Origin of the sequence: Polaribacter uvawellassae, assembly GCF_039748955.1 — a bacterium.
GTDB classification, from domain to species: Bacteria; Bacteroidota; Bacteroidia; order Flavobacteriales; family Flavobacteriaceae; genus Polaribacter; species Polaribacter uvawellassae.
On sequence record NZ_JBDIZN010000003.1, the window covers coordinates 1 to 115,343 of the forward strand.

Sequence of the window (115,343 nt, forward strand, 5' to 3'; positions counted from 1 at the left end):
AATGCAATTAATTTATACAACCAAATAAGATTACACGTATCTTTAGACTATAAAACACCAAATATGGTATATAAATTATCAGCGTAAATTCAATTTTAACCTGTAGCCATATTTCAGGACTAGACATTTGAGAGGCAAGTTCCCTAAACCAAATCAAAGTTTCACTCATTGAAGTTTGTATAAAAAACAGAACCGAATTAAATTGAATTTTACTTAAAAATAATTACACTATAAAATGTTCAAACCTATACTTTATCTGTTTTTATTACTATTTTCTAATTCAATTTTAGGGCAAATATCAACTCAAAGAGTTCCAATATCAGAAACTTATTCTTCTAATGGAAAATTTAAACTAAAATCAATTTCTTTTGATGATGAATTTCCAAATTTAAAAGGAGAATCTTCGGTTACATTTACTAACGAATATGAAAGCTTTGGGGTTAAGAAAAGTTTTTACAAAATTAATCGCTCTTTCGATTTATACGATGGATATCCCTTTTTTGCTGCAATCAGTAAAGATGGGAGAAAGGTAATTTATATTAAAGACAAAGTTTATTATAATGGAGAAGAACATAAAAATATAACATTCTACATTGATGGCAAACTCAAAAAGACTTATACAACAGAAGAATTTATCAACTGTAATAATGACAACGAAAAGTGTGATATGTTTTATGATAATAAATATCAAATATTTGAAAGAAATAGCTCAACTTTAAAAAAGTATAAAAAAGGTATAACAGAAAAGGATAAATTCCTAAATAAAAATTTTGTATTCAACAATAATGACACAATCTATGTAATAGATTCAAGAAAAAAAATTACGCTTTTCAACTTAAATAAAGGAGAAATAATCGAATCAAAAATTGACTTTGATTCAATCTATCCAAGCATTAAAAGATATGAAGCAGTTCGAAGTAATATTGACTATTACGATTATCCTTACAAATACATAATAAATATTGAGAATTCTAAAACAAACGAAAAATTATCAGAAAGTATTAGCAAAATCTCAAACTTGAAATTCGTTTCTACAAACGACTCTACTTTTCATAAATACAAACTATTCCGAATTAATTTAACTGGATATCTTGACAGAACAGGAAAATTTGAAATTGAAACATTTGAAGCAGATGAAAAATTTGACAAAGAAGAAATAAAAAACTACCTTTTAAATACAAATTTCAATACTGATTTCATACCTCGTCAAGTCGACAAGATATATTTAGAAAGTTTTTTTGGTGGATATAGAAATCATAATGACTCTATAGCTGAAATTGACACTAAACTAGCTAAAGAGAAACGTAGACAAGAATTTGAAAACAGAAAAACTCTGGATTCTATTAATGGGATTTATATACCAAGAAACTTAAAAGAAAGTATTATTCAGCTAGACACAAAACTAAATTTTGAATCCAGAAAAAAGATAAAAGAAGCAAAAAGCATTTGGGAATTTAATTCGCATATGAGTCCTTTAGGAATGTGGATTCGAAATAATTGGGGAATTAATGGAGGTTCGAGACTTTTGAAATATTTTAATGAAAGAGGATTCACAGACAGAGATGAGATTTCAGCAATTATAATTGAACAATACCAAAAATGGTTAATTGAAGAAAAAGATGTTTGGTCAAAATGGGAAAAACGGAATCCGAAAAAATAAAAACTACAGCCAACATCGTATAAAAATAATGCGTAATTTAGTGCTTAATCGAGAGTTCGTGCGCTTTTGTTACGTCTGATTTTCCTGCGGAAAATTCTCGCATACAAAACTGCTGGTCACAGATCTGGAAATAAATAATTTTTAGATATGCTTTTACCATATTCATTCTTAATCTTTTCAACTCTTTAGCCATTAACTTTTTTATATACTTGGATGAACAGAAAAAAGAAAGATTTAATTATTTCACTTCTTCCAATATTTCACATAATCATAAGTATAATTTTGTTTTTTCTCTGGCTAAAAATTTGGAAACTAAATTATTATGAAAAATATTAAGAAAGAATAAAAAACGAAAACACAACAAAGAACTGAGTTAAAAAAAAATCAACACAGTAGAAAAAAAGACGATTTTGTTTTGCCCTTTTAAAATATTCTATACATTTGTAACGTAATGAAAACAACAACAAACACATCAATCTATACTACTGCAATCTTTGCGGTTGATGCTGTTGTTACTACAAGCATTACAATTTCTACAATTACAATTACCCTTTAAGGGTTATTATATTTCATATCAACTTAGGTTCTATTTATTTTTTCGAAAAATCGAAATTAGATAAATAACATTCAAACAAAATTCGTCGTACTAGTTATCATTTAAGAAAATGAAAGTTTTAAAATTCGGAGGATCATCCGTAGCAAATAGTCAATCAATTCAAAAAGTTTTAGAAATTGTAAGTGAAACCTCTAAAAGTAATACAACCATTGTTGTGGTTTCTGCTTTCGGAAAAACAACTGATAATTTACTAAAAATCGCCAACGCAGCAGCTCAAAATTCAGAATATACTTCTTTATTGCAAGAAACTGAAGCACATCATTTAACAGTAATTAAGGAGTTGATTCCTGTTGCACAACAAAGTGAAGTGATTAGTTATGTAAAAAGAATATTTAATCATTTAGAAACACTTTTTGAAGGCTGTAATTTATTACAAGAATTAACACCAAAAACCTTGGCTACAATAGTTGGATTTGGAGAATTGTTGTCTTCTTTTATTATTGCAAAAGCAGCTAAAGGACTTGGTTTATCTGCTAATTACAAAGATAGTAGAGAACTAATTATTGCCAACGGAAGTTATCAAAACGCCACTGTAAACTTTGAAATCACAAATAAAAACTGTAACGCATATTTTACAAATTCAACAGAACAAATTACCATTTTGCCTGGATTTATCGCCAGTACATTAGACGGAAAAACAACAACTTTAGGTCGTGGTGGTTCTGATTATTCTGCGGCAATTTATGCTGCTGCTTTACAAGCTGATGAATTGCAAATCTGGACAGATGTTAGCGGAATGTTTACTGCAAACCCAAGTATTGTAAAACAAGCATTTCCGATTCCACATATTTCGTATAAAGAAGCGATGGAGTTGTCGCATTTTGGCGCAAAAGTACTGTATCCTCCAACCATACAACCCGTTTTAGAAAAGCAAATTCCGATTATTATAAAAAACACCTTCTCTCCTACTGATATAGGAACTTTAATCACACAAAAAACTGAAGAAAAAAAACCTGTAAAAGGAATTACATTTATAGAAAACATTGCGTTATTAACACTTGAAGGAAGCGGAATGGTTGGAATTCCTGGTTTTTCAAAACGTTTGTTTGAAACTTTGTCTGTACAAAACATCAATGTAGTTTTAATAACACAAGCATCTTCAGAACATTCAATTTGTATCGGTATTTATGCGGATGATGTTGCTATAGCCCAACAAAGTATCAACGAAACTTTTGAGGTAGAAATCAACCAACATAAAGTAAATGCTGTGTTGGTAGAATCTGATTTGGCAATTTTAGCTTTGGTTGGAGATAATATGAAAAATCATCAAGGATTAAGCGGACAAATGTTTAGTGCTTTAGGGAAGAATAATGTGAATATTAGAGCGATTGCTCAAGGAGCTTCAGAGAAAAATATTTCTGCAGTTGTTAATAAATCGGATGCTAAAAAAGCATTAAATACTTTGCATGAAGCTTTTTTTGAAGAAAAAATAAAGCAACTAAATTTATTTGTAACAGGTGTAGGAAATGTTGGAGAACGTTTTTTAGCACAAATTGAGCAACAAGCATCCTACTTAAAAGAACATTTAAAATTAAACATTCGTGTAGTTGGAATTTCAAATTCCCGTACAATGTTTTTTAATGAAGAAGGCATTGATTTATCGAATTGGAAAGATGCTTTGGCAAATGGAAATCCAACTACTTTACAAACATTTTTTGAGAAAGTTTCGTCTTTAAATTTACGCAACAGCGTTTTTGTAGACAATACTGCAAACGAAAATGTTTCTAAAATGTACGAACACTATTTACGTAAAAGTATTGGTGTGGTTACTTGTAATAAAATTGCCTGTGCTTCTGATTTTGAAAACTATAAAACATTGAAAAAAGTTTCTAGAAAATACAACGCTCCATTTTTATTTGAAACCAATGTTGGTGCAGGATTACCAATTATTGATACTTTAAAAAACTTGATTGCTTCTGGCGATAGCGTTCAGAAAATTCAGGCAGTTTTATCTGGTAGTTTAAATTATGTATTTAATAATTTTAACGAAAATTCAACCTTTCACGATGTTGTAAAAGCTGCACAAAATGAAGGCTATACAGAACCAGATCCTAAAATAGATTTAAGCGGAATTGATGTTGCTCGTAAAATATTAATTCTTGCTCGAGAAAGCGGATTTGAATTGGAATTATCTGATATTGAGAATGATTCTTTTTTACCAGAAAAAAGTTTAAAAACCTCTAACAATGATGATTTTTACGCAAGTTTAACTGCTTTTGAAAAACATTTTCAAAACATCTATAAAGCTGCTTCAGATAAAAATTGTAAATTAAAATATGTAGCAGAATTTGTAAACGGAAAAGCAAAAGTTGGTTTGCAAGAGATACCTGCAAATCATCCTTTTTATAATTTAGAAGGAAGTGATAATATTGTGTTATTTTTCACAAATAGATATCCTGTACAACCTTTACAAATTAAAGGCGCTGGCGCTGGTGCAGATGTTACTGCTTCAGGGATTTTTGCTGATGTAATTAGAATCGGAAATAAATAAAAAATGGAAGAAATAAAACTTTTTGCTCCGGCAACCATCGCTAATGTTTCTTGCGGATTTGATGTCCTTGGATTGTGTTTAGATACTGTTGGAGATGAAATGATTATCAGAAAAACCAATAAGAAAGGCGTTACAATCACTAAAATTATTGGACAAAATTTACCTTTAGAAACAGAAAACAATGTTGCTGGCGTTGCTGTTTTAGCTTTGTTAGAAAAAGTAAATACAACATTTGGCTTTGAAATAGAAATCTATAAAAATATAAAACCTGGTAGCGGTATTGGAAGTTCTGCTGCAAGTTCTGCCGGAGCAGTTTTTGGCGTAAACAAATTATTAGAAGAACCTTTTTCTTTACAAGAATTAATTCCGTTTGCCATGGAAGGAGAAAAATTAGCGAGCGGAACAGCGCACGCAGATAACGTTGCTCCTGCTCTTTTAGGTGGATTTACTTTGGTAAGAAGTTACAATCCGTTAGATGTTATTAAAATTGATGCTCCGAATGAATTGTACGCAACGGTAATTCATCCGCAGATAGAAATTAAAACTGCTGATGCTAGATCTGTGTTAAGAAAGAAAGTAACTTTAAAAGAAACGGTAATTCAGTTAGGGAATTTAGGTGGATTCATTGCTGGTTTATACACCAATGATTATGATTTGATTGGAAGATCTTTACACGATGAAATTGTAGAACCTTCTCGCTCAATCTTAATTCCAGAATTCGACAATGTTATAAAAGCAGCAAAAGAAGCTGGTGCTTTGGGTGGTGGAATCTCAGGTTCGGGTCCTTCCATATTTGCATTAAGTAAAGGAAAAGAAACCGCTGATAAAGTTGCATTAGCAATGGCAAACGCCTATAAAAATTTACAAATTGATTTCGATATTCACGTATCAAAAGTCAATGCAAACGGCATAAAAATACTCTAAGAATCGTCATTCCGAGCAACGTTAAGGAATCTCACAAAACAGATTGCTTCATAAAGCTCGCAATGACAACAAAAAAAAAGAATTATGAACTATTACAGTTTAAACCATACATCGCCAAACGTATCTTTTAGAGATGCTGTTGTTAACGGAATTGCACCAGATAGAGGATTGTATTTTCCTGAAAGTATCACACCTTTGAGTAAAGATTTTTTCAATCATATTGAATATTTTTCAAATGAAGAAATTGCTTTTGAAGTAATCAAACAGTTTGTTGGAAACGAAATTCCGACAGAACGTTTAAAACAAATCATTACAGAAACCATCAATTTTGATTTTCCAGTTATTGAAGTCGCTAAAAATACTTCTTCTTTAGAACTCTATCACGGACCAACAATGGCTTTTAAAGATGTTGGCGCGCGTTTTATGGCGCGTTGTTTAGGAGAATTCAACAAGAATAATAACAATCAAGTTACTGTTTTGGTGGCAACTTCTGGTGATACTGGCGGTGCTGTTGCAAACGGATTTCTAAATGTAAAAGGAGTTGATGTTGTTATTTTATATCCAAGCGGAAAAGTAAGTGATATTCAAGAAAAACAATTGACAACCTTAGGTCAGAATATTGTTGCCTTAGAAGTAGATGGCACTTTTGATGATTGTCAAGAAATGGTAAAAACTGCTTTTTTAGATGCTGAAATTTCTAGAACTTTAACATCTGCCAATTCGATTAACGTTGCACGTTGGTTGCCGCAAATGTTTTACTTTTTCTTTGCCTACAAACAATTAAAAAACAAACATAAAGACTTGGTGTTTTCTGTTCCTAGCGGAAATTTCGGAAATATCTGTGCCGGAATTATGGCGAAAAAATTAGGGTTGCCAATAAAACACTTTGTTGCTGCAACCAATGTAAATGATACAGTTCCGAAGTATTTAAAAGACGGAAATTACAATCCGAAGCCATCTAAAGCAACCATTTCTAATGCAATGGATGTTGGAAATCCAAGTAATTTTATCAGAATTCAAGAATTGTTTAACAGCAATTTAGAGCAATTGAAAAAATCTTTTTCTTCCTACTCTTTTACAGATGATGCAACTCGAAAAGCCATGAAAGAATTGTACGAAAAAGCTAATTACGTTTCAGATCCTCACGGAGCAGTTGGTTATTTGGGTTGTAAAGAATATGCTAAAGAAAATCCAGATGCGTTATGTGTGTTTTTAGAAACTGCGCATCCTGTAAAATTCTTAGCTATTGTTGAGGAAACTTTGCCTATTAAAATTGATATTCCTTTGCAAATACAAGCAATGATGCACAAAGAAAAAGTAGCACAAAAAATAACTACTTATCATGAGTTAAAAACATATTTGAATTCTTAAAAATTACGGTTGTCAGTTCGAGTGAATTTATGAAGCATGAACAAATTTGTATCGAGAACATATTTTAACTCGATACAAATTTCTACTGATTCTAAAATGATTTTTAATAACTTGGCTAAATCAAAATTAAATCTTCTAATAAACTAAGATATTCTAAATGCCGATAGAAAACATACCAGAAATCTACATAAAAGACAAAAATGAAAGTCCCGATTTATTTGTGTATGATTTTAAAATGACCAATGATGTTATTAAAAGCAAAGTAAATTTAGGTATGAATATGTTTAGCTTTTTACAAGTTGGTAAAAAGCAAGTACATTTTGCAGGAACATCTGTTGCAGTAAATAAAGATCAATCTTTATTATTGAAAAAAGGAAATTGGCTTTGGACAGAATTATTAGATACTGAAGCTATTTATTTTTGTAAACTCTTCTTTTTTTCTGAAAATAAACTCAAAGAATTTTTAGAAAAACATACAGAGAAGAATCAAAAAGTAAAAGAAGAAGTACCCTATTTTATTATTAAAAACGATGCATATATCACTTCATATTTAAATTCATTATCTACAATTAGTGAAGCTCCAACTATTTTTTTAGAGAATTTACTTTCTGTAAAGTTTGAAGAATTGATGTTGTACCTTTTACATAAATATGGTAGAAATTTTGAAATCTATTTGCATTCTTTAATAATTAAAGAAACATCCTCTTTTAAAAAAACAGTAGAAAGTAAAATACATTCTAATTTAAAATTAGAAGAAATTGCATTTTTATGCAATATGAGCTTATCAACTTTTAAACGTTATTTTATTAAAGAATATAATGTCTCACCTGGAAAATGGCTTCAAGATAAACGACTTAAAAAAGCAAAAGAAGCTTTAGAACAAGAAAATTTAAAACCATCAGACATTTATTTAGATTTTGGATATAATAATCTTTCTAACTTTAGTATTGCTTTTAAAAATAAATTTGGAGTGAATCCTAGCGAAATAGCTTCTTAACTTTCACAATCCACTTTTTTTTAAATTTGACCTTTATTCATAAGTTATTGAACTTTTTTGGTAATAGAATACCTGAATTCTCCTTGTACATTTGCATCATAATTATAACACTAAAAAAACAAAAATTATGAATATTACATTAGCACAAGCAGAAAAAGCAATTACAGCAGCAAAACAAAAATCAACAGCAATTGACACCAAAATGAACATTGCAGTTGTAGATGCAGGAGCAAATTTAGTAGCATTTGGAAGAATGGACGGAGCTTGGTTAGGTTCTCTTGATATTTCTATTAAGAAAGCAAAAACAGCACGTTATTTTGATATGAATACAGGAATTATAGGTGAATTAGCGCAACCAGGACAACCTTTATTTAATATTGAGCATTCTAATAATGGATTAATTACTTTTCCTGGTGGTGTGCCAATTAAAAACGCAGCAAACGAAATTATCGGAGCTATTGGAGTAAGTGGAAGTTCAGTAGAAAACGATCATGCAGTTGCAGAAGCTGGAGCTTTAGCAATCTAATTAAAAAATAAATTGACATAAAGAGGATAATTAAAGTTAATTATCCTCTTTTTTTTTATTCAAAAAATATGAAAAAATATTTAGCAGAATTTATCGGAACCTTTGCGTTGGTTTTTTGTGGTACAGGAGCCATCATCGTAAATCAACAAGCAGGAGGAAGTTTAGGATTGGTTGGAATCTCTCTTACTTTCGGAATTATTGTAATCGCTATGATATATATTTTTGGTTCTATTTCTGGCACACATATAAATCCAGCAGTTACAATTGCTTTATTAATTGGAAAACTGACTTCTAAAAAAGAAGCTCTTTTTTATATTACTGCTCAATTTTTAGGTGCGATATTAGCAAGTATTTTATTAAAATTAATGTTTTTTGAAAAAAGTTCATTAGGTGGAACTACTCCATCTGGTAGCTCAATACAATCATTTATTTTAGAATTTATATTGACTTTCTTTTTAATGCTCACCATTTTGGGGGTAACTTCTAAAAAGGAATTTTCTAATATCGCAGGAATTGTCATTGGATTTGTTGTAACAGGAATTATTCTATTTGCTGGTCCAATTTCTGGAGGATCATTTAATCCTGCAAGAAGTTTTGCTCCTGCAATTGTTTCAGGAAATATTTCTGCACTTTGGATTTATATTACAGCACCAACGTTAGGCGCAATAGCAGCAATGCTACTTTGGAAGTTTTTTAACAAAGTAGAAAAGTAAAAATATAGAATTGCTTCTGAGGAATTAAAAACCTATTAAAATTCTTAAAAAAATGTCAATTCGAAATGAGTTATTTACGTTGTCAGTTCGAGTGAATTTATGAAGCATGAAAATTTGTATCGAGAACATATTTTAACTCGATACAAATTTCTTTCTTCTGATGTAAACTAAATTCAATCCATCAAAAACATTCCTTTTTATCTCCAAGATTTTTACTACTTTTCAGTTTCAAAATTTAACCAAATGAAAGTATGTATTGCAGAGAAACCAAGTGTAGCAAGAGAAATTGCTAACATCCTAGGTGCCAATACAAAACGTGACGGATATTTTGAAGGAAACGGTTATGCGGTAACGTATACCTTTGGACATTTATGTACTCTTTTAGAGCCAAAAGATTACAAACCACATTGGAAAAGTTGGGATTTGAACAATTTACCAATGTTGCCAGAAAAGTTTGAAACCAAAGTAACGAGCAATGACGGAATCCAAAAACAATTCAATATTGTAAAATCATTGTTTAACAAAGCAAGTGTCATCATCAATTGTGGTGATGCCGGTCAAGAAGGAGAATTGATTCAGCGTTGGGTCATCAATCAATGTAATTATAAAGGAAAAGTACAACGCCTTTGGATTTCTTCCTTAACTGAAGAAGCAATCAAAGAAGGATTTAACAATCTTCATCCAGCAGAAAAATATGACAATTTGTATTATGCAGGTTTTTCAAGAGCCATCGGAGATTGGTTATTAGGATTAAATGCAACGCGGTTATACACCGTAAAATTTGGCGGTTACAAACAAGTATTGTCTGTTGGAAGAGTGCAAACGCCAACATTGGCAATGTTGGTCAATCGTTTTAAAGAAATTGAAAACTTTAAGCCACAGCCTTATTGGGAATTACAAACTACGTACAGAAATACACTTTTTAATTATGAAGACGGACGCTTTTTAAAACAAGAAGACGGACAAGTTTTAGCAAATAAAGTAAAAGAATCTGATTTCGAAATTGTTTCTGTAACCAAGAAAAAAGGAAAAGAATACGCTCCTAAATTATTTGATTTAACAGGATTGCAAGTCTATTGTAATAATAAATTCGGGTTTTCTGCGGATGAAACGCTCAAAATGGTTCAGAAGTTATACGAAATGAAAGTAGTTACGTATCCAAGAGTAGATACTACTTTTTTACCAAATGATGTGTATCCAAAAGTTGCAGGAACATTAGCTAAACTAACCAATTACAATCAGCTTACACAACCACTTTTAGGAAAGAAAATAAAGAAATCGAAACGTGTTTTTGATGATAAAAAAGTAACCGATCACCATGCGATTATTCCGACCGGAATACAAACCAACTTGCAGTACAATCAGCAACAAGTATATGATATTATCACCAGAAGATTTATTGGAGCTTTTTATCCAGATTCTGATGTTTCTAATACTTCGGTAATCGGAAAAGCTGCGGATGTTCCTTTTAAAACTACAGGAAAAGAAATTATTTCTAAAGGATGGCGTGTTGTTTTCGAAACTAGATCTCTCGACTCCGCTCGAGATGACAAAACAGATAGTAAAAATAGTATTGTGCTTCCTTCTTTTGTAAAAGGAGAAAAGGGCGCTCACGAACCATCATTTTTGGAAAAAGAAACTAAACCACCAAGAAACTTTACAGAAGCTTCTCTCCTACGCGCAATGGAAACTGCAGGTAAACAAGTTGATGACGATGAAATGCGTGAGCTGATGAAAGAAAACGGAATCGGAAGACCATCAACAAGAGCAAGTATTATAGAAACCTTATTTCGAAGAAAATATATTGAACGTAAAAAGAAATTGGTATTGCCAACACAAACGGGAATTCAATTGATTGATTTAATTGACAATGAATTATTGAAATCTGCCGAGTTAACTGGACGCTGGGAAAAACGCTTAAAAGAAATAGAACGTGGAGAATTCAACGCTGGAACGTTTATCAATAACATGAAAAAAATGGTGGATGAATTAGTTTATGAAGTACGGTCTAATACTTCTAAAATTAGAATCTCTCATGAATCTTCTGTCATTTCGAGCGCAGTCGAGAAATCTCCTAAAAAGAAACCAAAAAACAAGAAAGAAGTCACAGGTAAAACCTGTCCAAAGTGTAAAAAAGGAACACTCTTAAAAGGCTCAACCGCTTTTGGTTGTTCTGAATACAACAAAACATGTAATTTCTTAATGCCGTTTGAATTCTTAGGGAAAAAGATTTCAGAAAATCAACTCATTCGTTTGCTAGACAAAAAATCTACCACTAATTTAAAAGGATTTACAACAGAAAATGGTACAGTTGAAGGCTTGATACGTTTTGATGAGAATTTCAACTTCAAACTAGAAGCTAAAAAAAGCACCGTTAACAGCAATGTGTCATCTCGAGCGGAGTCGAGTGATCTTTCTTATCAAACAGAAACCATTTCTTGCCCTAAATGTAACAAAGGAACCGTTTTAAAAGGCAAAACGGCCTACGGTTGTTCTGAATACAAAACCGGTTGCGATTTTGTGTTTACCTTTGAAAACATCAAAAAAATTGCCAATGGAAAACCACTGACGAAAGAGTTGGTTTTGGAGATTATTTCTAAATAGTTTTCATGATAACTCTGTCATTCCTGCAAAGGAAGGAATCTAAACTATCTAAATTGATATTCTATTAACTATTTATGGATTCCTGCTTTCGCAGGAATGACAATACAAAATATCATTGAAAATAAAACAAAGTAACCTGTTTGTAAACATAAGGTTTACATCAAAAAAAAAGCTTCACATTTCTGTGAAGCTTTTTGTATAAATTATTTTATTGATTGTAAATACAATTTCTCAACTTTGTCTCTAGCCCAAGGTGTTCTTCTTAAAAACTTTAAACTCGATTTCATTGTTGGATTATTTCGAAAACAATTTACATTGATTAGTTCTCCCATTTCTTCCCAACCATATTCGTTGTGTAAATGTTCTAAAATATCGGCAAGTTTAATTCCGTGTAACGGATTATTAGGTTGAGTTTCACTCATATTATTCTTTATCTAAATCTGGTAATGTATAGGTTGCGAAAATACTTTTTTGTTTCATCATTTTTTCAATTTCATCAGATTTTCTTGGTGCATCCGCAGATAAATTAACGGGACCATTTTTAGTTACTAAAATGTCATCTTCTATTCGAACTCCAATTCCCCACCATTTTGGATCACAATCGCTTCCTTCTGGAATGTAAATTCCTGGTTCCATTGTTAATACCATATTTTCTGCAAAAGTGGTATAATTTCCTGGATCATGCACATCTAAACCAATGTGATGCGATGTTCCGTGAGGGAAATATAAATGTCTTGCATCAACCGATTTTATGATTCCTAATTTGTACAAACCTTCATTAATAATTTTACGAGCCGTTTGCCCTGGTCTGCTAATTTTTCCTCCAATAACATATTGTGCAATACCAGCTTCTTGAGCGTCATATACCAAATCATATATCAACTTTTGTTCTTTAGAGAATTTACCGTTTGCAGGAATTGTACGCGTAACATCTGCTGTATAACCACGATATTCTGCTCCTAAATCCATTAAAACCAAATCGTTATTCAGATTCATTTTATTGTTTTCTCCGTAATGTAAAATACATCCATTATTTCCTGCTCCAACTATTGACGGATATCCTTCATATTCTGCTCCATATTTTTTATATACAAATTCATGAATTCCTTGCACTTCTGTTTCAGACATTTTAGGATGCATTGCTTTCATAATTTCAACTTGTCCCATTGCAGAAATACGCACTGCTTTTTTAAGCAATACCAATTCTTCTTTGGTTTTAACTTCTCGTAAAGTTGCCATTATGCCTCCCAATGCTTTAACATCTATATTGGTTGCTAATTTTATGTTTTTGTCTGTAGCCGGAATTTTACTTGTAGACGTTTGATAAGAGATTTTTGTTTTAAACGTCTCAATTAAATCATATAAATCTGCTTTGTTTCTTTTATCATCTCTAACATCGTTTTTAAAGTCTTCAAAAATGATTTTATCAAACTTTGAGAAATCAACTGAAATATTGGCAAAATCTTCTCCATTAAAAACATCTTTAAAGCCAAGTGTTTTCTGAACTCCTTCGATACCCAATCGATAGCCGTTCCACATTTCTGCTCTTGCATCTCTTCGTTGTATGTAAAACAATTCGTTATAAGAACCTTTTTCTGATTGTTGGGCTTCAGAAAAAATTAACAATACAGAGTTTTGTTCTCTATATCCTGTTAAATAATAAAAATTTGGGTCTTGATGATATACATAATCTACATCGTTTGCTCTGTTTCTAGTTGGATTTGCAAAGAAAACAGCAACTGAGTTTTTTGGCATCTTAGCACGTAAAGCTTCTCTTCTTTCTTTATGAAACTCACTCGATAAGAAATCTTTTGGCAAATCTTTTCCTTGAGAGAAACTAAACGTTGTAGTGAAAAGTAAAAGTGCAATAAATATTTTTTTAGTGTACATGTTAAAAAAGTTATATTAGAGTTGATCTCTCAAATGTACAGTTATTTCATAAAAAAAATTAAGATAATCTCGTAATATTAACAAAAGATTAATGAATTATATAAAAACTAATCGCTGTTATATAGAACTATAATTCTACATTTTTAATACATTAGCAAAAAAATTATCAAATAACAAAATAGACACGATTAGAATGAAAAACACTGCACTAACTCACGTACACGAAGCTTTAAATGCTAAAATTGTTCCTTTTGCTGGTTATAATATGCCGGTTTCTTATGAAGGAATTAATATTGAACACGAAACAGTTAGAAATAGCGTTGGTGTTTTTGATGTAAGCCATATGGGAGAACTTTTGGTTGAAGGAGAAAACGCATTGGCTTTATTGCAAAAAGTAACATCTAATGATGTTTCTAAATTAGCTGTTGGAGATGCACAATACAGTTATTTCCCAAATGAAGATGGCGGAATTGTAGATGATTTAATTTGTTATAAAATTAAAGAAAATCAATATTTATTAGTAGTAAATGCTTCTAATATTGAGAAAGATTGGAATTGGATTTCTAAATACAATGCAGAAATTGGAGCGGAATTAAAAGACGTTTCTGACGAGTATTCTTTATTGGCTATTCAAGGCCCTAAAGCCATTGAAGCAATGCAATCAATAACTTCGGTTAACTTGGCAGAAATTCCTTTTTACAAGTTTAAAGTTGGAGATTTTGCAGGATTAGATAATGTTATTATTTCTGCAACGGGTTATACGGGTTCTGGCGGATTTGAAGTGTATGTGAAAAATGAAGATGCAGAAAAATTATGGAATAAAGTTTTTGAAGCTGGTGCCGATTTCGGAATTAAACCTATTGGATTGGCTGCAAGAGATACTTTACGTCTAGAAATGGGATATTGTTTATACGGAAATGACATTAACGATACAACGTCTCCTTTAGAAGCTGGTTTGGGTTGGATTACAAAATTTACGAAAGACTTTGTAAACTCTGAAGCTTTAAAAGCGCAAAAAGAAAACGGAATTACAAATAAATTAGTTGCATTTGAATTACTAGAACGAGGAATTCCAAGACAAGATTACGAAATTGTGGATGCAGACGGAAATGCAATTGGCGTTGTAACTTCTGGTACGATGAGTCCATCTTTAGGAAAAGGAATCGGGATGGGTTATGTAACCAAAGCCAACTCAAAATTAGATACAGACATTTTTATTCAAGTTCGTAAAAAAGCAATTCCTGCTAAAGTAGTAAAATTGCCTTTTTATAAAGGATAAAATACATATAGATGAATTAAAAAAACCTGCTAATGAGCAGGTTTTTTTTATGCAATCAAATATTTCTATTTTCTAAACTTGTTTCTAAGAATCATTCTTTTTAAACTTCTTTTTAAGTCGTTTCCAGCGTCAAAAACCATTTGTTCGTTGGTTGGAAACTGAACAGCTCTTAATTTAATCAAATCCTTAAGAGCTCCTGTTATAGCTCTTTTATCTCCCCTAAAAGTAGCGTATTCATGTTCAAATATAAATCCACTACTTACAGGAAATGATTTTAATAATTGCTGTGTATTAAAATTTATATAACGAACTCTTCCAGTAACTTCAGCAGATTTTGATTGTGTAAATTGATATACACTACATTTTACTTTAACCATTTTATCTACCTTCACTTTTTCTCCTTTGCTGTTTATTACTTCTTTTCCGTTTTTATCAACTAGATATTCCCAACCGTCTTTTACCGTTCTTTCTTTTACAAATTCTTTTTCTTTAATTCGTTCGGGCGAAATCTTAATGTTTTTTAACGTTAATTCTAAACCAAAATCATAATTAATATTTTCATCTTGTGTGCTGTGATATACTGTCCATAAATCATCAAATCCATACGTATCAAAATCTAATAAATCTCTAGCCAATTTTTTTGGGATGATTTGATTGGTTTTATTTTTCATAGAAACAAATACATAATCAGTTCCTTTCTCATGTGCTTCTCTAATTAGATTTCTAGTATCTTTATAATTAGGATTGATTTTTTCTATATAGTTTAAATCATCAAATGCTTTTCTGTAATCTAATTTATTTGTTGAGCTAAACAATGCTTTTGCGTTGTCATATAACAAATTTGAAAGTTCTTTTTTTGAAGCGATAATATCAGAAGTATAATCGTTAAATATAAAATGTGCATCATATTCATTATCTGGATACGTTAATGGCAGCAATGGTTTAATCATTTCTTGCCTAGTATCTAACTTTAAATACAAATTGTAAATAGCTTCAGCATTTTCTGCATTCCCTTCTTTTTTTAAAAAATCAATTCTTTTTAAATCTCTTGTATAAGCTTTTTCATAAGCCTCTTCTAACATTGGTATATATGGTTGATTTCCTTTTTTAGTTTTATTCTTTCTAAGGTTTTCAACTGCGGTATTTATAGCTTTATCATAATTACCTGAGTTAATAGCTTTTTGAGTAGATTTTATACTACTACAAGATGAAACAACAAGAAAAAGGAGGAATAAGAATGTAATCTTTTTCATAATTATTTTAATTTATTCAAATATTAATATTGTTTCGGTTTTTTTGCCATATCCGGACTAAAGAAAGATTGAAAGTATTTAAAATCTTTTTCTTTATCATCAGTTGTATAATACGGCTCAGAGATTTTTACTTGCTTGTTTTTATAATCTAAGGTTGCCATAACAACAGGAACTTTTGCGCCTTTGGCTATATAATAAAAACCTGTTTTCCATTTTGCTATTTTCTTTCTTGTTCCTTCTGGAGATAACGCCAATCTAAATTCGTCTTTAGACTGAAACACTTGCACAATGGCATCTACCAAATTATTACTTTTAGACCTATCTACTGGTGCGCCTCCTAAACTTTTAAAAATAAAGCCAAACGGACCTTTAAACAAAGAGTCTTTACCTATAAAATTAATTTTAACTCCTGCTGTATTTCTTGCTAAAATTCCGATCGGGAAATCTTGCCAACTTGTGTGTGGCGCTGCAATAACTAAATATTTTTTAAGTTCTTTCGGAAAATTGTTTACCAATTTCCAACCTAGAATAGTACTAAATATAAATTTTGAAATCATGGAGTATCAATAAGTTTACAAATAAAACACATATTATTATGTACACAAATATAAAACTCTTAATTTTAGTATCTTTAAAAGATTCTATCAAAAATTATGGAAATTACTTTACAAATACTGATACTCATTGGTTTAGCTGCAACCCTATTTTATCTATATAAAACAACCAATAGCAATGCTACTAAAAAACCCGATGATGAAGCTTTAAAAATGCAACAGCAATTAAACAATCAACTGCGAGAAGAATTGCAAAAACTAAGGGATGAAAAAGAGTATTTAACCATAGAAAACACAAAGAATAAAACCGACAATGCCAATCTGAAAGAAAAATTAGAACTCAACAAACAAGATGTAGAAAAGCTACAAGAAAAGTTTACCAAAGAGTTTGAGAACTTGGCAAACAAAATCTTAACGGATAACTCAAAAACCTTTAAAGAACAAAATAAAGAAAGTATTGAGGGCATTTTAAATCCGTTAAAAGAAAAAATAGATGGATTTGAAAAGAAAGTAGCCGAATCTCAAAAAGAAAGTATCGGAATGCATTCTGCACTAAAAGAGCAACTGCGTGGATTGAAAGACTTAAATCTACAAATGAGCAAAGAAGCCATCAACCTAACAAAAGCGTTGAAAGGCGATTCTAAAGTACAAGGTGATTGGGGTGAAACGCAATTAGAAATGCTCTTAGAAAAAGCGAATCTAACCAAAGGCATTCATTTTGAAACACAAGGCGGATATAGGGATGACGAAGGCAAACTTAAAAAACCAGATTTTATCATCAACTTACCAGATGATAGACATTTAATTATCGATTCTAAAGTATCGTTAACGGCGTATGAAGCCTACACAAGTGCCGAGGAAGATGCCGATAAAGAAATCAGTTTAAAGAAACATTTAGAAAGTCTTAGAAAACATATCAAAGATTTAAGTAGTAAAAAATACGACAGTTTGTACGAGATCAACACACCAGATTATGTACTAATGTTTGTACCCATAGAACCTGCATTAATGATAGCTTTAAACAACAGCAACGACTTGTATTTAGAGGCTTTAGACAAAAATGTGGTATTGGTTTCTACCTCAACCTTATTGGCAACCTTAAGTACGGTTTCTTCGATGTGGCGACAAGAGAATCAGAAGAAAAATGTATTGGCAATTGCTGAGCAAGCAGGAAAGTTATACGATCAGTTTGTAAACCTTACGGATGATTTAATCAAAGTAGGAAATCAATTAAAAACAGTACAAGGAAGTTATGATACTTCTATGAAAAAGCTCACCGGAAAAGGAAACTTAATCACAAAAGTAGAGCGCATAAAAGTATTGGGTGCAAAGACAAGTAAGAACTTAAACAAAAACTTATTAGATAGAGCTACGGAAGAGTAACTAAACCTTCAACTTCTTTACCAACTTTCCAACAGTTAATCCTTGTACAATTATTGAGAAGATAACAACGATATAGGTAATTACCAAGAATAAATCTCTGTGCATTTCATTGGTCAATCCTAAAGCTAAAGCGATGGAGATTCCGCCACGCAAACCACCCCAAGTCATAATTAGGTTGGTGTTTGGCACAAAGTCTAGTTTCTTTTTAAAGAAGTTAATCGGAATTAATAAGGATAAGAATCTACATACTAATATTAACGGAATTGCAATCAATCCAGCAATAATATAATCGCCTTCTACTACTAAAACGAGCATTTCCATTCCGATCATTACAAACAAAATAGCATTCAATAAAATATCTAATAATTCCCAAAACTTATCTACATAATGTTCTGTAGTTTCTGACATGGCAGCGTTTCTAATAGTATCATTTCCTACAATTAAACCAGCTGTAACCATGGCTAAAGGAGCCGATAAATGCAAATACTGCGCAATTACTGTTCCGCCCATTACAGCAGCAACCGTAATAATAACTTCAATATCATAATCGTTTATAGATCTTAACAATCTGTACGTAATCCAACCTAAAACAGCTCCCAAAAGGATTCCACCCAACACTTCTTTTCCGAAGAGTTGTAAAACATCTACTACTTCTATTTTATCAACTCCGAATGAAGCGATTTGAAAAATAGTTAAGAACACTACTACTCCAACTCCATCATTAAATAAAGACTCGCCAACTATCTTTGTTTCTAGTTTCTTAGGAACATTGGCTTTCTTTAAAATTCCGAGTACTGCAATTGGGTCTGTTGGAGAAATCAACGCTCCGAAGAGTAAACAATAAATAAAACCTACTTGCATCCCAACAAGTTGCAATACGTAATACATACTAATTCCTACTAAAAAAGTAGATGCTAAAACACCTAAAGTAGAAAACATAAGCACGGGCCAACGTTGAATCTTTAGTTGGTTAAAGTTGGTATGTAACGCGCCTGCAAACAATAAAAAACTCAGCATTTCTTCTAACAACAATTCTCTAAAATCTATTTTAGATATTATTTCTTTTTCGAAGTTTAACAACGTAGGATCTAAATAACTCAACGCAATTACAAACAGTGTAAATACAATGGTAATAATCATTAAACCAATGGTATTTGGTAGTTTTAAAAATCGGACATTGATATACCCAAATATTGCTGAGAAGAAAATTAGTATTGTTGCTATTAAATAAGCATCCATTGTTGTGTGATTTTATATTATTTGTTTCCTAGAGTGCAGTCGAGACTTGTCAGGTCGAGCACAGTCGAGCGGTAATCGTTTTGTATATGCAAATATAGGAATAGTATAAGTTCTCGACTCCGATCGAACGGACATTTTTAAGATCTATACAACAAAAGCAGCCGATTGGCTGCTTTTTAGTTTACATATATGTTTTCGTTTCTCTTTCATCTAAATGTCTGGTCGAGCTTGTTCTATCGAGCGGAGTCGAACTTGTTCTATCGAACATCATCGAGACTTGTCAGGTCGAGCTTGTCCTATCGAGCGGAGTCGAATTTGTCATATCGAGCGGAGTCGAGATACAAGACCTATTTAACCTCTCGACTAGTTGCACTAGCTACCTTCAATTAAAATGTATTTTAATTTCGCTAATGCTCGAGGAGACAATGTAGAGGCATTGACCAAACAATGTCAAAACATTGACCAAACAATCTTATCGTTTACATCACAAACAAACGTCTTGCAGACATCATCTCTTCTACGCGTTCTCCAATTTCCGCCAAAGCAGCATCGTTATCGTGATTCTGAATTGCTTCATCTATAAAGTCAACTACTTGTTGCATGTCTGTTTCTTTTAAACCTCTTGTAGTAACAGCTGCGGTTCCAACTCTTATTCCAGACGTTACAAACGGACTCTTATCATCAAAAGGCACCATGTTTTTGTTTACGGTAATATCTGCTTTTCCTAAAGCTATTTCGGCATCTTTACCAGAAATGTTTTTGTTTCTTAAGTCAATTAACATACAATGATTGTCTGTTCCGCCAGAAATAATATGATATCCTTTTGCTACAAATGCTGCTGCCATTGCTGCTGCGTTTTCTTTTACTTGTAGTTGATATTCTAAAAACTCGTCTGTTAGTGCTTCTCCAAATGCAACTGCTTTTGCTGCAATTACGTGTTCTAATGGTCCGCCTTGATTACCAGGAAATACTGCCGAGTTAATTAATGTGGACATCTTCTTTGGATTCCCGTTTTTTAAGGTTTCTCCAAACGGATTGTCAAAATCTTTACCAATTAGTATCATTCCTCCTCTTGGGCCACGCAATGTTTTATGTGTTGTAGTAGTAACAATATGACAATGTGGTAACGGATCGTTTAAGATTCCTTTTGCAATCAATCCCGCAGGATGCGAAATATCTGCCATTAAAATTGCGCCCACACTATCAGCAATTTTTCTAAAACGCTCAAAATCCATATCTCTAGAATAGGCAGAAGCACCTGCAATAATTAATTTAGGTTGATGCTTTTTAGCTTGTGCTTCTAAATGGTTGTAATCAATAATTCCTGTTGCTTTATCCACTCCATAAAAAACAGGGTTGTATAACTTACCAGAAAAGTTTACTGGAGAACCGTGTGTTAAATGTCCACCGTGCGATAAATCGAACCCTAAAATAGTATCACCAGGTTGTAAACAAGCAGCAAATACTGCTGTGTTAGCTTGACTACCAGAGTGTGGTTGCACATTTACATATTCTGCTCCAAACAATTCTTTGGCTCTGTCTATGGCAATTTGTTCTACAATATCTACAATTTCGCATCCACCGTAATAACGTTTACCAGGATATCCTTCTGCATATTTATTGGTTAAAATTGAGCCTTGGGCTTGCATTACTTGATCGCTTACAAAGTTTTCTGAAGCAATTAATTCCAAACCATTTTGTTGTCTTTCTTTTTCTTCTTGAATCAGGTCAAAAATTTGATTATCTAGTTGCATTGTTGTTTGTTTTAATAAAGATTATCAAAAGTAGTAAAAATCATTTTGCAACTAACAACTTTCTGCTATATTTGATAAAATTTTAATAACATTGGTTTAAAAACTAATACTATATATATTCAGATGAAATTAACGGCTAATAATCCCAACAGAAAATCGTGGTTACATGTTTCTAAAGATTCAGATTTTCCAATACAAAACATCCCATTTGGTGTGTTTATTACTAAAGATGATATTATTACCATCGGAACACGAATTGGAGATTACGCCATCGATTTAGGAGCCTTACATCAATTAGGTTACTTTGATGGGATACCGCTTACAGACGATATCTTTTTGCAAGATTCTCTAAACGATTTTATTGCAGACGGACGCAAAACTTGGCGTTTGGTGCGTAATAGAATTGCAGACATCTTTGACGTTACTAAAAGTGGTTTAAGAGATCATAAAGAGCACAAAGCAGAAATTATTTTTAGAATGGATGAAATAGAAATGTTATTGCCAGTAACTGTTGGCGATTATACCGATTTCTATGCAAGTAAAGAACATGCTACCAACGTGGGTACTTTATTTCGTGACCCAGAAAATGCCTTAATGCCAAACTGGTTGCATGTACCCATTGGATATCATGGTAGAAGTTCTTCTATCATTCCGTCTGGTACACCTATTAGAAGACCTTACGGACAATCGAAACCTGCAGAAGGAACCAATACTCCGGGATTTGGTCCTTCTAAATTATTAGACTTCGAATTAGAAATGGCGTTTATCACTACAGATTCTAATACCTTAGGAGATCGTATTTCTATTGAAGAAGCAGAAGAATATATTTTCGGAATGGTCTTATTTAACGACTGGTCGGCAAGAGATATACAAGCTTGGGAATACCAACCTTTAGGTCCATTTTTAGGAAAGAACTTTGCTTCTACCATTTCTCCTTGGATTGTTACGTTGGATGCCTTAGAGCCTTTTAGAACTGATAATCCAGAGCAAGTACACGAACCTTTGCCATATTTAAAAGTAGATGGACAAAAAAGTTACGACATTAAATTACAAGTAGGTATTAAACCAGAAGGAAAAGAAGAAACGGTGGTTGCCAACTCTAACTTTAAATATATGTATTGGACCATGGTGCAACAATTAGCGCATCATACTGTAAATGGTTGTCCGGTAGAAGCTGGAGACATGATGGGTTCTGGTACTATTTCGGGCCCAACAAAAGACAGTTATGGTTCTATGCTAGAGTTGTCTTGGCGTGGTCAAAACCCAATTAAATTAAACGACGGTTCTGAGCGTAAATTTATCAATGATAATGATACGGTGATTATGCGTGCACATTGTGAAAATAATGACGTACGTATTGGTTTTGGTGAGTGTACTGGTAAAGTATTGCCTGCTATTCCGTTTAAGAAATAGTAGTATTATAAATATCATTAAAAAAGGACGCTCTTGGAGTGTCCTTTTTTTTGTACGTCATTACGAGGACGAAGGACGAAGTAATCTCATAAAACAATACCGTCATTACGAAGGAAGAATGACTGAAGTAATCTCAATAAATGAAGTAACTAATATCATAAGTAACCTATGCAAAACAATTGGAATTTATAAGATATCAAGGATTTACGGGTTGTGAAAATAGTGAAGAATAGTAGTGATTAATAAAAAAAAGTGGCTTACCTATAATTATAAACTATTTCCATATTTTTCTAACCATTTTATCGACTCTTTATAATTCGGATAATATGATTTCATTAAAGTCCAAAATTTATGTGTGTGATTCATAACTACAGTATGCATTAATTCGTGAATTATGATATAATCAATTACATATTCAGGTGCTTTTATCAATTTCCAATTCAATGAAATATTCTTGTCTCTTGAACAATTTCCCCATTTCGTTCTGGATTCTCGAATAAATATTCTATTGTGCTTAAAATTCAAGTTTTCCGCAAGTTGGTTTGTCCGTTTTGTCAAATGTTTTTTAGCAACTTTCCGATACCATTTTTCCTGAACTTTTGGGTCAAGTAAATCTCGCTTTGAATTGATTGTTTTGTGTTCGTGGTCAACTTTAACCTTTTGTGAATACGTAGTATCATAAAAATAAGCGTATCTATTACCGAAAAGTAATAATTGATTTCGCTTTAATTCAATTGAGGACATTCCGTCAAAATACTTTAGGTTTTTATCAATCCATCTGTTTTTTTTCTTCAGCATTGAATTGATATCTTCCTCTGAAAAGTCTGGTGGTGCAATTATGCGTACTTTTCCATCTTCACTTACTCGAAGTCGAGCGTGTTTTACTTCCTTGCGGATTAATATGTAGTTATTTGGTAACTCCATTAACTCAATTTGTAATTCTGTAAAACAGCTTTCATAATTTGCTCCATCAATTCTTCATTTCCATCAATCTTTAGTTCCTCAAATTTTGGATTTACAGATAAGAGTAAAATTTCATATTTCAAACGGTCAAATTCTCTTGGAACTTCTTGCCAACCATTGTAAATTTTGGCTTTTATTTTTTCTGCTGCTTCAAATGAAAACTCTCTAACAAGTTCTTCGTTAAACGATTCTCCTGAAATATTCTTTATGATTGTAAAAAACTCAAAACTTCCTTTGTCTGGAAATCCCATTCTTTCTGGAAGCGAAGCAATTTCATCTAATTCTGAATAAAGGTCTCCTAGTTGATTTAATATTTCTTCAATCGCAAGACTTTCTTCTTGCTTTTGTTTTATTAAATCATCCAAACGATTTTGAAACTCAACATAAATGGCACTATTAACTTCATTCTTACGTATTACAGTTTCAATATCTCTAATTATTTTTTCTGCCTTGTCTGATGGGTCAAGCTTAATTTCTTTCAGTTTATTCAAGTAATCTGAATCAATTGATATTTCAGGTAAATGCCCTTTGAAATTTAGCAGCTTAGAAGTTTCTTGAATTAATTTTCGTGTTTTGGCTGCATAGATTTCTGCATCAAAATCTAATCGTTTAAATTCTTCTAAATAGATTTCATAAATCTCATTTAGCCACAAGTATTTTATTTTTGATTCTCTTAATGCTGGATGTGGTGAAATAGATTCCCAAAGTTGAATAACTTCTCTAAAGTCGTTTTCAAATTTTCCGTGGTCAATTTCCGATAGCTTTCTAACGATTGCCATTGTACATTCGTAACTGTCTTCCAGTTTAATGTTTTCAAAAGGCTTAAACGCTTCTTCTAAAACTTTAGGGAATGTCTTTACCAAACTTTCTACATCTTCAAACTCGCCAATATCTTCTGGGTCGTAATTCAATGCTTCTTTATAATTTTGGAAGACTCCAACATAATCAACTATTCGTCCAAATTCTTTCGATAGCTTGGTTACTTTGTCGTCATAAGGTCTGTTGGTTCTTGCTACTGCTTGTAAAAGATTGTGGTCACGCAAAGGACTATCCAAATACATTGTTTGCTCAATTGGTGCATCAAAACCAGTTAAAAGCATATTACAGACAATGAAGATTTTCAGGTTGTTACCCATTTTTTGTTCTTCCTCTGTAATTCTTTTCTTAAATTGCTTAATTAACTTTTTACGTTCCTTATCTTCTTTGTAATGGTCTTTGTAGAGTTCGTATTTTTCGCCTTCTTCGTAATGTCCAGTTGAGAATATTATTGCGACTTCTGAACGGTCGAAATAGTTCATCAGTTCATTGTAATACAAAACACAAGCTTCTTTATCACAAGCGACTATTTGAGCTTTATAGCCTTGTGGTTCGAGCATTTCTTTAAAATCCGTTGCAATATCTTTTGCAAGTGTTTCAACACGGTCAGGATGCTTTAAAAAGACTTTCCAAGCTGAAACTCTTCTTTCAACAGCTTTCTTTTCATCTTCTGTAAGTTCTGCTGTGATTTCTTCGTAACCTTCTTTTAATTTTTCCTTGTCTAAAAACCATTCAGTTGGCCCAAAAGTGTAGCGAATTGGTTTTGTAGCTCCATCATCAATCGCATCTTGAATGCTGTATTTATCTAAATAATATTCGTGTTTTCCTTTGTCTTGGTCAACTATTCCAAATTCTTGGTGTGTTTTTGGAATTGGTGTTCCTGTAAATGCGAATCGTTTAGCGTTAGGTAAAACTGCTTGCAATTCCATTTGATAATTGCCGTATTGTGTTCTATGTGCTTCGTCAATTAAAACAATTACATTGTCTCGCAAATCTTGTCGGTCTCCTAATTCATCAAATTTTTGAACGGTTGTAATAAAAACGCCTGAAGGTGAAGTTTTAATAATGTGTTTTAAATCGCCAATATTATTTACTGGTCTCGCATTTGGAAATTCGCAATCGTCAAAAGTTCCTCCAATTTGTTCTCGCAAATCTTTACGGTCAACCACAATGTAAATTGTTGGGTCTTTTAGTTCTTTACTTTGGCGAAGTTTGTATGCTGTATAAAGCATTGTTAAACTCTTTCCAGAACCTTGTGTATGCCAAATTACACCTTGGTCTAAATCGCCTTTTATAACTCTATCTGCAATTTTATTGGCTGCTCGTAATTGTTGATAACGAGCTACTTTTTTTACAATTTTTCCTTCTTCTCGTTCAAAAACTAAAAAGTGTTTTAAAATATCCAACACTCTTGCTGGTTGCAATAAGCCAATGATACCGAGTTTCATTCGCTCCAATACTTCTCCATTTGGCAAACGGTCAACATCAAAATTCCAAAGTCCGTCTTTTTTATCTTGATAAGTTGTACAAAGGTCATTAGTTGGTTCTAAAATTGGATTGGGTTGGCTAACATCTATCAAGGTATTTTTCCATTCGTTGAAATAAGACGAGGAAGCTCCGGGAATTCCATATTTTGTAATTCTACCGTTACAAGCCACACCAAAGCAATGACACATATATAATTTATCGGCTCTTTGGTCGTAAGTTGAAAATTGACGAACACCTTCCATCCAATTCGTACCTTTTCTTGCTCTTTGTTTGGCTTCTATAGGTACTAAAGGAACACCATTAATTAACAAGACAATATCAGTTTTTACCATTTTGTAGCCTTGTACCCAAAATTGGTTGGTTACGATAAAATCGTTTTCCCAAATATTTTCAAAGTCAATAAAAAGCACATCAATGTCTTTGTCTTTTACCGAAAGCGTAACACCCGAAACCAATTTATCTAAAAACGCCTCATTTCCTAAAATTGGAATAGGATTATTTAAATTTTGCATCAGCATTTCAACTGCGTGTTGTGCAACTTCTTCGCTTATATTGTTTATTAAAGCTGTTTTTTCTACCAATATTTGTTCAATAATGGGTTTTGAAAAAGGACGTTCATAGGTTTTTAAATCATCATTACTTTTAAATGACCAGCCCATTTTACTTAACCATTCAGTTACTGGTTTTTCTACACCTTTAAGTTCTGATAAATGTCCCATATTATTGTGTTGTTGTAGTTGTGTTAGTTACTTCAATCTCATTTTCAAATTGTGCAATAAATGCTGACGACAAACGAACTTTACCAGTTAATAAATTTTGCATTAATGATTTTTTTAAGCGTTGAAGCTTTTTGATTTTCGAATACTTTTTTGAGATAGCTTCATTTAAAGGTTTTACCTTTTTAAAAATCAATTTTTGTTCATTTATGTCGTTTGATAAAGGAAATTTGAATGAACCATATTCTCTTGAATTGATATTAGGTTTTGCACCAACTCTTTGCATTGCAACTTTAAATGCTTCGAAAATGTCTGATTTCGCAATTAGATTGAAATATTCAGGTAATATTTTTTCTTCATTAAAAGTGAACTTAATTAAATAGCCCGCATATGCTGAAAGTCCCATTTTTTCCTTGTATAGAAGTGATTTACCAACAGTATCTCCTGTTCGTGCAAATAGAAAGTCATTATTTTTTAATAAATAATCTTTGACTTTGCTTTTCTCAATTCCAGCTTTATTTTTTTCAATAAGGTCGCCATTGTCATCAATATCTGTTATTCTAATGTATCTTGGATTTCCTACAACAAAGTCAATAGCTGATGCATTTGCTCCATACTGTCCTCCACCTAAACAAACATTCTTTAACTTTTTCATTTCCCAACCAATAGGCACTATTCCAAACTTTTCATCTTCATAAAACTCATCATCAGTACGCCAAGTGCCATCTGGTTTTAGTTTACCAGTAAGCAGGTTTTGCATTAAAGCTTTTTTAAGTTTTTCGGCTGCTTTTATGCTTTTTTTGGTAGCGTCTATAGTTTCATCTACTTTGGAAAGGATATTGTCTATAGCAATTTGTTCACTTGAATTTTCAGGATACTCAATATCCATATTTCGTAAAAATCGTATATCCAAATTTCCTAAACCTGTTGTGCCTTCAGAAACTGCTGTGATACGTTCTTGTATTGGGTGTGATTTTAACCATCTAAAAAAATATTCTGGTAAAATATCTGAATCTTTTTTTGGTTTGAATGCTGTTAAAAATGAAGCAAACAAATATTCAGAATCCTCTTTGATATAAACTGCATTCCCAATCCTTTTTCGATTTCCGTTAGAACTTACAGCAATAGACCAATGTTTACTAACAGCTTTTTTTATTTTATCAGCTTCTTTTACATCTTTAAGATAAAGCTCACTTGATAAGTCAAGCTCTTTTTGAACATTAGTTACAGTTAAGACACGAACCGTTTTTGGTTCTGGAAATTTGGTTTCTTGCTCTTTTGACCAAGTGTAACCTGATTTGTGCTTAATTATATTCTTAAACTTATCTTTTTTCCAAGTCATATTAATTCAACACTTTTAAAAGTTCATTAATAGACTTATCCAAGTCATTTTCTTTCTCAATGATGTCTTTAAATTCTGTAATTGCTTCTTTTAAATCAATCTCTTCTTCAGGTTCAAACGTGTCAACATAACGAGGTATGTTCAGATTGAATTCGTTCTCATCCAACTCCTCCATATCAGCAATAGCAAAGTAGCGTTTGCGTTGCTCTGGGTCTTGTAGCATTGTAATGAGCTCCTGTTCTACATCTTCAATCGCTTGTCGTTCTTTATCCGCTTGTTCGTGAGCTGCGATTATTTTATTTTCTTTTTCTGTAGTGAGTTTATCTAAAGCATTTTGAGCTGTAACTACTGCTTTCTCTTGCCCTTTAGTTGGTTTTTTACCTTCGGATACTTTGTTGGTAATTACTTTTTGGGCCTTTGCCAGTTTCGCTTCTGCGGTTTCAATGTCTTCTGCATAATATTCCTCAATTTCTAATAGTTTAAAATCAAGGTCTTCTTGTATCAAATTTTTTAAACGTGTTTTTTGAGAATCTATCCAAGTCTTTGCAATTTCCATATCTCCCCAACTTTCTAAAATGGTAGAAATACGCAAAATATCGTGAGGCAAAAGCACATTCATATTTGGTTCTTCTTTATACCAACCTTCTTTGGCAGCATATACCATTAGTACTTTGTCTTTGCGTTCTTTAGGTTTGTTTTTATTAATAAATAAAATAGCACCAGGAATGGTAGTTCCATAAAACAAATTGCCTGGTAAGACTACAGTTGCATCAATGATATTGTGCATTTCTGTAAACTCGCCATTGTGGTCAATTTTACCTTGTAAAAATCCTCTACGGATTAAATACTCATCATCTGCTTTTCGGTTTTGTCCGTCTTCTTCTTCAGTTTTTTCAGGTTGTCCTCTAAATAAAACACCTTGCGGACAAACAACTCCTGCTTTTCCATCATCTTTGATTGAAGCAACTATGTGTTGCAAAAAAGCAAAATCTCCATTAGAAAAAGGCGGTTGTCCATAAATTAAACGACCATAAGGGTCAGTCATTCCATCTTTAGGATAGACTAATTGTGGTGAGCCATCTTTTTTGTTAACTACCTTTCCTTTTTTATCACGTTTGGGTTCTCCGTTTTTCCACCAGTTTTCCTGTGAAAATGGAAAATTAGCCATTGCTAAATCAAATTGTTTGATTTCAAGCTCGTTGTCTTCGTCAACAAATTTTGGGTCGAGAATAGTATCGCCTTTTTCTATTCGAGCATCCAATCCGTGAAGAATCATATTGATATTTGCAATCGCCCAAGTGTTCCAAACATCTTCTTGACCAAATAAGCGAACAGCTTTTGAATTATTGTAGTTTGTTTTGCAATATTTAGCTGCACTAATCAAGAATCCACCAGAACCACAAGTTGGGTCGTAAACCGTTGTGTTTTTTTGCGGCTTTAAATAGCGAACAATTACATCAACAACTTCTTGAGGTGTATAGAATTGTCCAGCAGTTGTTCCTCCTTTATTTTCGTCTGCAAATCGTTTGATTAGATATTCGTAAGCATCACCCAAAACATCAACAGAAGCATTTTTGTTGCTTAAATCCACAGCATCCAAATAACTCACTAAAGATGTTAAAACTTGTGGACTTAACTTTTTACTACCAGAACCGTCAGGTGCTGGTTCGTTCCAACGTACTGTATTGATTACACCTTTTAAAACTGCTTTTCCTTGTCGGTCAATATTGGCATCTGCAATTTCGTTTACTGCTTTGTTCAGTTTTTCGTTTTTCTTGTCAGGTGAAGCATCACGAACATCTTTCCAAAAACATCCTTCTGGAATTTTGAAATCGTGTTTTTGAGCTACGATTATTCTTTTTTCGGCTTCGGTTGGTTGTCTTCCTTCTCTTTTTACAAATTCCTTTATTTCGTTTTCCGTTTCCCATTCGTAATTGTCCGAAAGACGTTTGAAAAAGAGAAGTGAAAGTATATAGGCTTTGTAATCTTCTACTTTGTCACGTAGAATGTCCGCCATTCCAAAAAGTGTGCTTCCTAATGCTTGTTTTGTAATCATTTATTTAGTTCTGTTCTTTCAATTAAAAAATTCAATTTAACCAGTCTCAAACTTAATAAAAAATCACTGAACCTTAATGGTATTATCAATGTTATTCTAAGGTTAATATTGAAAAAAAACTAAATTCAGATACTTCCTAACTAAATCAATAGAAAAGAACAAACTAGCATCTTGTTTATTTTTTCACAGCTATTATTAAATAAAATAGCACGTTATTAATATGAGATTCCCTGTCCGAGGCAGGCGGGCTCGTTGTTTATGCTTCTCTCTGTTGGAACGACACGGAAAGTTTTGTAAGGTTAATGCTACTTGGTTTAATGAGATTGCTTCTTCTCTCTTATTCTTTTCCATTGTATTTCTTCTTTTACTTTTTTCCATTGCTGTAAAAAGTAACAAAAAAATCTAGTCTTATTATAATTTTATTGAATTCTTAAAAGTTATTCCTCTATCGCGTCCAGACATTTTATTTAGTTCCCCAATCAAGTTGAGGACATGCTTTGGACACTTAGCCGTTTCATCCCTTTTGAATTCTTACTAAAATTATAAGTATGACGGTTTAAGATTGTAACTGTAATTAATATATACTTCAACTCAGAACCTTTGAACCTTTGAGCCTTTGAACCTTTGAGCCTTTGCAACCTTTGCTACTTCCCAACCCTCCACCCAGTCTGCCTCGTCTTTCCTCCCCAAAAAGTCCATTTTTAAAAAATAATGCCCTCTTGCTTCCGAACAAAACCCGAAGGAAACTCGAAGGAAACCTTTAAAAATTAAAAATTTGTGTCAATTTGTGTCAATACAGGTCAATTTGTGTCAATTTGTGTCAATACAGGTCAATTTGTGTCAAAACGTGTCAATACGTGTCAATTTGTGTCAATTTGTGTCAAGATCTTGGTTTTATGAGTTTTAGGCGGTAGGTTTGGGTAATATTAATCATAAAAATAAATTATTATGGCAACATTTGAAAAAGGCATACTTGGCGGATTTTCTGGCAAAGTAGGCAACGTAGTAGGCTCTCGATGGAGAGGAAAAAATGTAATGCGTAGTGTACCACAGCGTGGTAATTATACGCCTACAGTAAAACAAGAAGACCAGCGTTTAAAGTTTAAAACGGTCATTAGCTTTTTAACGCCCTTGGCAGAAATTTTAAGTCGCTATTTTGGGAGTCCGCAAGGCGATAAGTCGCGTACAAACTTGGCAACCTCTTACCATTTAAAAAACGCCGTGTTAGACACACCAGCGGGTATGGTAATGGATTATGCCAAAGTGTTAATTAGCAAAGGCGATTTAAGAGGAATAGCAAGTGGTACTGTAGCTGCTGCTGCCGGACGCATTCTAAATTTTGGATGGGCAGACAATAGCGGACAAGGAAAAGCCACGGCAACAGATACCTTAATGGTTGTGGTGTATGCACCCGATTTAGGGTTGTATTTTACAGACACAGCTGTGGCCACTAGAGATGCTGCCTCTGCTAGTGTAACCTTACCAGAGTTTATGGCAAGTTTTGAGGTTGAAGTTTGGGCGTCTTTTACCAAGCCCGAAACCAATTTTGCAGCAATGAGTACGTACATGGGTACGGTTACGGTGTTGTAACGTGGTAAAGTAAAGCACTGGTTTTTGTAAACGCTTGTATTTGTAACAATGGTTTTGTTATGGGTGCATGCGTTTTTTTGATGTTTTATGGTTCATTTGCAGACAAGTGTCAAATAATTAATTCCTGGCTGTAGATTCTATAACAAAAGAGTGCTTTATAACAGAGTTGTGAGGTTTATCAGTTTAGCAACGACATACTTTTCTTTTTTTTTGACTTTTCTATTCTTTTCCATTGACCTCTCGACTCCGCTCGAGATAAATTCCAAGAAACAAAAATTTAGACTTCATATAATTTTATTGAATTCTTACTAAAATACCTATAAAGTTCGTCATAGCATTTGCAAACGAGTGTCAAATACTTGAAGTATTCGTAAAAAGAAAAGCTGTCTGAGCAAAGCGAGTTCTTTTCTTTTAGAATGTTTCTTTTTTCAGCAATAGAAAAAAGAAAGTGAAATTATTGATTAAGACCTCTCGACTCCGCTCGAGGAGACATAGGAACAAAAAACTCTAGACTTCATATAGTTTTATTGAATTCTGACTAAAATACCTATAAAGTTCGTCATAGCATTTGCAAACGAGTGTCAAATACTTGAAGTATTCGTAAAAAGAAAAGCTGTCTGAGCAAAGCGAGTTCTTTTCTTTTAGAATACAAGAGTAAATTTGACCGTTGAAAATGCAAGACTAGATTTTTTTGTTTCTTTTTTCAGCAATGGAAAAAAGAAAGTGAAATTATTGATTAAGACCTCTCGACTCCGCTCGAGGAGACATAGGAACAAAAAACTCTAGACTTCATATAGTTTTATTGAATTCTTACTAAAATACCTATAAAGTTCGTCATAGCATTTGCAAACGAGTGTCAAATACTTGAAGTATTCGTAAAAAGAAAAGCTGTCTGAGCAAAGCGAGTTCTTTTCTTTTAGAATACAAGAGTAAATTTGACCGTTGAAAATGCAAGACTAGATTTTTTTGTTTCTTTTTTCAGCAATGGAAAAAAGAAAGTGAAATTATTGATTAAGACCTCTCGACTCCACTCGAGGAGACATAGGAACAAAAAACTCTAGACTTCATATAGTTTTATTGAATTCTGACTAAAATACCTATAAAGTTCGTCATAGCATTTGCAAACGAGTGTCAAATACTTGAAGTATTCGTAAAAAGAAAAGCTGTCTGAGCAAAGCGAGTTCTTTTCTTTTAGAATGTTTCTTTTTTCAGAAATGGAAAAAAGAAAGTGAAATTATTGATTAAGACCTCTCGACTCCGCTCGAGGAGACATAGGAACAAAAAACTCTAGACTTCATATAGTTTTATTGAATTCTTACTAAAATACCTATAAAGTTCGTCATAGCATTTGCAGACGAGTGTCAAATACTTGAAGTATTCGTAAAAAGAAAAGCTGTCTGAGCAAAGCGAGTTCTTTTCTTTTAGAATACAAGAGTAAATTTGACCGTTGAAAATGCAAGACTAGATTTTTTTTGTTTCTTTTTTCAGCAATAGAAAAAAGAAAGTGAAATTATTGATTAAGGCATCTCGACTCCGCTCGAGGAGACATAGGAACAAAAAATCTGGTCTTGAATTTTAACAACACAGCATGGCACTCAAAAAGACAAACTATTTATTTTTATCATCCACATTATCAAGCGCTCTGCGAATAAACAACTTATTTAATAAGCGCTTTGGAAACACAGGGATTCCGCCTAACTTAAAACTTGGAATGTTGTGTTTTTTTCGCAATCGGTACAAGGTACTACGGCTTATTTTTAAATATGCCATAACTTCACATGTTGTAATCCATGTTTCATTTTCAAATAAGCGGGCATTAAATTCTCCACGGGGGCTTTGCCCCTCTTTTTTAGGTAGATCTTCTTTTTTCATAATTTCTTTTTCTAGCTAATATAAACTGCTATAATAGCGTAATTTAGCACTAATATATAAAAAAATTATGAAGTTTGTTTTTATTGTGGGTTGCTGGTTTGGGGTTTGGGGCTAGGATTTAGGGGTTAGTATTTAGGAGTTAGTATATAGAGGTTAGGGGTTAGTGTTGAGTTTTTAGTAGTAACTCTCTTGCTTCTTGTCTCTTGTCTCTTGTCTCTTGATTATAGTTTCTACTCTTTTTAGCTTACAGCCTATAGCTTAATGCCTATTGCTTTTTAACTCTGTAACTCTGTAACTTTGAACCTAAGGATTAATGTTTAGTAGCAACTCTCCCGCCTCCTGTCTATTGCCTCTTGCTTCTTCTCTCTTATTATTTTCCATTGTATTTCTTCTTTTACTTTTTTCCATTGCTGTAAAAAGTAACAAAAAAATCTAGTCTTGAATCTTCGGCGGTCTTTCTAGTTTTCAATCACTAAAACAAATAAACTCGCTACGCTCAAACACTATTTGTTTTTACGCGATTTTCAAACTGAAGACACTCGCCTGCCAGATTCTATGACGGAGTTGGTTCTGTTATTAGTGAACAATTATCAGTTGGCAGTTTTTAATTATTAGCAGCAACTCTCTTGACTCTTGACTCTTGACTCTTGATTATAATTTCTACTCTTTAGCTTACAGCATATAGCTTAATGCCTATTGCTTTTTAACTCTGCAACTTTGTCCCTTTGTCTCTTGCTACCTAACTCTAGATTCTAACCCCTTATCATTTCAATATTTGTGTTATATAAAATAGTAGTACTTTTAATCGCTAAATAACAACATCAACTTAAAAATAGTATGGCAAAGAAATCAGTAAAGAAGGTATTTAAAACGGTGTTTATTATTGCGAGTATCTGTTCGCTGTATTTTGTGCCTTGGGTCTTAGTAAAGGCATGGATACTACCACTACCCGATTCGGTGCAAGCACAAACCGATCAGGCTATTGATCAAGGGTTTGATGGTATTATTGTGTACGTAGATGTGGCTGATAAACCTCCTGCTTTTTATGCCGCTGGTTGGCACGATCGTATCAACAAGATTGCTGCAAAGCCTAAAGCTTTGTTTAAAATTGCGAGTATCAGTAAACTGTATAGAGCTGTTGCGGTTGCCAAATTGGTAAACAACGGACGCTTATCGCTCACTAAAACCGTTGCGGATTATTTACCAGAACTTGTGGGTGGTATTGAAAATGTGGAGCGCATCACACTTAAAATGCTAGTACAACATCGTAGTGGGATTCCTAATTTTACAGACAGTCCTGGTTATTGGGGGGCTCCCAAAAAAAACTATCAAGATAAATTGGGCTTAATTCTTAATAAGCCTGCAAACTTTGAACCCGATACAGACTACGAGTATTGCAATACCAATTACTTATTACTGGCTAAAATTATGGACAACGTGTTGGGCTATCCTCATTATAAATATATCCAAGAAGAAATCTTAGACCGTCTAAACTTAAAACAGACTTTTGCTTCGCTTGCAGATGTAAATATAGACAATGTAATGAGTGGTTATCATGTGGGGCATCCGTTAGATTTAAAGGCTGATGAGCATGGTATGTTAGCAACTGCTGAAGATGTTGGTGTTTTTTTGCGTGCGCTTAATAATGGGGCTTTGTTTGATGCTAAAGAACAAGAAATCTACGCGTCTATCTACGAGTTTGAACATAAGGGTTGGGTACCAGGATATCAAAGTATTGCTAAGTACCATAAAGATTTAGATGCAGTGGTGATACAATTTACTAGTACTACAGATCCTAAGTTGTACAATTGGAATTTAGCAGATATTATCTATGCTCGGGTTTTGAAAATAGTGAAGAATACTAGTGATTAATGTGCTCTTTATTTTTTTTCATTGATGACCTTTCGATTCATCTCAAGGTAACACCAAAAATCTAGTCTTATTATAATTTTATTGAATTCTTAAAAGTTATTCCTCTATCGCGTCCAGATATTTTATTTAGTTCCCCAATCAAGTTGAGGACATGCTTTGGACACTTAGCCGTTTCATCCCTTTTGAATTCTTACTAAAATTATACCTATGACGGTTTAAGATTGTAACTGTAATTAATATATACTGCAACTCTGCGCCTTTGAACCTTTGCAACTCTGCGCCTTTGTCTCTTTTAAAATCAGTGTTGAATTGTTAGTGTTGAATGTTGAGTTTTTAGTAGCAACTCTCTTGCCTCTTGCCTCTTGCTTCTTGCCTCTTCTCTCTTATTCTTTTCCATTGTATTTCTTCTTTTACTTTTTTCCATTGCTGTAAAAAGTAACAAAAAAATCTAGTCTTGAATCTTCGACGGTCTTTCTAGTTTTCAATCACTAAAACAAATAAACTCGCTATGCTCAAACACTATTTGTTTTTACGCGATTTTCAAACTGAAGACACTCGCCTGCCAGATGCTATGACGGAGTTGGTTCTGTTATTAGTGAACAATTATCTGTTGGCAGTTTTTAATTATTAGTAGCAACTCTCTTGTCTTTTGACTTTTCACTCTGCTCCTTTGCAACTTTGAGTCTTTGTAACTCTGCATCTTTGCAACTTTGAACCTCTGCAACTATGAGCCTTTACTCCTTTCAAACATAAACCTAGTACTCCAACTCCAAAATATCATAATGCGAAGCATGCGCAACTGCTACATCGTTTTGTATAACTAGTAACTGCGGAGATTGATGTATTACCTGAAATGCATAACCAACTTCGTCAGAAACGTTTCTATAATTTAGCAAATCCAAATAATACACTTTTAAGTTTGATGTACTGTTATCAAAAGACTTTTCGAATTGCTTAATTACCATTTTACTAATAATACAGCGAGTAGAATGTTTAAAAATTAGCACCGTTTCTTTTTTAGAAAGCGCTTGTATCTCGGCTATTTGTGAAACTGTAGTTAATGGAATCCAGCGAATGTTAGAAGTATTTACTTTTTCTTCTGTGGTATTGCTCTTAAAGATGTTTCTAAATAAACTCATGGTTTGTTTTTTGGTTCAGTCGTAACTTATTGAAATCCTTTCAGCAGCCAAAAAGTCAGCAAAAACAGCAAGTTAACAGACAAAATGACTTGTTATTTACCTGTTTTTTAATTGGTACTAAATTTGCCACAAAGTAACTGAAAAAGTAAAACATAGATACCATGAATTTTAACAATTATACTATAAAATCACAAGAAACCATACAACAAGCGCAACAGATTGCGCAAAGTTATGGACATCAACAAATAGAAAACGAGCACCTCTTTAAAGCCCTTTTAGAAGTGGATGAAAACGTGTTGCCATTTCTATTAAAGAAACTAAATAGCAATGTAGCCATACTAACACAATTGTTAGACAAGCAGTTAGAGAGCTTTCCTAAAGTTACAGGCGGAGATATTACATTATCTAGAGAAGCATCTAAAAGCTTAACAGAAGCAGCTATTATTGCTAAAAGCATGAAAGATGAATATGTTTCTATTGAGCACATCATCTTGGCCATCTTTAAATCTAAAAGTACCATTGCTCAGATTTTAAAAGACCAAGGACTTACAGAAAAAGGATTGAAAGAAGCCATTAAAGAACTTCGTAAAGGCGAAAGTGTTACTTCACAAAGTGCAGAAGAAAACTACAATTCGCTTAATAAATATGCGAAGAATTTAAATCAGTTAGCACGCGATGGTAAGTTAGATCCTGTAATTGGTAGAGATGAAGAAATAAGACGTTTGTTGCAAATCTTATCTCGTAGAACCAAGAACAATCCAATATTAGTTGGAGAACCAGGAACGGGTAAAACCGCTATTGCAGAAGGATTGGCGCATCGTATTATTGATGGTGACATTCCAGAAAACCTAAAAGACAAGCAAATATTTGCGTTGGATATGGGTGCTTTAATTGCTGGTGCAAAATACAAAGGAGAGTTTGAAGAACGCCTAAAAGCAGTAATTAAAGAAGTAACTACAGCAGACGGAGATATTGTCTTGTTTATTGATGAAATACATACGTTGGTTGGTGCTGGTGGCGGACAAGGTGCGATGGATGCTGCTAACATTTTAAAACCTGCATTGGCGCGTGGCGAATTGCGTGCAATTGGTGCCACTACCTTAGATGAGTATCAAAAATACTTTGAAAAGGACAAAGCCTTAGAGCGTCGTTTTCAAAAAGTACAAGTCAATGAACCTGATACAGAAAGTGCCATTTCTATTTTAAGAGGAATTAAAGAGAAATACGAGACACACCATAAAGTACGCATTAAAGATGATGCTATTATTGGTGCGGTAGAATTATCGCAACGCTATATAACCAATCGTTTTTTACCAGATAAAGCCATCGATTTAATGGATGAAGCTGCTGCTAAAATGCGTATGGAGATCAACTCGAAGCCAGAAGAGCTAGATGTGTTAGACCGAAAAGTGATGCAGTTAGAGATAGAACTAGAAGCCATCAAAAGAGAAAACGACAAGGTAAAGTTAAAATCGTTAAATGCTGATTTGGCAAACCTAAAAGAAGAACGCAACGAGATTAATGCCAAATGGCAAAGCGAAAAAAGTGTTGTAGAAAGCATTCAGACTGCTAAAACAGCTATAGAAAATGCAAAATTAGAAGCAGATAAGGCAGAACGTAACGGCGATTATGGTAAAGTAGCAGAAATAAGATACGGAACCATAAAAGACTTGCAAGAACAATTAGAAGCACAACAAGCTGCACTAGCAGAAAAAGGAGATTCAACCTTAATTAAGGAAGAAGTAACCTATGATGATATTGCCGAAGTGGTTGCAAAATGGACAGGCATACCTGTTACCAAAATGCTACAATCTGAACGCGAAAAACTATTGCGCTTAGAAACAGAATTACACAAACGAGTAGTTGGACAAGAAGAAGCCATTGAAGCAGTTTCTGATGCGGTAAGACGTTCTAGAGCAGGATTACAGAATCCGAATAAACCGATTGGTTCGTTCTTATTTTTAGGAACTACTGGAGTAGGAAAAACAGAATTGGCAAAAACATTGGCAAGTTACTTGTTTGATGATGAAAATGCCATGACCAGAATTGATATGAGTGAATATCAAGAGCGTCATGCTGTAAGTAGATTAATTGGAGCGCCTCCTGGATATGTAGGTTATGATGAAGGCGGACAATTGACAGAAGCAGTGCGTAGAAAACCGTATTCTGTGGTATTGTTAGACGAGATTGAAAAAGCGCATCCAGATACCTTTAACATCTTATTGCAAGTATTGGACGAAGGACATTTAACGGATAACAAAGGACGCATTGCAGATTTTAAAAACACGATTATTATCATGACCTCTAATATGGGAAGTCAGATTATTATGGACAAATTTACTGCACCCAACGCAGATATTGAGTCGGCAACAGAATTGGCAAAGATAGAAGTGTTAGGCATGTTAAAGCAAACGGTACGACCAGAGTTTATCAATAGAATAGATGATATTATACTGTTTACTCCGTTAACAAAGAAAGACATCCAAGCCATTGTAAAACTACAACTAGATATGGTTAAGAAAACCATTGCAAAGCAAGAAATTACTCTAGATGCAACCGATGAAGCTATTGGGTATTTAGCAGAAAAAGGATATCAACCAGAATTTGGTGCAAGACCAGTAAAGCGTGTGATACAAAAAGAAGTTTTGAATCAGTTATCTAAAGATATTCTAGCAGGTAAAGTAACCACAGATAGCATGATTTTACTAGATGCTTTTGACGAGCAATTGGTTTTTAGAAACCAAGGTGATTTGGTAAAAGGTTAAACACTAATTATCAGTAGTTAAGCTGACAAATTTTCAATAAACATTGAAAATTTGTCAGCTTTTTTTGGTTGGTATTTTATTTGCAATAAATACTTTATTATAAATAATGTTTAATTTAAATTGTAAAGTTATGTTAGCAAAAAGAAACGATGCACATTTTGTACCAACTCTTTTTAATGATTTATTTAGAGATTGGTCTACTACCAATTTTTCTGAGACAAATACTACATTGCCTGCATTAAACATTAAAGAAACACTAGATGAGTTTATTGTAGATGTAGCTGTGCCAGGAATGGACAAAAAAGATTTTAAAATTGATTTAGACAATGACGTTTTAACCATTTCTTCGGAGAAAACAGTAAATAACGAAGAAACCAAAGAAAACTATACTAGAAAAGAATATAGTTATAGGTCTTTTAAAAGAAGCTTTACGCTACCACAAGGAATTGTAAACAGAGATAAGATTGAAGCAGTTTATAAAAACGGAGAACTTAAAATTACCATTCCTAAATTAGAAGAAGCAAAACCAAAGCCTATTAAATTAATTGAAGTAAAGTAATATAACCAAATACACCAATAGGCTGTTTGTAACAAAACAGCCTATTGTAATTAATACCTTAAAGTCATGAAAAAAATATGTATTTATCTATTGACTTTTGCCTTTTTTAGTTGCCAAGGTCAAACAATTCAAAAAAAAGAAAATCTACAAGAAAAAGATACTATCAAACCACAAACAAACATTATCGTTAATAAAGAGTTTGATAAGTATGGAAATTTAATTCGTGTAGACTCTACCTATACTTCTTTTTATTCAAACATTAAAAATGATTCTATTTTAGAAAAAAATATTTTCAATCAGTTTCATAAAAACTTTAAATCTCAGTTTAATCAACCCTTAGATTCGCTGTTTTTTAATGGTTTCTTTAATACATCGCCCTTTAAAATAAATGATTTTTATACACACGATTTTTTTAGCAACAGTTTTATGAAACATCAAAAAGAATTAGAGAGAATATTAAAAAGAATGGATTCTGTAAAAAACAAGTACTATAAAAAACAGGAAAAATCAAAAGATATCTAAATAATTAAAAACTGAACTTCTAAAAAGAGTTCAGTTTTATTTTTTGTGTATATTCGTATTATAAAATATAAACACATGAAAAAATACTTATTACTTATTGTTTTTGCGATGGGTACATTCGCAAGCTTTGCTCAAGAAAAAGAGGATGTAGTTACAACCTATTACTTAATTCGTCATGCAGAAAAAAACAGAGCTGTTGAAGGAGATAAAGATCCTTTTTTAACCATAAAAGGTGCAAAGCGTGCAAAGCGTTGGGCAGAAGTATTGTCTACCGCAAACATAGACATGGTGTATACAACCAATTATAATAGAACCAAAGAAACGGCACAACCTACAGCAACACAAAACGGATTGCGTTTATACATGTACGATCCTAGAAAAATGTATGATGAAGGTTTTAAGTTTAACACCAAAGGAAAAAATGTATTAATTGTTGGGCATAGCAACACAACCGATGCTTTTGCGAATAAGATTTTAGGTAAAAATAAATTTGGTAAGATTGCTGATGATAATAATAGCAACTTATATATTGTTACAGTTACTAAACATGGTGCAACTGGTGTGCTGTTAAAGATTGATAACTAGTTTAAGATTTTAACCGATACGTTTTCTAGATTGATTTCTGAAAGCTTATTCAACCCATTATTTTCAAATGCTTTGTCTAAATTTTCTAATTTAGTTGAAGCATTTTTTGCTTTGTAATTGTTATAATCTACAAATCGGATTCCGTTTACAACCCTTTCATTGGTTGCCTCTCTAAAACGCATTCCGCCACCATCTACATGAAAGCTATACGCTAAATAATCTATCTTAAACGTTGTTTTATCAACCCAATAGATAAAGACATCTTCAAAATCTTCTCCGCCACCATCTTCAGTAAAAGTAATTTGTACTTTATAATAAGGAGTTTCTTTAATACTGGTTTCTTGTAATAATTTCTTTTGTACGGCTTTGTCATTTAATCCGTATGGCAACACAGAAAAATAATGTACAGAATTTACAGAACTTGTGTATTTTACAGCCATAGAATCTGGTACCTTAAATAGATGTCCGTTTACATGTCTTTCAAATCCGTTATTTGATATACCGTCAGAAACCATACCTAACTTTTCATCTTTAAAGGCTCTAAAGAGTTTAAAGATTCCGTTCTTTTTTCTAAGCGCAATGTATTCTATATCTCTAAAAATAAACTCAATTTGTGAGTTAGCAACTTTATCTGCACCACTAGCTATCATAGATTTATCAATAATTTGTTGAGCAGTTAAAGAAGTTTCTTTTTTATTGCAAGAAGCAAATACAAGTAGCATTACTAATATAAAGGTACGCATGGTTTTTGTTTTTCTAAGTCGATAAAGATACTACTTCTTTACAATTCAAAAATACACTTCTATTTCTGAATCAAAAATGTATCTTTGCTAAGATTAGTAAATTATTTTTATTACGGATTGATGCAGAAAAAAATAAACATACAAAATAAAAAAGCGCGTTTTGAATACGAGTTTTTAGATACGTATACAGCTGGAATTCAGTTAACAGGAACAGAAATAAAATCTATTAGACAAAGCAAAGCACGAATCACAGAAAGTTTTTGTGAGTTTAATGATCGTGGAGAATTGTTTGTAATTAATATGTTTATTGAAGAATATTCGCATGGTAATTTCTATAATCACAACCCTAAAAGCGCACGAAGACTCTTATTAAACAAACGTGAGCTTAAGAAATTAGAAAAAGAAGTTAAAAACACCGGACTAACTATTGTTCCGCTAAAGTTGTTTTTAACCGATAAAGGTTGGGCAAAACTAAATATTGCCTTGGCAAAAGGTAAAAAATTACACGATAAAAGAGAAACGCTAAAAGACCGTGATAATAAACGTGATTTAGCACGTATAAAAAAGGCTTATAAATGATTTGGTATTTAAAATTGATTCGTTTTCCTAACCTACTCATGGTTTTATTAACGATGGTTTTAACAAAATATGCCATTATCAACTCTTTTACTTCCGCAATTTCTGATGTTCAATTTATTCTATTAACCATAAGTATTCTTTGTATTACCGCTAGCGGATATATTATAAATGATGTTTTTGATGTTGAAGCCGATAAAATAAATAAACCGAATAAGGTTTTTGTAGGAACAACTATTTCTAAGAAGAATGCGCTTCTCTTCTATTCCGTTTTATCAATTTTAGGATTAACACTTGGTGTGTATGCTGCGTATCTTAAAGGAACTATTTCTTATTCAATCTTCTTTATTGGCACTATTATCTTACTGTATTGGTATTCTAAATCGTTGAAAAGAATTGCTATAATAGGAAATATTGTAACCGCTTTTTTGGTGGCACTCACCATTTTTATTGTGTTTGTTTTTGAAGTAAAAAACGCGAATACAGCTTCTAATATATTAGAAGCCATCGCTAATTTCTTTGCTTCAATATCGGTAACCATTGCTGTTTTTGTGTATATTATCTTTGCTTTTTTTATGACATTGATTCGTGAAATCATTAAAGACATCGAAGACATCAAAGGAGATTATGCGCTAAAAATGAAAACCTTACCTATTCTTATCGGAATAAATCGCACAAAGAATGTTGTGCTTGTAATTTCTTCGGTGGTGTTTTTATTTATGTTACTCCTTTTAAAAGAAGAACTGTTGCACATTCCGTTGTTACTTTGGTACACCATTCTTTTTATCATACTTCCATTTGTTTGGTTTTTGTATAAATTATTTAGTGCTAAAACCGCCAGAGATTTTTTACTGCTTAGCAAACTTGTTAAGGTGATTATGTTTTTTGGAATCCTATCAATGGTGCTTCTCAAATTTTAATCTATGCTCAAAGAAAAACTGTCTAACTACAATATTATTTTAGCTTCTAAATCGCCCAGAAGACAGCAATTTTTAAAAGACTTAGACATTCCGTTTACTATTCAATTAAAAGAAATTGAAGAATTGTATCCGCCTCAATTACAAGGAACAGAAATTACCGATTATTTAGCAGATTTAAAATCGAAACCCTTTACCAACCTAAAAGAAAAGGACGTTTTAATAACTTCTGACACAATTGTTTGGCTAAATAATAAAGCATTGGGAAAGCCAAAAGATAAAAATGATGCAATTAGAATTCTGAAAGAGATTTCTGGAAAAATGCACCAAGTAATTACATCAGTTAGCCTAAAAGGAAACAACTTTCAAACCATTTTTAACGACACTACAAACGTGTATTTTAAAGAATTAACCGATGATGAAATTGCATATTATGTAGAACAGCATCAACCATACGACAAAGCAGGAAGCTACGGAATACAAGAATGGATTGGTTTTATTGGCATAGAAAGAATAGAAGGAAGTTATTTTAACGTAATGGGTTTACCTGTTCAAAAGTTATATAAAGAATTGATAAAAATGTAAGCTTTTGCTACTATTTTATTATTATTTTTGCCTAAACACAACAAATACATTTTGATGAAAAAATACACTTTTACCGAAAAGAAAGATACCAGATCTGGATTTGGAGATGGTTTAACAGAATTAGGAAGAACAAATCCTAACGTAGTTGCTTTATGTGCCGATTTAATTGGTTCTTTAAAAATGAATCAGTTTATTAAAGAAAATCCAGAACGATTTTTCCAAGTTGGTATTGCAGAAGCAAATATGATGGGAATTGCTGCAGGATTAACCATTGGTGGTAAGATTCCGTTTACAGGAACATTCGCTAACTTTTCTACCGGAAGAGTGTACGATCAAATCCGTCAATCTATTGCGTATTCTGATAAAAATGTAAAGATTTGTGCATCTCACGCAGGATTAACTTTAGGTGAAGATGGCGCAACACATCAAATATTAGAAGATATTGGGTTGATGAAAATGTTGCCAGGAATGACAGTAATTAATACCTGTGATTACAATCAAACCAAAGCTGCAACAATTGCAATTGCAGACCATGAAGGTCCAGTTTATTTGCGTTTCGGAAGACCAGTTGTTCCTATTTTTATGCCAGATTATAAAGAAGAAAAATTTGTAATTGGTAAAGCTATTCAGTTAACCGAAGGAACCGATGTAACAATTGTTGCAACAGGTCATTTAGTTTGGGAAGCATTACAAGCATCTGAACAATTAGAAGCAAAAGGAATTAGTGCAGAAGTGATTAACATTCATACGATTAAACCTTTGGATGAAGAAGCAATTTTAAAATCGGTTGCAAAAACAGGTTGTATTGTAACTGCAGAAGAACATAATAAATATGGTGGATTAGGAGAAAGTGTTGCAAGATGTTTGGCAACTAATAATCCTACTCCGCAAGAATTTGTTGCTGTTAACGATAGTTTTGGAGAATCTGGAACGCCAGCACAATTGATGGAAAAATACGGGTTAACAGATAAATCTATTGTAGCTGCTGTAGAAAAAGTAATCGCAAGAAAATAACCAACAATTGTCTTAATAAAAACAAAACAATAATTTATGAAAAGAATATTATTAATGATGTGTTTGGCCTTCGGATTGAGTCAAACTTCAAATGCACAAATTAACTTTGGTATAAAAGGAGGAATTAACTACAACTCTAACTCTTTTTCTGATGTAAAAGATGATGTATTCTCTGGTGCAGAAAGTAAAACGGGATATCACGCAGGAATTTGGTTGCGTTTTAAAGTTCCGGTTATTGGTTTATATATTAGACCTGAATTGGTGTACACGAATTTAGAAAATAATGTAAATTTTACACAAATAGTTGGAGGAAATGCTGTTGGTCAAATAAAAACTTCATATAATTTTCAGAAGATTGATATTCCTGTTTTAGTAGGAAAAAAGATTTTTGGAATTGGTAATGTATATATAGGGCCATCATTCCAATATATTTTAAGTTCTGACTTTGGTTTTTCTGATTTAAAAGAAGTAAACTCAGATGGATTTACATTAGGATTACAATTTGGAGGTGGAGTTGAATTAGGGAAGTTAGGATTAGATGTACGTTGGGAAAGAGCTTTTTCTGGAATAGAAACTACTTTTTTAAACGGAGCAACAAATGTAGAATTTGATACAAGGGTTAATCAAATTATTATAGGTTTATCACTTAGACTATAGAACTTTTCTTTTTAATTATAAAAAAAGCTCCAGAAATTCTGGAGCTTTTTTTGTGTTCTATATTTTTGTCTATTTAATTTTTGGATTCAAATAATCTGGTAATGTTGGATTGCTTGGGTCACTAAAATCGTTTCTTGGATCACCGTCCTTATTCGCATCTTCTTTAATTGTTGGCGTACCATCATTATCATCATCTGCATCTTTAAAGTTTGCAATAAAATCGCCATCTGTATCAACTTTTGTAGGATCAGATTCTACCGATGCATCTTCAATCTCTAAATAAGAAGCTAAACCGTCATTATCATGATCTGTATTTTCAACAATATCTAATAATTCAATTCTAAAAACCAAACAACTGTTAGGAAGAATATTTCCACCATCTAAGTTTCTATATGCTAAACCAGAAGGAATAAATAAAAACCCTTTTCCTGTATTTTCATAAGTAATTGGTCCATTAGTAGTACTGTTTTTTCCGCCTTTAAAATGTGTAAAACCATACGACCAACCTTTAATTACAGCATCTAAAGTTAACCATACAGCAGATGATTGTGTTTCAAATACGCTAGCCACACCCGAATCAATAATTTGTCTTCCTTGGTATTTTGTTAAAACAGAATCCATAACTGTAGGAAATCCTTTAACTGGATCTGGAACACCTTGTTCAACAATATAATAATACATTTTGTAATCAATCTCTTCAAAAGTAATGTCTTGAGTTATTAACTTTGCATCATCAATTAAAGCTGTTTTACCCGTTGTAATTGGTTTAATTGAATCAATAACAGCATCATAATAATGGTTTGACAAATATTTTACCAATGTATCTTTATCTTTCAAAGCTTGTGCTTCGTGATCAAAATTATCCACAAACGGATTACTAGCACTACACGCATATATTAAAATAGATGCTATTGCTGCTATTAATATATTTTTTATTTTTATCATCTTAACTACTAAATTTAAGGGCGCAATTTACGATTTTCATACCTTTGTAAAAAGAGAATAATGAAATTTTAACTTTTTATATGAGAATTGATAAATATTTGTGGTGTATTCGTGTTTATAAAACAAGAAATATGGCCTCTGAAGCCTGTAAAAAGGGACAAGTTAAAATTGATGGGGCAAATTGTAAACCTTCCAAAGAAGTGTACGGAAGTGAGTTAATTGGCGTTAGAAAGAACCAAATTAATTATAAAATAAAGGTTTTAGACATTCCAACTAGTAGAGTTGGCGCAAAATTGGTTGATTTATACCGCAAGGATGAAACACCAAAAGAAGAATTTGAGAAAACAGATTTGCTTAAATACTCAAAAGATTATTATCGTAAAAAAGGTACTGGAAGACCAACAAAGAAAGATAGAAGAGATATTGATGGATATTATGATGATGCTTCTACTCTATCTGAAAGTTAATTTTAATATCTTTGTTTTATAAATTACTATAATGACAGCAGAAAAAAACATCATTTTAACTTCACAGCAAATTCAGCATAAAACAAAAAGAATTGCTTATCAAATTTTAGAAAGCAATAGCAATGAAAAAGAGATTGTTTTGGCAGGAATTACAACTAACGGATTTTTGTTTGCTAAAGAAATAGAAAAAGAGTTGTCTAAAATTTCTGACATTGCAATTACGATGTGTGAAGTAATTATCGATAAGAAAAAGCCTTTAAATCCTATAAAAACTTCAATTACTAGTGAGGCTTATAAAAATAAATCGCTCGTTTTAGTAGATGATGTTTTAAATTCTGGAGCTACTTTAATATATGGAATAAAGCATTTTTTAGAAGTTCCGTTAAAAAGATTTAAAACAGCTGTTTTGGTAAATAGAAATCATAAAAAATATCCTGTGAAAGCAGATTTTAAAGGAATTTCTCTTTCAACAACTTTACAAGAACATGTTGTGGTAGCGTTTACAAAAAACAAAGCAATTGCTTATTTAATGTAATTGCACAACAATATCACAATAAATTTCTTCGATAGATTTATGATCAATGTGGATTTTAAAATCTGATTGCTCATAAAAGGGAGCTCTTTCAAATAAATGCTTTCCGATATATTCTAGCAACTCTTCATCTTTTAGATCAGCAATTAACGGACGTGTTTTTTTTCCAGATTCTAATCTTTCAGCTAAAAAAGGAATGCTGCCTTTTAAATAAAAGCTAACCGCTTTACTATTGTTTATTACTTGCATATTTGTTCCATAACAAGGAGTTCCGCCGCCCAACGCTAAAATGTAATTCGATTTAGAATCCAATATTTCTTTTAAGTATTTTCCTTCTTGTTTTCTAAAATAAACTTCTCCTTTTGTAGCAAACAACTGAGAAATAGACAGTTTTTCTTTCTCTTCTATATAAGTATCAAGGTCTATAAAAGAGGAATTTAATTTATCAGACAGATATTTACCAATTGTAGATTTTCCGCTTCCCATATACCCTAATAAAACTATTTTCATCTTTTATCTTTAAAACATTACAAATATCGATAAAATTTATATAAAAAATCTTTTATCTTTTAAACAATAGGTAGTATATTTGCACTCGCTTTAAATAAAGCATGACCTGGTAGCTCAGTTGGTAGAGCATCTCCCTTTTAAGGAGAGGGTCCTGGGTTCGAGCCCCAGCCCGGTCACAAAAAAAAGTTAAGCATTGCTTAGCTTTTTTTGTTTCAATACATTGCACATATGGCGGAATTGGTAGACGCGCAGGCTTGAGGGGCTTGTGTTCTTATGAACGTGCAGGTTCGACTCCTGTTATGTGCACAAATTACTTTGTTATTTCACAGAAAATTAACGCTACCAAGAAGATTAATTAGTAACTTTGTAATATGCAGAAAAATATACTACTTCTATTATTTGTAGGAATTTCTTTTTTAGGATATTCACAGACAAATACAACACTAAAAGGTCAGATTGTTAACGCAGAAAATAACAAAGGCTTAAGTGCAGCTCATATTTTAAATTTAAACTCTGTTGTTGGTACAATTACAAATGAAAAAGGTTTTTTTGAAATTACCACAAAAGCAAATGACACCATTTTGGTTTCTTATTTAGGTTTTCAATCTATTAAATTAAAGATAACGAATGATTTACTAAAAGGGAACGAATTGGTAATTGCTTTATTAGAGAAAGCTAATGAAATTAAAGAAGTAATTATTGGTTCTACAAAATTAATTGGTGTTTTAGAAGTTGACGTAAAACAAGTGCCAAAAGATCGTTTTACAAGAATCCGTATTAATGGATTACCACAAACTTATGAAGTTGGTAAATCTGCATCACAGAGCTTAAATTCGCCTGTTGCGGCATTATTTCAGCCGGTAGATTTTCTCTATAATTTATTTGGAAAAAAACCGAATCAACTTAAAAAACTTCAAAAATTAAAGAAAGAAGACGATTTACGTAAAATGCTTAGCGGTAAATTTGACAGAGAAGTAATGATGGAGTATTTGCAAATGGATAAACAAGAGTTAAGAAAATTATTAGTAGATTGTAATTACTCTGATTACTTTATTCAAAAAGCAAGTGATTTACAAATGATTGAAGCTGTGCTAGATTGTTACGAAAACTTCAAAGCCATTAAAAAAGGCAAAATAGAACGAGACGTCTTACCTAAAAGAAAGAACTAAAATTCAAAAAGGGTTGCAAATTTACATTTGCAACCCTTTTATCAACTATTAAAAACTAACTAATTACTCTATAACTAAAATACAGATGTAATGTATTTATAGTTATACTTTCTTTTACTATTCCAAGAAACTCTCTTTGAGTTTATACTGCTTGTTTGGTTGTTCTTTTTTTCTTCTTTTAAATTGTTATTTGTTGTCATTTTTATGTTTTTTATTGATTGTATTTGTTTTCTATTTTCTTACACTTATATGACGACAAAAAACCTAATTTGTTACACTTAAAACTGGCTTTTAACACATCTTTAAGAAATACAGAATGAATTCTTAAAAATTTGATTTACAACTTTTTAATTTTAAATTACTTTCATTTATAGCTTGATTATAAAAGCATCATTTCTTTATCAATTTATCAAGTAAATAATGCTTTTTTAAGGAAACTGATAATTCGTATTTTTTCTAATTATTTTTAATTAATTCTAGAGTTTTGAGATTAAAATTTTAACTAAAACAGTATTGATTCAAAAAGGGTTGCAAATTTACATTTGCAACCCTTTTATCAACTATTAAAAACTAACTAATTACTTTTACTAAAATACAGATGTAATGTATTTATAGTTATACTTTCTTTTATTATTCCAAGAAACTCTCTTTGAGTTTATACTGCTTGTTTGGTTGTTCTTTTTTTCTTCTTCTTTTAAATTATTACTTGTTATCATTTTTATGTCTTTTGAATATTTTGTTTCAATTTTTGTACACTTATATGACGACAGGTTTATAGATTTGTTACACTTAAAACTGGTATTTAACACATCTTTAAGAAACAAAAAAAATCAGCCTAAAAAGACTGATTTTTATTTTATAAGAAATAAATTTACCATTAATAATTCAATACAAAAGCTTTGTTTAAATTATCAACTTAGCAAAAATTTATTGGTTACCAAGAATAATTGGTAAACCACCTTTTCCAGATCCAATTACAATAACTTTGCTATTTGGAGATTCTGAAAGCTTAAGAGTTGCTTCTATACCTTTTTCTTTTAAAATTTTATCTGTTAAAGATGCACTTAGAATTTTATTTGCAATAGCTTTTCCTTCTGCATCAATTTTTTGACGCTCTGCCTCTTTCTTCGCTTTTGCTAATCTAAACTCATATTCTAAAGATTCTTGTTCTTGTTTTAATTTTGTTTCAATTGCTATTCTAATTGTTGGAGGTAATTTAACATCTTCTACTAATACTCTCTTTACAGTTAAAAACTCATCTTTTAATACCGATGTTACTTCGTCTAAGATTTCTTGTTCAATAACATCTCTTTTACTAGAATACAACTGCTCTGGAGTATATCTACCAACAACACTTCTTGCTGCTGCATTAATTGCAGGATCTAATAATTCTCTTTCGTAATCTTCTCCTTTAGTTTTAATTAGTTTTCCTAAGTTGCTAAACTCTGGCTCATACCAAATTGTACCACTTACTTTTACTTCTAATCCGTTTACAGAAAGTACATTCATTTCGTTAGAAATAGATTGCTGACGCACTTTTCTAACAATCATTGTATTCCAAGGAGCAACAATATGAAACCCTTCTGAATAAGTTCTTTCTGTATTTATACCGTCTCCAAAACGCTCAAATAAAACTCCACCTTCTCCAGGACCAATGGTTACTGCTGATTTAGAGATAAATATAATTGCTACTACTGCAATTACAATAAAGAAAACTCCGCCTTTTGGGAATTTAATATCTAACTGTTGATTACTCATAATTTTAATTTTAAAGTTATTTCAAATTTACGATAAAGCTTCTTAATTACAAGCTTTATAACTACAATCTTCTGAAATTGATTCTAATTCTAAGGTTACATGTTCTAAATTGAAATTATCGTGCAATAATTTTTTTATTTGCTCTTTAACTTCTTTTGATTTTTGCCAACTAAACTCTTTACTTTTTATTTTAACATGAATTGTTGCAATATGAAATTCTCCGTCTAAAGTCCAAATATGACAATCGTGAATATCTGCAACTTCATCAATATTTAAAATGATTTGCTTTTTTATTTCATCCGAAGAAATCTCATTAGGCACACCTTGTAAAATAATTTTAAAAGCATCTTTAATATTTTTGTACACATTAAATAAAACGTAACCAGCAATTACTAAAGACAATATTGGATCTAAAATAGGAACATCCCAAAATTGCATAACAATACTTGCAATAAATACTGCAAACCAACCTAAAACGTCTTCTAATAAATGAAGAGAAACTACCCGTTCGTTTATAGAAGAACCTTTTTTTAGTTTAAAAAATGCTGCACCATTTACAATGATTCCTAAAATTGCCAACCACATCATTCCGGTTGCATCTGCTTCTTCTGGATTTATAATTCTTGGAATTGCTGCCGATATGATAAAAAATGAACCAACAATAAGGACAATAGAGTTGATAATTGCACCTAATAAAGAAAATCGACCGTACCCATAAGAATATTTTTTATTGGCACCTTTATTAGATAGTTTTTGAAAATACCAAGACATTCCCAGACTTAAACTATCACCTAAATCGTGAACAGCATCAGACATAATAGCCAAACTATTTGTGTAAAAACCACCAATAATTTCTACAATAGTAAACGCTAAGTTTAAGAAAAAAGCAGTTTTTATGTTTTCTGTTGTATGATGATGTCCGTGATTGTGGTGATGTCCCATCTTTTATTATGTGTTATTTATAAGCATGAATAAACGATACTTTTGATTATAAATTTACAACTTTATTAATATTCCTGCATTAAATACAAATCCGTCTGTTGGCGCCCATAAATCAGTTAAAGACGGATTGTTATGAGGAGCTTTAACCATCGATTCATAATTAGATTGTTTTGTATCTGTAAAGTTCTCGAAATTTGCATACAAACTTATAGTATTAAATGTTCTCATTGCCATTAAACCCATTGTCCAAAAATTTGGAGTTTTAGATAAATCATTTCTAAATTGAGAACTTTTATAATATGCTTCATAACCAATTCTCCATTTATCATGAACTTCATACATTAAAACACCACCAAAACTGTGTTTTGGAGTTAATACTTTTTGTTGATTGTTTATCTTAACATTATTAAAAGCATAATTAGTAAATAGTATAAAATCTTTATATTTTAACTTTAAATTTGTTTCGAAACCAAAACTATTTAAAGGATCAGAAGAATTTACAAATTCATAATCTGTTCCTTTTTGTTCTAAAAGTAAAGTGTTTTTTAATCGTGTGTAAAAGAATAATTGATTAAAAGAAACCGAAACATTATCATTTAAAATTGATGTTTTATAATTAACATCTGCATTTACACCAAAAGAATTTTCTGCTTTAAAATTATTCGGATCTATTGCTAATACATTTTGAAATGCCAGTTTCTCAGATTCTTCTGTAAAGATTGATGGAATTTTATATCCAAATCCACCACCAAATCTAGATGAAACAGATTCGTTGTATTTAACAAACAACGAAATTCTTGGTAAAAAAAACAACCCATAATCAGAAACATAATCGGTTCTTAAACCAGTTTCTAAAGTAATGTTTTCTTCTAAATTCCAGTTACTTTGCACAAAACCACCAAATGTTTCTTGCTGATAACTTCTGTCTAAAGTAGAAAATGGAGTTTCTGAAAACTTTTCTGTGATTAAATTTGCACCAAAAACCCAATCAGATTCATCCTTATTTAAGTTATAAGTTGCTTCTGTAAAAGTGGCAAATTGATTTCCTAAAAACTCATAATTAACCAATTTTAAATCTCTTTTAAAGTAGCTTAAACTATTTTTAAAACTAAACGATTTATCTTCTGATATTTCATTTTTATAAGTAATCTGTAACCCTAATCTATTTGAAATATTTTCTTCAAAAAAGTTGCTTGACGGATTTGGGTTTTCATTTACCACATCGATGTCTCCTCCTTTTCTATCTTCAAAAGAAACATTTAGTCCAATTTTCCATTTTTCATTTTCAGTTGGATAAAAATATAAAGACGGATTTAAATTAATACTTTGCACTTTCGGAATATCAGAAAACTTATCATTATTTACGTCTGTTGCTTTTTGCAGATTTCCAGAGCCATAAAAAGACAATCCAAATTTAGAATCTCTTTTACTATAATACACATTAACTGTGCTTCCATCTCTAGAAGTTTTATCTAACATAAACATTATTTCTCTTTCTAGTTTTGGTTGTTTTGTAATTAAATTAACCAAACCAGCAATTGCTCCTGCACCATATAATGTTGATGAACTTCCTTTAATTATTTCTACTTGTTTTAAATCTAAAGGCGGAATTTGCATAATACTTAATCCGCTAGAAAACCCGCCAAATAAAGGAAATCCGTCTTTTAATAATTGTGTAAATCTACCATCTAATCCTTGGATTCTAATACTTTGATTTGCAGATGTTGCAGACGTTTGTTGCATTTGAATTCCTGTACTTTCTCTAAGCAACATGGCAATATTTGCAGAATTCATAACAGCTTTTTCGCCTAATTCTTCTCCAGAAATTACTTCTACTCGCGTTGGTATTTGTGCAATTGTTCTTTTACTTCTTGTTGATGAAATTTCAACCGTATCTAAGGTTGATTCATCTTCGTGTAATTCTATTGTAATGGTATTGTTTTCTAAAGGAAAAGTATATGCTTTTTCAAAAGTTTCAAAACCTACAAAAGAAATAACTAATATATGTTTTCCGTTTTCAATATTGTCAATGGTAGCAATTCCTTCTAAATTTGTTGTGCTTCCTTTTGTTGTATTTTTAATATACACTGATGCTCCAACAACGGTTTCTTGATGGTCTTTAGAAATTACTTTTACAGTAACTGAATTTTGAGCTGCTAATGTTTGAACAAACACGCAAAAAAATAGGGTTAAAATGATATTTTTAATCATTATTTATAATTTTTAATAATTAATATTTGATATTATAGTTGACATCATTTTTAATAAAAAGATGCAAAAAAGAGTGAATAAAAATTTAAAAACGTGGTGGTTCTTCTAGAATATCTAAGGTATTCGTAGAAATCATTTTTTCATAAAAAAGAATTGTTTCATTTCTGTTAGAATATTTATGAAAAAAAATATTAATTTCATCTTGTATAAAACTAGAAATAGTACTTTCTACTGAACAACGATGATGGTGTTTTGTGTTTTTGTTTTCTTGAGAATCATTTTTATAATCTTGCTTTTTAAAAACAAGTTCATTGTTGTTATCTAATACTTCAGAAAATATAACAACATCAGAATGTGCTTGTATTGGTGGCACAAACAATATTAAAATCAATAAAAAAACATTAAAATTCTTCAAAACCACAATAAAAATAAGAACACAAAAATAAGCAGATAATTAGAAATAATCTACTGATTCAATCTGTTTTTAACGTATTCAACTTGTGTTTTTCCGTGCTTTAAAGGTTTGCCATTTTCATCTAAAGAAACCATTACAATTTTATCAATTTCTATAATAACTTTGTGCGTTAATTTATTTCTAACAGAACATTTTAAAGTGATTGATGAATTTCCAAATGCCAATACTTGCATTCCAATTTCTATAATATCTCCTTGTTTTGCAGAACTTACAAAATCTATTTCTGACATAAATTTTGTTACAGTTCTTGGAATTTCTAGTTGTATGATAGCATAAATTCCTAATTCTTCATCTATCCACTGCAATAAACGACCGCCAAACAACGTTCCGTTTGGGTTTAAATCTTCTGGTTTTACCCATTTTCTAGTATGATATCTCATAATTCATTTCCCTTTTAAATTCTATTCAAATTTCGAACTATTAGATCGATAAAACTAACAATTACAATTGCTTTTATAGATTTTATGATAAGTATTTACAATGCTATTGTTCAATATTTATCGCTTCAAAACTTAGTAATGTTTCAGCTTCAAAATTTGGAGTAATTTGAATTGGGTTGCAACAAACTTCGCAATCTTCTACATAGGTTTGTTGCGTTACGCTGCTATCTAAAAGCATAGAAATGTTTTCCCAACAATACGGACATTGAAAAAAATGTTCTATCATAATCGCTATATTTTACCAATATATTTTCTGATAAACCATTCAACCGTAAAAAACAAAATACTTAATGCTAAAATCAATTTCCAATCTATTAGTTGTTGATTTATAATAGTGCTTTTTTGTGTAGTTACATAACGACTATCAGCAATTAAGTCATTGGTTATTTGCTGATTGTTTGACGAAAAATAGCTTTTTCCACTTGTATTATTTGCTAATAATTTTAATTCCTTTTGATTGGCATTCGTAAACTGTTCTTCTATTTGATAGGTTGTAATTTTAAATTGTCTGGTTTTACGAATCGGCTGATTTTCTACCGTAACTTCAAAACGATAATCTCCAGAAGGCAACTCATTTAAAACTGCTTCAAATGAATTGTTTAACAAAGAAAAAGGAACATTCTGAACAATATTTGTAGCTGTATTTGTTACTTTTAAATTCAGTTTTGCTCTTGCATCAAATTGATAGTTTTTATCAACATAAAAAGCGTCTATCGTAATTGATGTATTTGCAGGATGTAATGCTTCGTACTTTAAAGACAAACGTTCTCGCTTTTTGGTTGACGCTAAATACTGAATCATATTTGCTAAAAATTCGTCAAAATCTTGAAAAGAACCAGAGTTGATAAAACTTGCTGCTCTCCATTTCCAAATTCCTTCTCCTAATAATACAGCACTTTTTTGCGAATCGTTTTCAAAAGTTGCCAATAATGGCGTTTGTGTTTCAAATCCTGCAATGTTTTGAAACAACAACGCATCAAATTTTGAAGTCATGTTAATGTTTCCAAAAGCGTTTTGTAGAGGCGGAAAAGATTCGAAACCAATTTCTTTTTGTCCAAATGTTAAAAACCCGTTGTTAAAAATTGCACCAAATTCTTCTGACTGATTTGTTGCATTTTTATAGTAATTGGATTGCATTTCATTTAAGAAATTCCAATTGGTATTTAAACCCGTAATCACAAAATAATTTGCTTTTTCTTTTTCAATGGAATTAAAAACTGTTTTAAATTGTACAGTTGGTTGATACATAATAACCAATTGATAATCATTTAATTTACCTTTAAAATCTTTGATGTTTTCAATTGATACAGAACGTTGTTTGTTGGTTTCAACCGCTTTTTTAATTGCTCCTAAATCTGGGTGTAAAACTGATGTTAGCAACAAAATTTTGGTTTGCTCATTTAAAATTTCTACAGAAAATGTTTTGGAATTGTTTTCTATATTTTCTTCGTTTTCAATTTTAGCAACAGTCGCTTTATAATATTGAACACCTTCTTCTGTTGATGCAATTGTAGTAGAAATGGTTTCTACAGTATTCGATTGAGAGAATGACAGATTTTTCCTGTAAATAATTTTCCCTTTGTGTTGAATTGTAAATTGTGTTTTTACATTTTTAATTCCGTCGTATAATATTCGTACTTCTACCGGAAATCTATTTTTTAAATAACTGTATTTGTTTACATTAATTTGAGCAATTCTAACATCACTCTTTGTAATTGTATCTCCAATAATGAATGGAAAAATATTCTTTTTGGTGTTGATAAACGGATAAGAATTTCCTGTAGTTTGGTTTCCATCTGACATTAAAATAACAGGAGCAACCGTGTTTTTATGTAGTGCTTCTACCCTACTAATTGCCTTGTAAATATTGGTTTGAGGTGCTGAAAAAGACAACGAATCTAAGACGCTAATATCTTCTCCAAATTTAAAAAACTGTACCTCAAATTTTTTGTTGATTTGTGAATTGTTCTTAATCTGATTCACAAAATTGGTAACTATTTTTTCACTTTTAAAATGCTGTACGGATAAAGAATTATCAACCAAAACAGAAAGGATTGGTTTTTCATTTGTTAATTCTTGTCGCTCTATAGACGGATTTATCAACAATAACAACAATAAGAAAATACTTGTTGTTCTTAGTGAAAACAGCAAATAATCTACTCTCTGAAACACTTTTGATTTGTAAAAATATAGCAACCAAGAAAACGCTAAACTAAAAAGTAAAGCTCCTAAAAGATATATGATGGTTATTGTTTGCAAGAATAAAATTATGAAACGTAAAGCTAACAATTATCCTTTTAAAAAACTTGTTAAAAAAAGAAAACCTGCAACTGATGCTGAAATAAATTCAGCACAAGAATTACAGGTTTTATATAATTTACGATAATCTCTTATTAGTTCATTCCACCATCAACAGATAATGTTTGTCCGGTAATATACGCGCTCATATCAGAAGCTAAAAATACGCACGCATTTGCAATATCGTCTGGCGTTCCGCCACGTTTTAACGGAATGGCATCTCTCCAACCTTGTACGGTTGCTTCGTCTAATTTTCCTGTCATTTCTGTTTCAATAAAACCTGGTGCAATAACGTTAGATCTAATGTTTCTAGAACCTAACTCTAAAGCGACAGATTTAGAAAACCCAACAATTCCTGCTTTAGAAGCTGCATAATTAGCTTGTCCGGCATTTCCTTTTAAACCAACAACAGAACTCATATTTATAATAGAACCGTTACGTTGTTTCATCATTGGGCGAATTACCGCTTTGGTTAAATTGAAAACCGATTTTAAGTTTACTTCGATTACTTTATCAAAATCTTCTTCAGAAATACGCATTAACAAGTTGTCTTTTGTAATTCCTGCATTGTTTACTAAAATATCTATAGCACCGAATTCTTTTAAAACATCGGCAGCTAATTCTTGAGCAGCATCAAAAATAGCGGCATTAGATTGATATCCTTTTGCGTTTACGCCTAATGCTTTTAATTCGTTTTCTAATGCATTTGCAGCATCAACTGAAGAGCTGTAGGTAAACGCAACATTTGCACCTTGTTGTGCAAACATTACAGCAATTCCTCTTCCAATTCCTCTTGTTGCTCCGGTAATTATAGCTGTTTTATTTTCTAGTAGTTTCATACTTTTAAATTGATTTTTCTAAATTCAAATATATAAAAAAGAAATGGAGTCAAATATCTAGTATCAGAATAATTTTTTCTTTAGATTTTGATAATAAATACTGATTGTTCATTATTTTTACACCAATGAAAGCGAAACAAACAAAATACCTTACTACTTGGTTGTATAGTGGTTTGGTTTTAATTGCCTTTATGGTAATTATTGGCGGAATAACTCGTTTAACACAATCGGGTTTATCTATGGTAGAATGGAAACCAATTCATGGAGTAATTCCTCCATTAAATGATGCAGAATGGCAAGAAGAATTTGCTAAATACAAACAATTTCCAGAATATCAGAAGATTAATAAAGGAATGGAGTTGTCCGAATTTAAAATGATCTTCTTTTGGGAATTTATTCACCGACTGTTAGGGAGATTAATTGGACTTGTTTTTATTTTTCCGTTTGCTTTTTTCTGGCTAAAAAAATGGTTGGATAATAAACAGAAAAAGCATTTATTATTACTCTTGTTTTTTGGCGGATTTCAAGGTTTTTTAGGATGGTTTATGGTTAAAAGTGGTTTGATTGATAGACCGCACGTAAGCCATTTTAGATTGGCAATTCATTTACTCGCCGCATTCGGGTTGATGTGTTATATTTATTGGCTTATTTTGAGTTTTAACTCGGTAACTAAAAAAGAAAATACACAACTACATAATTTAAGCAAATGGTTTATTGGTTTAATGATTGTACAAATTATTTACGGCGCTTTTGTTGCTGGATTGAAAGCTGGATATTTTTTAAACACAAATGATCATGTTGTAAAACAAATATTTGGTTATGATTTTAGAACTACAAATGATTTCGATTTACTTTACAATGCGATAGATATTCAAGCATTTCATAGAATTTTTGCTTGGATAATTTTTATTATTGCATTAATTATTTATAGAAAATCTAAAAATACAAACTTAAAAACAACTGGTACAATTCTACTTGGATTGGTGTTGTTTCAAATATCTTTAGGAATTGCAACTTTATTATTAAGAGTACATATTCATACAGCGGTTACACATCAACTTGTAGCCATATTTGTACTACTTACTGCAGTCCGACTCTATTATTTATCAGGAAGAAAGTTAAATGCATAAAAAAAGTCCGAAGTAAATTTTACTTCGGACTTTTTTTATTTATTTTGTTTTAAGTATTACTTCAATACTTTAGCAATCATTTCTCCAATTTTTGCCGGAGATTCAACAACGTGAATTCCATTTTCAGCTAAAATTTTCATTTTTGCTTGTGCTGTATCATCTTCTCCTCCAACAATTGCACCAGCGTGCCCCATTGTTCTTCCTGCAGGAGCAGTTTGTCCGGCTATAAAACCAACAACAGGTTTTCTGTTTCCATCAGCTTTAATCCATTTAGCAGCATCCGCTTCTAATTGACCACCAATTTCTCCAATCATTACAATTGCTTCTGTTTCATCATCATTCATTAATAATTCAACAGCTTCTTTAGTTGTAGTTCCAATAATTGGATCTCCACCAATTCCTATCGCAGTAGTAATTCCGTATCCTTGTTTTACAACTTGATCTGCAGCTTCATAAGTTAATGTTCCAGATTTAGAAACGATTCCAACTTTTCCTTTCTTAAAGATAAAACCTGGCATAATACCAACTTTAGCTTCATCTGGAGTAATAACTCCTGGACAGTTTGGACCAATTAATGTACATTCTTTATTTTCTAAATACGCTTTAACTTTTACCATATCAGCAGTAGGAATTCCTTCTGTAATACAGATAATTACTTTGATTCCTGCATCTGCAGCTTCCATAATTGCATCAGCAGCAAAAGCTGGTGGTACAAATATAATTGAAGTATCTGCTCCTGCTTTTTCAACAGCATCGGCAACGGTGTTAAAAACTGGTTTTCCTAAATGTTCTTGACCACCTTTTCCTGGAGTTACTCCACCAACTACATTAGTTCCGTAATCAATCATTTGACCAGCATGAAAAGTTCCTTCACTACCAGTAAAACCTTGTACTATAATTTTTGAATCTTTATTTACTAAAACGCTCATTTGTTTGTTTTTTCTCTTGTTAAATTTTCAATTGAAATTCAATTGTTTTTAGACTTCGCAAAAATAACTCTTTTTATATCGTTATACAACGAATTTTGAATCACTTTTTTTGATTGTTTGTGATATTTTTCAGGTAAATAGTTTCGCGTAATTTTTGACGATATTCAACTGGCGGAGTTCCGTAATAAACATTCTTTTTAAGCGATTTTGTTACGCCAGTTTGAGCCATTACTACGGTTCCCTTTTCAATTGTAATTCCGCTTATAATACCAACTTGTCCCCAAATTGTGACTTCATCTTCAATAATTGTACAACCAGCAATTCCGGTTTGAGCAGCAATTAAACATTTTTCTCCGATAACTGTATCGTGTCCAATATGAACTTGGTTGTCAATTTTAGTTCCTTTTTTAACGGTTGTATCTCCAGTTACTCCTCTATCAATAGTACAAGAAGCTCCTAAATCTACATTATCTTCTAAGATAACTCTACCACCAGAAAGTAATTTATCAAAACCTGTTTCTCTGTTTTTATAATAAAAAGCATCCGATCCTAAAACAGTATTTGCATGAATTGTAACATTGTTTCCAATCACACAATTATCATAAATTGTTACGTTTGGATGGATTAAGCAATTTGTACCGATTTGAACATTATTTCCAATAAATACATTCGGCTGAATAACCGTGTTTTCTCCAATTATTGCCGAATCAGAAATACTAGCTTTTGATGCAATAAACGGATTAAAATGATTTGTTATTTTATTAAAATCACGAAAAGGATCATCAGAAATTAATAATGCTTTTCCTTCTGGGCAATCTACTTTTTTATTGATTAAAACAATTGTAGCGGCAGATTTTAATGCTTTATCATAATATTTTGGGTGATCTACAAAAACAATATCACCTTTTTCTACAACATGAATTTCGTTTATTCCAAGGATTTCAAAATTTTTATCACCAACAAAATCAACTTCTAAAAGCGAAGCTATTTGCTGTAAAGTTTGAGGTTTGTTAAATTTCATTAAGTCTATTTTTTGCTGCCATAGATTATAACTCTTGCAAAAAGTACATATAAAAATGGAATTTTAGAGAAAAAAACATCTAAACTAAACCCTAATTTATTTATCCAATTATTATACTTTCTATCACCAAATAATTTTAACGAAATAAAACCAAAAGCAACACTGAAAAAATCGAAAAAATAATGATTAAAAGTAAATTTTTCTTTTATTATTTTAAAATCAGATGAGACTAAAGCATGTTCATCTGGAGTTCTTTCTTGTGGATTCATTTTACGATATATTTTATATAATGGATTCATGTTTAAAGGCTCCAGAAAAACAACTTTTCCTCCTGGTTTTAATACCCTATGAATATGTCCAATAGATTTTTCTATATCTAAATGATGTAATATTGCACCACCAAAGACTATATCAAAAGATTTATCTTCAAAAGTTAAATTGTTGGCGTCCATCAAAAAGTGTTTTACTGGAAAAGATTGTTTTTCTGCCTTCTTTTTACCTTTCTCTAACTCAATTTCAGAAATATTTATACATGTTAAGCTTTTAGGTTTTGTATTTTCATTAAACCAAGCAGCCCAAGTATAAGAACCAATTTCTAAAACTTCTTGTCCGTTAAAATCTTCAAGTAACTTATTTAATATTTTTTTTTCTCGTTTATATGAATAAAAAAAAGCATGTCTTCTTAACTTTTTAATCTTAGATCTATCAAGCTTACCTTCGTTCCAGTATTCTTTCTCTGTTTGATTAATTTCTTCTCTTGTTTTAGACATAATATTTTCTAATCTTTAATACGTTCTTGGTAAGATCCTTTTGTAGTTTCTATCTTAACTTTATCTCCTTCATTAATAAATAAAGGTACATTTACAATTGCTCCTGTCTCAACTGTTGCAGGTTTTGTAGCATTTGTTGCTGTATTTCCTTTTACTCCTGGTTCTGTATGTGTAACTTCTAAAATTACACTTGCTGGCATTTCTACAGAAAGTGGCATATTATCTTCTGAGTTTATAATGATAGTAACAATTTCTCCTTCTTTCATTAATCCTGGATTATCTAATGCTGCTTCTAACAAACGTATTTGAGAATAATCTTGCTCATTCATAAAATGATAAAATTCACCATCGTGATATAAGTACTGAAACTTATGAGTTTCTACACGAACGTCATCTATTTTTCTTCCTGCAGGAAATGTATTATCAATGGTTTTACCATTGGTTACACTTTTTAATTTTGTTCTTACAAATGCTGGACCTTTTCCTGGTTTTACATGTAAAAATTCAACTATTTTATAAATATCATTATTATATCTAATGCATAATCCGTTTCTAATATCTGATGTTGTTGCCATTAATTTTTTTTAATTTTTTATATTATTTATCCTGCTGTATAACCTTTCATAATTCCACGTTGAGAATTTTTGATGAACAGCATTATTTCATCTCTTTCAGGTGTTGCTTCCATTTCTGCTTCAATAATTTCGATAGCTTGAGAAGTATTGTAATTTTTTTGATATAAGATTCTATAAATATCTTGAATCTCTTTTATTTTTTCTGAAGTAAATCCTCTTCTTCTTAATCCAACAGAATTAATTCCAACATAAGATAAAGGCTCTTTTGCAGCTTTTGTATACGGAGGAACATCTTTTCTAACTAAAGAACCACCAGATATCATTGCATGATCTCCTATTTGAATAAACTGATGTATTGCAGATAAACCACCTAAAACGGCATATTCTCCAACAACTACATGTCCTCCCAATAAAACACCATTTACAATAATTGCATTATTACCAACAATACAATCGTGAGCAATATGTGCTGCAGCCATAATTAAACAGTTTTCTCCTACAACTGTCTTGCCTCTATCATTTGTTCCTCTATTGATAGTAACACATTCTCTAATTGTAGTATTGTCTCCAATTACAGTAAGAGAATCTTCTCCTTCAAATTTTAAATCTTGCGGAATTGCAGAAATAACAGCACCAGGAAAAATTCTACAATTTTTACCAATTCTAGCTCCTTCCATGATGGTTACATTTGATCCAATCCAAGTTCCTGAGCCAATTTCTACATCATTATTAATTGTTGTAAAAGGCTCTACAACTACATTTCTAGCAATTTTTGCTTGTGGATGTATATATGCTAAAGGTTGATTCATACTTTTATTTTTTTGCTATTTGTGCCATTAATTCTGCTTCTACCACTAATTTACCGTTTGCATAACCATAAGCTTGCATATGACAAATTCCTCTTCTAATTGGCGAAATTAATTCACATTTAAAGATTAATGTATCTCCAGGTAAGACTTTTTGCTTGAACTTTACATTATCCATTTTCATGAAATATGTTAAGTAATTTTCTGGATCTGGAACTGTACTTAAAACTAAAACTCCACCACATTGCGCCATTGCTTCTACTTGTAAAACTCCTGGCATTACTGGTGCACCAGGGAAATGTCCAACAAAGAAATTTTCGTTCATTGTTACATTTTTCATTCCAATAACATGTTTATCAGAAAGTTCTACGATTCTATCAATCAATAAAAATGGTGGCCTGTGAGGAAGAATATCCATTATTTGATGAATATCCATTAATGGAGGTTGATTCAAATCAATCTGTGGAACGTTGTTACGTTTCTCCAATTTAATAATTTTAGACAGTTTTTTAGCAAATTGTGTATTTACTAAATGTCCTGGTTTGTTTGCTATAACTTTTCCTCTAATTCGAATTCCTGTTAAAGCTAAATCACCAATTACATCTAATAATTTATGTCTAGCGGCTTCATTTGCCCAATGCAAATTCAAATTATCTAAAATACCATTTGATTGAACAGCAATGTCTTCTTTCTTAAAAGCTTTCTTTAATCTACTCATTGTTTCTGGAGATAACTCTTTATCTACATAAACAATAGCGTTGTTTAAATCTCCACCTTTAATTAAATCATTTTCCAACAACATTTCAATTTCATGTAAGAAACTAAAGGTTCTTGCTGCTGCGATTTCTTCTTTAAAATCTGAAATATTTTGTAAAGTAGCATTTTGAGTTCCTAAAATTTTAGTACCAAAATCTACCATCGTAGTAACTTCGTATTTATCAGAAGGCATTAGAATAATTTCACTTCCAGACGCTTCATCTCTATAAGAAATAATATCTTTTACAATATACTCTTTGATTTCTGCATCTTGTTCTTGAATTCCCGCTTTTTCTAAAGCTTCTATAAAGAATTTTGAAGATCCATCCATAATTGGTGGTTCTGAAGAATCAATTTCAATTAACAAGTTATCTATTTCTAAACCAACTGCAGCTGCTAATACGTGTTCTGAAGTCTGAATTTGAACACCATTTTTTTCGAGGTTTGTTCCTCTTTGTGTATTTACAACATATTCTGCTTTTGCTGCAATTATAGGTTCGCCCTCTAAATCTACGCGAACAAATGCATAACCATGATCTACAGGTGCAGGTTTAAAGGTCATGTTTACAGTATTTCCAGTGTGTAATCCAACTCCAGAAAGACTAACTTCGTTTTTTATTGTTTTTTGGTAGTTACTCATCATTATTCATTTTGAGTGTTTATATTTTTTTTCTAAATTATGTACTGTTTTTACTAAATCTGGTAGTTTTCTAAAATAAACATATGATTTATTGAATTTTGAGAATTCAAATGCTGGTGTTCCCATTACAGCAATATTTCCTTTAATGTTTTTGGTAACTCCAGATTGAGCGCCAACTTTTACATTATCACCAATAATAATATGCCCAGAAACTCCGACTTGTCCGCCAATCATACAGTTTTTTCCAACTTTTGATGAACCAGCAATTCCTGTTTGAGCAGCAATTACAGTATTTTCTCCAATTTCTACATTATGTGCAATCTGAATTTGATTATCTAACTTTACTCCTTTTCTAATAATTGTAGAACCTAAAGTAGCTCTATCAATTGTAGTTGCAGAGCCAATATCAACATTATCTTCTATAATTACATTTCCTGTTTGCGGAACTTTATTATATGAACCTTCTTTATTTGGGGCAAATCCAAATCCGTCAGAACCAATAATAACTCCAGAATGAATTACACAATTGTTACCAATTTCAGTTTCAGAATAAATTTTTACTCCAGAAAAAAGTGTGCAATTATTTCCAATTACAACGTTATCTCCAATATATACGTTTGGGTAAATTTTTACATTATTTCCAATAGTTACGTGTTCTCCTAAATAAGCAAAAGCACCAATATATTCATTTGAACCGATTAATGCTGTTGACGAAATAAAATGTGGTTGTTCTCTACCTGTTTTGTTGTTTTTTACTTCATTGTAAAATTCTAACAATTTAGAAAAAGCAGAATATGCATCTTCTACTTTAATTAGTGTAGTTTCTATTTCTTTTTCTGGAGTAAAACTTTTATTAACAATAGTTATAGTAGCTTTTGTTGTATATAAAAATGGACTGTATTTTGGATTGGATAAAAAAGTAAGACTTCCTTTTTCTCCTTCTTCAATTTTAGATAGTTTAGAGACTTCAACATTTGGGTTTCCAACGATGTCTCCTTCTAAAATTTCCGCTATTTGTTGCGCTGTAAAATTCATTATCTGCAAAAGTATGAAAATTCTTAGGATTTGGCTAATTACATTTTCTTAGGATAACACAAATAAAACTTTTTTACTGGTTTTGTAAGTGCTTGTAAATTTAATTGATCTGAAGCCGAAGCAATATCTACAGTTTTGTTGTTTTTAGACAATATTTTAATTGGGTTACTTGTGTTGTATGCTTGATTACTTACTGTTCCTGTAAAAACAAAATAATGTGCAAATTCAGGTTCAATATTAAATTTTGAAATTAATTTTTCAACCTTCTTCTCTACTTCTTCTTTTGCAAATTTTTGATCTTGAATATTGATTTTTAATAAATTACGATTCATAATCATATTAGACAATTCTGATAAAACTTTGTCAGAATGATTTGTCCACTCTTTAATTGCTGACAACACATCGTAATCGTCTAACTTAGAAAAAATAGTTAAGGTTTCGTCTGTAAAATTTTCTTTTGTAATTTGATTGTATAAAAAATACTGCATTGTTTTTGTTGCTGGCAACTCAATATTTTGCGTTGCTAATTCTTTTGCGCGCTGTAAAATTTTAACCAACATATTTTCTGCAACCAATCCTGTTTTATGCAAGTACACTTGCCAATACATCAATCGGCGAGCAATTAAAAAGTTTTCTACAGAATAAATTCCTTTTTTTTCAATCACTAATTCGTCATTAAAAACAGTCATCATGGCTATTAATCGATCAGAACTAATGTTTCCTTCTTTAACACCAGTATAAAAACTATCTCTTTTTAAATAATCCAATCTATCAATATCTAATTGACTTGATATTAATTGATTAAAAAATCTTCTTTCATACTTTCCTTCAAAAATTTCGATTGCCAAATTTAATTTTCCGCCAAATTCTTCATTTAGCTTTTTCATAAATTTCAACGAAATCTCTTCATGAGAAATTCCGTTTACAATACTGTGTTCTAAAGCGTGTGAAAAAGCACCATGACCAATATCGTGTAGTAAAATTGCAATGTACAACGCATTGGCTTCATCATCAGAAATTTCTATTTCTTTAAAACGTAAAACTCGAACTGCTTTTTGCATTAAATGCATACAACCAATTGCATGATGAAAACGTGTATGATTTGCGCCTGGATACACTAAATTAGAAAATCCCATTTGAGTAACACGTCTTAAACGTTGAAAATATGGATGTTCTATAATATCAAAAATTAAACTATTCGGAATTGTAATAAAACCGTAAATTGGGTCGTTCAATATTTTGAGTTTATTGGTTTTTGAAGTTTTCAAACTGTTCAATTTTGTTATGCAAATATACTATTGTTATTGATATTTAGTTACAAGGAAATAAATTTCTAAAAAAGGATTCACTTTTATTTAACAGCCAACTTAAAAAAAGAAACACAAATTCAATTATTTTAGCAATTATAAAAAACAAATCATATGAAAAAAATAGAAATTTTATGGGTTGATGATGAGATAGATTTATTAAAACCTCATATTCTATTTTTAGAAAACAAAAATTACAATGTTACCAAATGTACCAACGGCGCAGATGCAATTGATTTGGTTGATGAACAAAATTTTGACATTGTTTTTTTAGACGAAAATATGCCCGGAATTACGGGTTTAGAAACCTTGGCAGAAATCAAACAAAAACAGCAAAACCTTCCGGTTGTTATGATTACAAAAAGCGAGGAAGAATATATTATGGAAGAAGCCATTGGTTCTAAAATTGCTGATTATTTGATAAAACCTGTAAATCCGAATCAGATTTTATTAAGTTTAAAAAAGAACTTAGATCACTCTAAATTAATTTCTGATAAAACCACTTCTAATTATCAACAAGAATTCAGAAAAATTTCGATGGATTTAGCAATGGTGAATACCTACGAAGAATGGATTGATATTTATAAAAAACTGGTTCACTGGGAATTAGAATTAGAAAACATAAACGATGCCGGAATGTTAGGCATTTTAGAAAGTCAGAAAAACGAAGCAAATTCTTTGTTTTTTAAATTCATCAAAAAGAATTACGAAGATTTTTTAACAGCAAACGACAAACCTATTTTTTCACATACGTTGTTAAAAGATGTGGTTTTTCCTGAATTAAAAACGTCAGAAAACGGAACCTTATTAGTTGTTATTGATAATCTGCGTTTAGATCAATTCAGAATTTTAGAACCGTACATTAACAACCATTTTAAAAAGAAAAAAGAAGAATCGTTTTTTAGCATTTTACCAACAGCAACTCAATATTCAAGAAATGCCATTTTTTCAGGAATGATGCCTTCAGAAATGGAAAAAATGTATCCAGAATTTTGGAAAAACGATACCGATGAAGGTGGAAAAAACTTATACGAAAACGAGTTTTTATCAGCACAAATAAAACGATTAAACTTACCAATAAAACACGAATACTATAAGATTACCAATCTTAAAAACGGAAAAGAATTGGCAGACAATTACAACGCAACCAAGCAAAACGATTTAACCGTTATTGTCTATAATTTTGTCGATATGATTTCGCACGCCAAAACAGAAATGGAAGTGATTAAAGAATTGGCTGGCGATGACAAAGCGTATAGATCGTTAACAGAAAGTTGGTTCAGAAATTCGCCTTTGTTAGACATTATTCAAAAAGCACAAAAATTAGGACAAAAATTAATTATTACTACAGATCACGGAACGATTAATTGTAAAAATCCTACAAAAGTAATTGGCGATAAAAACGCAAGTTCTAATTTACGTTACAAAACTGGTAGAAGTTTAAGTTATAATGAGAAAGATGTCTATGCAGTTCGCAATCCGAAAGATATTTTCTTACCAACAACCGCAATGAACAGCTCGTTTATTTTTGCAAAAGAAGATTTGTTTTTGGCGTATCAGAATAATTACAATCATTATGTAAAATATTATAAGAATACGTATCAACATGGAGGAATTTCTCTAGAAGAAATGATTATTCCGTGTGCGGTTTATGAGGCTAAATAATTTTATATGATTAAAAGACTGCTTCCAATTTTAATGTTTCTGTTTATTATTAGTTGCAAAAAAACTAATAAATACCAAGTAGCAAACACAAGTAAAAGTATGGATTGCTATACTTTATTGATAAATGAAATAAAAAACGATTCAAAATTAAGAAACAATATCTTAAATAAAAGAAAGGAAAAGCTAAGAGGTAAATCTGATTTAATTACAACAAAATCAAAATATAGGCTAATTGGTATTAACGAAATAGAATCTTTTTTTTCTAAAAACTGGTTAAACAAATGCTCAAGTAAACTTAAGAAGTTAAATAGCATAAACGGCATTAGATATTTAGATTCTACGTCAATAATTATTGAAATAAATCATTTAGATGTTCGTGGTTATAAATCACTTGATTCTTATTCAAGAAATAAAACTTATGAAGTTCATAGATTAATTTACACAATAAATAAAATTGATAAAAAGTCTTTTCAATTCAAATTTGAAAAATTGGTTTCCACTAAAAAAATAAAAGAAAACTTAACCTATGAAATAACTCAATATAAAAGATAAGTTTTCTCCTTTTTAATTATTTTTGTTACATGAACAAAACCTATTCAATTTCTGAGTTGAACGCAATTGCAAAAGAAATCATTGCAACATCAAAAAGTAAAACCTTGCTTTTTTACGGAGAAATGGGCGCTGGAAAAACTACTTTAATCAAAGAACTCTGTAAAGAATTAGGCATTGAAGATGTTGCCAACTCTCCTACTTTCTCGTTGGTAAATGAATATCACACAGCAAATGCAGAGATTGTGTATCATTTTGATTTCTACAGAATAGAAGACGAAAATGAAGCTTATGACATCGGAATTGAAGATTATTTTTACTCCGACGCTTGGTGTTTAATTGAATGGCCACAGAATATCGAAAATTTACTACCTTTAGAGTCTACCGAAATTCATATTTCTATTTTAGAAAATGGAAATCGAACTATTCAACTAAAAAATAATATATGAGCCAATTTTCTCCGTTTAGCAAAGAAGAATTACTTCCACAAGAAGAAATGCTAGAAATTAAAAAGCATAAAGGAGAATTGTTTATTGGTTTGCCAAAAGAAACGCATTTTGAAGAAAAACGTGTTTGTTTAACTCCAGATGCAGTTGCAGCGTTAACAGCGCACGGACATAGAATTGTTGTAGAAACTGGCGCAGGAAATGCAGCTAACTTTAGCGACAGCGAATATTCTGAAGCTGGCGCAAAAATTGCTTACAATGTAGAAGAAGCTTTTGGTTGTAATATTGTTTTAAAAGTTGCTCCGCCATCATTACAAGAAATAGAATATATTAAACCACAAAGTGTTTTATTATCTGCATTGCAATTAAAAACGCAATCAAAAAAATATTTTGAAACACTTGCTAAAAAAAGAATTACTGCTTTTGCTTTTGATTATATAAAAGATGAACATGGTTTTTATCCGATTGTAAAATCGTTAAGTGAAATTGCCGGAACTGCTTCTGTATTAATTGCTGCAGAATTGTTAAGCAATAGCAATAAAGGAAACGGATTGTTAGTAGGAAATATTGGCGGCGTTCCTCCTACTGATGTTGTCATTATTGGAGCAGGAACAGTTGGCGAATTTGCTGCGCGTTCTGCTCTAGGATTAGGAGCTCGCATAAAAGTGTTCGACAATTCGATTACCAAATTAAGAAGATTACAACATTGTTTAAATACACCTATTTATACATCAACCATACAACCAAAAACCTTATCAAAAGCATTAATGCGATGCGATATTGCTATTGGCGCCATCCGAGGAAAAAACCGTTCGCCAATTATGGTTACAGAAGAAATGGTTGAGCAAATGAAAGATGGCTCTTTAATTGTTGATGTTAGTATTGATTGTGGCGGATGTTTTGAAACATCAAAAGTTACAACGCATAGCGAACCAACTTTTATAGCACACGGAGTTACACATTATTGTGTGCCAAATATTCCGTCTAGATATGCACGAACTGCATCGGTTTCTATCAGTAATATTTTTACGCCGTATTTATTAAATATTGCCGAAGAAGGCGGATTTGAAAATGCTGCTCGTTTTGATAAAAGTTTGCGAAACGGATTGTACTTTTACCACGGAATATTAACAAGCAAAACTGTTGCAGATTGGTTTAATTTACCTTTTAGAGATATCAACTTATTAATTTTATAATTATATTAAATCTTAACAACTTTATGACTCTAAAGAAATATTTACTTTTCTTATTCTTTTTTAGTATTTCTATTCAATTTTTCGGTCAAGCAATTACGGTTGACAATACAAGAACATCAGACGATTTAGTGAATTTACTAATTGGAAGCTCTTGTGCAGCTATTGATAATGTTAATATTTCATCAAATCAATCTGTTGCTTATTTTAACCAAAACGGTTCTACATTTCCAATTTCAGATGGAGTTATTATTAGAAGTGGAATTGCAACGCACACGCAAGGAAGTTATACAGGAACAAATTTAGACAGTCAGGTTAATACCAATTCAGATCCAGATTTACAACAAATTAGCAATGCTTCTGGACAAGGTTCTAACATTACAGATGTTGCTTTTTTAGAGTTTGATTTTGTACCACCTTCAAATAATTTTAGTTTTAATTTTTTATTTTCCTCAAACGAATATGGTGAATGGCAATGTGGATTTAGTGATGTTTTTGCTTTTATTTTAACCGATTTAGTTACTGGAGAAAAAATTAATTTAGCGGTTATACCTGCATCAGGAAATCCAATTTCAGTAAAAGAAATTAGAGATGATCAATTCAATTCTTCATGTAATTCTGTAAATCCGCAGTTATTTGGAAATTACAATGTAACAAATCCTGCTACTTCAGCAATAAACATGCGTGGAAATACCGTTGTAATGAATGCTTCTGCAACAATTAAACCAAATAATCCGTATAAAATTAAATTAGTAATTGGAGATTATAATGATTCAAAATACGATTCTGCTATATTTATTGAAGCTGGTAGTTTTAATAATTTTTTAGATTTAGGCGATGATATTGCAATTTGTATTGGAGAAAACACAACCTTAGATTCTAAATTTACGAATACTGTTGATTACTCTTACGAATGGAGTAAAAACAATGTTGTAATTACTGGTGAAACAAATCCAACACTAAGCGTTAATGAAATTGGAACGTATAAGTTGAATGTAACTAATGTAAACACAAATTGTGTGGTTTCTGAAACCATTGAAGTAACAGAATTGGTAATTAATAATCCGCCAGATTTAGCAGAATGTGACAATGGTGCTGCAACAGTTTTTGATTTAACACAAAACAATATTGCATCTCTTGGCTTAGATTCTACAAAGTATAGTTTAGAATATTTTGCTTCATTAAATAATTTAAATAATAATATTCCGATTTCGAACGGACAATTAACAAATTATCAAAGCGCGGGAGGAACAACTATTTATGGAAAAGTTTCTAATATAAATTCGTCAGAATCTTGTACACAAATAATTGATTTTAAATTAAATACAACTTCAGTAACTGCAACAAAACCAGCAAACTTTACAGTTTGTGATAATTCTATTGTGGATTTACCTAATCAAGTAAATGCACAAATTTTAAACGGCTTAAATCCTACAAATCATACTATTTTATTTTTTTCCAACTTACAAGATGCACAAAATAACACCAACCCAATTGTAAATCCAAATCAATATAATTTTCCGCCAAACCTTACATCATTTAATATTTGGGCTAGATTATCTGAAAATGCAGCAGCTTCTTGTTTTGATATAACTGATTTTACTGTAACTGTAAATCCGGTTCCGCAAATCGATAATTTAGACAACGTTTTTGCATGTTCTAGTTTTACTTTAGCTGGCTTATCCGCAGGAAATTACTTTACTGGTCCAAACGGAACAGGAACACAACTATTTGCTGGAGATGTAATTACAGATACAACAAGTTTATATATTTATGCGGAAGAGAATGGATGCTCTAATCAAAGACCTTTTAATGTTACAATTGTAGAAGAATTTACAATGGATACAGAATATTGTGCCGAGTTTATAGTACCAACTTTACAATATGGTTCTTTTTATACAGACTCAAATGGACCAAACGGAGCTGGGCAACTAATAACTCCTGGAACATCTATAACAACAGATCAAACCATTTATTATTACTCTGATTTTGATACTGTGCAGTGTACAGATATTCCTTTTAATATAATAATTCATCCTTTACCTTTAGTTGATACATCAACAGATGTAACTACATGTTTAACTTATACTTTACCTAATTTAACTAACGGAAATTATTTTACAGGAACAAACGGTACTGGAACACAATTAAATGCTGGTGATGTAATTTCATCAACACAAACAATTTATATTTACAATACTGATGTAAATACCTGTACAAATGAATCTTCTTTTAAAGTAAATATAATTGATACAACATTATTTCAAAATAGATCTGCTTGCGGAAGTTACACCATCCCGAATGAAACAATTGGAGGTTATTTTACACAATCTGGCGGGCAAGGAACACAATTAAATGCTGGTGATGTAATTACAACTTCTCAAACCATTTACTATTTTACACCAACAGATAATGGCTGTGCTGATGACATTCCTGTAAACATTACTGTAAATCCTTTACCGCCTGTTGATTCATTAAATGATTTTATTACCTGTGTTGATAATCCAATGAGTTTACCAGCATTAACAAACGGAAATTATTTTACACAAACTGGCGGACAAGGAACTCAATTAAATGCTGGTGATGTAATTACAACATCACAAACAATTTATATTTATAATTTTGATGGAAATTGTCCAAATGAAACCAATTTTACAGTTGAAGTTAGGCCATTACCTCCAATAAATAGTTTTACAGATATTTTTAGTTGTGAACCTTATACTTTACCTGCAATAACAAACGGTAAATATTTTACACAAACTGGCGGAACAGGAACACAATTATTCGCTGGTGATCTAATTTCAACAACTCAACAAATATTTATATACAATGAATATGATGACTTAGCAGCTTGTAGCAACGAAGCGTTTTTTACCATTTTTATTTTGGGTGTAGAAGTTGATAAGCCTGCAGATGTTGCAGCTTGTGATTCATACATACTTCCTGCCTTAACAAGTGGAGAATATTTTACTGAATCTGGCGGGCAAGGAACTAAATTAAATGCCGGAGATGTAATATCGGCAACACAAACCTTATATGTGTATTTAGGAAATGGAAGTCGTTTTTTCTGTAGCGATGAACATCAATTTACAATTACTATTTCCACTACACCACAATTGCCCGTTTATCCAAATGAAGAAAGTTGCGGAAGTTATACATTACCAAATTTAACGTTGGCAGGAAATGTAATTAATTATTACCGTCAACCAAATAAAGTAGGTTTAATTAATCCATCAGAATATACAATTACAGATGTTGGTACACAAACTATTTATGTACACGCAAACGCTATTGGAAATGAAAATTGTTCTGATGAAACACAATTCGATTTAACCATTTATCCTTTGTTAGATTTACATATTGATGGTGGAATTATTTGTGTTGATTCTAAAACAAAACAAACTACAGATCCATTTTTATTACAATCTGGTCTAGATCCAGCAATTTTTAGAGTCGATTGGTTTTTTGATAATCAATTGGTTGGTACAGGACCAAATCATTCAGCAACAAAAGCAGGAACGTACACTGTAGAAACAACAAAACTAACTCCAGATATTGGTGCAGATTGTAATTATAAACCAACTCAAGTTGTCGTTAAAGCATCAATTCCTGAACCAAAAGTTACTTTTTTAACGAGTTCTTTTACTGCACCAGCAAATATTAGAATCGATTTTATTGAAAAAGGTTTTGGCACCTATGTTTACAGTTTAAATAATGGATCATATCAAACAAGTAATTTATTTCATGATTTAGATTTCGGAACTCACACAGTTTCTATAAAAGATACATCAGGAATTTGTAGTAATCCAGTTATTGTTGAATTTAAAGTTATCAATCATTCAAACTTTTTTACACCAAATAATGATGGAGAAAATGAAACTTGGAATATTTCTGATTTAAAAAATCATCCAGAAGCTGTTGTAAGTATTTACGATAGATTTGGGAAATTAGTAACTCAAATAAGACCATCTGGTGAAGGTTGGAACGGTAATTATAAAAACGGAACAAAAGCACCATCAACAGATTATTGGTTTACAGTTACCTTTTTGTATCAAGGAAAACCAACAACCTATTCTTCTAATTTTTCTTTAATAAGAAAAGAGTAATTCTTAGATAGATTCAGAAAATACTGCTAATTTTGCAATCAATAAAAACTTACAAATGAATTGGCCTAAACGCGTTTTTTATTATTTAATTGGACTTTCTCTTGGCGGAGTTGTTGTCTATTTTATTTGGTCTGGAAAAAAGGTTTCTTTTGATTATGGAATGGATGCAAGAACGCTAAAACAAATCCGAATTAGAGAAAAAGTATATACACCAGAAGCGCATAATGTTTTAACAAATAACAACTTAGATTCTGTAACTGTAAATACTATTCTTAAAAATGGTGATGTAAGTTTTGGGGAAAGTAAACCAAGATTAAAACCGTGTCCAGAATATTTAATTAGCGGAAAAGGTGATTTAAAAAACATTCAATTGTACGTAAAACGCTGCGATTCTATCGCTACAATTGAAAAAGTAATAATTAAGTAATTAGCAATTTTTGTATTTATCGTGTAGTCCTACTTTATTCAAAATCATTGGAATAATTTTTTCTAAACGATTTTGTTTTGTCGTTTCTTTTTTAGCTTCAGAAATATAATCTGCATATTCTCTTTTACAACTTAAAGAAAACGTATCAAATTTTAATTTAAAAACTTCATTTGTGTCTAGTGCGTTTTGTAAAATTTCTGGTATTATTAATTCTTTTTTTGATCTGTTAGGTTTAATTTCTTTGCCTTCATCAACATTTTGCATTGCTTCTAAAGCATATTCTTTAATTAAATTCTCATCAATTTCTTCTAAAGAATGAAAACGCCATTGCAACATGGCTTTTGTCTTTCCTTCTTGTGCGTTCATTAAAACTTTGTGAGAGTCTTTTAATAATCTACCTTGAAAAAACCACAAACCACAGTAACTTTTAAAAGCTGCTATTCCTACAATATTTTTATTTTTATACACATAAGTTGGTGCGCCCCATTTTATAGTTTCTTCTAGATTTGTAGATAAAAGTGTTTTTCTAAGAAGCTCTAACTCTGGTTTCCAATTTGCTTTTTTAGTAATATACGTTTCAACTTTATTCATAATATAATTGATTTAAAAACAGATTAAAAATACAAAAGCCTCAGACATCTGAGGCTTTGTGTCAAATATTAATTTTTAACTCCAGGTAAATTAACTGGTTTTTTTATTTGCCAATGAAAAACTGGAGCTTTCTTTTTCTTTGGTGCTATTTCATCTAATGTATTTGCATCATATAATACACCATTTTTAATGACATATTTTAGTGTATTTGTATTTCTTAAATTATCTAACGGATTTTTATCCATAATTAAAATATCTGCTATTTTTCCTTCTTGAATAGTACCTAAGTCTGTATCTAATCCTAAAGCTTTTGCTCCTTGAATTGTAGCTACTTTTAAAGCATCTAAGTTTTTCATTCCTCCACTTGCAACAGACCAAAGTTCCCAATGAAAACCAAGACCTTGCAATTGTCCGTGACTTCCAACTCCTGCCAAACCATCAGCTTCTACTAAATCTTTCATAAATTCAGCATGTTTTTGAAACACATGCTCTTCGTCCATAAACCAACCTGGTCTTCTTCTAGATTTACTTGCCAATTCTTCATAAGGTGTAAAATATTGCATTTTTTTATCGTGATAAGGATTCTCTCTAGAATAATAATAATTCTCTGCCCAAGGACCACCATAAGAAACTAATAATGTTGGAGTAACAGCCATTTTTGAAAATGCTGTACTTTCTATCACATCTTTATAAATTGGATAAATAGGAAATGAATGTTCATGCCCAGGATAACCATCTAATAATTGTGTCATATTCATTTTAAAATCTAAAGAACCTTCTGTTGTTGGCATTAACTTTAATTCTTTAGAAGCCATAATAATCCACTGTCGCTGTTGTCTGTTACCAACAACATACATTTTAATGTATTTTGTATCATAATATTCACTGTATTGTTTTAATACATCTTTTGCATGTTCTAAACTTTTAATATTATATGCCCAGTATCCAACTCCAGGTCCAGTACTATACACTCTTGGCCCATGCATCATTCCAGCATCAACCATATCTGCATAAGTTAAAACATCTGTTGTGGCTGTTTGTGGATCTCTAGTTGTGGTAACCCCATACGCTAAATTTGCAGAATAAATCCAAACCTGATTTTTATGAACTCCCCAATTTGGCCACATATGTGCATGCGTATCTACAAAACCAGGAGTAATTGTTTTTCCAGAAACATCAATTATTTTTGCCTTTCTTGGAACTGCAAAACTACCTGATGCACCAACTTTCTGAATTCTATTATTAACAATTAAAACATCACCGTTTTCTATTACCTCATTACCATTCATGGTAATTACTCTTCCTCCTTTTAGTAAAATAGTTCCTTTTGGAGTTGCTTTTTTATACCCAACTTTTATAGGGTATTCATCTGCTTTAAACTTCGGAGTTTCTTTTGGTTTTTTATCTGTTGCTTTGTCTTTTGTTTTCTCTTTTACTTTTTTCTTTTTTTCAGCTTCTAAATTATCTTTAAAAGTTTTTCCTTTTTCTAGGTCATACACAAAATGACTTGCCCCTAAAGACCAATGCACTTTTTTACTATCTGAAGACCATGCAGGAAATTCTCCTCCCATTATGGTTAATTTAGTAGCTGGAAAAGCAGCTTTGTCTGCATTTGCTAAAGAAATTGATGGTGTATTTCCAATCTTAGGAATTAATACCGAATAAATATCATTATTAATTTTTGCCAACGCATTTCTTCCGTCTGGAGAAATTCTAATTTCTTGTGGTCGTGAAGCTCTATTGTTTTCTCTCCAACCTTCTACTTCATTTGGTAAAATTCCGTGTTCTTCAGCAAAAACATCCGAAGAACCAAATGTGGTAATTCCTGTTAATTTTAAATGCTCTTTTTCATCTGTGCCATCCCAACGTATAGAAATTAAACCTTTACTTCCGTGGTTCATATAAATTCTATCATCAATTTTAGTAAAATGAATATTTGCTCTTCCTTTTGTTCTGTCAATTACAGTTATATCTCCACCACTTGCAGATATCCAAGCGATTTCATTTACAGGATTAGAATTACCTACGGCATCTTCAAAACCTTGTGTACTTCCTTTTAAAAAGGCAATTCTATCAGAATTATAAGACCAAGCTGGTTTGGTATAAAAACCTGATTCATTAGTTAATTTTTCAATTCTTGCTCTACCAGAAACATTTACTTTATACAAATGTCCTTCGCCATGTTTCCAAGTTGTAAAAACCAAGTTTTTACTATCTGGAGACCATGCTGGTTGTGCTTCTGTAAAATCGTTTTTTGTCAAACGTTTTGGTTTTCCGTTTGGGAAATCCATCACATACAATCTATTTAAAGCTGTAAAAGCTAACATTTTTCCGTCAGGAGACGGAACTGCATCTCTAATTTGAGTTACAAATGCATCCGGAGCATCACTTATTGGATACTTAAAAGAAACCATCGGACCTAACTCAATATTTACATCCACATTAAAAGGAATTTCTGTGGCTTTGTTGGATGCTAAAGAAATAGAATATATTTTTCCGCCGTAAGAAGTGATTAAGTTTTTACTGTCTGGCGTAAAATCCATTCCTGGTAAAACACCTAATGTTGCCATTGATTCTTGATCATCTCTTTGAATTGGATATGCCAACCATTTTTCTTCTCCGTTTTTTAAATTACGAAGTATCAACCCTGTTTTATCTTCAAATCTACTTCCAAAAACCAACCAATTTCCGTCTTTAGAAAGTACTGGTGTAAATGATGAACCATATCTAGAAGTAATGGTTTCTGTAGAACCATCGTTTCTATCAAAAGTCATAATTTGATATTGTGGCAATTGCGCGTTGTAATTCCAAGCTCCACGTCTAGAAGAAAAATAAATCAACCTTCCATCTGCTCCAAAAGCAGGATCAATCACTTTTAAATTAGCAGGCGCAGCAATTAATTTTGCTCCAGAACCACCATCTTTGTGATACAAATAAGGTTTTATATTTCTTCTTCCTTTTACTCCTAAAATATAATCTCCGTCTGGACTCCAATCAGCAGAAAAATGTTTTTGATTGCTATCTTTTGTCAATTGTGTTTCTTCGTTTGTTTTTAAATCTCTAATCCACAAGTTATCTGAACCACTTTTATCAGAAATAAATACAATAGAATTTCCGTCTGGACTAAATCTTGGATGCACATCATATGCCATTCCTTTGGTAATTCTTTTTGCGGTTCCACCAGAAATAGGAATTGTATACAAATCTCCCATCATATCAAAAATAATTTCTTTTCCGTTTGGATGCACGTCTAAAGACATCCAAGTTCCTTGTTGTGTATTAAAAGTTAAATTTCTTTCGGGTTCAAGCGGCAATTCTTTTGTTGCTACTTTTGTTGAATCTTTTTTCTCATCAACCTTTTCTTGAGCAACAAGAGTTGTTGCTAATAAGGTTAAAACAAGAAAGAACTTGGTAAATAGTTTGGTTTTCATCTTCTATTCTTTTAAGTTAAAATGCTCAATAAATATACATAAATTATTTTTTGATGTTGTTTAAATCTAACAATCAACATTTAAAACATTTTTTATACATTAGAGAAAAAAATATTCTAGAATGCAAAACAAAGTAGAGTCTGTTGATGATTACATCAACCAATTACCAGAAGAACGTAAAGAAGTTTTAACCAAATTAAGAGCTGTAATCAATCAAAATTTACCAAACGGATTTGTAGAAGAAATTAATTATAAAATGCCAGGTTATGTGGTTCCGCATTCTCTATATCCAGACGGATATCATTGTGATACAACGTTACCGTTACCATTTATAAATATTGCTTCTCAGAAAAATTTTGTGGCTTTGTATCATATGGGATTGTATGCAAATCCAGAAATATACGCGTGGTTTATTGCTGAATATCCAAAACATTGCAAACGCAAATTAGATATGGGAAAAAGTTGTGTTCGTTTTAAAAAAATGGACGATATTCCGTATGAATTAATTGGTACATTGGTACAAAAAATGACGCCAGAACAATGGATTGAATTGTATGAAGTTAATTTAAAAAGATAATATGAGAAATATTAAAAAGTCAATACAATTTTTATTTGGAATTATCTTTTTTTTTAGTTGTGCAACTATTTCTAATCATAAAAGTGGAAATTATTTCAAAATGAAAAGAGTTGGATTAATGGACACAATTACAATTAATATTTCTGGAAGAATATATGAACTTTATGAGAATTTTGGTTTACCAGGAGCAGATATAGAACTATCAAATAAGAATAACAATTATCATAGTTTCAGTAAAGAAAAAGGAGTATTTAAATTTAAAAATTTATTACCAGGAAAATATAAAATTAGAAGTACATATCTTGGATATTTTACTTTTAGCGATTCAGTTGTATTGAAATCTGGAGAAATTATTAAACTAAAAATAGGTCTTGGAACTTATTATTAAAATAAGTAATTAATAAAACTACTTTTCTTCTTCACTCTGATAACGTTCCGTAATTTTCTTGATACTTTTTATAGATTTCTGAATCCAACCTGCATATAAAGTTTCTTTTTCTTTCTCAGATAATTTCCAATTGATTTCTGATGCTCTCAATTTTGTAGTAATGTCTTGTAAAATAATTGCTGCTGCAACAGAAATGTTTAAACTTTCAGTAAAACCAACCATCGGAATTTTTAAAAATCCGTCTGCTTGACTCATTGTATATTCAGAAACGCCTTCTTTTTCTACTCCAAAAACAAAAGCTGATTTCTTTGTGATGTCAAATTCGTGTAAAACGCAAGAATCATTGTGTGGCGTTGTTGCAATAATTTGATAACCATCATTTCTTAACGCATCCAAACAATCTTGTGTGTTTGTTGCAGATTGATTGTATTTTTTAATATCCAACCATTTTTGTGAACCTTTTGCAACATGCCGTGAAACTTTGCTAGAATATTTATTCTGAATGACATGCACATCTTGAACTCCAAAAATATCGCAACTTCTAATTACTGCGCTAGAATTGTGTGGCTGATAAATATCTTCTAAAACCACCGTAAAATGTCTCGTTCTATTTTCTAAAACTTTATGAAACGTTGCTTTACGTTTATCACTTACAAAATCTTCTAAATAATTTAAAAACTCAATATCAATCATAGATTTAAAAATGCTTTATACAAACATACTATAAATATTTTGTCGGTTCGCATGAATTATATTCATAAAATGATAATGGTTTTTTGTATGTCCGTAAGAGCATTACTGAAATCAAAATATATTTTGATAGAAAGTAGCAAACAAAGTTTTCGAGAACTACTTTTTACCTCTCGACTCCGCTCGAGGAGACATTTTACTTGTCATTCCTATAAGAAAGGAAAATTCACACAAATTAATCAATGATTTTAAAAATCATATTTTAGCTTAAAATTTATGTTAGATGAAAAATGTAGTTGTATTAACAGGAGCTGGAATTAGTGCAGAAAGCGGACTTAAAACCTTTAGAGATGCTGATGGTTTGTGGGAAGGACACGATATTATGGAAGTTGCTTCTCCGCAAGGTTTTTATAGAAATCCAGCATTGGTGTTGGATTTTTACAATCAACGCAGAAAACAATTACTTTCTGTAAAACCCAACAAAGCGCATATGAATCTTAAGAAACTAGAAGAAAGTTTTAACGTGAATATCATTACTCAAAATGTAGATGATTTACATGAACGAGCTGAAAGCTCAAACATTATTCATTTACATGGCGAATTGCTTAAAGTTAGAAGTACTAAAAATCCAAATTTAGTTTATGATTGGAAAACTGATTTGGTTTTGGGTGAATTATGTGAAGAAAAATCGCAATTAAGACCACATATTGTTTGGTTTGGAGAAGATGTTCCGTTGTTAGAGAAAGCAGCAGAAATCACTTTGCATGCAGATATTTTGATAATTATTGGAACTTCTATGCAAGTATATCCAGCGGCAAGTTTAATCAATTATACAAAACCAAATATTCCTATTTATTTTATTGACCCAAAACCGTCAATATCAGAAAATCAATACAACCATCTTACTATTATTGAAGATGTTGCAAGTTCTGGAACGGATCAATTAATTGAATATTTATTATAATTTTAGTTAATGCTTTTTTTAATAATTTTTATTGCTTGTTCTATATATAAGTTTGGATTATAGTTAATTGCACTTTCTTTTATATAGTAATCTATCTTTAGCCCATTTCTTTGAACTCTATCTCCGTTCGGATAAAAAGCTCCAGCTCCTGTGAAATAAAACTTTTGCTTATCTGGTAATGTCGCAGAAGCAATATTCATTACTGCTCCCATTGTTTGTTCTCCGATAGTAATACAATTTGGAGATTGTTGTATTGCCATTCCAAAATATTCTGCCATACTTCCTGTTTTTCTATTTACTAACAACACTATTTTCCCTTTGTAATAATTCGAATTTTTCTTTCCAACTTTAAAAGGATCTGCAATTATTTTTAAAGGTGCGTTAATACCAAGTTCACCATAAGAAGGATTACTTTTAACAGGGAGTAATACTTTTATAAATGTCTTTTTATTAGGAAATAATACTTTAGAAAAATCTTTAATTCTTAGATGTTTCGGGTAATTTCTTAAATCTAAGATTATAGCTTCGTCATTTTTATTTTCTTTAAAAACTTTTGCAAACTTTTTTGAAGAAATTTTACTCAAATTAATACACGATATTTTTGGTGCAATTTTTCTCCAATCTGAATTATCGGGCTTAAATAGTCTCTCAAAATTTTCAACTTTAAACGTTTTGTAGAGTGTGATTGTCTTACTTTCTATCCTTCCATTTTTTCTTAATACTTTAACTTTTAATGAATTCTTATTATTTCTTAATACAAACCTATTAATAAGCTCTCTTAAATAAGTTTTATTTGAAGAGGAAAACAATTCTGAAAATCTATCATTTATGTATTTTGTAACACTTAAATCATTAATTTCTAAGATTACATCTCCTAAATTAATAGTATCATTTTGTGATAATGTTTTATTATAAATGGAAGTAACTTTAATTGAATCATTTATAATTTCTGTTCCAAAAGTTGGCCCGAAATTGAGTTGAGTATTATAGTAAAACATTGATGTCATGTAAGAGTGGGAATCATTTAACTTTGCAAACATTTTTAATTTTGCAACTTCGTATTTATCAATTGTTGTAGCGTCTGAAAATACTGCTGTTAATTCCTCTAAAACTTGAAGCCAATTCGAGTCTGTTAAATACTTATTTACATTCCAGTATTGAATAATATTCCAAAAACTAAAAAACTCTAATAATCGATGATTTTTTAATTTTGGTTTAAAATTTTCAATTCCTTTTTCATTACTAAAAGACAACATTTTATTTAACTTCCCTAATGAAGCATAATAGTCCCCGACTGCATTATTGTTTTTGATTTTTGTTAATTTACTTCTTAATTCTGAATCAAAAGGTATTTCTTCAATCCAATCATAATTAAGGTTTTTCTTGAAAATTTTGCTAGAATTAATCTTTATAGGATTGTTTTTAAATCTTGTTTTCGGTTTATTAAACTTTTTAATAAATACAAGTAATTCAGTATTTAATTTCTCTTGTTCATCTAAATTTTCAACCTTTTCAAGAAAATGTAACAATTCAAAATCCCAATTATATAAACCTTTGCTTATGTCTGGATGATGATACTTTAACAAACCCCAAACCAAACCGATTTGTTTATCTTTTTCTACTTGAGTAATTTTAGTTTGTGAATTCGCAGAAAATGCGAATAATAACATGAAACAAAGAATTTTTTTCATAACAAATGATTAATTTTTTTGACCAAATTAGTTTTATGAACAAGAATATCTCAGTAACAAGTAGTTAATTTTGAGTTAATATTACTTTGATTGAAAGTTTCAAATATTAAATAAACTCACAAGTTTAGTTATTAGAAAGTTTAAATTGATTTGTCATTCCCGTGAAAACGGGAATCTAAATAAAGTAAATAAATGATTAATAGTTTACTTTGGATTCCTGCTTTCGCAGGAATTACAAAAGATTACTCAGTAATTAATCGATTAAAATATTCGTGTAATTCTCCTTTAGAAATAGCGCTTCCTTTTTCGATCAAATCAAAAAGTTCTACATTTCTTTCTGATGTGTATTTTTTTGTTCCGTTAAAATACTCAACAGCATCATTAGTTGGATTTGACAATAACCATTCAAAACCTTCTTGTTCTAAAAGATTGATGTCTTTATTTATCTTTACAAAAATTCTATGAATTTCATCTGCTTCACATTTAAACAAATTAATGCTTTGCTTAGAAAAGTGTTCTAAATAGTTTGTTTTTGTTAAAACATCGTCCCAAACAATATCAGAAAAAACATTCATTTCATCTTCTGCAACTTGCGGTTTTTCTTTTTTAATTTGATTCCATTCTTTTACGTCAATACTTTGTGTTGCCAAAAAAGTAGCAAATTCTTCATGTAAAGATTCAAATTGTTCTTTGGTAAGTTGTCTGTATTTCATTTTGTGTTTAAAAAAATATAAGGTTTATTATCTAGACTTCTCTCGATGTGATATAAAAATAAAAAAACCTATCAAAATAAATTGATAGGTTTTAAATATATTAAAAAGATTGTTTACTCTGCAGCAACTACATCAAAAGTAATATCAGCAATTACTTCTCTGTGTAATCTAACAGATGCTTCGTATTTACCTAATCTTTTAACTGATCCACCAACAACTTTAATAAACTTTCTGTCTACCTCAGTTCCAGCTTTTGCAATTGCTTCAGCAACATCTGCATTGTTTACAGAACCAAATAATTTGTCTCCTGTACCAACTTTAGATGCAATCTTAATTTCTAATCCTTTAATTGTATCTGCTACTTTAGTAGCGTCTTTAATTAATTTAGCTTCTTTAAAAGCACGTTGCTTTAACGTTTCTGCTAATACTTTTTTTGCAGAAGAAGTCGCCAATACTGCATGTCCTTGTGGGATTAAAAAGTTTCTACCATAACCGTTCTTTACAGTTACAACATCATCTTTAAAACCTACATTTTCTACGTCTTGTTTTAATATTAATTCCATAATGCTTCTTCTTTTATTATTTTAACATATCTCCAACGTATGGCATTAAAGCTAAATGACGAGAACGTTTGATAGCTTGTGCAACTTTACGTTGATATTTTAATGATGTTCCTGTTAAACGTCTAGGTAAAATTTTACCTTGCTCATTTACTAAATACATTAAGAAGTCTGCATCTTTATAATCGATGTACTTCATTCCGTTTTTCTTAAAACGACAGTATTTAGATTCTTTTTTAGTTTCAATGTCAAGCGGAGTTAAGTATCTTACTTCACCTTGCTTGTTTCCTTTTGCTTGTTGATCTATAGATGACATATCTCTTATTTTTTAGTAGATGTTACACGTGCTCTTCTCTTTTCAGCCCAAGCTGCAGCATGCTTATCTAATTTAACAGTTAAATAACGCATAACGCTATCATCTCTTCTAAACTCAAGTTCAAATGAAGAAATTTCTTCACCTGCCATTTTGAATTCAAATAAATGGTAAAAACCACTTTTCTTTTTTTGGATTGGGTACGCTAATTTTTTTAAGCCCCAATCTTCCTTTGAAATCATTTCGGCACCTTTAGAAACCAAATAGTCATTAAACTTTTGTACTGTTTCCTTTATCTGAGTATCAGATAAAACGGGATTCAAAATGAAAACAGTTTCGTAATGATTCATAAGTAATTGTTTTAAAAATTATTTTAAGGCTGCAAATATAGTGACTTTTTTTCATTAATCAATGCATCTTTTATCTATAAAATTTGTCTTAATTTAGTAACAAATAAATAATCGATGCAAATACCAGAATTTCCAAACTTAATTTATTACGCAATTCCCGTTTTTATTGCTACTGTTATTATAGAAGTTATTTTAACTGTTAAGGTTAAAATGAAAGAATATGAATATAAAGATGCTGCTACTTCTATTGCAATGGGATTGGGAAATGTTTTGGTTGGTTTGATTAGTAAAACATTGATTTTAGCAGTTTTTTATTTGATATATAATACATTTCATCTTTTTGAAATTCCATTTGTTTGGTGGTCTTGGATTTTAATTTTATTTGCTGAAGATTTAACCTATTACTGGTTTCACAGAATAAGCCATGAAAACCGATTTTTCTGGGCAAGTCATATTGTACATCATTCTTCACAAAAATACAATTTAAGCACAGCATTAAGACAAACTTGGACTGGTGGTTTTACCTCTTTTGTCTTTTGGATTCCGTTAGTTTTAATTGGATTTCATCCAGTAATGATATTGGTTCAAATGTCGATTAGCTTGTTGTATCAATATTGGATTCATACAGAATTGATTGATAAATTACCAAAATGGTTTGAGTTTATTTTTAATACGCCAAGTCATCATCGAGTGCATCACGCTACAAATCCGCAGTATTTAGATAGAAATCACGCAGGAATTTTTATCATTTGGGATCGTATTTTCGGATCCTTTGAACCAGAAGTAGAAAAACCTGTTTACGGATTAACCACAAACATCAATACTTTCAATCCGATTAAAGTTGCTTTTTTAGAATGGTTTGGCTTGTTTAAAGATGTTTTTACTGCTAAAACTTCTATTTATAACAAGCTTAAATATTTTTTAAAACCTCCTGGTTGGAAACATGACGGAACTGGAATTTTATCTACCGACATGCGCAAAGAATGGGAGAAAAATCAGGAGAAATAATTGCCACGACTTCACGAATTATTTTAAATAAAAAAAACTAAATGTCACATCGAGCGGAGTCGAGATGCTGTAAATGTCAGTCTTTAATGAGTTCTCGACTCCGCTCGAACGGACAAAGAAAGATAATTCGTAAATTCGTGGCAAAAAATAATTAATTAAAATCGAAACGAATTCCCATCGAAATGTTTCTAATATCTGTATCTTTAAACAACGGATTCATATCATATTTTACGTAAAAACCTGTGCTTTTATAAGCTAAATATGCACTTACACCGTAATTAAAAATATTCATATTAAAGTTGTCTTTTTGCAACTCTTCTACTTTTGTTCCGTTAATATCTGTGTATTCAATGTATTGACGAGTTCCTAATTTGAATCCAGCAAAAGCACCAATTCCTAAACGTACAGATTGATTTGTTCTGTCTCTTTTATAGCCGTCAGCATATTCTCCGTTTCTAGAAAAATCCCATTCAACGTGAATTGGAAAATTCATTTGAACATGTCGCAATCTATTTTCTGATAAGTTTTCTGGATGCACAACTAAATCTGTCATTTTTCCATTTACAACATGATATTTATTGTCTTCCAGTCTTAAATTATTCCATAAAAAAGACAGTCCATATTTTAAATACAATTTAGAAGCTTCTTTATCAAAACGCGTTTTCCAAGTAAACCCTAATTCGTAAAAATGCGATTGCCAAAATTGATAGTTTGATGTTTCTAAAGAAGACAATTGATGATCTACCAACACGTTGTTTACACCCATTGCAAATACAAACTGAGTTGTTGTACTTCTATTTCTTTTACCTTTACTTTCCCATCTTGCCTTTCTTTCTCTATGACGAGTATTTCTTCTAGAATCGTAATCTTCATTGTCGTTTATACGAATTCTAACCGTTTTACTTCCGATAGTAAAAGAGTCTTCTATATCATCCAAATCAGTTTCTTTTTGAGAGCTTTTTATTTTTCCGTTTGCTTTATCTTGCACTAATAATTGTAGCTTTCCTTCTTCTACAGCAACTTTATCTGAAATCACTTTTGCATGAAAATCGGCAGCTTCTTTCTTTAATTTTTGCGCTTGTTCTGATGTGATTTCTTTCTTCTCTAATTGTAGATTTATTTTTTCTACTTTTTCTTTTAAAGCTGCCTTTTCTGTTTTGGTGATTAACTCTATTCTTTTTGAAATCTTTTTTACTTCGTCTTCAAAATTTTTCACTTGAGAAAAAGCAATCGTTGTACAAAACAACACTAATATGAATAGTATTTTTTTCATTTTGTTATCTATTTAAAGTATATTATGTTTAATTATTTCTGTTAGCAATTGCTTCTGCTAATCCTGTTATTTTACCTTTTACAACTTGCATAAAACTCTTTTTAAAAGTTTCTTCATCTATGGTTTTTTCTACACTTGTTAATAAAGTAGCGGCGTCAATTTTTAAGTTTGTTTTATTCAATTCTTTCTGAATATTCTTCAATACATCATTTCTATCAATATTGTATTTTTTATAATATTCGTTGATATCTTTATCCGGATTTGTAGCCGCATACAACAACGCATCACTATTAATTTTTATAGCACTTTTTTGAAGGTATTTCTTTGTTTCTTTCGGAGCTACAATGGTTGTTTCTGTAACTTTCGTTTCGGTTATATCTACAGATTTTAACAATGAATTGCTATCAATGATGATTCTGTTTTGTTGTAACGGATTCTTTGTTTCTTTTTTAATATCAACCATAGCATCAGCAATTACAATCGGATTCTCCTCAATAATTTTTGCTTGTTTTATTTGAGGTTTTCTCTTTTTAACAATTAATTTTTGTTGTTGCTTCCCTTCTACTTTATCCGTTTTTACAATTACAGTTTCCGTTTTAATTGTATTCTCAATGGTTGGTTTTACAAATTTCGTGGTATCAATAATTGGCGATGTAACTATAATGTTTGGAGTCATCGGTTCAATAACGTCATCAGTATTTATAAAAAAAGCTACTGAAATTACTAGTAGAACTGATGCGGCATAACCAACATATAAAAACCAATTTTTACGTTTCTTTTCTTGAGCAATATCTAATTGAGCGCTCAATCGTTCCCAAGCCGAATTTGATGGCTTCATTGTTCTTGAATCTAACGAATCTCTAACAATTTTATCGATATTATTTGTCTCCATTTGCTGTTTTATTCATTCTTGCATATTGTGCTTGCAACCATTTTCTCGCATTAAATAATTGCGATTTTGAGGTGCTTTCCGTAATGTTTAACTCTTTGGCAATTTCGGCATGTTTATAACCTTCAACTGCATATAAATTAAACACCATTTTATAACCTGTTGGCAATTCATCAATTAACTTCTGAATGTCTTGTAATTCAGTGCTTTCTAAACTATCTATAGCTTGTTTATGAAACACATATTCTTCATCCGATAATTGTACAGGATTCTTTTTTCGCAAATACGAAATACATGTATTTACCATAATTCTTCGAATCCATCCTTCAAAACTTCCTTCGTGTTTAAACTTAGAAAGGTTTGTAAAAACTTTTAAAAACCCGGACAACATTAAATCCTCTGCATGATGCAAATCTTTTACATATTGCCTGCAAACACCCAACATTTTTGGAGAATACAACTCGAACAACTCTTGTTGTGCTTCTCTTTTTTGTTTGATGGCATCAGTAATTAACTGATTTGTTTGGTTATGCAATGGTATAATTTTCAATCCGGTTTGATGATTTTTAAACGCCTTACAAATATATAGACTACAGAAGTTCTAAAATGGTTGCTTGCGGTTATTAAAAAAATGCTTTTTTGAATAAAACTATAATAAAGACGTTCTAAAATTGATTTTGCAACAGTTGAAAATTAAAAAATAATTTTTAGTTATTAATTTTGAGTGCTGAGTTATTAATTTATAAAGGATAACTATAAAATGAAAAATAATAGTTCTCGACTCCGCTCGAACTGACAATTGTTCATTGATTATTATTTTCGTTTCACTAAAAAACAAATTCCAGTAAGTAGAACGTTCGATTTTGTAAAGCAAATTGTATCAATAGAGTTTACTGAATAAAAATACTTTTCTTTGTCCGAAAGTTGTTCTGTGAAAAGAAGATGTAAAATTTCATAAGAGTTAAAAATCAGTAAATCACTCAAGGTTTCTTTGTGATTCGTAAGCATTTCCGTTAAGGTTGGAAAGCCTAAATTTTTATAAGCAATTAATTCTTCTAAGTCCATAACGTCATCATCTTCAATTTCCGCTGCTCTAAACTCTTTAAAATAGTTTTCTATTGAAGTGATAAATGAAGAAGTTTCAATTTCTAATTGATAGGTAATTTGTTCGTGGTTTTTCCAGCGTTGAAATTGACCAAAATTCAAATCTGGAACTTGCATCAATTCTATAGATATTGGTTTATTTTGAATTTCAATTTTCATTTTTAAAAATGATTTTTACTTAAAAATAGTACAATAAATGTTCTCGATACAATTTTCTTTATTCTCGACTCCGCTCGAATTGACAGAAAATCACTCGAACTGACAACTGACAACTGTTCACTGATAACTGAGTTACTGCGCATCCACATCAACAATAAACCGAATCGGTCTAAATTCTTTTACAGATTGAAATGTGTTTTTAATTTTATCTAACTGTTTTTTCGTTTCGGCTAAATTTTGTTTTGGCGGAATCTTAATCGTTAAGTTTTTAATATATTGATTCCGAACTCTAGAAACAACTGGCGCAGTTGGACCTAAAACATTTTCTTTGAATACATTTTGCAATGCTTTTGCCAACCAATTAACTCCGCTATCAACTTTTATATAATCTTTGTGTTTTAAGGTAATTTTTATCAATCTGTAATACGGCGGATACTGATATTGCCAACGTTCTTGCAATTGTTCTTTATACATTTCTGCATAATTTGTGGTAGAAACTTGTTGCAATATTTGATGATACGGATTAAAAGTTTGTATCGCTACATTTCCTTGTTTTTTTGATCTTCCTGCGCGTCCAGAAACTTGAACCATCATGTCGTAACTGCGTTCGTGTGCTCTAAAATCTGGAAAATTCAACATATTATCGGCATTTAAAATTCCGACTAACGACACGTTTTCAAAATCCAATCCTTTAGACAACATTTGCGTACCAACTAAAACATCAATTTCTTGTGCTTCAAAAGCGCCAATTACTTTTTGATATCCGTGTTTTCCACGCGTGGTATCTAAATCCATTCTTCCAATGTTATACGTCGGAAAAATTTCTTTCAATTCCAATTCAATTTGTTCTGTTCCAAAGCCTTTTGTATCTAACGTATTACTTCCACAAGCCGCACAATTGTTTGGCATGGCACGTTGGTAGTTGCAATAATGACATTTTAATTCGTTTCGATATTTGTGATACGTTAAACTTACATCACAATTAGGACATTGCGGCGCAACTCCACAAGTTGTACATTCTACAACTGGCGAAAATCCACGTCGATTTTGAAATAAAATAACCTGTTCTTTATTTTCTAACGCTTCTGTAATTAATGTGATTAAACGATCAGAAAAATGACCCTTCATTTGTTTTTTACGATGCTTTTCTTTGATATCGATTAATTCAATTTTAGGCAATTGTACATTTCCAAAACGGCGATTTAATTCCACCAAACCATATTTTCCATTTTGTGTATTAAAATAACTTTCTAAAGAAGGCGTTGCAGAACCTAGTAAGATTTTTGCTTTGTGTTGATGCGCCAAAACAACTGCTGTGTCTCTTGCGTGATAACGTGGAGAAGGCTCAAACTGTTTGTACGAAGTTTCGTGTTCTTCATCAACAATGATTAAACCTAAGTTAGAAAACGGTAAAAAAACCGAAGATCTTGCGCCTAAAATAATTTGTGCTTTTTGTTTGTTTTCCAACACATTATTCCAAACCTCTACACGTTCGTTCATTGAATATTTTGAATGAAACACCGAAATCTGATCTCCAAAATACGCTTCTAAACGTGTAATAATTTGCGTTGTTAAAGCGATTTCTGGCAATAAAAACAAGATTTGTTTTCCTGAGTTTAGATTGTCTTCAATCAGTTTTGTATACACTTCTGTTTTTCCAGAACTTGTAATTCCGTGTAGTAAAACCACTTCTTTTTCTTCAAAAGCAGTTTTAATTTCTGACAAAGCAGTTTCTTGAAACTCGTTCAAGTTTTTCAACTCATTTGTAGTTCCTTTAAAATTGATTCGATCAGTTTGAATTTCATATAATTCAAAAATATCTTTATCTGCCAAAGCTTTAATAACTGCGGATGAAACGCCTATTTTTGATTCTAATTCTTTGGCTTTGATTGGTTTTTTATCTGCGGATAATTGAAAATATCCCAGCACTGCTTCACGTTGTTTTTTTGCTCTGTTTAACTCGATCAATAAATTTTGTAGCGCTTCATCAGACCTATATTTCGAATGTAAACGAACATATTTTACCATTTTTGGTTTGTATTGTTCGTAAATTTCTTCTTGCACAGAAACCGCTTTTTTCTGAATCAATTCGTTGATAATTGGCAATACTTTTTTCTTTCCTAAAATATCAGCAACTTGATGAATCGTTAATTGAGATTGATGTTGTAAGGCTTCAAAAATCAAAAATTCATCATCATTTAAGTTTGCTTCTTCCGTAAATTTGTCGTTTTTTAAAACAATGGTTTCACTTTCTAATAAAAATGCTGATGGCAACGCAGCTCTATAAACATCGCCCAAAGAACACATATAATAACTAGCAATCCATTGCCAATTTTGTAGCTGAATTTCAGTTACAATTGGTTTCTCATCTAAAATTTGCAGAATTTCAATCGCTTCGTATAATTCAGGTTTGTTTTGATGAATATTTAAAACCAGCGCCGTGTACATTTTCGTATTTCCGAAAGAAACGGCAACGCGCATTCCTTTTTGTAGAAATTCAGCTTCTGCTTCTGTTACCGAATACGTAAAGGTTTTCTGAATTGGAATTGGCAATATGACGTCTATGAAATGGATAAATTTTCTTTTTTTGTTACATTTCAAAACTACATAAATTTGCCTACATAATAAATAGAATTTAAAAGAAGAATTTATCAAAAATAGTTTCGTTGAGTTTTTAAAAATTGTGTTAATTTGTAAGATGAACCAGATTGTTTCTAATTTTAAACAAGAAAAAGAAAGCACCGAATACAAAGCGTGTTCTTATACAATTGATGGAATCAAAATTATTGAAAGAACCGCAAAAATTACTCCGAAGAAAATCGGTCAATTTGTAACATGTTGGAAAAGAAATGCAAACGGAATTACAGAACCTTACAAACAATCTGATGATTTTAATTTCTTTTACATCAAAGTAAAAAATAAAGGAAAAAGTGGTGTGTTTAAATTTCCGAAAGAAGTTTTAATCAAAAACGGAATTGTATCCACCGAAAAAAAAGACGGAAAAAGAGGCTTTAGAGTCTATCCTATTTGGGACAAACCAACTAGCAAACAAGCAATAAAAACACAACATTGGCAATTAGCATATTTTATAAATGATTGATAAAAAAACACAACAATTAATAGATTATTATTTAACAACAAGATATGTTTATGGCATTGAAGAAGCATTAAAAAAATTAGTTGATTTAACAACAAAAGAAAATTATCTGCAAATCACAAAGTATATAATTGATAAAAATGTTAAAAAATCTGAATTAAATTTAAGTATGTTTATTGTTGAAATTGCTTGCAAAGATTATCAAGAATTAATACCAATTATTAATAATAATCTAAAAAACTTTAAAGATAAAGATGCCATAGAGGATATAGAAGAAGCATTACAAAAAATTAATTCATGATTAGATTTAAAAAAGTTAGAGGACACAAACGTATTTGGAAAGCGATAGATAATTGGGTTGCACAAAACAAACAATTAGATATTGAGTATTTAATAAGAAATCAAAGAGAATATGTAAAAGTTTGGATTCAACCTTTTGGAAATATTTCTGTATTGAATAGTGATTTTGCTCCTCCAAAAGGAAAAACAAGGCAAAAATTAATTGCTGGATTGTTAGAAATTCATAAACATTGGAAACAGCAATTAGATAAGTTAAATGAACCTTATTATTTACGAATTTGGTTTTATGATAATGATGTGTCAAACTCTCAAGTGGTTTGCGCCATTGGAGAATGTTTAGATTTTTATGAAAAAACTTTTTTTAATCCTGAAGAAAACAAACCATTTCCTATAGATAATTTTGGGTTGCAGTGGGAACATTGTCATTTTGAAAACCATGTTACCACATTAGATATTGGTGAACCAGACGAATATTATTCAATGAAAGATTTTAATGATAATAAAAAATGGGTTGAAGGAATTATGAAAAATTCTAAAACACGAATCTCTGAGCACAAAGAGCATAACGGAAAAATTACTAAGTATTATTCTATAAAATCTTCTGATGTTTGGTTAGGTTCGGCTAACTAATGTTTGCCCATAAACCGCTCTTTTTTTGAAGTTGTGTGTAGGTTTTTAATGTAACGCTGTTTTCTGGTTTTGATAAAGTTGCATCCTCAGAAAGTAAATCGATTGCAGCATTTCTAGCTGTAACTAAAATAGATGTGTCTTTTACAATATCAGCAATTTTTAAATTTAAAACACCGCTTTGTTGCGTTCCCATTATATTTCCTGGTCCACGTAATTTTAAATCAACTTCTGCAATTTTAAATCCATCAGAAGTTTCTACCATGGTTTTTAATCGCGTTTTTGCATCCGCAGATAATTTTACATCCGATAATAAAATACAATAACTTTGGTCTGCTCCTCGCCCAACGCGCCCACGTAATTGATGTAATTGACTCAAGCCAAAACGTTCAGAGCTTTCAATCACCATGACACTTGCATTTGGCACGTTTACACCAACTTCAATAACCGTTGTTGCTACCATAATTTGTGTTTCGCCTTTTACAAAACGTTGCATTTCGTACTCTTTATCCTCAGGTTTCATTTTTCCGTGTACTATACTTATTTGGTATTTTGGCATTGGAAAATCTCTAGAAATACTTTCGTAACCATCCATTAAATCTTTATAGTCCATTGCGGCAGATTCTTGAATTAACGGATACACAACATACACTTGTCGTCCTTTAGCAATTTCATCTTTTAAAAATTTAAAAACAGCCAATCGGTTACTATCAAATCTGTGTACTGTTTTTACTTCTTTTCTTCCTGGCGGCAATTCATCAATTACAGAAATATCTAAATCTCCATATACCGACATTGCTAACGTTCTCGGAATTGGAGTTGCTGTCATTACCAACACATGTGGCGGCAATTCGTTTTTTTGCCACATTTTAGAACGTTGTGCAACTCCGAATCTGTGTTGCTCATCAATAATGGCAATTCCTAAATTCTTAAAAATTACTTTATCTTCTAACAAAGCGTGCGTTCCTATTAAAATATCTAAGGTTCCGTCTTCTAATTGTTGATGAATTTCTCGACGTTTTTTTGCTTTTACAGAACCTGTTAATAAAGCTACCTTAATATTAGAGCCTTTTAACAACTTTACAATTGCACTGTAATGTTGTGATGCTAGTATTTCTGTTGGCGCCATTAAAGACGCTTGAAATCCGTTGTCAATTGCCAACAACATGGTTAATAACGCAACAATTGTTTTTCCTGAACCCACATCGCCTTGCAACAATCTGTTCATGTGAATTCCGGTTGCCAAATCTCTACGTATTTCTTTCAACACACGTTTTTGTGCGTTGGTTAAATCAAACGGTAAATTGTTGTTGTAAAAATCATTGAACACTTCTCCAACATTCTCAAAAACATAGCCTTTTAATTTTGATTTTCGGATGATTTTCTTTCGGATAAGTTGTAACTGAATGAAAAATAATTCTTCAAATTTTAATCGATATTGAGCTTTTGCAAGGTTTTCTTGACTTGTTGGAAAATGAATATTTAACAGTGCTTCTTTTTTAGACATCAATCCATATTGATTGATGAACGTATTTGATAATGATTCGTTAATTCTTCCATCAATCTGAACAAATAAATTCTCTATAAGCGTTCTAATTACTTTATTGGTGATATTTTTATTTCCCAACATTTCTGTTGATGGATATACAGGTTGCATTGCTGTTTGCACTTTCTTTTTAGATTCAGAAAGCAATTCCATTTCTGGATGCGGCATCGAAAACGAATTGTTAAAACTGTTAAGTTTCCCATAAATAACATACGGAATATTGATTATTAAAGCATCTTTAATCCATTTTATTCCTTTAAACCAAACTAATTCCATTGAGCCTGTTTCATCTATAAAAGTAGCAACCAATCTGCTACCTCGTTTTTGTTGAACAGTTTTTATATGAGTTATTTTACCAACAATTTGCACATCAGCACCACTATCTTGTAATTGATTGATTTTATAAAACTGCGTTTTATCAATATATCTAAACGGAAATAAATGTAATAAATCGTTACATGTTCTAATGCCTAATTCTTGCTGCAACAAAACCGCTCTGTTTGTTGTTACACCAGTAATATAAGTAATTGGATTGTTTAGATTTATCAATTTTATAAATGCTTAAAGTATAATAAACGAAAGTACAGAAATCATCACAAGTAAAAAAACTACATAAATTTTTAACTTCTAAATTTATGAATTTATTCAATAAAAAAACACCCTATAAAAATGGGTGCTTTTTTTTTTAAACAATGTATAAAAGAGTTAGCTATTTACGTTCATAAAGTACTTTTTTAGAAAACCTTCCTTTATCAGTTTGAATATAGATTATATAAATATCACTTGATAAATTATTAACTTTTAATCGAGTTTCTTCTTTCTTATCAATATTTTTCCACTGACTAATTCTTTGACCAAGAATGTTAAACATTTCTACTTTATCAATTTTTAAGTTTTCAATATTTTTGATAACAATTTCATCACTTGTATTATCTATAAATACTGATAAATCTTTGATTAAAACATCAACATCATCAACCGATAAGATTTTACCATTAAAAGTTAAATAGAATCTATCTGAATGAGTGCCTTTTGTTAATTGAATTGCTGCTCTATTTACATTATCTAATAAATAATCTTTATTGGTTAATTTATCTTTTAAATAAACTACTCTATCAATATTTTTCATTTCATCAATTTGTATTTCTACAGTTCCATCATAATCTATAATTATCTCTAACGGAACCTCCAAATCATCAGATATATCTGGTACTCCTGCAATTACATATTTTAAATCGCTTTCAGGAATTTTCCAATATATATCTGTAACACCTAAATCATAAATTTCACTATCATATCCTTTATCAAAACCAAATGTATTTGTTTCACTAAAAGAAATACCAATTTGTCTATGAAAATCTAAGCCATCTTCATTTGCATAGTCCATTCCTAATTTTAATATTGGTAAAGTAGCTTCAGTTTCTTTTGTTTTTGAGACAGTAGCGCCTTTAAAAAAGACCGAAGTGCCTGGTCCATCTTCGGCAATAAATTCTCTTTGACTATTGTTAAAAACAATATCTCCTCCATTTGAATCTGCAGAAACAAAGAAACCTTGACCAATTGCTACATATGGTAGAGGAACAATATAACCAGAACCTAAAGCTCCAGAAGTACCATTATTTCCATTATCAGACACATTTGTTCCTTGATTTGCTGCAACTCCCATTGCAATATTTCTTGTTGCATAACCACCTATATAACCTCTAAAATTATGCCCAGAACTAGCTGTACTTGTATCATCTTCATCAACATGCTGCCAAAAATAGAGCGTTCCTGTTATTGAGTTGATATTATCTTCAATAAACTTTTTAACACTTAATGCCGAAGTAAACGGGTTACCAACCAAATACGTCTCGTCACCTCCAAAAGATGTAGTAAATGAACCTCCTTTTGGTATACCTGCAAAAGTATAATTTTGAGCTCTACCCGGACCTTTAAAAATAAATCCATCTGTATTTGGTATGGAATCAGTACTTGATTTATGAGCCCAACCTGCTCTAGTTCCTCCATTTGCTGCGTAGGTATAAATCCAGTATTCAGCTAAACTAATCGGATCAGTAGTATTACCATCGTAGCCACTTATAAAAGTGATATCTTTTGCTATGTTAGTATTTACAATTCCTGAATAATTTGTTTCAGTTGTACCATCTTTAAAAACGCTAGCAACCGTATAATTTGACGAACCTGAATTAGTTTTTACAGGAGAACTCATATAATTATACCTATACAAACTTGGTACTGCAGAGTTTTGATCTACTAATAATTTACCGGATCCTGTAACCTTACTTGTTCCTGTATGGGTTTGGATAAATTGTGCTTTACTTTCGCCAGAATCATCTATTAATCGGATTTCTCCATTTAAAAGAACATCGTTAGTTACTACCAAAAGGTTTTCTGTAACTGCTAATTTTCTAGAAGCATTTACTGTTAGTTTTCGTGCACTTAATCTGTTACCAGAATGATTATAATCTTGATCAACAACCACAAAACGTGATCTATCTGGATATCCATTACTCCATTCACCACCTGTTCTTGTTGTGATATTAACTCTATGTAAGCCTAATAAAGTATTTGCATCTGCATTTGAATTAATAATTTCAGAAATTAATGGATCATGTGGATGTCTTTCTGGTCCACCAGAACCTAAAGCCCTATAAGGATCTAATGCATCATCAATAAATACAACCCATTCACTTGCAGCGTATGTTTTATTTGGAACTAACGTTTCATCTATTCTAACATATGATGTTTTATCTGAAAAAGTTTCAACAACATCATATCTAAAATTATATGCTATTCCTTCATTTTCTGAAGATAATGTAATAATATCATTGGCATCTGCAATGTCTGTTAATGAATTGTTAGCTATAACTGTTGCACTTGCGTCTAAATTTGTAATTATATTACTTGAACTCTTAAACAATATAGATTTACCGGGTGCTAAAGATGTTGTTACAGTATGTGTAACATCAGGTGTTACATCTGTTTGTGCTCCTGTTTTATTTTTAAACAGTTGTATTTTAATCAGATTAGCAGGAATGCTTAATGTTGCACTTATGTTTGTAACTTCAATCCATCTTTCGTTATTAAATTGATATACTTGAGTTATCATTGGTGTACCATTTGCACCTGTATCCCTATAATCGAAATCTCCAATCGTGTTATAATCACTATCATCATCACCTAAAGTACTAACACTTGGTGGATTATGGTTGTCATTTACAGTTGAACCTGAAATAGACGAATCATCTACATCATCAAAATTATCGTCTAAACCATCACCATCTGTATCTGTTCCAGATAACGTGTTATTGACGTTTCCATTTTCAGATATATCATTTATTGCATCATTATCTGAATCTGAATCTAAGTAATCTGGAGTTGTATCTCCATCAAAATCTATCGGAGTTAATCCAACAATTGCACCATTTTCATAATTATCATCTACGCCGTTATTATTTGCATCTGTCATACTTGTACCAACTCCGCTTGGTAAAATATAGCCTCTTGAACTTTGAGCTTCTACATTGTCTGGAATACCATCATTATCTGAGTCTATATCTAAAAAATCTGGAATATCATCTGAATCGGTATCTATAATTGTTAAACCTGTTCCTGCTGAACTAGGAATACCATTGGTAGTAGACGATGTACCTACTGCACCATCGGCCTTACCATCATTATCAACATCGGTCCCTCCTGCTTCAATAACATCTGTAATTCCATCATTGTCTGAATCTAAATCTAAACGATTTGGAATTCCATCACCATCAGTGTCTATATCTGTACACGGAGTTACTAAATTAACTCCATAAATAGTTCCTTTTAGGTTGGTAGGCCCAACTACTGCTTGCCCAATAACTATGGTATTAGATGAAGTAGTGTTCCAAGGGATAGAATTAAGCGTTAATCCACCAATTAGCTCCATAGGTTGTAGTACACCATTTGTAGTTTTACTACCATACATTTCTAGAGTTTCATCATTAGCATTGTAAAGAAAGCGTATTATAGGTGTTGATGGATTAGCTTCTGATAGGTTCCATACTTCGGAAACACCACCAACTCCATATCGATCTCCATCTGTAAACTGAACATTATGGGGCGATTGAAAGTTAAAATCATTTATATACGGTGAAGTTCCATTGATCGCTAATTGAACTCCATTAACAGTAATGCTAAAACTATTATCTAATAATACAACATCAAAACCAAATCCTTTTTCTCCATTTAGCGTTAAGCTTTGAGTATTCCCATTAATAATATTAACTGCAACTGTATTCATTGAAGAAACTAATGTACAGTTGTATGATTCGTCAACATCTAAAATACCATCATTATCATCATCTAAATCATAAAAATCTGCAATACCATCATCATCAGAATCTTTAAAATCTCTATAATCTAAATCACCTGTGCCAGGGAAATTGTTATCTTCATCTCCAAAAGCAGCTTTTAAATTTGTGGTATTGGTAATCTTGTCACCAGCACCTACACCGTCATTTACGGTAAAACCTGTAATACTAGAATCATCATTGTCATCAAAATTGTCATCCAAACCATCTCCATCTGTATCCGATCCAGCTAGAGTATTATTTGCATCTCCATTTTCTTCAATATCAAGAATACCATCATTATCTGAATCGGAATCTAAATAATCTAGAGTTCCATCACTGTCTGTATCGGGAGGATTTAAACCTATAATGGCACCAGACTCATAATTATCATCTACCCCATTATTATTAGCATCTGTAATACCAGTTGCAACTCCACTTGGTGGTATATAACCACTTGATGATTGCCCTTCAATATTATCTGGAATACCATCATTATCAGCATCTATGTCTAAGTGATTTGGAATACCATCATTATCTGAATCTACAAGTGTTAAACCTGTACCAGCAGAACTAGGTACACCGTTTGTTGTAGGTGTTGTCCCTGCAACTCCATCTGCCATACCATCTCTATTAGCATCTGTACCGCCAGCTTCAATAACATCAGGAATACCATCATTATCTGAATCTAAATCTAAATAATCTGGAATACCGTCGCTATCAGTATCTGTACTTGTATTACAAGGAATTGTAAAATCTTCATAACTTACATTATCTACTCTTAAATGGCTACTAACTCTAATAAAAGTAATCCTAATATGCGTAGCATCAGTTGTTAATGTATAAATTTTATCATAATATGTTCTTCTAGTAGCAAAAGTATATACTTGAGCATTTCCGAAAGTTATACCATCAGTAGATTCTTCTATTCGCATATTATTTGCTCCATTATTTCTTTTATAAGCTGTTATTGTTATATCAGTTCCAGCAGATACAAGAGCTGAACCACTTCTTAAAACAATATCTATACTTGCATTATTATTATTAAATTTTGCATAATCTCCATTTATACCATCTACAGCTAACTCTTCATCATCTATATCACCACTATTAACTGAAGCGCTAAAACCATCATCTCCTGTTACAGTTGTTGGTGTACATCTACCTTCATCAGTATCTAAAATACCATCATTATCAGAGTCTAAATCATCGGCATCATCTATACCATCACCATCATCATCATTTATTACATCTATAGTTACTGTTGCTATTGAACAATTTGTATAAGTAACTCCAACTTCACAGATTTCATACACCAACGTATATGTTCCTAAAGGCACTGAACTTGTTACGTTTACTTGTCCGCTTGAATTTATTGTAACTCCTGCATTTGTTGTACTAACTTGAGAAACTGTTACATCTGTAACAGCTGTAGGTCCAGTACTTCCGTTTAATTCATCATTACTTAATACATTAGCTACCGCTGTACCATTAGTTCCTAAAGGATGTGTTCCTGAATCATCATTTGCTGTAATTGTTTGTTGTAATGCACATAATTCTATACCTGTGGGTATCACACATTCAAAGTTTTCTCCGGAACCAGTTGTTAAGCCACCTGTACTACCATTTGTTATATGTCCGGCAAAACAAATACTACCACTAGTTCTATTAAAATACGTAATTGCATGTCCACCAACACTAACTGCTGAAGGATCATCTGAACCTACTGTAAAAGAAGAAGGAATCGTTGGATAATCTACATCACCAGGGTGTGCTAATGCATCATAACCCGATCCGTCATCTCCCCAAGAATAAAGAATTCCTTTATTATTTGATGCTCCATTTCCTTCAACAATTACTGCTGCTCCAGCATATTGTTCTGAAGTATGAGAAGTAGCTAAATAAATTACACCCGTTAAATCTACACCAGATGATATTTGAATAGCTGTCCAAGTGTTTACATTTCCTGTTGCTGTATTTATTATTGATGAAGATGTACTATCTCCTACACCATATACTTTTTTATCTGTACCTAAAGCTAATAAACCTGATGAGGCACCATCATTGAATATTGCAGAGATATAACTTATTGTTGCTGGAGGAGCTATCATTTTTGTTGCATAAGTTAGGTTTTGAGTTCCACCACCATTACCAAGCTCTACGTTATCTCCCCATGCATAAATATCTCCATTGTTTAATAACGCATAACCAGCTACAAAAGATCCAGTTACTTGTTTTACGTTGGTTAAATCTGTAGTAGCATTTATTTTAACTTTATGCCAAATTGAAGAGTCTGTACTTGCATTTCCGTTAGGAGCAGTAGCTCCAGTAGTTGCTACCCATACAACACCACTATTAAGAGTTACAAAAAGCACATCTGAACTAGCATGCATATCTTTTACTTCTGCACCTGTAAATGGAACGTTCTTCATTTCCGCAAAAGAATTTCCTGTAACAAAATCCCCATCTACAACTTCTCCAGACAATCCCCAAGCATACAATTTTGTAGTAGTTGCTAAAAAAGCTTGACCTCCACTATTTCCGGAAATTGCATAATGTCTTACAGTTCCAGTAAAATTAAAACCGTTTGCGCTTGTTACTAAAGTTAATGAAGTAGCATCAGTAGAACCATCACTAGTCATATCTTCTCCCCACACAACATAGTCTCCACTAGCTGTTTTTGCCATACTTTGATGGTATGATGTAATCAATACATCTGCATTAGGATCGAAAACCCCATTAGACTGTACAGTTGGACAAGTTTGAGAATAAGTAGATAAAGAAATTAAAAAACCTAAGAATAAAAGTAGAGTTGCTCTAAACTTTATTATTCCTCCAAATAATGTTACTTTTTTCATATTGCTTAACATAATCAAAACACTTTTTTTTGTTACACATAGTATTATTTATCTACTTCTTGGACACACTTTATCTAAAAAGGTCTCAAAAAAATAAAAATGTTGTGGGGGATAAACTAAAGTATATCGGGTGGATAAACTAGAATTACAGTTTAGAGTACAAAAGTAGTACTTTATTCTAAAACAAAAGAAATAAAACAATATTTTATTATCTAAGTAAACAAAAAATTATAACAGTTAAAAAGAATATAGAACGATAATAATACTTACTACATCAGCTCGTAATATAATATGCTGCAAAACATTGCGTTAAACAAAATAAATGAAAATATTTGCAATTCTTTAATATGTAATCAAATTGAAAGGTCCTTTAATGTCAATCTAATTAATAATAGTATTTTATTGAGAGATAATAATAAGCTTTATTAGTTTTATATATATATTTTGTGAAGAAATTTGGTGGTTCATAATTTTATTTGTTTATTTGGAACTGATAAAATAATAAAAATGCCCTTAAAAACTAAGTTATCCCTAAGACTAGTTTCGATTTTATTATTAGTTTCTGCCCATTTTACTTATGGTCAGGACAAATCGAACCAAACCAATAGTGCTCGTAAATCTACGGGTGTTTCTGTTGCGCCAGCTCATTTCCACTTCAATCAAAAGCCTGGTGAAGTTAAAACTTACGATATTACCGTAAATAATAATACTTCTACTCCAAAACAATTTAATGTTAATATGTATGATTTTAACATGAATGGAAAAGGGAAAAGTAGTTTTTTACCTGCTGGAAATGGAAAATACTCATTATCTAAATGGTTAAATGTTTCTCCAACATTTGTTGAATTAAAACCATTTGAAAAAAAATTAATTAAAGTTACTGTTAGTGTGCCTAATACAAGCGATGGTGATAAAGCTGCTTGGTCTATATTAATGGTAGAGCAAGTTGCTCCAAGAAAATCATTATCAACATCAAACAACGATAATAGTACACTAGCTTTAGGTGTCGTTCCTACTTTTGCATTTGGAATTTTCGCATATCAAAATCCACCAAATGTTATAGACAATAAAATAGAATTTAAAGATTTTCAGTTAAAAAGCGGTACTGCTTCTAAATTTTTATATTTAGAAGTACAAAATACTGGAGATGGAATTGCGTATTGTACTTCATATATAGATTTAACAAATTTAGACACAGGTGTACAACAACGCTTAAAAGTTAAAAAATTTACAATAGTTCCTGACTTAATTAGAGATTTTAGTTTTTCTCTAAAAGGTTTAGGAAAAGGAAAATATTTGGCTGTCGGAGTTTTAGATTACGAGAACTCCGAAGAAATACAAGCGGCCAAACTAGAGTTCGAAATCAATTAAATTTAACAAACAGTATTATTAACCCCCTTAATTATTATTTATTATGAAGAATTTTTCAAAATTATTATCAACAGTTATTTTAATTGGATTTGCATTTTCTGCAAATGCACAATTAGTTGACGAAAAAGATGTATCTATTACTTTAGATATGCAACCTGTATTAGAGTTAGAAATGACTACACCAAATCAAATTGAATTTGTTTTTGATGACATTACAGAATACCAAGCTGGTATCACAAATTACGGAGCAACAATTTTAAAAGTTAGCGCAACTGTAAATTGGGATTTATATGCAGTAGGTAGATCACAAACTGGAAACAGATTTTGGGATCAACAAGTAAGTTATGGTGCAACTTCTAATTCTGTTGCAGATTTACCATTAAGTTTATTAGAACTTAGACAAGCTAGAGCAAATTCTGGTGGAGCAGCTGGTACAAGTGTTATAGATTATAGTTCTGCTTTTTCTACAAACCAAGCAGCAGCTTCTGGAAACAATAGTTTATTTGTAAACAACGATGGTTCTGGTACACCTCCAACAATTGCTAATAAGTATATTGCTGGACATGCAGGAACGACAGGAGTTGGAGATTCAATGACTGCTGGAACTTACTTAAACAACTCAGGAACTACTTCTGATTTTTACTATGTTTTAGATTACAGAATTGCTCCAGGTTTACCAGCAATTTTTCCGAATGCTTTTCAAGCAGATAGTACTACAGCAGAAGATTTAGTTACTACTGGTACTGCAAGTTCTTATGCAGAAGGTGGAGTTTACACAATGTATGTACAATACGTTTTATTAGAAGATCAATAAAAAACATCTTTTATAATTTTTAATAAGGATGTAATTAGTAAATTACATCCTTATTTATTACAATTAATTTTGCGAAAACATAAAAGAAAATATCAATTATTTTTTACTGCTGCTTTTTTATTAATTAGCAGTGTCTTTTATGCGCAAATACATTGTGGAGTTGTAGAATTACAATCTAGTTCAACTGTAGATGCTAACTTTACTTTTACAGATTTTTCTAAATACAATTCTGGTATTACGCTATTAAGTGTAGCAAGGTTAAGAGTAAAAGTAGAAAACAAAGATCCGGTAGATTTAGATTGTTCTTGGAAATTAAGAATGTTTATAGAAAACAATTCTGGTGCAGGAACTTTAGCTGATAAATGGGAAGAAATTACATTATATGGTAACGGTAATGCTTTAAAACCATCTATTAGCGATTTAGAAGTTAGAGTAAATAACAATTGTGGTACGCCTTTAAATACAAGCTTTAGGTCTTTTACTGATGTAAATGATATTCTAGATATAATTGAAGAAATGGTGCCTCAAATAATTGTACCTGCAGGTTCTTGTACAGCAAACGGAACAAAAAATGTTAATGGTCCTGGTAGTTATTTAACTAATTATAACGAATATAGTTTTGATGTAGATTTAAGATTAAAACCTGGCTTTAAGTTTAATCCAGGGGTTTATAAATTAAATATTAAATTTAGACTAGAAGAAGTGAATTAATGTTTTGAAAAATAATATTCCTCCCAATTTACATTACAAGATCATACTTCTAATGATTTTTGTATTATCGATTAGTGTTGGGTATTCTCAACAAAAAGATACTGTCCTTTATATTCCTAAAACAAAATATCAGAATAACAAATTACTTACTGCAAAAATAGATTCTATAAATCTATTAAAAAGAAGAGCTGTACTTACAGCAAAAAACTCAAGAGATTTAACTAAAAGAATAGCTGTTCTTGATTCTATTTTAAATTTTTATAAAAGAAGCTCTGAAGATGTTATTAATAGCTTAGCTAAACAAACACCTGTTAAAATAGCAGAAAACACTAACAAAAATCAACAAAACAACGACACTATAATAAAACCAAAAATGAGCAATGCCGATAAAAGGTTAGCTCGTTTAAATGCCATAATTAAAAGAAATGATTCTTTAAAACTAGTAAAAGCAAATAAAGCTGCGACTAGAATTGCACAACGTAAAAAAGACTCTATTAAACTTGTAGAAAATAAAATCAAAAATAAATTAAGGCTAGATTCTATTAAAATAGCCAAAGCAACAAGTAAAGTTAAAAACGCTAAAGATTCTATTTTAATTGCCGAAAAATTCAATGCAATTAAAAAAAGAAATGATTCTATAAAAGTTGCGTTAGTAAATAGCGTTATTAAAAGAAAACAAGATTCTATTATAGTTGCAAATAACCTTAGAAGGGCTCAATTAAGAAGGGATTCTATTAAAATAGCAAATGCAAATATTGCTGCTCAAAAAAGTCAAGATTCGTTAAATAAATTAAAAACTATACGAATCGCTCAGTTAAGACAAGATTCCATCAGAATTGCTAATGCCAACATTGTGGCACAAAGAAAAAGAGATTCTGTAAAACAAGTAGAAGCATATAGAATTGCTCAGTTTAAACAAGATTCTATCAGAATTGCAAATGCAAATGTTCTTGCTAAAAAAAGAAGAGATTCTTTAAATAGAATTGATGCTGCTAGAAGAATAAAATTAAGACAAGATTCTATTAAAATTGCCCAAGCTAATATTTCTGCTCAATTAAAATTAGACTCCATAAAGCAAGTAGAATCAATTAGAAAAGCACAATACATCCAAGATTCTATTAGAATAGCAAAAGCAAATTTTAATGCAAAAAGAAGAAGTGATTCTATTGTACTAGCCGACATCAATAGAAAAGTAAAATTTATTCAAGATTCTATCAGAATTGCAAAAGCCAATATTGCTGCAAAAATAAAAAGAGAAGCGCTTAATAATGCTATTGCATTACAAACCGAAGCAAAAAGAAAACAAGATTCTATTAAGTCCTCATTAACTAGATTAAATGTTGCAGATTTAACAAAAAGAAAACAAGATTCTATAAATAATATTATAAATTCTATTTTAACAAAACAAAGAGCTCAAGATTCTATTATAGTTGCAGAAGCTAAAACTTTTAAAGAACAAGAAACTAAGAGAATACAAGATTCTATAATCAATAGTGTTGCAAAAGCAAAAATTGATGATATTTTTAAGGATAAAGATTCAACAAATGTTGCAACCAATAATTTTAATACAAATCAAAATTTAGTTTTAAACGATTCTATAGATGATCGTAATTTTACTCATTCAGATTTGGTTAATGCACCAAAGTTTTTAGACACACTACCCTACTTAAGAACCGGAAATATTTTATCGAAATTTGTAAGAAATGAAATTGATTTAAACGACGGACAAATTGTATCTAACGTATTAAAAGTAATTAATATTGGTTCTAAACCTGTTACTTTTACTACAGATTTAATGATTCCTGGTGGATGGACAAGAATTGATGACGAAAACAAAAAATATGTTGCAAAACAAAACGATACAACAATAGTTCCTATAATTATTAGTCCAACAAAATTAGTAAATGGTAACACAGAAATTATAGTAAATTCTTTTATTGTAGATATTGATCAGCGTCAATTAGCAAATAATTATTTTTCTTTAAAAACAAAAAAGAAAGTTGGTTGGGATATTGAGCTTACAGATACAAAAAGCATTTACTTAAAAAATGGAGAAAAAAGTAAACGCTTTAAATTTCAATTGCACAATTCTGGTAATTACAAACAAGATTTGTTTGTAAACTACTCTATTCCAAAAAAGGATCTATTCTTATCAGATACTTTAGGAAATGCTATAGAGCAGCCAAACGTTACATTTAGTTTAGAAGCTAGAGAAAAAAAATTATTTGATTATATCATCACTTTTAAAGATATGAACAAGAGAAATTTTAAACGAATTTCTTATAACAGTTATAGTCCAAATAAAGAAGAAGAGAAAAAAACACACAGCTTAATTATTAATAGTAGAGAACCAAGAGCTAATAAATTTTCTTTACAGAAAAGAACAAAAGTTGATTTTATAAAATTACCAAACGAGATAAAAGCGAATCCGTACGGTTATCCGTATTTACCTTTAACGGTAATTATGAGCGCACAAAATATATTAAGTGACCGTTCTTTTTTAGCTTTAAACTTAAGAGGTTTTAAACAATTAAGTCCAACCGCAAACTTAATTTATTCAACAGACCTTAGTTATAGCAATTCGTATTACACAAAAAATATATTAAGTGATGCGCCTTGGTATGTTGGTTATTTTGATGATAAAAAAACATTAGAAATTGGACAAGTAAGTGGAAACATTACTGGAGTTTCTAGTTCTGGTTATGGAGTAAAAGGTTCTTATCGCTTTAATGATACGCATGAAGTTGGTGCATTTTATGTAAACTCAAACGGATTTGCTGCAACTAATAGTTCAATAAGTTTTGGTGTATGGCACAATTTTAATTACAATGAAAATATTAGGGTAAAAACGCAGCTTGGTAGAAATATTAACAGCATTTCTAATAGAAGTATTAATGTATTATCAATACAACCATCCATAAGAATTAGTAATAATCATAACATTTCTGTATTAAGTTCTGTTACTAATAAAAAAATGGATAATGAGCCTGTTTTCTTTAATCCAAACGGATTATTAGTTGGTGTAAGTTACAGTTCTAGCTTTTTAAACAAAAGGCTTAAATACAATTTTAACACTCGTTTTAATGATAAAAATTTTAGTTTCGGAAACTTTAGCAGAATGTATCTAAACCAACGAACAAACTATATTATTAGTAATAAATGGAGTGTCTTTTTAACAAACAACTATCAACAATCTGCAAACTATAACGCAATTACGGGTAACGAGAATTATTCACAAAAATCGTTTTACAACAACTTAATTTTTAATACAGGTGGAGAAACTGGTAACTATCAAGCAGGTTTGTTTTATGAATATAGAAACTTTCCGAACAGTATTATTCACAATCGCGGTTTAACATTTCGTTTTTCTAATTATGATTTTGAAAAACAGTTTATCAACTCTATTTATTTAAAAGCAGGTTATACAAAACCAGAACTTAACAATGTTGATAATAAAGATTATTTTAATTTCGAATTATCTTCTTTAACAAGGTATAGAACATGGAATTTTAATGCAAAATATAATTTAGGAGCTTTTTCTTCTCTTACATCACAACAAGCTTTAAACGACTTTATTACACCACAATCTGTTAGAGTTTCTGCACAAAATCAATATTTATTTCCGAACAGAAAATTAGTAATAGAATCTAATGTGATTTATAGTTACAACAATGTATTTAACAATCACACATTAGGTGTGTATCCAACGGTTTATTTCTTTAACAATACTGGATGGCGGTTTGGTGTAAGTACAAATTACACATTTACAACAAGAGATTTTAGTTCGGTTTATGATCCAATAGACAATCAGGCTGGAGATCAATTTAACCCAGCAAATCAAGTTTCGAGCAGTAATTTTAATCTAAACTTTAATCTTAAAAAAGATTTTGGAATTCCAATTCCGTTTGTAGACAGAACCGCAGCAAATGCAAAGTTTATTTCATTTTTAGATGTAAATGGAAACGGAATTAGAGATAACGATGAAACATTATTACAAAACGTTGTAGTAAAGATCGATAAAAAAGAAGTATTAACAGATGTGAATGGCGAAGCAATGATGCAAAATTTACTAAAAGATGAGTATGATTTTGATGCTTTTTCTTTAGAGAATTTAAACGGTTGGTTTCCAAATATCAATAGTACAGTAATTATTGAGAACGACGATATTGTTTATGTTCCTTTTGTTAGAGGAGTTAAAGTGTATGGTGATGTGGTTTTAGACAGACAAAAAATTGCCGTTACAGATGATGCTCCGTTAGATTTATCAAGAATAAAAATTAGTGCAACAGTTGGAGAAAAAGTATATGGTGCTTTAACAAACAACAAAGGACGTTTCGAATTCTATTTACCATTTGGCGATTATGTAATTACAATGGATGAAAGCATCTTAAACAACAGATTACAAATTACAAGAAACAATATTCCATTAAAATTAAAAAGCACACAAGACGGCGTTTATGTCTCTTTTTACATCATAGAAAAACGTAGAAAAGTAATTTTTACAGATTTCACTAAAAAGAAAAATTAATCTCATCTTTATTATTACATTTGCAAATCCTAAGAAACTACAACTTTTTAGTGATTAATATTCTATAAATGAGACTACACAGAAATTTAACATATGCCGTAATCGATAGTTTGCGCGATGTTTTTAATGAAGGAGAATATGCTGGTAAAGCAGTAGAAAAAGCATTAAAAAGAGACAAACGTTGGGGAAGCAGAGATCGTAAATTTGTTGCAGAAACAATTTATGAAATTGTTAGATGGAAACGTTTATACGCAGAAATCGCAGAAGTAAAACAACCTTTTGATAGACCAAATTTATGGAGATTATTTACAGTTTGGTGTGTTTTAAAAGGAATACCACTACCCGATTGGAATCAAATTGAAGAAACACCAACAAGAAGAATTAAAGGTAGATTTGATGAACTTTCTAAAATAAGAAAATACAGAGAATCTATTCCAGATTGGATGGATGAATTGTGTGTAAAAGAATTAGGAGAAAAATTATGGACGAAAGAAATGGCAGCTTTAAACAAACAAGCTGACGTTGTTTTAAGAGTCAATACCTTAAATATTACCAAAGAAAAACTCCAAAAGGAATTAGAACAAGAAAGTATTTTTACAGAAACACTTCCTAATCATCCAGATGCTTTAAAGTTGGTAGAAAGAGCAAATGTTTTTAAAACCGATGCCTTTAAAAAAGGATATTTTGAAGTGCAAGACGCTTCTTCTCAATTAGTTGCTGCATATTTAGATGTACAACCAGGAATGAAAGTTATTGATACTTGTGCTGGAGCTGGAGGAAAAACATTACATTTATCAGCATTAATGCAAAATAAAGGGCAAATTGTTGCCATGGATATTTATGAAAGTAAATTACGTAAATTAAAAGTTAGAGCAAAAAGAAACAAAGCGCACAACATAGATTTAAAAGAAATAAATTCTACAAAAGTAATTAAGAAATTACACAACAAAGCTGACAGAGTTTTAATTGATGCTCCTTGTTCTGGTTTGGGTGTTTTACGTAGAAATCCAGATTCTAAATGGAAATTACAACCAGAATTTATAGATAATATAAAGGCAATACAACAAGATATTTTACAAAGTTATTCTAAAATGGTAAAACCTGGCGGAAAACTAGTGTATGCAACTTGTTCTGTGCTTCCATCAGAAAATCAAGAACAAGTAAAAAAGTTTTTAAAATCAGAAGCCGGTAAAGAATTTGTATTTGTTAGTGATAAAAAAATATTGGCTTCAGAATCTGGCTATGATGGATTCTATATGGCTTTATTAGAAAAAAATGTGGTTTCATAAATTATTGCTAATTTTGAAACTTAAAACTGCTGAAAAAGAAATAATTTTAATAACTCAAAAACTAAGAACATGGTAAAAAAATTACTTTCTTTTTATTTCCTATTATTTGTATCGTTAATCTCCTTTTCTCAAGAGAGTTACTATAACGATGTTAACTTAACACTTACTGGAATTCAATTAAAAAATGCGTTAGCAACAAAAATTACCACAACACACACAAGAATATTAGATTATACACCAGATGTTTGGACGGCTTCTAAAGTAACAGACGAAGATCCAAGCAACACCAATAATGTTTTACTTATCTATGGATGGGAAAATGGATCTGATGGCGATACTACAAACGATAGATCTAGAAGTAAATCTTTACAACAAGGTGGTGGTAGTTCTGATGGAAAATGGAATAGAGAACACATATATGCAAGGTCATTAGCTACTCCAGGAATGCCACTGCCTAGTGATAATCCGGGTATTGCTACCGATGCACACAATTTAAGACCTGCTGATAGTGATAGAAATGGCACAAGAAGTAATCGTAAGTTTGGTAAAGGATCTGGAGCTGCATCTGGATTTTCTACAGATACGTATCCTGGTAATTCTGGTCCAAATACAAATGCTTGGTATCCAGGTGATGAATGGAAAGGCGATGTTGCAAGAGTTGTAATGTATATGTATTTACGTTATGGCGATAGATGTTTACCAACTAATGTTGGTGTAGGAAATAGTTCTTTAACTCCAGATGATATGATCGATTTATTCTTAAAATGGAATGCAGAAGATCCTGTTTCTGATTTAGAGAAAAAACGTAATACCTACCATGAAGATACTACTACAAATACTACTGCACAAGGAAATAGAAATCCTTTTATAGACAATCCGTATTTAGCAACTCGTATTTGGGGTGGAAATTCTGCGGAAGATACATGGGGTATTTATACAGGTTCGGATACAGAAGCACCTACCACTCCAACAAATGTTGTTGCGAGTAACCAAACAACAACTTCAATCGATTTATCATGGACAGCTTCAACAGATAATGTTGGTGTTACAGGTTATAATGTATATGTAGATGATGTTTTAACTGCACAAACTGCTAACACAACAATTACAATCTCTGGCCTAACAACAAACACAAGCTATGCTTTTACTATAGAAGCAAAAGATATTATCAATAATAAATCTGCAAAAAGCACAGTTGTAAATGCAACAACTTTACAAGATACTGCTGCTCCAACTGTTCCAACAAATATTGTAGCAAGTAATATTTCTGGTACAACTTTTAAAATTACTTGGGACGCTTCTACTGACAATACTGCAGTAACTGGTTATGATGTTTTTGTTGACGGCAATTTTAATGTAAGCACTACAGAAACAACTTATAGTTTCTCTGGCTTAACAGCTTCTACAACATACGCTGTTACTGTTTTAGCTAAAGATGCAGCCGATAATAAATCTGCACAAAGTGCTGCAATAAATGTTACTACAACAGACGGTTCTTCTAACGGAATTACAGAATTGTTTATTTCAGAATATGTAGAACCAAATACGGACGGAAATAATAAAGCCATAGAAATTGTAAACTTAACTAGTAATGCTATTGATTTGACTGCGTATTCTATCAGAAAAAATTATACAGGAAAAGGTTGGATAGATGATTTACCGCTGACAAAAGCAGATTATTTAGTAAACCCAGCAAACACAAGTATTTTACCAAACGATGTTTTTGTAATAATTCATGGTGATGCTGCAGATGCTACTTTAACAAGTAATGCTGATTTGGTTGTACCTAATAATAGTAATGCTCCTTATGAACAGGGGTCACCTCTTAATTTTAATGGAAATGATCCTGTTGGGTTGTTTAAAAATGGCGTATTAATTGATATAGTTGGTGAAGAAAATAACTTTACTAATCATATTATAAATGTGACGTTACGAAGAAAAGCAACGATTTCATCTCCAAATGCAACGTATGATGTAAATGAATGGGATAATGTAGGTGAAAATGTATATGATGGAATTGGAAGTCACACAGCAACTTTAAGTGTAGATAAAATTGACAATGCATTGTTTAAATTATATCCAAACCCATTAAATGGTAATGTATTAAACATTGTAAATTCTTCTTCAATAAAAATTAATGAAGTAAAAATTTATACGATAAATGGAAAAGAAGTAATTTCTATTTCTAATCCAACATCTAGTATTAACCTAAATGGTTTATACAATGGTTTGTATATTATCAAACTGATGTCAGACAAAGGCACAAGCATACAAAAACTCATAAAAAACTAAATTAAAAAAAGCGGCATTTAGCCGCTTTTTTTTGTTTAAAACATCGTGTATAACTCTTTAAATCAATAACACTTTTAAATAAGAAATTCAAGGATTTATATTAAATTTGCATTTTAAAACAACAACACAAACACACAATAAATGATTCATTTCTTTGGAAACCAAGACAGCAAAGTATTTGCCGTTCAAACAGCAAAAGAATTATCGGCTGAAAATATCAAAAAATTAAATTGGCTTTTTGGCAATCAACCTAAAATAAACACGGCGTCTCTCGACGCTTTTTTTATTGGTCCTCGTGCTGCAATGATTACTCCTTGGAGTACAAATGCCGTTGAGATTACTCAAAATATGGGTATTAAAGGAATCATTAGAATAGAAGAATTTACAACAGTTTCTGAAGATTTTACTGATTTTGATGCAATGATTTCTGAGAAATTTAATGGTTTAAATCAAGATATTTTTACCATCAATATTTTACCAGAACCTATTTTAGATATTGAAGATATTGCAGCTTACAACCAACAAGAAGGTTTGTCTTTAAGTGATGAAGAAGTAGCATATTTAGAAAGTGTTGCAACAAAAATTGGAAGAAAATTAACAGATTCTGAAGTTTTTGGATTTAGCCAAGTAAACTCAGAACACTGTCGTCATAAAATATTTAACGGAACTTTTGTAATTGATGGCGAAGAAATGCCAACATCATTATTCAAATTGATAAAAGAAACTTCGAAGCAATATCCTAATGATATTGTTTCTGCATACAAAGACAATGTTGCTTTTATAAAAGGACCAAAAGTGGAACAGTTTGCACCAAAAACAGCAGACAAACCAGATTATTATACAACTTCAGATTATAATTCTGTTATTTCTTTAAAAGCAGAAACACATAATTTCCCAACTACAGTTGAACCATTTAACGGAGCAGCAACAGGTTCTGGAGGAGAAATTAGAGATAGATTGGCTGGCGGAAAAGGATCTTTACCTTTAGCAGGAACAGCAGTTTATATGACATCGTATTCTCGTTTAGAAGAAAACAGGCCTTGGGAGCAAAAGTTTGAAGCAAGAGATTGGTTGTATCAAACACCAATGGATATTCTAATAAAAGCATCAAATGGAGCATCTGATTTTGGAAACAAATTTGGTCAACCATTAATTTGCGGTTCTGTTTTAACTTTTGAACACGACGAAAATACAGCTTCAAGTAATGCAAAACCAAGAAAATTGGGTTACGATAAAGTAATTATGCAAGCTGGCGGAATTGGTTATGGAAAAGCAGATCAAGCTTTAAAAGACACGCCAAAAGTAGGAGATAAAATTGTAATTCTTGGTGGAGAAAATTATAGAATCGGAATGGGTGGAGCTGCAGTTTCATCTGCTGATACTGGAGAATTTGCTTCCGGAATAGAATTAAATGCCGTACAACGTTCTAATCCAGAAATGCAAAAACGTGCTGCAAACGCTGTTCGTGGAATGGTAGAAAGCGAAGAAAATTT

The 115,343-nt window shown here is 31.2% G+C and carries 92 protein-coding genes and 2 tRNA genes (1 of these 94 running past the window's edge); 48 read left to right on the plus strand and 46 right to left on the minus strand.

Features of this window, described 5'->3' with window-relative positions:
- Nucleotides 1–235: 235 nt before the first annotated feature.
- The 8 genes from ABDX67_RS07265 (at nt 236) to ABDX67_RS07300 (ending at nt 11,902) form a co-directional block, all read left to right on the plus strand.
- Nucleotides 236–1,660 carry a DUF6794 domain-containing protein gene (locus tag ABDX67_RS07265; protein ID WP_347174293.1) on the plus strand — a complete coding sequence of 475 codons (1,425 nt, stop codon included), beginning with the start codon at nt 236–238 and terminating at the stop codon, nt 1,658–1,660.
- A gap of 665 nt (nt 1,661–2,325) precedes the next feature.
- Nucleotides 2,326–4,767: a bifunctional aspartate kinase/homoserine dehydrogenase I gene (thrA, locus tag ABDX67_RS07270; RefSeq protein WP_347174294.1), complete on the plus strand. Its 2,442-nt coding sequence runs from the start codon at nt 2,326–2,328 to the stop codon at nt 4,765–4,767.
- Between the two features lie 3 nt (nt 4,768–4,770).
- Complete coding sequence (locus tag ABDX67_RS07275) at nt 4,771–5,691, plus strand: homoserine kinase (protein ID WP_347174295.1); 921 nt, start codon at nt 4,771–4,773, stop codon at nt 5,689–5,691.
- A gap of 84 nt (nt 5,692–5,775) precedes the next feature.
- The gene (thrC, locus tag ABDX67_RS07280; RefSeq protein ID WP_347174296.1) at nt 5,776–7,062 is read left to right on the plus strand and encodes a threonine synthase; all 1,287 of its coding nucleotides are present in this window, start codon (nt 5,776–5,778) and stop codon (nt 7,060–7,062) included.
- Between the two features lie 157 nt (nt 7,063–7,219).
- Entirely contained in the window at nt 7,220–8,059 is an 840-nt protein-coding gene (locus ABDX67_RS07285) for a helix-turn-helix domain-containing protein (RefSeq protein ID WP_347174297.1), read from the plus strand.
- Nucleotides 8,060–8,186: 127 nt separating this feature from the next.
- Nucleotides 8,187–8,585: a GlcG/HbpS family heme-binding protein gene (locus ABDX67_RS07290; protein ID WP_347174298.1), complete on the plus strand. Its 399-nt coding sequence runs from the start codon at nt 8,187–8,189 to the stop codon at nt 8,583–8,585.
- Nucleotides 8,586–8,653: 68 nt separating this feature from the next.
- The gene (locus tag ABDX67_RS07295; RefSeq protein ID WP_347174299.1) at nt 8,654–9,298 is read left to right on the plus strand and encodes an MIP/aquaporin family protein; all 645 of its coding nucleotides are present in this window, start codon (nt 8,654–8,656) and stop codon (nt 9,296–9,298) included.
- A gap of 243 nt (nt 9,299–9,541) precedes the next feature.
- Nucleotides 9,542–11,902 carry a type IA DNA topoisomerase gene (locus ABDX67_RS07300; protein ID WP_347174300.1) on the plus strand — a complete coding sequence of 787 codons (2,361 nt, stop codon included), beginning with the start codon at nt 9,542–9,544 and terminating at the stop codon, nt 11,900–11,902.
- Nucleotides 11,903–12,105: 203 nt separating this feature from the next.
- Here the strand turns inward: ABDX67_RS07300 and ABDX67_RS07305 are convergent, their stop codons facing one another.
- Nucleotides 12,106–12,324, minus strand: coding sequence for a VF530 family protein (locus ABDX67_RS07305; protein ID WP_347174301.1), 219 nt, complete (start codon nt 12,322–12,324; stop codon nt 12,106–12,108).
- A 1-nt stretch (nt 12,325) separates the two neighbouring features.
- Complete coding sequence (locus ABDX67_RS07310) at nt 12,326–13,792, minus strand: aminopeptidase P N-terminal domain-containing protein (protein WP_347174302.1); 1,467 nt, start codon at nt 13,790–13,792, stop codon at nt 12,326–12,328.
- A gap of 193 nt (nt 13,793–13,985) precedes the next feature.
- Between ABDX67_RS07310 and gcvT the strand changes: the two genes are divergently transcribed.
- Nucleotides 13,986–15,071, plus strand: a complete 1,086-nt coding sequence (gene gcvT, locus ABDX67_RS07315; RefSeq protein WP_347174303.1) for a glycine cleavage system aminomethyltransferase GcvT — start codon at nt 13,986–13,988, stop codon at nt 15,069–15,071.
- 65 nt (nt 15,072–15,136) lie between these two features.
- On the opposite strand, the gene ABDX67_RS07320 is transcribed toward gcvT, so the two are convergent.
- Together ABDX67_RS07320 and ABDX67_RS07325 are read right to left on the minus strand one after the other, a co-directional pair.
- Nucleotides 15,137–16,324, minus strand: a complete 1,188-nt coding sequence (locus ABDX67_RS07320) for a hypothetical protein (RefSeq protein WP_347174304.1) — start codon at nt 16,322–16,324, stop codon at nt 15,137–15,139.
- 23 nt (nt 16,325–16,347) lie between these two features.
- A complete protein-coding gene (locus ABDX67_RS07325) occupies nt 16,348–16,881 on the minus strand; it encodes a 1-acyl-sn-glycerol-3-phosphate acyltransferase (protein WP_347174305.1) in 534 nt (177 codons plus the stop codon).
- Nucleotides 16,882–16,977: 96 nt separating this feature from the next.
- Here ABDX67_RS07325 and ABDX67_RS07330 point away from each other — a divergent pair, with 96 nt between their 5' ends.
- On the plus strand, nt 16,978–18,261 hold the full coding sequence (locus ABDX67_RS07330; RefSeq protein ID WP_347174306.1) for a DNA recombination protein RmuC: 1,284 nt from the start codon (nt 16,978–16,980) through the stop codon (nt 18,259–18,261).
- Here the strand turns inward: ABDX67_RS07330 and ABDX67_RS07335 are convergent, their stop codons facing one another.
- Together ABDX67_RS07335 and glyA are read right to left on the minus strand one after the other, a co-directional pair.
- Complete coding sequence (locus ABDX67_RS07335) at nt 18,262–19,500, minus strand: cation:proton antiporter (protein WP_347174307.1); 1,239 nt, start codon at nt 19,498–19,500, stop codon at nt 18,262–18,264.
- Between the two features lie 479 nt (nt 19,501–19,979).
- The gene (gene glyA, locus ABDX67_RS07340; protein ID WP_347174308.1) at nt 19,980–21,254 is read right to left on the minus strand and encodes a serine hydroxymethyltransferase; all 1,275 of its coding nucleotides are present in this window, start codon (nt 21,252–21,254) and stop codon (nt 19,980–19,982) included.
- A gap of 123 nt (nt 21,255–21,377) precedes the next feature.
- Here glyA and fahA point away from each other — a divergent pair, with 123 nt between their 5' ends.
- The gene (gene fahA, locus ABDX67_RS07345; protein ID WP_347174309.1) at nt 21,378–22,667 is read left to right on the plus strand and encodes a fumarylacetoacetase; all 1,290 of its coding nucleotides are present in this window, start codon (nt 21,378–21,380) and stop codon (nt 22,665–22,667) included.
- A gap of 267 nt (nt 22,668–22,934) precedes the next feature.
- On the opposite strand, the gene ABDX67_RS07350 is transcribed toward fahA, so the two are convergent.
- The 4 genes from ABDX67_RS07350 to ABDX67_RS07365 are packed head-to-tail and all read right to left on the minus strand — an operon-like array spanning nt 22,935 to nt 30,048.
- Nucleotides 22,935–23,591 (minus strand): M48 family metallopeptidase, encoded by a 657-nt coding sequence (locus ABDX67_RS07350; RefSeq protein ID WP_347174311.1) that lies wholly within the window; start codon nt 23,589–23,591, stop codon nt 22,935–22,937.
- On the minus strand, nt 23,591–26,653 hold the full coding sequence (locus ABDX67_RS07355) for a type I restriction endonuclease subunit R (protein WP_347174312.1): 3,063 nt from the start codon (nt 26,651–26,653) through the stop codon (nt 23,591–23,593). Before ABDX67_RS07355 ends, ABDX67_RS07350 begins: the two co-directional genes overlap by 1 nt.
- 1 nt (nt 26,654) lies before the next feature.
- Nucleotides 26,655–27,992: a restriction endonuclease subunit S gene (locus ABDX67_RS07360; RefSeq protein WP_347174313.1), complete on the minus strand. Its 1,338-nt coding sequence runs from the start codon at nt 27,990–27,992 to the stop codon at nt 26,655–26,657.
- A gap of 1 nt (nt 27,993) precedes the next feature.
- Nucleotides 27,994–30,048, minus strand: coding sequence for a type I restriction-modification system subunit M (locus tag ABDX67_RS07365; protein WP_347174315.1), 2,055 nt, complete (start codon nt 30,046–30,048; stop codon nt 27,994–27,996).
- 948 nt (nt 30,049–30,996) lie between these two features.
- On the opposite strand from ABDX67_RS07365, the gene ABDX67_RS07370 reads away from it, so the two are divergent.
- A complete protein-coding gene (locus ABDX67_RS07370; protein WP_347174316.1) occupies nt 30,997–31,638 on the plus strand; it encodes a DUF6266 family protein in 642 nt (213 codons plus the stop codon).
- A 1,608-nt stretch (nt 31,639–33,246) separates the two neighbouring features.
- On the opposite strand, the gene ABDX67_RS07375 is transcribed toward ABDX67_RS07370, so the two are convergent.
- Entirely contained in the window at nt 33,247–33,510 is a 264-nt protein-coding gene (locus tag ABDX67_RS07375) for a helix-turn-helix domain-containing protein (protein ID WP_347174317.1), read from the minus strand.
- 837 nt (nt 33,511–34,347) lie between these two features.
- On the opposite strand from ABDX67_RS07375, the gene ABDX67_RS07380 reads away from it, so the two are divergent.
- The gene (locus tag ABDX67_RS07380; RefSeq protein WP_347174318.1) at nt 34,348–35,382 is read left to right on the plus strand and encodes a serine hydrolase domain-containing protein; all 1,035 of its coding nucleotides are present in this window, start codon (nt 34,348–34,350) and stop codon (nt 35,380–35,382) included.
- A gap of 755 nt (nt 35,383–36,137) precedes the next feature.
- On the opposite strand, the gene ytxJ is transcribed toward ABDX67_RS07380, so the two are convergent.
- Complete coding sequence (ytxJ, locus tag ABDX67_RS07385; RefSeq protein ID WP_347174320.1) at nt 36,138–36,521, minus strand: bacillithiol system redox-active protein YtxJ; 384 nt, start codon at nt 36,519–36,521, stop codon at nt 36,138–36,140.
- Between the two features lie 161 nt (nt 36,522–36,682).
- Here ytxJ and clpB point away from each other — a divergent pair, with 161 nt between their 5' ends.
- The 4 genes from clpB (at nt 36,683) to ABDX67_RS07405 (ending at nt 40,952) form a co-directional block, all read left to right on the plus strand.
- On the plus strand, nt 36,683–39,286 hold the full coding sequence (gene clpB, locus ABDX67_RS07390) for an ATP-dependent chaperone ClpB (RefSeq protein WP_347174321.1): 2,604 nt from the start codon (nt 36,683–36,685) through the stop codon (nt 39,284–39,286).
- 130 nt (nt 39,287–39,416) lie between these two features.
- Nucleotides 39,417–39,845 (plus strand): Hsp20/alpha crystallin family protein, encoded by a 429-nt coding sequence (locus ABDX67_RS07395; protein WP_347174322.1) that lies wholly within the window; start codon nt 39,417–39,419, stop codon nt 39,843–39,845.
- Nucleotides 39,846–39,911: 66 nt separating this feature from the next.
- Entirely contained in the window at nt 39,912–40,367 is a 456-nt protein-coding gene (locus ABDX67_RS07400) for a hypothetical protein (protein ID WP_347174323.1), read from the plus strand.
- Between the two features lie 75 nt (nt 40,368–40,442).
- On the plus strand, nt 40,443–40,952 hold the full coding sequence (locus tag ABDX67_RS07405; RefSeq protein ID WP_347174324.1) for a SixA phosphatase family protein: 510 nt from the start codon (nt 40,443–40,445) through the stop codon (nt 40,950–40,952).
- Here the strand turns inward: ABDX67_RS07405 and ABDX67_RS07410 are convergent.
- Entirely contained in the window at nt 40,949–41,695 is a 747-nt protein-coding gene (locus ABDX67_RS07410) for a DUF6503 family protein (RefSeq protein WP_347174325.1), read from the minus strand. The two genes, ABDX67_RS07405 and ABDX67_RS07410, sit on opposite strands and share 4 nt — an antisense overlap.
- Nucleotides 41,696–41,815: 120 nt before the next feature.
- Between ABDX67_RS07410 and smpB the strand changes: the two genes are divergently transcribed.
- The 5 genes from smpB to ABDX67_RS07435 are packed head-to-tail and all read left to right on the plus strand — an operon-like array spanning nt 41,816 to nt 45,444.
- Complete coding sequence (gene smpB / locus ABDX67_RS07415; RefSeq protein ID WP_347174870.1) at nt 41,816–42,274, plus strand: SsrA-binding protein SmpB; 459 nt, start codon at nt 41,816–41,818, stop codon at nt 42,272–42,274.
- Nucleotides 42,271–43,191: a geranylgeranylglycerol-phosphate geranylgeranyltransferase gene (locus ABDX67_RS07420; protein WP_347174326.1), complete on the plus strand. Its 921-nt coding sequence runs from the start codon at nt 42,271–42,273 to the stop codon at nt 43,189–43,191. Before smpB ends, ABDX67_RS07420 begins: the two co-directional genes overlap by 4 nt.
- A gap of 3 nt (nt 43,192–43,194) precedes the next feature.
- Complete coding sequence (locus ABDX67_RS07425; RefSeq protein ID WP_347174327.1) at nt 43,195–43,773, plus strand: Maf family nucleotide pyrophosphatase; 579 nt, start codon at nt 43,195–43,197, stop codon at nt 43,771–43,773.
- 54 nt (nt 43,774–43,827) lie between these two features.
- Nucleotides 43,828–44,787 carry a transketolase family protein gene (locus ABDX67_RS07430; RefSeq protein ID WP_347174328.1) on the plus strand — a complete coding sequence of 320 codons (960 nt, stop codon included), beginning with the start codon at nt 43,828–43,830 and terminating at the stop codon, nt 44,785–44,787.
- A gap of 36 nt (nt 44,788–44,823) precedes the next feature.
- Nucleotides 44,824–45,444 carry an outer membrane beta-barrel protein gene (locus tag ABDX67_RS07435; protein ID WP_347174329.1) on the plus strand — a complete coding sequence of 207 codons (621 nt, stop codon included), beginning with the start codon at nt 44,824–44,826 and terminating at the stop codon, nt 45,442–45,444.
- 69 nt (nt 45,445–45,513) lie between these two features.
- On the opposite strand, the gene ABDX67_RS07440 is transcribed toward ABDX67_RS07435, so the two are convergent.
- Nucleotides 45,514–46,389, minus strand: a complete 876-nt coding sequence (locus tag ABDX67_RS07440) for an FKBP-type peptidyl-prolyl cis-trans isomerase (RefSeq protein ID WP_347174330.1) — start codon at nt 46,387–46,389, stop codon at nt 45,514–45,516.
- A gap of 80 nt (nt 46,390–46,469) precedes the next feature.
- On the opposite strand from ABDX67_RS07440, the gene ABDX67_RS07445 reads away from it, so the two are divergent.
- Complete coding sequence (locus ABDX67_RS07445; RefSeq protein WP_347174331.1) at nt 46,470–46,856, plus strand: RNA-binding S4 domain-containing protein; 387 nt, start codon at nt 46,470–46,472, stop codon at nt 46,854–46,856.
- Nucleotides 46,857–46,887: 31 nt separating this feature from the next.
- Nucleotides 46,888–47,391 (plus strand): phosphoribosyltransferase family protein, encoded by a 504-nt coding sequence (locus ABDX67_RS07450; protein WP_347174332.1) that lies wholly within the window; start codon nt 46,888–46,890, stop codon nt 47,389–47,391.
- Here ABDX67_RS07450 and ABDX67_RS07455 read toward each other — a convergent pair.
- On the minus strand, nt 47,383–47,898 hold the full coding sequence (locus ABDX67_RS07455) for a shikimate kinase (protein ID WP_347174334.1): 516 nt from the start codon (nt 47,896–47,898) through the stop codon (nt 47,383–47,385). The genes ABDX67_RS07450 and ABDX67_RS07455 overlap by 9 nt on opposite strands.
- A gap of 103 nt (nt 47,899–48,001) precedes the next feature.
- On the opposite strand from ABDX67_RS07455, the gene ABDX67_RS07460 reads away from it, so the two are divergent.
- From ABDX67_RS07460 to ABDX67_RS07470, 3 genes are all read left to right on the plus strand, one after another.
- Nucleotides 48,002–48,074: transfer RNA gene (locus tag ABDX67_RS07460), tRNA-Lys, on the plus strand.
- 46 nt (nt 48,075–48,120) lie between these two features.
- A tRNA-Leu gene (locus tag ABDX67_RS07465) sits at nt 48,121–48,204 on the plus strand.
- A 65-nt stretch (nt 48,205–48,269) separates the two neighbouring features.
- Nucleotides 48,270–49,067 (plus strand): carboxypeptidase-like regulatory domain-containing protein, encoded by a 798-nt coding sequence (locus ABDX67_RS07470; protein WP_347174335.1) that lies wholly within the window; start codon nt 48,270–48,272, stop codon nt 49,065–49,067.
- 927 nt (nt 49,068–49,994) lie between these two features.
- Here the strand turns inward: ABDX67_RS07470 and ABDX67_RS07475 are convergent.
- From ABDX67_RS07475 to fabG, 8 genes are all read right to left on the minus strand, one after another.
- Complete coding sequence (locus ABDX67_RS07475) at nt 49,995–50,825, minus strand: prohibitin family protein (protein ID WP_347174336.1); 831 nt, start codon at nt 50,823–50,825, stop codon at nt 49,995–49,997.
- A gap of 42 nt (nt 50,826–50,867) precedes the next feature.
- Complete coding sequence (locus ABDX67_RS07480) at nt 50,868–51,767, minus strand: cation diffusion facilitator family transporter (protein ID WP_347174337.1); 900 nt, start codon at nt 51,765–51,767, stop codon at nt 50,868–50,870.
- Nucleotides 51,768–51,821: 54 nt separating this feature from the next.
- Nucleotides 51,822–53,978, minus strand: a complete 2,157-nt coding sequence (locus tag ABDX67_RS07485) for a TonB-dependent receptor (protein WP_347174338.1) — start codon at nt 53,976–53,978, stop codon at nt 51,822–51,824.
- Between the two features lie 85 nt (nt 53,979–54,063).
- Nucleotides 54,064–54,369: a hypothetical protein gene (locus ABDX67_RS07490; RefSeq protein WP_347174339.1), complete on the minus strand. Its 306-nt coding sequence runs from the start codon at nt 54,367–54,369 to the stop codon at nt 54,064–54,066.
- A 74-nt stretch (nt 54,370–54,443) separates the two neighbouring features.
- Nucleotides 54,444–54,833 carry an acyl-CoA thioesterase gene (locus tag ABDX67_RS07495; RefSeq protein ID WP_347174340.1) on the minus strand — a complete coding sequence of 130 codons (390 nt, stop codon included), beginning with the start codon at nt 54,831–54,833 and terminating at the stop codon, nt 54,444–54,446.
- A 103-nt stretch (nt 54,834–54,936) separates the two neighbouring features.
- Entirely contained in the window at nt 54,937–55,119 is a 183-nt protein-coding gene (locus ABDX67_RS07500; protein ID WP_347174341.1) for a CPXCG motif-containing cysteine-rich protein, read from the minus strand.
- Nucleotides 55,120–55,124: 5 nt separating this feature from the next.
- Nucleotides 55,125–57,065, minus strand: a complete 1,941-nt coding sequence (locus ABDX67_RS07505; protein WP_347174342.1) for a VWA domain-containing protein — start codon at nt 57,063–57,065, stop codon at nt 55,125–55,127.
- Nucleotides 57,066–57,286: 221 nt separating this feature from the next.
- Nucleotides 57,287–58,030 carry a 3-oxoacyl-[acyl-carrier-protein] reductase gene (gene fabG, locus ABDX67_RS07510; RefSeq protein WP_347174343.1) on the minus strand — a complete coding sequence of 248 codons (744 nt, stop codon included), beginning with the start codon at nt 58,028–58,030 and terminating at the stop codon, nt 57,287–57,289.
- Nucleotides 58,031–58,155: 125 nt separating this feature from the next.
- Between fabG and ABDX67_RS07515 the strand changes: the two genes are divergently transcribed.
- Nucleotides 58,156–59,160 carry a COX15/CtaA family protein gene (locus ABDX67_RS07515; RefSeq protein ID WP_347174344.1) on the plus strand — a complete coding sequence of 335 codons (1,005 nt, stop codon included), beginning with the start codon at nt 58,156–58,158 and terminating at the stop codon, nt 59,158–59,160.
- Between the two features lie 56 nt (nt 59,161–59,216).
- Here ABDX67_RS07515 and sucD read toward each other — a convergent pair whose 3' ends face one another.
- The 8 genes from sucD to ABDX67_RS07555 form a co-directional block, all read right to left on the minus strand.
- Nucleotides 59,217–60,089: a succinate--CoA ligase subunit alpha gene (gene sucD / locus ABDX67_RS07520; protein WP_347174345.1), complete on the minus strand. Its 873-nt coding sequence runs from the start codon at nt 60,087–60,089 to the stop codon at nt 59,217–59,219.
- A gap of 100 nt (nt 60,090–60,189) precedes the next feature.
- A complete protein-coding gene (locus ABDX67_RS07525) occupies nt 60,190–61,110 on the minus strand; it encodes a UDP-3-O-(3-hydroxymyristoyl)glucosamine N-acyltransferase (RefSeq protein ID WP_347174346.1) in 921 nt (306 codons plus the stop codon).
- Nucleotides 61,111–61,115: 5 nt separating this feature from the next.
- Nucleotides 61,116–61,880, minus strand: coding sequence for a class I SAM-dependent methyltransferase (locus ABDX67_RS07530; protein ID WP_347174347.1), 765 nt, complete (start codon nt 61,878–61,880; stop codon nt 61,116–61,118).
- An 8-nt stretch (nt 61,881–61,888) separates the two neighbouring features.
- Nucleotides 61,889–62,455, minus strand: coding sequence for an elongation factor P (gene efp, locus ABDX67_RS07535; RefSeq protein ID WP_347174348.1), 567 nt, complete (start codon nt 62,453–62,455; stop codon nt 61,889–61,891).
- Between the two features lie 26 nt (nt 62,456–62,481).
- Entirely contained in the window at nt 62,482–63,264 is a 783-nt protein-coding gene (gene lpxA / locus ABDX67_RS07540) for an acyl-ACP--UDP-N-acetylglucosamine O-acyltransferase (protein WP_347174349.1), read from the minus strand.
- 4 nt (nt 63,265–63,268) lie between these two features.
- Entirely contained in the window at nt 63,269–64,657 is a 1,389-nt protein-coding gene (locus tag ABDX67_RS07545; protein WP_347174350.1) for a bifunctional UDP-3-O-[3-hydroxymyristoyl] N-acetylglucosamine deacetylase/3-hydroxyacyl-ACP dehydratase, read from the minus strand.
- A gap of 6 nt (nt 64,658–64,663) precedes the next feature.
- Entirely contained in the window at nt 64,664–65,692 is a 1,029-nt protein-coding gene (gene lpxD, locus ABDX67_RS07550; protein WP_347174351.1) for a UDP-3-O-(3-hydroxymyristoyl)glucosamine N-acyltransferase, read from the minus strand.
- Between the two features lie 38 nt (nt 65,693–65,730).
- Nucleotides 65,731–66,960: an HD domain-containing protein gene (locus ABDX67_RS07555; protein ID WP_347174352.1), complete on the minus strand. Its 1,230-nt coding sequence runs from the start codon at nt 66,958–66,960 to the stop codon at nt 65,731–65,733.
- Nucleotides 66,961–67,113: 153 nt separating this feature from the next.
- Between ABDX67_RS07555 and porX the strand changes: the two genes are divergently transcribed.
- From porX to ABDX67_RS07585, 6 genes are all read left to right on the plus strand, one after another.
- Nucleotides 67,114–68,664: a T9SS response regulator signal transducer PorX gene (porX, locus tag ABDX67_RS07560; RefSeq protein WP_347174353.1), complete on the plus strand. Its 1,551-nt coding sequence runs from the start codon at nt 67,114–67,116 to the stop codon at nt 68,662–68,664.
- Nucleotides 68,665–68,763: 99 nt separating this feature from the next.
- Entirely contained in the window at nt 68,764–69,216 is a 453-nt protein-coding gene (locus tag ABDX67_RS07565; protein ID WP_347174354.1) for a hypothetical protein, read from the plus strand.
- 29 nt (nt 69,217–69,245) lie between these two features.
- The gene (gene tsaE / locus ABDX67_RS07570; protein WP_347174355.1) at nt 69,246–69,662 is read left to right on the plus strand and encodes a tRNA (adenosine(37)-N6)-threonylcarbamoyltransferase complex ATPase subunit type 1 TsaE; all 417 of its coding nucleotides are present in this window, start codon (nt 69,246–69,248) and stop codon (nt 69,660–69,662) included.
- The gene (locus ABDX67_RS07575; protein ID WP_347174356.1) at nt 69,659–70,855 is read left to right on the plus strand and encodes an alanine dehydrogenase; all 1,197 of its coding nucleotides are present in this window, start codon (nt 69,659–69,661) and stop codon (nt 70,853–70,855) included. The genes tsaE and ABDX67_RS07575 overlap by 4 nt, the downstream gene beginning before the upstream one ends.
- Nucleotides 70,856–70,878: 23 nt before the next feature.
- Complete coding sequence (locus tag ABDX67_RS07580) at nt 70,879–74,958, plus strand: T9SS type B sorting domain-containing protein (protein WP_347174357.1); 4,080 nt, start codon at nt 70,879–70,881, stop codon at nt 74,956–74,958.
- A gap of 55 nt (nt 74,959–75,013) precedes the next feature.
- Complete coding sequence (locus tag ABDX67_RS07585) at nt 75,014–75,385, plus strand: DUF4258 domain-containing protein (RefSeq protein WP_347174358.1); 372 nt, start codon at nt 75,014–75,016, stop codon at nt 75,383–75,385.
- On the opposite strand, the gene ABDX67_RS07590 is transcribed toward ABDX67_RS07585, so the two are convergent.
- Entirely contained in the window at nt 75,386–75,976 is a 591-nt protein-coding gene (locus tag ABDX67_RS07590) for a YdeI/OmpD-associated family protein (protein ID WP_347174359.1), read from the minus strand.
- Nucleotides 75,977–76,044: 68 nt separating this feature from the next.
- Nucleotides 76,045–79,407 carry an amidohydrolase family protein gene (locus tag ABDX67_RS07595; protein ID WP_347174361.1) on the minus strand — a complete coding sequence of 1,121 codons (3,363 nt, stop codon included), beginning with the start codon at nt 79,405–79,407 and terminating at the stop codon, nt 76,045–76,047.
- A 121-nt stretch (nt 79,408–79,528) separates the two neighbouring features.
- Between ABDX67_RS07595 and ABDX67_RS07600 the strand changes: the two genes are divergently transcribed.
- Both ABDX67_RS07600 and ABDX67_RS07605 read left to right on the plus strand, forming a co-directional pair.
- Nucleotides 79,529–79,984: a DUF1801 domain-containing protein gene (locus tag ABDX67_RS07600; protein WP_347174362.1), complete on the plus strand. Its 456-nt coding sequence runs from the start codon at nt 79,529–79,531 to the stop codon at nt 79,982–79,984.
- A 1-nt stretch (nt 79,985) separates the two neighbouring features.
- Nucleotides 79,986–80,372 carry a carboxypeptidase-like regulatory domain-containing protein gene (locus ABDX67_RS07605; RefSeq protein ID WP_347174363.1) on the plus strand — a complete coding sequence of 129 codons (387 nt, stop codon included), beginning with the start codon at nt 79,986–79,988 and terminating at the stop codon, nt 80,370–80,372.
- 18 nt (nt 80,373–80,390) lie between these two features.
- Here ABDX67_RS07605 and ABDX67_RS07610 read toward each other — a convergent pair whose 3' ends face one another.
- Nucleotides 80,391–81,065 (minus strand): TrmH family RNA methyltransferase, encoded by a 675-nt coding sequence (locus tag ABDX67_RS07610; protein ID WP_347174365.1) that lies wholly within the window; start codon nt 81,063–81,065, stop codon nt 80,391–80,393.
- Between the two features lie 280 nt (nt 81,066–81,345).
- Between ABDX67_RS07610 and ABDX67_RS07615 the strand changes: the two genes are divergently transcribed.
- The gene (locus ABDX67_RS07615; RefSeq protein ID WP_347174366.1) at nt 81,346–82,026 is read left to right on the plus strand and encodes an SIR2 family NAD-dependent protein deacylase; all 681 of its coding nucleotides are present in this window, start codon (nt 81,346–81,348) and stop codon (nt 82,024–82,026) included.
- A gap of 2 nt (nt 82,027–82,028) precedes the next feature.
- Here ABDX67_RS07615 and ABDX67_RS07620 read toward each other — a convergent pair whose 3' ends face one another.
- The 5 genes from ABDX67_RS07620 to rpsF form a co-directional block, all read right to left on the minus strand.
- The gene (locus ABDX67_RS07620) at nt 82,029–83,717 is read right to left on the minus strand and encodes a S41 family peptidase (protein ID WP_347174367.1); all 1,689 of its coding nucleotides are present in this window, start codon (nt 83,715–83,717) and stop codon (nt 82,029–82,031) included.
- Nucleotides 83,718–83,959: 242 nt separating this feature from the next.
- Entirely contained in the window at nt 83,960–84,430 is a 471-nt protein-coding gene (locus ABDX67_RS07625; protein ID WP_347174368.1) for a DUF6495 family protein, read from the minus strand.
- Nucleotides 84,431–84,543: 113 nt separating this feature from the next.
- A complete protein-coding gene (gene rplI / locus ABDX67_RS07630) occupies nt 84,544–84,993 on the minus strand; it encodes a 50S ribosomal protein L9 (protein ID WP_347174370.1) in 450 nt (149 codons plus the stop codon).
- A 16-nt stretch (nt 84,994–85,009) separates the two neighbouring features.
- Nucleotides 85,010–85,306 carry a 30S ribosomal protein S18 gene (gene rpsR / locus ABDX67_RS07635; RefSeq protein ID WP_188599566.1) on the minus strand — a complete coding sequence of 99 codons (297 nt, stop codon included), beginning with the start codon at nt 85,304–85,306 and terminating at the stop codon, nt 85,010–85,012.
- A 5-nt stretch (nt 85,307–85,311) separates the two neighbouring features.
- Nucleotides 85,312–85,653 carry a 30S ribosomal protein S6 gene (gene rpsF, locus ABDX67_RS07640; protein WP_347174372.1) on the minus strand — a complete coding sequence of 114 codons (342 nt, stop codon included), beginning with the start codon at nt 85,651–85,653 and terminating at the stop codon, nt 85,312–85,314.
- 114 nt (nt 85,654–85,767) lie between these two features.
- Between rpsF and ABDX67_RS07645 the strand changes: the two genes are divergently transcribed.
- Nucleotides 85,768–86,661, plus strand: coding sequence for a sterol desaturase family protein (locus ABDX67_RS07645; protein WP_347174373.1), 894 nt, complete (start codon nt 85,768–85,770; stop codon nt 86,659–86,661).
- A gap of 151 nt (nt 86,662–86,812) precedes the next feature.
- On the opposite strand, the gene ABDX67_RS07650 is transcribed toward ABDX67_RS07645, so the two are convergent.
- The 5 genes from ABDX67_RS07650 to priA form a co-directional block, all read right to left on the minus strand.
- Nucleotides 86,813–87,934 carry a hypothetical protein gene (locus ABDX67_RS07650; protein ID WP_347174374.1) on the minus strand — a complete coding sequence of 374 codons (1,122 nt, stop codon included), beginning with the start codon at nt 87,932–87,934 and terminating at the stop codon, nt 86,813–86,815.
- A gap of 28 nt (nt 87,935–87,962) precedes the next feature.
- Nucleotides 87,963–88,826 carry a hypothetical protein gene (locus ABDX67_RS07655; protein ID WP_347174375.1) on the minus strand — a complete coding sequence of 288 codons (864 nt, stop codon included), beginning with the start codon at nt 88,824–88,826 and terminating at the stop codon, nt 87,963–87,965.
- Nucleotides 88,813–89,373: an RNA polymerase sigma factor gene (locus tag ABDX67_RS07660; RefSeq protein ID WP_347174377.1), complete on the minus strand. Its 561-nt coding sequence runs from the start codon at nt 89,371–89,373 to the stop codon at nt 88,813–88,815. Before ABDX67_RS07660 ends, ABDX67_RS07655 begins: the two co-directional genes overlap by 14 nt.
- Before the next feature lie 263 nt (nt 89,374–89,636).
- Nucleotides 89,637–90,086 (minus strand): hypothetical protein, encoded by a 450-nt coding sequence (locus ABDX67_RS07665; protein WP_347174378.1) that lies wholly within the window; start codon nt 90,084–90,086, stop codon nt 89,637–89,639.
- Nucleotides 90,087–90,218: 132 nt separating this feature from the next.
- Nucleotides 90,219–92,687 (minus strand): replication restart helicase PriA, encoded by a 2,469-nt coding sequence (gene priA, locus ABDX67_RS07670; protein WP_488168664.1) that lies wholly within the window; start codon nt 92,685–92,687, stop codon nt 90,219–90,221.
- A gap of 97 nt (nt 92,688–92,784) precedes the next feature.
- Here priA and ABDX67_RS07675 point away from each other — a divergent pair, with 97 nt between their 5' ends.
- The 3 genes from ABDX67_RS07675 to ABDX67_RS07685 are packed head-to-tail and all read left to right on the plus strand — an operon-like array spanning nt 92,785 to nt 94,113.
- A complete protein-coding gene (locus ABDX67_RS07675) occupies nt 92,785–93,186 on the plus strand; it encodes a MepB family protein (RefSeq protein WP_347174379.1) in 402 nt (133 codons plus the stop codon).
- On the plus strand, nt 93,179–93,484 hold the full coding sequence (locus tag ABDX67_RS07680) for a hypothetical protein (protein WP_347174380.1): 306 nt from the start codon (nt 93,179–93,181) through the stop codon (nt 93,482–93,484). The genes ABDX67_RS07675 and ABDX67_RS07680 overlap by 8 nt, the downstream gene beginning before the upstream one ends.
- Nucleotides 93,481–94,113, plus strand: a complete 633-nt coding sequence (locus ABDX67_RS07685; protein ID WP_347174381.1) for a hypothetical protein — start codon at nt 93,481–93,483, stop codon at nt 94,111–94,113. The genes ABDX67_RS07680 and ABDX67_RS07685 overlap by 4 nt, the downstream gene beginning before the upstream one ends.
- On the opposite strand, the gene recG is transcribed toward ABDX67_RS07685, so the two are convergent.
- A complete protein-coding gene (gene recG / locus ABDX67_RS07690) occupies nt 94,106–96,202 on the minus strand; it encodes an ATP-dependent DNA helicase RecG (protein ID WP_347174872.1) in 2,097 nt (698 codons plus the stop codon). The two genes, ABDX67_RS07685 and recG, sit on opposite strands and share 8 nt — an antisense overlap.
- Nucleotides 96,203–96,365: 163 nt before the next feature.
- Nucleotides 96,366–102,845, minus strand: coding sequence for a T9SS type A sorting domain-containing protein (locus tag ABDX67_RS07695; RefSeq protein WP_347174382.1), 6,480 nt, complete (start codon nt 102,843–102,845; stop codon nt 96,366–96,368).
- 507 nt (nt 102,846–103,352) lie between these two features.
- Between ABDX67_RS07695 and ABDX67_RS07700 the strand changes: the two genes are divergently transcribed.
- The 7 genes from ABDX67_RS07700 to purL all read left to right on the plus strand — a co-directional run.
- Nucleotides 103,353–104,216, plus strand: coding sequence for a hypothetical protein (locus ABDX67_RS07700; RefSeq protein ID WP_347174383.1), 864 nt, complete (start codon nt 103,353–103,355; stop codon nt 104,214–104,216).
- 43 nt (nt 104,217–104,259) lie between these two features.
- A complete protein-coding gene (locus ABDX67_RS07705; RefSeq protein WP_347174384.1) occupies nt 104,260–105,030 on the plus strand; it encodes a hypothetical protein in 771 nt (256 codons plus the stop codon).
- 69 nt (nt 105,031–105,099) lie between these two features.
- Complete coding sequence (locus ABDX67_RS07710) at nt 105,100–105,741, plus strand: hypothetical protein (protein ID WP_347174386.1); 642 nt, start codon at nt 105,100–105,102, stop codon at nt 105,739–105,741.
- Nucleotides 105,742–105,793: 52 nt separating this feature from the next.
- Complete coding sequence (locus ABDX67_RS07715) at nt 105,794–110,269, plus strand: hypothetical protein (protein WP_347174387.1); 4,476 nt, start codon at nt 105,794–105,796, stop codon at nt 110,267–110,269.
- 68 nt (nt 110,270–110,337) lie between these two features.
- Nucleotides 110,338–111,558 (plus strand): RsmB/NOP family class I SAM-dependent RNA methyltransferase, encoded by a 1,221-nt coding sequence (locus ABDX67_RS07720; RefSeq protein ID WP_347174388.1) that lies wholly within the window; start codon nt 110,338–110,340, stop codon nt 111,556–111,558.
- Nucleotides 111,559–111,627: 69 nt separating this feature from the next.
- Nucleotides 111,628–113,850, plus strand: a complete 2,223-nt coding sequence (locus tag ABDX67_RS07725) for an endonuclease (RefSeq protein WP_347174389.1) — start codon at nt 111,628–111,630, stop codon at nt 113,848–113,850.
- Nucleotides 113,851–113,991: 141 nt separating this feature from the next.
- Nucleotides 113,992–115,343 carry the start of a phosphoribosylformylglycinamidine synthase gene (gene purL, locus ABDX67_RS07730; protein ID WP_347174391.1) on the plus strand. Its footprint extends 2,350 nt past the window's final position, so 1,352 of the gene's 3,702 nt are visible here — the first part of the coding sequence; it begins with the start codon at nt 113,992–113,994; its stop codon lies off the right edge, out of view.

Coding starts and splice junctions, on each gene's coding strand:
- sucD (WP_347174345.1), bottom strand. CDS start 60,089: ATGAGCGTTTTAGTAAATAAAGATTCAAAAATTATAGTACAAGGTTTT.
- ABDX67_RS07380 (WP_347174318.1), top strand. CDS start 34,348: ATGGCAAAGAAATCAGTAAAGAAGGTATTTAAAACGGTGTTTATTATT.
- fabG (WP_347174343.1), bottom strand. CDS start 58,030: ATGAAACTACTAGAAAATAAAACAGCTATAATTACCGGAGCAACAAGA.
- tsaE (WP_347174355.1), top strand. CDS start 69,246: ATGAACAAAACCTATTCAATTTCTGAGTTGAACGCAATTGCAAAAGAA.
- ABDX67_RS07410 (WP_347174325.1), bottom strand. CDS start 41,695: ATGCGTACCTTTATATTAGTAATGCTACTTGTATTTGCTTCTTGCAAT.
- ABDX67_RS07400 (WP_347174323.1), top strand. CDS start 39,912: ATGAAAAAAATATGTATTTATCTATTGACTTTTGCCTTTTTTAGTTGC.
- ABDX67_RS07565 (WP_347174354.1), top strand. CDS start 68,764: ATGGATTGCTATACTTTATTGATAAATGAAATAAAAAACGATTCAAAA.
- ABDX67_RS07525 (WP_347174346.1), bottom strand. CDS start 61,110: ATGAAATTTAACAAACCTCAAACTTTACAGCAAATAGCTTCGCTTTTA.
- clpB (WP_347174321.1), top strand. CDS start 36,683: ATGAATTTTAACAATTATACTATAAAATCACAAGAAACCATACAACAA.
- ABDX67_RS07645 (WP_347174373.1), top strand. CDS start 85,768: ATGCAAATACCAGAATTTCCAAACTTAATTTATTACGCAATTCCCGTT.
- ABDX67_RS07675 (WP_347174379.1), top strand. CDS start 92,785: ATGAACCAGATTGTTTCTAATTTTAAACAAGAAAAAGAAAGCACCGAA.
- ABDX67_RS07395 (WP_347174322.1), top strand. CDS start 39,417: ATGTTAGCAAAAAGAAACGATGCACATTTTGTACCAACTCTTTTTAAT.
- ABDX67_RS07485 (WP_347174338.1), bottom strand. CDS start 53,978: ATGATTAAAAATATCATTTTAACCCTATTTTTTTGCGTGTTTGTTCAA.
- ABDX67_RS07365 (WP_347174315.1), bottom strand. CDS start 30,048: ATGATTACAAAACAAGCATTAGGAAGCACACTTTTTGGAATGGCGGAC.
- ABDX67_RS07665 (WP_347174378.1), bottom strand. CDS start 90,086: ATGAAAATTGAAATTCAAAATAAACCAATATCTATAGAATTGATGCAA.
- ABDX67_RS07275 (WP_347174295.1), top strand. CDS start 4,771: ATGGAAGAAATAAAACTTTTTGCTCCGGCAACCATCGCTAATGTTTCT.
- ABDX67_RS07350 (WP_347174311.1), bottom strand. CDS start 23,591: ATGGAGTTACCAAATAACTACATATTAATCCGCAAGGAAGTAAAACAC.
- ABDX67_RS07470 (WP_347174335.1), top strand. CDS start 48,270: ATGCAGAAAAATATACTACTTCTATTATTTGTAGGAATTTCTTTTTTA.
- ABDX67_RS07725 (WP_347174389.1), top strand. CDS start 111,628: ATGGTAAAAAAATTACTTTCTTTTTATTTCCTATTATTTGTATCGTTA.
- ABDX67_RS07425 (WP_347174327.1), top strand. CDS start 43,195: ATGCTCAAAGAAAAACTGTCTAACTACAATATTATTTTAGCTTCTAAA.
- ABDX67_RS07435 (WP_347174329.1), top strand. CDS start 44,824: ATGAAAAGAATATTATTAATGATGTGTTTGGCCTTCGGATTGAGTCAA.
- ABDX67_RS07655 (WP_347174375.1), bottom strand. CDS start 88,826: ATGGAGACAAATAATATCGATAAAATTGTTAGAGATTCGTTAGATTCA.
- glyA (WP_347174308.1), bottom strand. CDS start 21,254: ATGCAACTAGATAATCAAATTTTTGACCTGATTCAAGAAGAAAAAGAA.
- ABDX67_RS07285 (WP_347174297.1), top strand. CDS start 7,220: ATGCCGATAGAAAACATACCAGAAATCTACATAAAAGACAAAAATGAA.
- ABDX67_RS07430 (WP_347174328.1), top strand. CDS start 43,828: ATGAAAAAATACACTTTTACCGAAAAGAAAGATACCAGATCTGGATTT.
- thrC (WP_347174296.1), top strand. CDS start 5,776: ATGAACTATTACAGTTTAAACCATACATCGCCAAACGTATCTTTTAGA.
- ABDX67_RS07545 (WP_347174350.1), bottom strand. CDS start 64,657: ATGAGTAACTACCAAAAAACAATAAAAAACGAAGTTAGTCTTTCTGGA.
- ABDX67_RS07355 (WP_347174312.1), bottom strand. CDS start 26,653: ATGGGACATTTATCAGAACTTAAAGGTGTAGAAAAACCAGTAACTGAA.
- ABDX67_RS07445 (WP_347174331.1), top strand. CDS start 46,470: ATGAGAATTGATAAATATTTGTGGTGTATTCGTGTTTATAAAACAAGA.
- ABDX67_RS07305 (WP_347174301.1), bottom strand. CDS start 12,324: ATGAGTGAAACTCAACCTAATAATCCGTTACACGGAATTAAACTTGCC.
- ABDX67_RS07580 (WP_347174357.1), top strand. CDS start 70,879: ATGACTCTAAAGAAATATTTACTTTTCTTATTCTTTTTTAGTATTTCT.
- ABDX67_RS07695 (WP_347174382.1), bottom strand. CDS start 102,845: ATGAAAAAAGTAACATTATTTGGAGGAATAATAAAGTTTAGAGCAACT.
- smpB (WP_347174870.1), top strand. CDS start 41,816: ATGCAGAAAAAAATAAACATACAAAATAAAAAAGCGCGTTTTGAATAC.
- ABDX67_RS07370 (WP_347174316.1), top strand. CDS start 30,997: ATGGCAACATTTGAAAAAGGCATACTTGGCGGATTTTCTGGCAAAGTA.
- rplI (WP_347174370.1), bottom strand. CDS start 84,993: ATGGAATTAATATTAAAACAAGACGTAGAAAATGTAGGTTTTAAAGAT.
- lpxA (WP_347174349.1), bottom strand. CDS start 63,264: ATGAATCAACCTTTAGCATATATACATCCACAAGCAAAAATTGCTAGA.
- ABDX67_RS07650 (WP_347174374.1), bottom strand. CDS start 87,934: ATGAAAAAAATACTATTCATATTAGTGTTGTTTTGTACAACGATTGCT.
- ABDX67_RS07290 (WP_347174298.1), top strand. CDS start 8,187: ATGAATATTACATTAGCACAAGCAGAAAAAGCAATTACAGCAGCAAAA.
- ABDX67_RS07475 (WP_347174336.1), bottom strand. CDS start 50,825: ATGAGTAATCAACAGTTAGATATTAAATTCCCAAAAGGCGGAGTTTTC.
- efp (WP_347174348.1), bottom strand. CDS start 62,455: ATGGCAACAACATCAGATATTAGAAACGGATTATGCATTAGATATAAT.
- ABDX67_RS07585 (WP_347174358.1), top strand. CDS start 75,014: ATGAATTGGCCTAAACGCGTTTTTTATTATTTAATTGGACTTTCTCTT.
- ABDX67_RS07325 (WP_347174305.1), bottom strand. CDS start 16,881: ATGATTTCAAAATTTATATTTAGTACTATTCTAGGTTGGAAATTGGTA.
- ABDX67_RS07625 (WP_347174368.1), bottom strand. CDS start 84,430: ATGAAATACAGACAACTTACCAAAGAACAATTTGAATCTTTACATGAA.
- ABDX67_RS07450 (WP_347174332.1), top strand. CDS start 46,888: ATGACAGCAGAAAAAAACATCATTTTAACTTCACAGCAAATTCAGCAT.
- ABDX67_RS07440 (WP_347174330.1), bottom strand. CDS start 46,389: ATGATAAAAATAAAAAATATATTAATAGCAGCAATAGCATCTATTTTA.
- thrA (WP_347174294.1), top strand. CDS start 2,326: ATGAAAGTTTTAAAATTCGGAGGATCATCCGTAGCAAATAGTCAATCA.
- ABDX67_RS07295 (WP_347174299.1), top strand. CDS start 8,654: ATGAAAAAATATTTAGCAGAATTTATCGGAACCTTTGCGTTGGTTTTT.
- ABDX67_RS07495 (WP_347174340.1), bottom strand. CDS start 54,833: ATGAGATATCATACTAGAAAATGGGTAAAACCAGAAGATTTAAACCCA.
- ABDX67_RS07320 (WP_347174304.1), bottom strand. CDS start 16,324: ATGAAAAAGATTACATTCTTATTCCTCCTTTTTCTTGTTGTTTCATCT.
- lpxD (WP_347174351.1), bottom strand. CDS start 65,692: ATGAATTTTACAGCGCAACAAATAGCGGAAATTTTAGAAGGAGACATC.
- ABDX67_RS07420 (WP_347174326.1), top strand. CDS start 42,271: ATGATTTGGTATTTAAAATTGATTCGTTTTCCTAACCTACTCATGGTT.
- ABDX67_RS07685 (WP_347174381.1), top strand. CDS start 93,481: ATGATTAGATTTAAAAAAGTTAGAGGACACAAACGTATTTGGAAAGCG.
- rpsR (WP_188599566.1), bottom strand. CDS start 85,306: ATGTCATCTATAGATCAACAAGCAAAAGGAAACAAGCAAGGTGAAGTA.
- ABDX67_RS07620 (WP_347174367.1), bottom strand. CDS start 83,717: ATGAAAAAAATTCTTTGTTTCATGTTATTATTCGCATTTTCTGCGAAT.
- ABDX67_RS07455 (WP_347174334.1), bottom strand. CDS start 47,898: ATGAAAATAGTTTTATTAGGGTATATGGGAAGCGGAAAATCTACAATT.
- ABDX67_RS07600 (WP_347174362.1), top strand. CDS start 79,529: ATGCAAAACAAAGTAGAGTCTGTTGATGATTACATCAACCAATTACCA.
- ABDX67_RS07575 (WP_347174356.1), top strand. CDS start 69,659: ATGAGCCAATTTTCTCCGTTTAGCAAAGAAGAATTACTTCCACAAGAA.
- ABDX67_RS07615 (WP_347174366.1), top strand. CDS start 81,346: ATGAAAAATGTAGTTGTATTAACAGGAGCTGGAATTAGTGCAGAAAGC.
- ABDX67_RS07330 (WP_347174306.1), top strand. CDS start 16,978: ATGGAAATTACTTTACAAATACTGATACTCATTGGTTTAGCTGCAACC.
- ABDX67_RS07680 (WP_347174380.1), top strand. CDS start 93,179: ATGATTGATAAAAAAACACAACAATTAATAGATTATTATTTAACAACA.
- ABDX67_RS07360 (WP_347174313.1), bottom strand. CDS start 27,992: ATGACTTGGAAAAAAGATAAGTTTAAGAATATAATTAAGCACAAATCA.
- ABDX67_RS07705 (WP_347174384.1), top strand. CDS start 104,260: ATGAAGAATTTTTCAAAATTATTATCAACAGTTATTTTAATTGGATTT.
- fahA (WP_347174309.1), top strand. CDS start 21,378: ATGAAATTAACGGCTAATAATCCCAACAGAAAATCGTGGTTACATGTT.
- ABDX67_RS07720 (WP_347174388.1), top strand. CDS start 110,338: ATGAGACTACACAGAAATTTAACATATGCCGTAATCGATAGTTTGCGC.
- ABDX67_RS07300 (WP_347174300.1), top strand. CDS start 9,542: ATGAAAGTATGTATTGCAGAGAAACCAAGTGTAGCAAGAGAAATTGCT.
- ABDX67_RS07480 (WP_347174337.1), bottom strand. CDS start 51,767: ATGGGACATCACCACAATCACGGACATCATCATACAACAGAAAACATA.
- ABDX67_RS07605 (WP_347174363.1), top strand. CDS start 79,986: ATGAGAAATATTAAAAAGTCAATACAATTTTTATTTGGAATTATCTTT.
- ABDX67_RS07590 (WP_347174359.1), bottom strand. CDS start 75,976: ATGAATAAAGTTGAAACGTATATTACTAAAAAAGCAAATTGGAAACCA.
- ABDX67_RS07265 (WP_347174293.1), top strand. CDS start 236: ATGTTCAAACCTATACTTTATCTGTTTTTATTACTATTTTCTAATTCA.
- rpsF (WP_347174372.1), bottom strand. CDS start 85,653: ATGAATCATTACGAAACTGTTTTCATTTTGAATCCCGTTTTATCTGAT.
- ytxJ (WP_347174320.1), bottom strand. CDS start 36,521: ATGAGTTTATTTAGAAACATCTTTAAGAGCAATACCACAGAAGAAAAA.
- ABDX67_RS07515 (WP_347174344.1), top strand. CDS start 58,156: ATGAAAGCGAAACAAACAAAATACCTTACTACTTGGTTGTATAGTGGT.
- ABDX67_RS07595 (WP_347174361.1), bottom strand. CDS start 79,407: ATGAAAACCAAACTATTTACCAAGTTCTTTCTTGTTTTAACCTTATTA.
- porX (WP_347174353.1), top strand. CDS start 67,114: ATGAAAAAAATAGAAATTTTATGGGTTGATGATGAGATAGATTTATTA.
- ABDX67_RS07700 (WP_347174383.1), top strand. CDS start 103,353: ATGCCCTTAAAAACTAAGTTATCCCTAAGACTAGTTTCGATTTTATTA.
- ABDX67_RS07715 (WP_347174387.1), top strand. CDS start 105,794: ATGATTTTTGTATTATCGATTAGTGTTGGGTATTCTCAACAAAAAGAT.
- ABDX67_RS07375 (WP_347174317.1), bottom strand. CDS start 33,510: ATGAAAAAAGAAGATCTACCTAAAAAAGAGGGGCAAAGCCCCCGTGGA.
- ABDX67_RS07335 (WP_347174307.1), bottom strand. CDS start 19,500: ATGGATGCTTATTTAATAGCAACAATACTAATTTTCTTCTCAGCAATA.
- ABDX67_RS07530 (WP_347174347.1), bottom strand. CDS start 61,880: ATGTCTAAAACAAGAGAAGAAATTAATCAAACAGAGAAAGAATACTGG.
- ABDX67_RS07405 (WP_347174324.1), top strand. CDS start 40,443: ATGAAAAAATACTTATTACTTATTGTTTTTGCGATGGGTACATTCGCA.
- ABDX67_RS07610 (WP_347174365.1), bottom strand. CDS start 81,065: ATGATTGATATTGAGTTTTTAAATTATTTAGAAGATTTTGTAAGTGAT.
- ABDX67_RS07310 (WP_347174302.1), bottom strand. CDS start 13,792: ATGTACACTAAAAAAATATTTATTGCACTTTTACTTTTCACTACAACG.
- gcvT (WP_347174303.1), top strand. CDS start 13,986: ATGAAAAACACTGCACTAACTCACGTACACGAAGCTTTAAATGCTAAA.
- ABDX67_RS07500 (WP_347174341.1), bottom strand. CDS start 55,119: ATGATAGAACATTTTTTTCAATGTCCGTATTGTTGGGAAAACATTTCT.